This is a genomic window from Streptomyces sp. CBMA152 (assembly GCF_014596475.1).
GTDB lineage: Bacteria > Actinomycetota > Actinomycetes > Streptomycetales > Streptomycetaceae > Streptomyces.
In genome coordinates, this window is the sequence record NZ_MECJ01000028.1 from 1 (window position 1) to 113,838 (window position 113,838).

Consider the following 113,838-nt stretch of genomic DNA (forward strand, 5'->3'; position numbering starts at 1 on the left):
GGTTCACCCGGTACGTACCACCCTGCACCTGCACCCACGGCAGCATCCGCAGCAACCACCGAGAGGTGATCTCCTGCATCTGAGGAGCGGACTTGGTCGTGGTCGCCAGATTCCGCGCGGCCGCCGTGCCAAGACTCTGCTGCGCGCGGTTCTCGGACCCTGCCTCGACCGACATGTGACTCCCTCTCGATCTTCCGATCATGAGCTGACCTGCGCCAAGAAGCCTTCCAGCACGGACCGTGCCGACGCCATCACACAAATGAGTGGGAATGGAACGGCGTCGGCGGGGCATGTTGCGTTTTCCCGGGAGGCCAACCTCACCATCCGGCCACAAAGTTGCACACAATATGCAAGTTATCTACGGTGAGGTCATGCGGCTGACGAGATTCACGGACCTGGCGCTTCGCGTACTGATGCGGCTGGCCGTCGTCGGGGACGGCGCCCAGGAGGTTCCGCCCACCACCCGCGAGGTGGCCGAGATCATGCGGGTGCCTTATACGCACACCGCGAAGGTCGTCGCCAAGCTCCAGCACCTCGGGCTCGTCGAGGCACGGCGCGGCCGCGGCGGCGGGCTCGCGCTCACCCCGGCCGGCCGCCGGGCCTCGGTCGGCGGACTCGTCCGCGAACTGGAGGGCGCCGGCGACGTGGTGGAGTGCGAGGGCAGCACGCCGTGCCCGCTGAACTCGGCGTGCCTGCTGCGCGGGGCGCTGCGCCGCGCCCAGGAGGCGTTCTTCGCCTCGCTGGACCCGCTCACCATCGGCGACCTCGTCACCTCGCCGACGGGCCCCCTGCTGATCGGCCTGGGCCGGGCGCCGGTGTCGTAAACGGGCAGCGGACCCGAGCGGCAGCCACTGAACCGACACACCTTCGGGCTTCGTCACACCCAAAAATACGACTTTCAGATGCCAATTATCGACCGCCGACCAAGCCACCACGTCATCGAGGAGCTCCGTTGCTGTCCGAGAAGTCGACCGCGACCGTCCGCGCCACCCTGCCCGCCGTCGGCGCGGCCATCGGCACCATCACCGAGCGGTTCTACGAGCGGCTGTTCGCGGCCCGTCCCGAGCTGCTGCGCGATCTGTTCAACCGGGGCAACCAGGCCGCCGGGGTCCAGAAGCAGGCGCTCGCGGGGGCCATCGCCGCCTTCGCGACCCACCTGGTGGACCACCCGGACGACCGTCCCGACGTGATGCTCGGCCGGATCGCCCACAAGCACGCCTCGCTCGGCATCACGGCCGAGCAGTACGAGGTCGTGCATCGGCATCTCTTCGACGCGATCGTCGAGGTGCTCGGTGAGGCCGTCACGCCCGAGGTCGCCGCCGCCTGGGACGAGGTCTACTGGCTGATGGCGAACGCCCTGATCGCCATCGAGGCGCGGCTCTACGCCGAGCAGGGCGTCCTCGCCGGGGACGTCTGGCGCGAGTGGACCGTGGTGGGGCGCCGCGACGAGACCGCCGACGCGGCCACCTTCCGGCTGCGCCCCGCCGACGACGCCCCCGCGCCCCGCTTCCGCGCCGGCCAGTACGTCTCCGTCCAGGTCGAACTCCCGGACGGCGCCCGCCAGATACGCCAGTACAGCCTCAGCGGCGCCCCCGGCTCCACCACCCGCTCGATCACCGTCAAGCGGGTCCGGGGCGCGGCCGGGGCACCCGACGGCGAGGTCTCCCAGCATCTCCACGCGCGCGTGCGCGAGGGCGACCGGCTGCGCGTCTCGGCCCCGTACGGCGATCTCGTCCTCGACGACACGGACGCGCCGCTGCTGCTCGCCTCGGCGGGGATCGGCTGCACGCCGATGCTGTCGATGCTGGAGCAGCTGGCGGACGCCGGGCACCGCGCCCCGGTGACCGTGGTGCACGGCGACCGCTCCCCCGCCGAGCACGCGCTGTGTGAGGACCACGCGGCACTGACCGCCAAACTCCCCGATGGCGCCGCCCACTTCTGGTACGAGCGGCCGGACGCCGGTCACCCCGCCGACCGTACGGGCCTGGTGGACCTGGCCTCGGTCGCGGTCCCGTCGGGCACGCGCGCGTACCTGTGCGGACCGCTGCCCTTCATGCGGGCGGTACGCACACAGCTGCTCGCCAAGGGCGTCGCCGCCGCCGACATCCACTACGAGGTGTTCGGCCCCGACCTCTGGCTGACGCGGGACTGAGACGAACCGGGCGGTCTGTCCGGATCGGCTCGCACAGCGCCCGAACAGATCGCCCAGGTACGGAAGTTCCGGTAATAATCGGCACACTTCATTCCGTACCACCTGCAAAGGAGTCGGCCATGGCCCCACCCATGTCCGCTGACCAGTTCCTCGCCGTACTGCGTGCCGAAGGCCTGCGGGTCGTCGAGGTCGGCGAGTGGCGCACCCACAACCGGGCCGGGCACGGCGCCTGGGGCCCGCTCAACGGCGTGATGATCCACCACACCGCCACCGAGGGCGCCGACGCGACCGTACGCATCTGCTACGACGGTTACGAGGGCCTGCCCGGCCCGCTCTGCCACGGCGTGATCACCAAGGACGGCACCGTCCACCTCGTCGGCAACGGCCGCGCCAACCACGCGGGCGCGGGCGACGGCGACGTCCTGGCGGCCGTCATCGCCGAGAAGCGCCTGCCGCCGTGCGACGAGGCCGACACCGACGGCAACGCGCGCTTCTACGGGTTCGAGTGCGAGAACCTCGGCGACGGGAACGACCCCTGGCCGGACGCCCAGCTCGAAGCCATCGAGAGAGCGGCGGCCGCGATCTGCCGCCACTACGGATGGACCGAGCGGTCGGTGATCGGCCACAAGGAGTGGCAGCCCGGCAAGGTGGACCCGCGCGGCTTCACCATGGACTGGCTCCGGGGCAGGGTCGCCGAGCTGCTGAAATGACGGGGAAAGCGACAATGGACGCGTGACCCCCGAAGCGCTCGACCTCACCACCCGCCTGCGGCCGCGTATCCCTTCGCCACTGCAACGGATCGAGGACGAGCGCTTCACCCGTCACGGCGTACGCCTCCTGCTCAAGCGCGACGACCTGATCCATCCGGCCCTGCCCGGCAACAAATGGCGCAAGCTCTCGCTGAACCTGCGGGAGGCGGCCGGGCGGCCGGTGCTCACCTTCGGCGGGGCCTATTCGAACCATCTGCGCGCCACGGCCGCCGCCGGGCGCCTACTGGGCTTTCCCACCATCGGCGTCGTCCGGGGCGACGAGCTCGCCCACCGCCCGCTGAACCCGTCGCTCGCCCAATGCGCGGCGGACGGCATGCGGCTGCACTTCTTCGACCGCTCGACCTACCGGCGCAAGGCGGAGCCCGAGATGCTGGACGGCCTCAAGGAGCTCTTCGGCGGCGACCTCTACCTCGTCCCCGAAGGCGGCAGCAACTCCCTCGCCGTGCAGGGCTGCACCGCCCTCGGGCGCGAGCTGCACGGCCTCGCCGATGTCGTCGCCGTCGCCTGCGGGACCGGCGGCACCCTCGCCGGGCTGGCCGCCGGGCTCGCGGAAGGGCAGCGGGCCATCGGGTTCCCGGTGCTGCGAGGCGGCTTTCTGGCCGAGGAGATACGGGAGTTGCAGCGGCACACCCTCGGCGCACCCACCGCCAACTGGTCCCTGGACGAGCGCTTCCACTGCGGCGGGTACGCCCGTACCACCCCCGAACTCGACGCCTTCGCCGCCGACTTCGAGGCCCGCCACCAGCTGCCCGTCGAACGTCTCTATGTCGCCAAAATGCTGTACGGGCTGCTCACGCTCGCCGAAGAGGGCTCGTTCCCGAAGGGAACGAGCGTGGCCGCCGTCATCACCGGACAGCCCCTCTAGGGGTCACGACTCGCCCTCCCGGTACGCCGCCGCCTCCTCCAGGTCCAGCCTGCGCAGCAGCGTCCGCAGCATCTCGTCGTCGATGCGCCGCGCGTCCCGCAGCTGCACGAAGACCTCGCGCTCGGCGCCGATCATCTCCCGCGACAGCCTGCGGTAGACGTCGTCGGCCGACTCGCCGGTCACCGCGTTCACCTCGCCCAGGCGCTCCCACACGGAGTTGCGGCGCCGCTCCAGGACCGTGCGCAGCCGGTCGGCGAGCGGCGCGGGCAGCGCGTTGGCCTCGTCGGCCAGGAGCTCGTCCAGACGGGCCTCGGCGGCCGTCGAGGCCTGGCTCTGCGCCTGTGCCTCGGCCAGTGTCTCGGCCCGCGTGTCCCGCCCCGGCAGCTTCAGCGCCCGGATCAGCGGCGGCAGCGTGAGCCCCTGCACCACCAGCGTGGCGATGACCGTCGTGAACGTCAGGAAGAGCACCAGGTCCCGCGCCGGGAACGGCAGGTCGTCGTGGGTCGTCATCGGGATCGAGAACGCGATGGCGAGCGAGACCACGCCCCGCATCCCCGCCCAGCCCACGATCACCGGCGCCGTCCAGTTCGTGTCGGGCTCGCGCGTGCGGATCCGCTCCGAGAGCACCCGGGGCAGGAAGGTCGCCGGGAAGACCCAGACGAAGCGGACCACGACGACCGCCGCGAAGACCGCCACCGCGTACAGGGCCGCCTCCCAGCCCTCGTACGCGCCCAGGCCCTTGAGCACCACCGGCAGTTGCAGCCCGATCAGCGCGAACACCGCCGACTCCAGGACGAACGCGACCATCTTCCAGACCGCCGCCTCCTGGAGCCGGGTCGCGAAGTCCACCTGCCAGGAGCGATGGCCCAGATAGAGCGCCACGACCACCACGGCAAGCACCCCGGACGCCCCGACCTGCTCGGCCGCCGCGTACGCGACGAACGGGATGAGCAGCGAGAGCGTGTTCTGGAGCAGCGCCTCGGTCAGATGCGTGCGCAGCCAGTGGATCGGCGCCATCAGGATCAGGCCGATCCCGACCCCGCCGACGGCCGCGAGCGCGAACTCCCGCACCCCGCCCGCCCAGGTCGCCCCCTCCCCGACGGCGGCCGCGAGCGCCACCTTGTACGCGGTGATCGCGGTCGCGTCGTTGACCAGCGACTCCCCTTGCAGAACCGTGGTGATCCGCCCCGGCAGCCTGAGCCGCCGGGCGATCGCGGTGGCCGCGACCGCGTCCGGCGGCGCCACCACCGCCCCCAGCACCAGGGCCTCGGTCAGCGGCAGGTCCGGCACCATCAGATACGCGAGCCAGCCGACGGCCAGGGTCGCGAACAGTACGTAACCGACCGAGAGCAGCGCGACCGGCCGCAGATTGGCGCGCAGATCGAGATACGAGCTGTCCACGGCGGCCGTGTACAGCAGCGGCGGCAGGATCAGCGGCAGCACGATGTGCGGATCGAGCGTGTACGCGGGCACGCCCGGCACATAGGCCGCGACCAGCCCCGCGGCGACCAGCAGCAGCGGCGCCGGCACCGGTGTGCGGCGGGCCGCCCCGGCCACCGCCGCGCTGCCCGCCACCAGTGCCACCAACGGCAGTGCTTCCATCCCAGCCCCCTCACAGCCGGACCGTCGTAACCTGGCAATCATGAGCGAGTGCCCGCACGTTGCCGAACTGCCGCGCCCCGAGCCCGCGCCGCTGAGCGACACGTGCCCCGAGTGCCGGGCCGCCGGGACCCACTACGTCCAGCTGCGGCTCTGTCTGGTCTGCGGCTATGTGGGCTGCTGCGACTCCTCGCCGATGCGCCACTCGACCGCGCACCACAAGCACACCGGCCATCCGGTGATGCGCACCATGGAGCCGGGTGAGAACTGGCGCTGGTGCTTTGTGGACAACCTCCTGGTGTGAGGCGTGAGGTCGGGCGGGCCTGGACGGTTCGACGGCCTTCGGCCTGGGTACGTCAACCCGGCGCCGGTTCACAGCAATTGGGCACCGCACACCCCTAGCCACTGTCCGTGCTCATATGCTTACCATGAGTGACAGCTGCCGGGAGGGGTCCCGGCGACACGGCACCATGGATCGCGATAGCGTCGCCCCCCGAGCACCAGATCGCGTGGACGACGCACGATCACCGCATTACGTACCGCATGGCCCCGGAGGCGTCCCCTCCGCCGGGGCCCGAGAGAGCTTGTGCCACCTTGGAGGTGAGGGTGTCCCAGATCGCAGGCGAGCCCGGGAATCAGGACTTCGTGGAAGTCCGGCTGCCGGCCGCGGGTGCCTACCTGTCGGTGCTGCGTACGGCCACGGCCGGCCTCGCGGCACGTTTGGACTTCACCCTCGACGAGATCGAGGATCTGCGTATCGCGGTCGACGAGGCCTGCGCGATCCTGCTCCAGCAGGCCGTTCCCGGCTCCGTACTCAGCTGTGTCTTCCGCCTCGTCGACGACTCGCTGGAGGTCACGGTCTCCGCGCCGACGACCGACGGCCGGGCCCCCGAGCGCGACACCTTCGCCTGGACGGTGCTCTCGGCGCTGGCCGGCAAGGTCGACTCCTCGGTCGCCGACGACCGTACGGTCTCCATCAGCCTGTACAAACAGCGCGGCGCGGGACCCGGACCGGCGTGAGCGGGGAGGGTCCGGTGCGGGACGACGAGCACATCCCCGAGACGCTGGCACAGACGCGGCGCCCTGCGGGAATCCCGGAGCAGCAGGCCCGGCCGCACCCGGTGGACGGACTTGACGGCCTCAGGGCCGTGGCGGAGCAGACGCGGCAGGCAGAGCGGGCGGCCCACATGAGCGAGCACATCGAGCACACGCAACACCACCACGACCCGCAGGACCGCAGCGGGGCGCGGGCGATGTTCATCGAGCTGCGCAAGCTTCCGGACGGCTCGCCGGAGAAGGCCGAGCTGCGCAACAAGCTGGTCCGGATGCATCTGCCGCTGGTCGAGCACCTGGCCCGGCGCTTCCGCAACCGCGGCGAGCCGCTCGACGACCTGACCCAGGTCGCCACGATCGGCCTGATCAAGTCGGTCGACCGGTTCGACCCGGAGCGCGGCGTGGAGTTCTCGACGTACGCGACCCCGACGGTCGTCGGCGAGATCAAGCGGCACTTCCGCGACAAGGGCTGGGCGGTCCGGGTGCCGCGCCGCCTCCAGGAGCTCCGCCTCGCCCTCACCACGGCCACCGCCGAGCTCTCCCAGCAGCACGGCCGCTCGCCCACGGTGCACGAGCTGGCGGAGCGCCTGGGCATCTCGGAGGAGGAGGTCCTGGAGGGCCTGGAGTCGGCCAACGCGTACTCCACGCTCTCCCTCGACGTCCCGGACACGGACGACGAGTCGCCGGCGGTCGCGGACACCCTGGGCGCCGAGGACGAGGCGCTGGAGGGCGTCGAGTACCGGGAGTCGCTCAAGCCGCTCCTGGAGGACCTGCCGCCGCGCGAGAAGCGGATCCTGCTGCTGCGGTTCTTCGGCAACATGACGCAGTCGCAGATCGCCCAGGAGGTCGGCATCTCGCAGATGCACGTCTCCCGCCTGCTGGCCCGCACGCTGGCCCAGCTGCGGGAGAAGCTGCTGGTGGAGGAGTAGGCCCCTGAGCGAGGGGCGTACGGGAGCGAAAACCCGCTCCCGCGTGTACGCGTCCTAGGGCGCGTCCGTCCCGCCCGCGCCCCGCACGCCCAGCGCCTGGGCCGTGGCCGGGTTGACCAGCAGGACGAGGCCGGTCACCGCGGCGACGGCCACCGCGATGCCCACCGGGATCGCCGGGCCGTTCGCGGTGAGGAACATCCAGGCCACCGGGAGCGCCAGGATCTGGGTGATCAGCGCGGGCCCGCGGCTCCAGCGGCGGCGCAGGAAGAGCCCGCGCGCGGCCAGCAGCGGGATGAGGCCGAGGACGATCATGGTCACGCCGCCCGTCTCCGCCGTGCGCGGCTGGTGCGGCCGGCCCATCAGCCCGATGGTCAGCATGTAGAGGCCGACGCCGACCAGGGCCAGGCCCTCGATCGCGGCGATCGCGGCCGCCTGCGTGAGCCGGCGGGGGCGTGGCCCGTCCGGGGCTCCGGCGCCGTCGTGCTGCTGCTCGCTGTCGGGGTGCTGCTCAGTACTCACCCCAGCAGGGTAGCCCCGCACGTAAAGGATCTTGCGTGCGCCCGCGTACGTCACACAGGGGCGGGACTGCGCCGGGTACCGCCCGGTAGGTACCCTGGCGACCATGCGTGCACTTCTCGTGGTCAACCCGGCGGCTACCACCACCAGTGCCCGCACCCGTGACGTCCTCATCCACGCCCTGGCCAGCGAGATGAAGCTGGAGGTCGTGACCACGGAGTACCGGGGGCACGCCCGCGATCTGGGGCGGCGGGCGGCGGACGACAGCGACATCGACCTGGTCGTGGCGCTCGGCGGCGACGGCACCGTCAACGAGGTCGTCAACGGTCTGCTGCACAACGGCCCCGACCCGGAGAACCTGCCGAACTTCGCGGTCGTCCCCGGCGGCTCCACCAATGTCTTCGCGCGCGCGGTCGGTCTGCCGAACGAGCCGGTGGAGGCGACCGGCATACTCCTCGACGCGCTGCGCGAGGAGCGGAGCCGGGTGGTGAGCCTGGGCCTCGCGGCCGGCACGCCGGGCACCGAGGACGAGGGCGTCCCGTCCCGCTGGTTCACCTTCTGCGCCGGATTCGGCTTCGACGCCGGGGTCATCGGCCGGGTCGAACAGCAGCGGGAGCGCGGAAAGCGCTCGACGCACGCGCTGTATCTGCGCCAGGTGGCCAGACAGTTCCTCTCCGAGCCGCACCGCGGCAAGGGCAGGATCACCCTGGAGCGGCCGGACCAGGACCCGGTCGAGAACCTGGTGATGTCGATAGTGTGCAACACCGCCCCCTGGACCTACCTGGGCAATCGCCCGGTCTTCGCGGCTCCGGACGCGTCCTTCGAGACCGGCCTCGACATGCTGGCGCTCACCAAGCTGTCGATGTCCACGGCGACCCGTTACGCGACCCAGCTGCTGACCTCGACACCCGAAAAGGGTCCACACGGCAAGCACGCCGTCTCCATGCATGACCTCACGGACTTCACCTTGCATTCCAAGGCCCCGCTCCCCTTCCAGATGGACGGCGACCACCTGGGTCTGCGCACCAGCGTGACGTTCACAGGCGTACGCCGTGCACTGCGTGTGATTGTGTGAGTGGAAGGGCCGAAAGTCCTTTAACTCGAACGTTTGGGCTGGGCCCCACCCCATAGAAGTACGACTGTGACCCAGTCGACACCGAGGAATCAAAAAAAACTTTCCGGAAGGGGTTGTATCCGCCGCCGAGGTTTGCGAATCTCTACATGGCGATCGGGACGGCCCGCAACACCGGCCTCCGTGAGAGCCAGAACCCCTCCTCAGCTTCGGACCACAACCAGTTCACCTGGAAGTCGGCCCTTCCCTTGCGGGGGGATTCGTGAAAGCGTTCACATTCACAAGCCACCGTATGAAATACCAAGAGAGGTAGCAGCCATGGACTGGCGTCACAACGCCGTTTGTCGTGAGGAAGACCCCGAGCTGTTCTTCCCCATCGGCAACACCGGTCCTGCGCTGCTGCAGATCGAGGAAGCCAAGGCCGTCTGCCGTCGCTGCCCCGTGATGGAGCAGTGCCTGCAGTGGGCGCTTGAGTCCGGCCAGGACTCCGGCGTCTGGGGTGGCCTCAGCGAGGACGAGCGCCGCGCGATGAAGCGCCGTGCCGCTCGCAACCGGGCGCGCAACGCGACCGCCTGATCCCCCCTCTGCCTAGGCCCGCGCGGCGCGTACAGCGAGTACGCACTCACCGCCCCCCGAGCCGCAGCGCGCAGCAGTAACCCACAGCATCCGAGCCCCGGACCGATTCACTTGGTCCGGGGCTCGCTGCTGTGTGCGGTGTTCACGATCGCGTACGGGGAAAACCGGCGGCCCGGGTTACTTCTCCGCCCGCACCGGCACGTCGAGGACGACCTGGGTGCCGCGCTCGGGAGCCGCGACCATGTCGAAGGCGCCGCCCAGTTCGCCCTCGACCAGGGTCCGGACGATCTGGAGGCCGAGGTTCCCGGCCTTCTGCGGGTCGAATCCCTCGGGCAGCCCGCGGCCGTCGTCGCGCACAGTGATCAGCAGCCGCGCGTCCTCGCGGGTACCGCCGCGTACGGCCGAGACCTCGACCGTGCCGTGCTCCCCCTGGGCGAAGGCGTGCTCCAGGGCGTTCTGGAGGATCTCGGTCAGGACCATCGCGAGCGGGGTGGCGACCTCGGCGTCGAGGATGCCGAACCGGCCCGTACGCCGGCAGGTGACCTTGCCCGGGGAGATCTCCGCGACCATCGCGAGCACCCGGTCGGCGATCTCGTCGAACTCGACGCGCTCGTCCAGGTTCTGCGAGAGCGTCTCGTGCACGATCGCGATCGAGCCGACGCGCCGCACGGCCTCGTTCAGCGCCTCGCGGCCCTCCTCGGACTCGATCCGCCGGGACTGCAGGCGCAGCAGGGCCGCGACCGTCTGGAGGTTGTTCTTCACCCGGTGGTGGATCTCCCGGATGGTGGCGTCCTTGGTGATCAACTCGCGCTCACGGCGGCGCAGTTCCGTGACGTCCCGCAGCAGCACGAGCGAGCCGATGCGCGTGCCCTTGGGCTTGAGCGGGATGGCGCGCAGCTGGATGACCCCGCCGCTGCCCTCCACCTCGGCCTCGCGCGGGGCGTATCCGCTGGCCAGTTTGGCGATCGCCTCGTCCACCGGGCCGCGCGAGGGCGCGAGTTGGGCGGTGAGCTCGCCGAGGTGGTGGCCGACGAGGTCGGAGGCGAGCCCGAGCCGGTGGTACGCGGAGAGGGCGTTCGGCGAGGCGTACTGGACGATGCCGTCCGCGTCCAGCCTGATCAGCCCGTCGCCCGCGCGCGGCGACGCGTCCATGTCGACCTGCTGCCCCGGGAACGGGAACGACCCGGCGGCGATCATCTGCGCCAGGTCGGAGGCGGACTGGAGGTAGGTGAGCTCAAGCCGGGAGGGGGTGCGCACGGTGAGCAGGTTCGTGTTGCGCGCGATCACTCCCAGTACACGGCCCTCCCTGCGGACGGGGATGGACTCGACCCGGACCGGGACCTCCTCGCGCCACTCCGGGTCGCCCTCGCGCACGATCCGACCCTCGTCGAGCGCGGCGTCGAGCAGCGGGCGGCGCCCGCGCGGGACGAGGTGGCCGACCATGTCGTCCTGGTAGGAGGTGGGTCCGGTGTTGGGCCGCATCTGCGCGACGGACACGTACCGGGTGCCGTCCAGGGTCGGGACCCACAGCACCAGGTCGGCGAAGGAGAGGTCGGAGAGCAGCTGCCACTCCGAGACCAGCAGGTGCAACCACTCCAGGTCGGACTCACTGAGAGCGGTGTGCTGGCGTACGAGGTCGTTCATGGAGGGCACGTCAGCGAGGGTACCCGCGCGGGCCGCGGCGCCGGGTCGGGACCCTCGGCCCGTCCGGCACCGCAGCCCGGATATTGCCGGCCGACGGGTGTGCGGTGCCCCTCGGCCTTACGGGAGGTGCCCGGCCCGGTCAGGGCAGAGAGTGCCGTGCACCTCGTCCGGTCTCCTGTGCGGGGAGGCCGGAGGTCTGCTGGCCATTGTGGACTAGACCATTCCTGGGTGTCCATCCGTTTGCGTTGACGCGTCCCGGCCACGGACGCCCCGGCCCAGAGTGCCACGTTCGGCGCCGACATGCGCGATGCCTCCAAATGGCGGTCTCCGTATGCGTTCCGGAAACCCTCGCGACCGACCATGACAGGAGGGCGACAGAAGGCGCGACCACCCGCCGAAAAGGCCCTCGGCTCTGCTAGATTGGTCTATACCACATACGGTTCTCACGTCTCCAGATCGGCAGGCCCACGTGGAAGTTGTCATCGTCCCGGACGCCAAGGCGGGCGGCGAGCTCATCGCGGAGTCCATCGCGGCCCTGTGGCGCCGCAAGCCCGACGCCCTCCTGGGCGTGGCCACCGGCTCGACCCCGCTGCCCATCTACGACGCCCTGACGGCCAAGGTCGCCGCCGGTGCCGTCGACGTCTCGCGGGCCCGGGTCTGCCAGCTCGACGAGTACGTCGGGCTGCCGACCGGGCACCCCGAGTCGTACCGCGCGACCGTGCTGCGCCAGGTCGTCGAGCCGCTGGGGCTCGCGGCCGACTCCTTCCTGGGCCCGGACGGCTCGGCGGACGACGTCCAGGCCGCGTGCGAGGCGTACGACCGGGCGCTGGCCGAGGCCGGCGGGGTCGACCTGCAGATCCTCGGCATCGGCACCGACGGGCACATCGGCTTCAACGAGCCCTGCTCCTCGCTCGCCTCGCGCACCCGGATCAAGACGCTGACCGAGCAGACCCGGATCGACAACGCGCGCTTCTTCGACGACGACATCGAGCAGGTGCCGCACCACGTCATCACCCAGGGGATCGGCACCATCCTGGAGGCCCGGCACCTGGTGCTGCTCGCCACCGGCGAGGGCAAGGCCGAGGCGGTCGCCCAGACCGTCGAGGGCCCGGTCGCCTCGGTCGTCCCCGCCTCCGCGCTCCAGCTCCACCCGCACGCGACGGTGGTGGTGGACGAGGCGGCCGCGTCCAAGCTGAAGCTGGCGCACTATTTCCGCCACACGTACGCCAACAAGCCGGTGTGGCAGGGCCTGTAGCCCCCTGTTTGCACCCCACCCCGCCCCTTCCCGAAAGCCCTTGGCGGGCGGCCGGGTGGGGGTCGGGGTGGGCTGCCGGGGGCTTTGCCCCCGGACCCCCCTCTTTGTCTGAACGCCGGTGGGGGCTTGTCGCGCAGTTCCCCGCGCCCCTAGGAGCGCCCTCCGGGCGCATCTAAGGGGCGCGGGGAACTGCGCGAGCAACCACGCACGGTCCGCAGACGAACAACACCCGCCGGAGGCTTTCGGGAAGGGGCGGGGTGGGGGATCAGGCCCCCGCCACAACCTCCGCCGCCGCCCGGCCGCACACCCTCGCCGCGCCATGCGTGGCGATGTGCACCGCCCCCCTCGGGGGCGCCTGGGGCACGCCCATTTCGATCACCACCGTGTCGGGGCGCGCCGACAGCAGGGTGTGCAGGGCCGCCGACATCCACGGATGCCGGTGCTCGTCGCGGACGACCGCGACGATACGGCGGGTGCCCGCCGCGGCGAGAACCTCGGACGGATCCGCGTCCGGCCCGTACGTCCCCGTCTCCGTCCCCGGCACCAGCGCCGAAAGCTCCGCCGCCACCCCCCACGGCGTCTCGTCCCCGACGGCGATGTTCGCGACCGGGGTGAACGACGCCACATAGGGCGCGGCGGCGAGCGGCGCCGCATCCCCCGTCACGCGCAGCGCCCGCCGCGCCGCGACCAGGCCGATGTCGGTGCCGGGCGCGGTCCCCTCCTGCACGTCCGCGCCCGGCGCCGCAACGTCCCCCCTGGCCCGCCGGGTCCAGGACGCGAGGGCGCGCACCCGCGCCGCCGCGTCCGCCAGGCGTGACTCGGGCAGTTCGCCGGCCCGTACCGCGGCGACGAGGGCGTCGCGCAACCGCAGCACGGTGTCCTCGTCCGCAAGGCCGCCGCCGACGCACAACGCGTCGGCGCCCGCCGCGATCGCGAGGACCGAGCCGCGCTCGATGCCGTACGTCGAGGCGATGGCCTGCATCTCCACGGCGTCGGTGACGATCAGCCCGTCGTAGCCGAGTTCGTCCCGCAGCAGTCCGGTCAGGACACGCGGGCTCAGCGTCGCCGGGCGGGTCGGGTCGAGCGCGGGAAGAAGAATATGCGCACTCATGACCGACTTGGAACCCGCGGCGATCGCCGCACGGAAGGGCACCAGTTCACGGGCGTGCAGCGTGTCGAGGTCCACGTCGATGCGGGGCAGCGCGTGGTGCGAGTCGACGGCGGTGTCGCCATGGCCCGGGAAGTGCTTGGTGCAGGCGGCGACTCCGGCGGACTGGAGCCCCTCGATGTACGCGGCGGTGTGCCGGGCGACCAGCTGCGGGTCGGCGCCGAACGACCGTACGCCGATGACCGGATTGCCCGGATTGGAGTTGACGTCGGCGGACGGCGCCCAGTTGAGGTCGACCCCGCAGGCGGCCAGGCGGCGGCCCAGCTCATGGGCGACGTCCCGGGTCAGCGCCGTGTCGTCGACCGCGCCGAGCGCGAGGTTGCCGGGGAAGGACGAACCCGTACGGACTTCGAGGCGGGTGACGTCCCCGCCCTCCTCGTCGATGGCGACCAGGACATCGCCCCGCTCGGCCCTCAACTGGGCGGTGAGCGCGGCCAGTTGGGCGGCCGAGGCGATGTTGCGGCCGAACAGGCCGACCGAGGTCAGGCCCTCGCCGATCCGGCGCAGCAGCCAGTCGGGGGCGGTGGTGCCGACGAAACCGGGCTGCAGAACGGTGAGAGCATCACGCGTCAGAGTGTCTGTGCTGCGTGCGATCGTCGTCATGGAGCGGCGTCATCCCTTCACGGCGCCGGCCGTCAGACCCGCGGCCATCTTGCGCTGGACGAGGAGGAAGAGCGCCACGATGGGGACGGCCATCAAGGTGGAGCCGGCCATCATCGGGGCGAACTCGGTGCCGTGCTGGGTGGTGAAGCTGGAGAGCCAGACGGTGGCGGTCTGGTGGTTCTGGCTCATCAGCATCAGGGCGTAGAGGTATTCGTTCCACGCCTGGATGAAGCCGTAAACCGAGGTGGCCACCATGCCCGGGGCGAGCAGCGGGAACACGACGCGCAGGAACGCGCCGGTGCGGCTGCACCCGTCGACCATCGCCGCCTCCTCCAGCTCCTTGGGGACGTTGACGATGAAGCCGCGCAGCGTCCAGACCGTGAAGGGCAGGATGAAGGTGAGGTAGGTGAGGATCAGGCCGGACAACTTGTCGTACTGACCCAGGTCGTTGAGGAGCAGGAAGACCGGGATGATCATCGCGACCAGCGGGATCATCTGCACCGCGAGGATGCCGACGATCACGATCTTGCGGCCCCGGAAGGCGAACCGCGAGATGGCGAGCGCCGCGAGCAGGCCGACCGCGATCCCGATGACCACGACGACGAGCGAGACGATCAGCGAGCGGCCGATCGAGCCCCAGAAGTCGCCGATGTCCAGCGCCCGGCGGAAGTTCTCCAGGGTGAACGTCCGCGGGAAGAAGTGCGGGTTCGGGTCGATCGCGTCCTTGGCGGGCTTCAGCGCCGTGTTGAGCATCCAGTAGACGGGGAAGCCGGCGGTGGCGAAGACGAGCAGGCCGAGCAGGTTCCAGCCGAGCTTGGACTTCTTGCGGCGAGGGCGCGCGGGCGCCGATACGGAGGCAGCCATGGTTACTCCACCTCTCCGATCTTCAGCATCTGACGCATGTACACGGCGATCACACCGAGCAGCAGCAGCACGGTGAGCAGCGCGATCGCGGAGCCCTGCGAGTAGTCGTTGACCACGAACGCCTTGTCGTACGAGTACGTGGTGAGGAGCTGGAACTCGGGCTCGGGGTGGCCGCCGCGCATCACGAAGACCTGCGGGAAGACGCCCATGTCCCAGATGACGGAAAGCGTCGCCAGCATCACGATGATCGGCTTGAGGATCGGCAGGGTGACGTGCCGGAACACGCCCCAGGCGCCCGCCCCGTCGAGCCGGGCGGCCTCTTCGAGCTCCTTGGGGACCTGGGTGAGGCCCGCGCTCAGCGTGATCACGACGAACGGCACCGCGCCCCACACCACGAGCAGCATGATCACGGCGAGGCCCTGCGGGCCGCTGGCGAACCAGTTGTGGCCGTCCATGTCGACCCCGGGCAACCGGCTGAGCAGCCAGTTCAGTACGCCGAAGTCACTGTCGAACATCCACTTGAAGATGGTGATGGCGACGACGACGGGCATGCCCCAGCTCGCCACCAGCGCGATGTTGACGAGCGTCTTGACCCAGCCGGAGACCCGCTGGAGCAGCAGGGCGACCAGCATGCCGAGCACCATGGTCAGCACGACCGCGGTGAAGGCGAACAGGACCGTACGGACGACGACGGTCCAGAACTCGTTGTCGCTCAGGACGTTGGTGAAGTTGTCGAAGCCGACCGACTCGGGGCTCTTGAAGCCCCACAGCTGCGGCTGGCCGAACTTCTGGAAGGACAGGGTGACCAGGCGTACCAGCGGATAGCCGAGTACGACGGCGAGCGCGATCAGGCACGGGGCGAGCAGCGCCCAGGGCACCGCCGCCTGTCCCACGCCGCGCTTTCTGGCCGGCCCGTTCGGCTTCCCGGATTCCCCACTGTGTTGTGGGTCGCGCCGCGCCGGCGGCACCTTGGCGGTGGTTGTCTCTGCGGCACTCATCGCGCGCTCCTAGCGGTCCCTCTCCGGTACTGGCCGGGCGAGGGCCCCGTCGTTTGTCGGACGGGGCCCTCGCCCACAGGTCACTTGGTGTTGATGACCTTGTCGATCGCGGTGTCCGCGTCCTTCGCGGCCTGCTCGACCGACTTCTTGCCGGTGCCGATGGACTGGAGCATGTCCTGGAGGACCTTGGCCTTCTCGACCTGGCCCCAGCCCGGCGCCATGGGCACGAACCAGCTGGACTCGGCCGCGGTGGCCGCGACCGCCGTCTTCGGGTCCGACTTCAGCGGGGCGAGCGCCGTCTTGTTGTTGGGCAGGTTCTGCTTGGCGACGAGGCCCTTCTGGCCCTGGGTGCCGGTGAACGCGTTGATCCACTCGGCGGCGAGGCCCTGCGCCTTGGACTTGACCGGCACGGCCAGGTCGGAGCCGCCGAGGAAGACCGGCATGGCCTTGCCGGACGGGCCGGGCATCACGAACGACTCGATCTTGTCGGCGAGCTTGCCGACCTTGTCGTTCTCCGGCAGGGCCGCGCTGCCGCCCTCCCAGGCGGAGGCGAAGATCAGGTTGGACTTGCCCTGGCCGTAGACGATCGGGCGGTCGGCCTCGTCCTTCGTCTTGTCGCCGTGCATGTACTTGTCGAGGATGTTCTTGTACTCGGTCAGGCCCTTGAGGGACTCCGGCGAGGACAGGTTCGCCTTGAACTTGCCGCCGTCCTCCTTGGCGATGGAGCCGCCGGCGTCGTACACGTACGACATGGCCGCGTACCAGTCACGCGAAGGCTGGTACCAGGCGCTGAACTTGTCGCCCTCCTTGGCCTGGATCTTGTCCAGGTCGGCGGTGAGCTCGGTGTACGACTTCGGCGTGGCGGTGACGCCCGCGGACGCCGCGATGTCCTTGCGCCAGGTCGCCGTGCGGCCACCGGCGTAGTAGGGGACGCCGTAGGTCTTGCCGTCGTACGTGACGGAGGCCTTGAGGCCGTCGAGCCAGGCGGCGGAGTTGTCGAACTTCGACGGGTCGACCTCGGCGAAGGCGCCCTTGACCGAGTAGGCGAGCATCTCGGTGTTGCCCATCTCGACGACGTCGGGGGCCTTGTCGGTGGCGAGGACCGCGTCGAGCTTGGCGTTCTTGTCCGGCCAGCCGTAGTACTCGTGGCTGATCTTGAGGCCGGGGTGCTTGGCGACGATCGCGTCGTCGGCGGCCTTGACCAGGTCCGGCCAGTTCTTCTGGGCGTCGACCGTGAGCCAGACGGTGAGCTGCTTGGCGTCGCCGCCGCTGGCGCCGTCCTTCTTGTCGTCCGAACCACACGCCGCGACGCCGACCAACATGCCCGCGACGCCGATCGCCGCGATGAGCTTGCGCTTCACGCCACCCTCCTCAGGGATGCTGCAACCCCCCGCCCACCGCGAAGACATACGACGTGTACTGCCTGTGGGGCTGGGACCTGGTCTTTAATGGTTTAGACCAGTACCGGGAGCTTGGCCTAGACCTTTAGGGGTGTCAAGGGTGTATAAGAAGGGCTGTCGCGTCCGTTATCGGACCGACACCTGAGAGGGAGGGGACGACCCGTGACCGGTCCGTGCCACCATGTGAGCCGCGACAGACGGAGGAGCCGGTGACGGCAGCAGCGCAGCACTCGGGAGGGCGGGCCATGGCCACGGACGGGAGCGGTACGGAGACAGAGGCGGGCGCCGGCGCCCGTACCGCTCGCGTGCCCAAGTACTACCGCCTCAAGCGGCATCTCCTGGAGATGACGGAGACCCTGCCGCCGGGCACCCCGGTGCCGCCGGAGCGCACGCTCGCGGCCGAGTTCGACACCTCCCGCACCACCGTGCGCCAGGCCCTCCAGGAGCTGGTCGTCGAGGGCCGCCTGGAGCGCATCCAGGGCAAGGGCACCTTCGTCGCCAAGCCCAAGGTCTCCCAGGCGCTGCAACTCACCTCGTACACCGAGGACATGCGCGCCCAGGGCCTGGAGCCGACCTCCCAGCTGCTCGACATCGGCTATGTCACCGCCGACGACACCCTCGCGGGGCTGCTCGACATCACCACCGGCGGCCGCGTCCTGCGCATCGAGCGGCTGCGCCTGGCGAGCGGCGAGCCGATGGCGATCGAGACGACGCATCTGTCCGCCAAGCGCTTCCCGGCCCTGCGCCGCTCGCTGGTCAAGTACACCTCTCTCTACACCGCGCTCAACGAGGTGTACGGGGTGCGGCTCGCCGAGGCCGAGGAGACCATCGAGACATCGCTCGCCACCCCGCGCGAGGCCGGGCTGCTCGGCACGGACGTGGGCCTGCCGATGCTGATGCTCTCGCGCCACTCCATCGACGGCGACGGCGAACCGGTGGAGTGGGTGCGCTCGGTGTACCGCGGCGACCGCTACAAGTTCGTCGCCAGGCTCAAGCGGCCGACCGACTGAGAGCCCGAAGCGGTCCAAGGACCGACATGTCCGGCGGCCGGGCCCCGACCCCGCGTCCGGTATCCGGTACAGGGGTTCCCGGGGCGGGATTCCGTCCCCTAGATTGCCTGCGCATTACACAGGTGAGCAGCGAGGGGACGGAGCCACCATATGCCGCAGTCCACACAGGAGAGCAGACCGCTGATCACGCCCGTGCGCGTGGTCATCGCCTTCTGCCTGATCGCGCCCTTCGTGGCGATGCTCTGGGTCGGTTCTTACGCGAAGGCCGACCCGGCGTTCATCGGAATCCCGTTCTTCTACTGGTACCAGATGCTGTGGGTGCTGATCTCGACCGCGCTCACCATGCTCGCGTACAAGCTGTGGCAGCACGACCAGCGCACCGCCCGTAAGGCAGGTGCGTCGAAGTGACTCTCGCAGCAGAAGGCGGCGTGAACGGCGTCGCGCTCGGTGTCTTCATCTTCTTCTTCCTGGCCGTCACGGTCATCGGCTTCATGGCCGCGCGCTGGCGCAAGGCCGAGAACGAGCAGAGCCTGGACGAATGGGGCCTGGGCGGGCGCTCGTTCGGCACCTGGGTCACCTGGTTCCTGCTCGGCGGCGACCTGTACACGGCGTATACGTTCGTGGCGGTCCCGGCCGCGGTGTACGCGGCGGGCGCGGCCGGGTTCTTCGCCGTGCCCTACACGATCCTCGTCTACCCGCTGATCTTCACGTTCCTGCCCCGGCTCTGGTCGGTCTCGCACAAGCACGGCTACGTGACGACGTCGGACTTCGTGCGCGGCCGCTTCGGCTCCAAGGGCCTCTCGCTCGCGGTCGCGATCACCGGCATCCTCGCCACGATGCCGTACATCGCGCTCCAGCTGGTCGGCATCCAGGCGGTGCTCGACGTGATGGGCGTCGGCGGGTCCGGCAACTGGTTCCTCAAGGACCTGCCGCTGCTGATCGCGTTCGCGGTGCTCGCGGCCTACACGTACTCCTCGGGCCTGCGCGCGCCCGCGCTGATCGCGTTCGTGAAGGACGGCCTGATCTACCTCGTCATTCTGGTCGCGATCATCTACATCCCGATCAAACTGGGCGGCTTCCACGACATCTTCGCCGCCGCCCAGCACAAGTTCGACACCCCGAACGCGGCCGGGAAGCCCACGGGCGCGCTGGTGCCCGGCGACAAGAGCCAGTGGACGTACGCCACGCTCGCGCTCGGCTCCGCGCTCGCGCTCTTCATGTACCCGCACTCGATCACGGCGACGCTCTCCTCGCGCAGCCGCAACGTGATCCGCCGCAACACCACGATCCTGCCGCTGTACTCGCTGATGCTGGGCCTGCTCGCGCTGCTCGGCTTCATGGCGATCGCGGCCGGGGTCAAGGTCAAGAACGGCCAGCTGGCGATCCCGCAGCTCTTCGAGGACATGTTCCCGGACTGGTTCGCGGGCGTGGCCTTCGCGGCGATCGGCATCGGCGCGCTGGTGCCCGCGGCGATCATGTCGATCGCGGCGGCGAACCTGTTCACGAGGAACATCTACAAGGACTTCATCAAGCCGGACGCCTCGCCCGCGCAGGAGGCCAAGGTCTCCAAGCTGGTCTCGCTCGTGGTGAAGGTGGGCGCGCTGGTCTTCGTCCTCACAATGGACAAGACGGTCGCGATCAACTTCCAGCTGCTCGGCGGCATCTGGATCCTGCAGACGTTCCCGGCGCTGGTCGGCGGTCTGTTCACCCGCTGGTTCCACCGCTGGGCACTGCTCGCGGGCTGGGCGGTCGGCATGGCGTACGGCACGCTCGCCGCGTACGGGGTCGCCTCCCCCACCCAGAAGCACTTCGGCGGCAGCTCCAAGGAGATCCCGGGCATCGGCGAGATCGGCTACATCGGCCTCACGGCGTTCGTCCTGAACGTCGCGGTGACGGTGGTCCTCACGGTCGTCCTGCGGGCCCTGAAGGCCCCCGACGGCGTCGACGAGACGTCCCCGGAGGACTACACGGCGGACGCGGGGGATCCGGGCGTACAGACCGAACTGCCGCCCGCGACGGCGGGCGCCGCGCACTGAACCACCGCTGAACCGAGCACCACGCGCGCGTGGCCGACGACGGGCCGCCGGGAGATCCGGCGGCCCGTCGTCGTGTGCTGCGGGAATGTCCGCGCCGCTACGGGAGTTGGGTACTCGGACACCCTCCGAAGCCGCCACGACACAACATGTGGGGGTGGGCTCGGAGCCCGACACAAGATGTATGCTCGTCCTCGCTGTCGCCGCAGGGGAATCCGGTGCAAATCCGGAACTGTCCCGCAACGGTGTACTCGTACGCATTCGCGTACTTGGTCAGTCCGAGGACCTGCCGACAGCGCGCCCTGGCCGTCCGGTCAAGGGTGCCCAGACGTCCGGGCCTCGCGGAGTGGGCTGGTGGATGCGGCATACCCCTGCGCGGGTGGTCGTGTGCCCGCACCCCTGCTTGGCCCCGTGCCGAGCGAGGAGTGCCCCCACGTGACCATCGCCCCAGCGGATCCCGCTTCAGCGATCGAAGAGCCGGCAAATGCCCCCGGGACCGCCCTGCTGCGGATCCTGACCGACTTCACCGCCGATCTGCCGGACACCGACCCCGGCCGTGTCGCCGCCGCCGCGCTGCGCGGCCGCAACGCGCGCTCGGACGAGGCGGAGCTGCGTGGGCTGGCCACCGAGGCGGCCGCCGGTCTCATCTCCGAGGACCCGGCGTACTCCCGGCTCGCCGCCCGGCTGCTGACGGTCACGATCGCCGAGGAGGCCGCGACCCAGGGCTCGGTGTCGTTCTCCGAGTCGGTCGAGGTCGGCCACCGCGAGGGCCTGATCGCGGACCGCACCGCCGACTTCGTACGGCTGCACCGCGCCCGCCTGGACGCGCTGGTCGAGGCGTCGCTCGCCGAGGGCGCCGACGACCGCTTCGGCTACTTCGGCCTGCGCACCCTCTACTCCCGCTACCTGCTGCGCCACCCGATCACCCGCAAGGTCATCGAGACCCCGCAGCACTTCATGCTCCGGGTCGCCTCGGGCCTGGCGGAGGACGACTCGGTGCGCGCCCTGGACCAGGTCGCCGCGCTGTACGGCCTGATGAGCCGCCTGGACTACCTGCCGTCCTCCCCCACGCTCTTCAACTCCGGCACCCGCCACCCGCAGATGTCCAGCTGCTACCTGCTGGACTCGCCGCTGGACGAGCTGGACTCGATCTACGACCGCTACCACCAGGTGGCGCGGCTGTCGAAGCACGCGGGCGGCATCGGCCTCTCGTACTCCCGTATCCGCTCGCGCGGTTCGCTCATCCGGGGCACCAACGGGCACTCCAACGGCATCGTCCCGTTCCTGAAGACGCTGGACGCCTCGGTGGCGGCGGTCAACCAGGGCGGGCGGCGCAAGGGCGCGGCCGCGGTGTACCTGGAGACCTGGCACTCCGACATCGAGGAGTTCCTGGAGCTGCGCGACAACACCGGTGAGGACGCCCGGCGTACGCACAACCTCAACCTGGCGCACTGGATCCCGGACGAGTTCATGCGCCGTGTGGACACGGACGGCACCTGGTCGCTGTTCTCGCCGGCCGACGTGCCGGAGCTGGTCGACCTGTGGGGCGACGAGTTCGACGCCGCGTACCGCAAGGCGGAGGCCGCGGGTCTGGCCCAGAAGACCATCCCCGCCCGGGACCTGTACGGCCGGATGATGCGCACCCTGGCGCAGACCGGCAACGGCTGGATGACCTTCAAGGACGCCTCCAACCGCACCGCCAACCAGACGGCGGAGCCCGGCCACACGGTCCACTCCTCGAATCTCTGCACCGAGATCCTGGAGGTCACCGACGACGGCGAGACGGCGGTCTGCAACCTCGGCTCGGTCAACCTCGGCGCGTTCGTGCTGGCGTCCGGCGAGATCGACTGGGAGCGCCTGGACGAGACCGTCCGCACGGCCGTGACGTTCCTCGACCGCGTCGTCGACATCAACTTCTACCCGACCGAGCAGGCCGGCCGCTCCAACGCCAAGTGGCGTCCGGTGGGCCTGGGCGCGATGGGTCTGCAGGACGTCTTCTTCAAGCTGCGCCTGCCCTTCGACTCCCCCGAGGCGAAGGCGCTGTCGACCCGGCTCGCCGAGCGCATCATGCTCACCGCGTACGAGGCGTCCTGCGACCTCGCCGAGCGCTCCGGCCCGCTCCCGGCCTGGGACAAGACCCGCACGGCCCGCGGCGTCCTGCACCCCGACCACTACGACGTCGAGCTCAACTGGCCCGAGCGCTGGGCGGCCCTGCGCGAGCGGATCGCCGCGGTCGGCATGCGCAACTCGCTGCTGCTCGCGATCGCCCCGACCGCGACCATCGCGTCGATCGCGGGCGTGTACGAGTGCATCGAGCCGCAGGTCTCCAACCTCTTCAAGCGCGAGACGCTGTCCGGTGAGTTCCTCCAGGTCAACGGCTACTTGGTCGAGGACCTGAAGAAGCTCGGCGTGTGGGACGCGCAGTCCCGCGAGGCGCTGCGCGAGGCGAGCGGCTCGGTCCAGGACTTCAGCTGGATCCCCGCCGACGTGCGCGCCCTGTACCGCACGGCGTGGGAGATCCCGCAGCGCGGCCTGATCGACATGGCGGCGGCCCGCACCCCGTTCCTGGACCAGTCGCAGTCGCTGAACCTGTTCCTGGAGACGCCCACCATCGGCAAGCTGTCGTCGATGTACGCGTACGCCTGGAAGCAGGGGCTGAAGACCACGTACTACCTGCGCTCGCGCCCGGCGACCCGGATCGCCCGCGCCGCCCAGGCCAGCGCCACCATCCCCGTCCAGCAGGCGGCCCCCGACGCCGACGCGATCGCCTGCTCCCTTGAGAACCCCGAGTCCTGCGAGGCCTGCCAGTAATGACCGCCGAGAACAAGAACCTGCTCGACCCGGGCTTCGAACTGACCCTGCGTCCGATGCGCTACCCGGACTTCTACGAGCGCTACCGGGACGCGATCAAGAACACCTGGACGGTGGAGGAGGTCGACCTCCACTCCGACGTCGCCGACCTCGCCAAGCTGTCGCCGGGTGAGCAGCACATGATCGGCCGGCTGGTCGCGTTCTTCGCGACGGGCGACTCGATCGTGGCGAACAACCTGGTGCTGACGCTGTACAAGCACATCAACTCCCCCGAGGCGCGGCTGTACTTGAGCCGTCAGCTCTTCGAGGAGGCCGTGCACGTCCAGTTCTATCTGACGCTGCTCGACACGTACCTGCCCGACCCGGAGGACCGCGCGGCCGCGTTCGACGCGGTGGAGAACATCCCCTCCATCCGCGAGAAGGCGCAGTTCTGCTTCAAGTGGATCAACGAGGTCGAGAAGCTGGAGCGCCTGGAGACCCAGGCCGACCGCCGCCGCTTCCTGCTGAACCTGATCTGCTTCGCGGCGTGCATCGAGGGCCTGTTCTTCTACGGCGCCTTCGCGTACGTGTACTGGTTCCGCTCGCGCGGCCTGCTGCACGGTCTCGCGACCGGCACCAACTGGGTGTTCCGCGACGAGACGATGCACATGAACTTCGCCTTCGAGGTCGTGGACACCGTCCGCAAGGAGGAGCCGGAACTCTTCGACGACGCGCTCCAGCAGCAGGTCACCGACATGATCAAGGAAGCGGTGGAGGCCGAGCTCCAGTTCGGCCGCGACCTGTGCGGCGACGGTCTGCCGGGCATGAACACCGAGTCGATGCGCGAGTACCTCCAGTGCGTCGCCGACCAGCGCCTCCAGCGCCTCGGCTTCGCCCCGGTGTACGGCTCCTCGAACCCGTTCTCCTTCATGGAGCTCCAGGGCGTCCAGGAACTGACGAACTTCTTCGAGCGCCGCCCGTCCGCCTACCAGGTGGCGGTCGAGGGCTCGGTGGGCTTCGACGAGGACTTCTGATCCGCGCCCGGCGGAGCGGCCGGTGAGGGCTGGTCAGCCGGGTGACGGTGTCGTAACGTGATCTTCACCAAATGCACAGACTCTGGGGGAAGTTCATGTCGCGTACCACCCGTCTGATCGCCACCGCGGGCCTGACCGCGCTGCTCGCCGCCGCGGGCACCGCGACCGCGTCGGCCGCCCCGACGTCCATCGGCTGGGACACCCCGGCTCCGAAGTCCATCGGCTGGGACGCGCCCGCGCCGCAGTCGATCGGCTGGGACACGCCCGCGCCGGGGTCCATCGCCTGGGACTAGGCACCGCGAACCGAAGGGCCCCGCACCAGGGTTGGTGCGGGGCCCTTCGGCTGCGTGCGGACGCTTAGGCGTTGGGGACGACCTCGTAGCGCGGGGTGTTCTCCGCCATCTGCTTCAGCGCGTCCTTGCGGTCGCGCTTGGAGAGGCGGTCGATGTACAGGTAGCCGTACAGGTGGTCCGTCTCGTGCTGGAGGCAGCGGGCGAAGTAGCCGGTGCCGCGCACGCGGATCGGGTTGCCCTCGGCGTCCTGGCCGCTGACCACCGCGTAGTCCGGGCGGGCCAGCTCCGCGTAGGCGGTCGGGACCGACAGGCAGCCCTCGTTGGACTCGTCCAGGACGCGGCGGTCGGCCGGCAGCTCCTCCAGGACCGGGTTGCACACCACGCCGACGTGGCGCACGCCGTCGTCGTCCATGCAGTCGTAGACGAAGACCTTGAGGTCGACACCGATCTGGTTGGCGGCCAGGCCCACGCCCTCGGCGGTGCGCTGGCTGGCGAACATGTCGTCGATCAGCGCGGCAAGTTTGTCGTCGAACTCGGTGACGTCCTTGCACTCCTTGTGCAGCACCGGGTTGCCGACGACCGTGATCGGCCGGGACGTACCCCGCGAGCGGTACGCCTCCTCGCGCTCCTCGCAGTCCTCCGTGTCGACGACGAACCCGTCGTTCTCGACCTGCTGGTCCGTCTCCTGCTGCGACATCTCCGCCGTACGCCTTCCTCAAAAACCCGATTCCGAACCCGTACAGCCTACGGGCACCCTCAGCAGACTTCTTCGAGATCCCGCCACTCGCGGCTGTCCGGGCTGTCCGCGACCCAGCCGTCGAGCAGCCCGCGCACCAGGCCCGGGGGCGCCGCGATGCCGCACTCGCGCTCCGGCACCCACAGGTCGCCGGCGGTGCGGTGGCCGAGGGGGCCGGGGTGGCCCGGCTCGCTGTGGTCGTGCGGGTCCAGGTGCTCGCCGTCGCCCTCGTCGCTGGGCATCCGCGACTCCGAGCAGGCCCGGCACAGCAGCCGCACCGACGAGGACCAGTCCTCGGCGGCGAACCCGGCGTCGGCGGCCAGGCGCTCAAGCGCGTCCCGGTCGGCCTCGGTGGCGGCCTCCAGGAGCACCACCCAGGTGGGCACCGGCGACGGCGCCCACAGCTCGATCTCGTCGAAGACGGGGAAGGACGGGCCGGCCGCGACCGTGCGCTCGCCGTGCGGCACCCCGTCGTGCAGCACCACTTCGCCCCAGCGACGCCCGGACGAGGGCAGCGGGATCGACAGCACCTCGATGCGCGCCGGGTCCAGCCTGCGGCCCCACACGACCTCGGCCTCGCCCTCCGGGGAGAGCCGCACGGCCGCGCTGCCCAGCTCCATGCCGGACGGCTCGCCGGTGCCGGTGGCGGTCTCCTGGTAGCCGCGCACCTTGAGGCCGTACGCCTGCCAGGCGCGGCGGGCCAGCGGCCAGTCCTGGAGGGCGGTGGCGGCGATCCCCACGTTCCACCAGTCGGGGGCGCCGGTCTCCTTGTCGAGCAGCGCGACGGCCCGCAGGCCCGCGGCGCGCGCCTGCTCCCAGTCGTGCCGGAACTTGTGCAGCAGCGCCAGGTTGAACCAGGACTCGGAGAGCCAGGGCTCCAGGTCGGCGGCGCGCGTCAGCAGCGCGCCGGCGTCCTCGTACCTGCCGTCGCCGATCAGCGTGAACGCACGGTCCGTGGCCTGCCGCCACGAGGCGGAGGGCCGGTGCCGTCCCTTGCCGAAGATCCTCACGATTCCCGCCTGCCCAGACCGACCTGCCTCCGGTCTTTCGTCGCCCAGTTTTCTGGGTTCTTTCGCATCCAACCATGCCCGGCCGGAAGGCCGCTCATTACTCCTGGGTTACCCAGCGGCCACGGGCGTAAGACGCCCGGGTCCACTCCCGCCGCAGGTCCTCAGCCGAGGCCTGGCGGACCGCCCCGCTGATGGGCCAGGACCCGGGCCAACGATTCCACGACCTCGGGCTGGTAGTCGCGTCCGGTACCGAGTCGCAGTTGCTCCAGGGCGCTCAGGGAGCCCCCTGGGCCCCCGGGTGCCCCCGCGAGGTCGTCGTAGGCGTTGACGGCCCGCACGATCCGGGCGGGCAGCGGCTGCTCGCGATACGGGTCGGCCTGGCGCTCCACGATCACCGCGACCTCGGCGGGCACCCCGGTCTGGCGCACCACGGCCCCGCCGAGCAGGGCGATCCGGCGCTGCTCGGCCGGGGGCAGCGGTGCGGTGGCCCCGGCGGGCACGGGATCGACGAGCGAGAGCTGCCCGATGTCGTGCATCAGGGCCGCGTACTCCAGGACGCCCAGCTCGGCCTCCGAGAGCCCCAGCTCGCGCCCCACGGCCCGGCTCAGCCGCGCGACCCGGCGGGCGTGGCCCGGCTGGGTGTACCCGGCGATCTCGGTGGCGCGGGCGAGCGAGGTGATGGTCTGCCGGTAGGTGGTGCGCACCGCCGCGTACCGCCTGAAGGCCAGCTGGGTCAGCAGCAGCGGTACGCAGAACACCGGCAGCGCCCACAGCCCTGCCACCGCGACCGCGAGCGCGATCACGGCGCCGGTCGCGCAGACCGCAGAGCCGATCCCGAGCAGCGCCCGCAGCTCGTCGCGCAGCACAGGCCCGTACGGGAAGGAGGTGCGGGCCCGCAGCAGGGCGGCGGCGAGCACCGCGTCGCACAGCGCGGTGAGCACCAGGACCAGGAGCAGGAAGAGCGCGTAGTACGGGCCGTCGCCGGTCCAGCGCGCCAGGATTCCGGAGTTGTACAGCGGCTGGAAGCAGGCGGCCGCGAAGGCGACCGTGAGCACCCGCCGGGCCACCTGGTCCGCGCTCGGACCCCGGCCGAGCGCCACGTGCGGCACGGCCCCGACGAGCGCGGCCGCGAGCACCACGGCGACGACCTGGAGGACGCCGTGGTGGGTGGTGCGGCCGCCGTTCTCACCGAGCAGCGCGTACGCGAGCGCCCCGGCCGAGCCGAGCGGCGCGGACTCGCGCTCCTGTTCCCGGTCCTGGCCCCGGGCCCGCCACCGGGCCAGCTCACCGACGGCGACGAGCGCCCCGAAGGCCAGCGCGATCCCCGGCTCCACCACCCCGCACCACAGCGTCCGCCCCAGTGCCCACACGGCGAGCGCGGCGGCGGCCCCGTACACGGCGACGACGGTGAACGGCACGCGGTACGCGCGCGTGCGGTGCGGGCGGGCGTGGTGCGGTGGTCTTCGCGACGAGCGTGTGGCGGACGCGCGGGTAGGCACCCCGCCGGACAACCCGGCGAACGCCCAGCCCGGCCCCCGGCCCACAGTCCCGTCCAGTCCCTCGGCCGCCGCCCCGGTGTGCTCCCCGGCCGCGCCAAGCTCCCCGGCCTCCTCCGTCCCCGTCACCCGAAACCGCCGCGCCCAGCGGCATTGCGCGGAACCCCCGTCAGCACCTGTCCGTTCGAGTCAGCAGGGGGGCACACCGCCGAGACGTTTCCGCGCCCCGCGCGCACGGCCCCCTCCGGCTCGTCCGCCGTCACCGCCGGGTGCCAGCCGTGCCGCTCGACCGCGCGCACCAGCGCCCGCACCATTTGCGGGTCGAACTGGCGCCCCGCGCACCGCTGAAGCTCCTCGACGGCCGCCTCGACGGGCCGGGCGCGCCGGTAGGAGCGGGTCGACGTCATCGCGTCGAAGGCGTCGGCGACGGCCACCACGCGCGCGAACTCGGGGATCTGGGGACCCGCGAGCCCGTACGGGTAGCCGCTGCCGTCGAGCCGTTCGTGGTGGTGCAGGATCGCGGCGCGCGCCTCCCCGAGGAAGCCGATGCCGCGCACCATCTCATGCCCGTACTCGGGGTGCAGCTCGATCACCGCGCGCTCCTGCGGGGTGAGCGGGCCCTCCTTGCGCAGCAGCCGGGTGGGCACGCCCAGCTTGCCCACGTCGTGCAGGATCCCGGCGAACCGCAGCACCTCCAACCGGCCCTCGTCCATGCCGAGTTCACGCGCGATCAGCACCGAGGCGAGGCCGACGCGCTCGCTGTGGCCACGCGTGTAGGTGTCCTTGATGTCGACGGCCTGGACCAGGGCGCGGATGGTGGCCTGGTGGGCGGCGTGCTCGCGGTGGTACTGCGTGAAGACCCAGCAGGAGACGTACATCGGCAGCAGGACGAGGAGCGCCGAGGGCGGCCCGTACCGGCTGCGCCAGAGCACCGCCATCATCAGCCCGGCGAGGCCGTGCACGCAGTACGGGGCCAGGGAGCGCAGCAGCAGCCCGCGCCAGGCGGTGCGGGCGGGCAGCCGCTCGGCGGTCCACAGGATCAGCCCGTCGAGGGCGGTCAGGACGAGACAGAAGACGAGGGCCGCGGCCCCGGCGGGCAGCAGGGCGTACGGGAAGTCGGGCGCGGGCGTGCGAGCGGTGCCTCCCAGTGCCGCGCGCCCGCCGAGCAGTTCGTGCGCCCCGGCCGCGGCGCACACGGCGAGCGCGAGCTGCGCGGCCCGCCAGACACGGCGTACGGCCCGGGGCGGCTCCTCGACGGGCGCCAGCAGCGCGCCGGGGACGGCGACCAGCGCGGCGGCCGCAGGTGGCAGCAGGAACGCGGCGGCGAGCAGCACGGGGAAGAACGAGCCGGACACCGGCGGCACGCTGACCCGGCCCAGGAGCAGCGGGCAGCGCGCGGGCCACTCGCAGAGCGCGTAGAGACCGGCGAGCAGCCCCAGCGCGCCCCAGGGCACCGGCCCGAGCGCAAGGGGCAGCGCGCACGCCCCTGCGGCCACGACAGCGCCCAGGAGCGCGGCACGCGCCCCCCATGGCATGGTCCGTGGCTGCGATCCGTCCATGGCGCGCCTCCCTCCTGCTCCGGATCGGGAGGATAGGCCCGCGCGGATCGGCGAGTAGGCGCATTGTCGGATTGAACCGTTTTCGGTCCCGCCGGATTAGCACCTTCGAGTGACGAAAGGGGCCGCAACGCATGGTTGCGGCCCCTCTGTTCACGCTTCAGCTGTGGATCAGCCCAAGTCTCAGCCCTCGGCGACGATGTCCTGGTCGGGCACTGCCTGGCCGGAGCGGATCAGATCGATCCGGCCCATGACCTTCGACCGCAGGTCGGCGGGTACGTCGTCCGACCCGCAGCACCGCTTGACCAGTTTCTTCACGGCCTGTTCGAGCCCGTACTTCTCCAGGCACGGCGAGCACTCCTCGAAGTGCGTCTCGAACTTGTTGCAGTCGCTGTCGGGCATCTCGTGGTCGAGGAACTCGTAGAGATGGTCCAGGACCTCAGAGCAGTCCGTCTCGTGCGGCTCTCCGCAGCTCATGAGCCCGAGCCTTTCGCTTCGTCCGAATCGCCGGCGCCGGCCGGGACGAGCCCGCGGTCGCGGGCGTAGTCCTCCAGCATTCCGCGCAGTTGGCGGCGGCCCCGGTGCAACCGGGACATCACCGTACCGATGGGTGTACCCATGATGTCCGCGATCTCCTTGTACGCAAAGCCCTCTACGTCCGCGAGATACACGGCGATACGGAACTCCTCCGGAATGGCCTGGAGGGCTTCCTTCACATCGGAGTCGGGCAGATGGTCCAGTGCCTGGGACTCGGCCGAGCGCAGACCGGTCGACATGTGCGACTCGGCGCGCGCGAGCTGCCAGTCCTCGATCTCCTCGGCGGCGCTGCGCTGCGGTTCGCGCTGCTTCTTCCGGTACGAGTTGATGAACGTGTTGGTGAGAATCCGGTAGAGCCAAGCCTTGAGGTTCGTCCCCTCCCGGAACTGGTGGAAGGATCCGTACGCCTTGGCGTACGTCTCCTGCACCAGGTCCTCGGCGTCCGCCGGGTTGCGCGTCATGCGCAGCGCCGCCGAGTACATCTGGTCGAGGTAGCCGAGGGCATCCCGCTCGAAGCGCGCGTTGCGCTCGGCGGTCGACTCTTCCACGTGGCCGTCGTCGGTCCCTGTGACCGGACCCACCTCCTCGAACGGTGTGACGAGTCCGAAGCTGGACCCGCTCGAATCGGAGGATAGACGACGATCCGGTCCGCCCGCCGCTCGAATAGGAGCGGTCTTCGCCGCCGACAGCACCGTCCACTCCAGGTCAGCGGCGTGCGAGCGGCTGGGGCAGATGGTCGAACCCATGCGACGGACTCCCTCTCCACATAAGGCCAGGCTTGCGATTGCGTATGTCCTCACAACAGCGGCCCGCCACCCGGCATTCCCGGGGGTCCGTCCGCCGCTGTCGGGGGGCCACTTGGGGTTCCCCGGGGTTACCGGCGGGTCAGCCGAGCCCGGCCGCCCAGCGCCCGACGCCGTCCGTGATCACCCGCAACGCCTCGTCCTGGCCGATGTCCGCCCGCTTGGGCACCGCGAAGGAGTGGTCCCCGAAGGGGACTTCGACCAGCTCGTACTTTCCGGCCGGGAACTCCCCGGGTCGGCCGAACGGATCGTTTCCACCCTGCACTACGAGGGTGGGCACCCCGGCCCCGAGCAGTTCGTCCGCGCGGGACTTCTCGGGCTTCCCCGGCGGGTGCAGCGGGAAACTCAGGGCGAGCACCGCGTGGGCGCCCAGCTCCGTGGCGAGGCGGCAGGCCACGCGCGCGCCCGCGCTGCGCCCGCCCGCGACGACCGGCAGTCCGGGTTCCGCGAGCGCGGGCCACACCCCGCGCCACCCGGTGTCGAGGGTCTTGGGTGCGGGCGCCACCTTCTTCCCGGCGACCCGCCAGGGCTGTTCGACGAGCGCGACGCTCACCCCGAGCGCGGGCAGCGCACCGGCCAGCGCCTGGAGGTCCCGCGCCTCGATCCCGCCCCCGGCGCCGTGCCCGAGGGCGAGCACGAGCCGGGCCTTGGCGGCCCGGTGCCAGGTGATCCGGGCGTCGCCGGTTGCTGTCGCTACTACGTGGGTGGTGGTCACCGTCACATAGTGCACGGCGCGGCGGGGGCGGGGGCGCAGGCCCGGAGGCTCGGGTTCCGGCTCAGAACGGGATCCGGCGCAGAAAAGGCGTCCCGCTCAGAACAGCGTGCCCTCCTCCGGCCCCGACAGTTCCTTCAGCAGCTCCGGCCCGTTGTTGCGCACATTGCTGACCGCCGTCGACACCGCGTACGCCCGCATCAGCCCCTCCGGCGGCGGCGCGAGCAGTGCGCGCAGCGACTCCACGTCCGTGGTGGACGGGTCCAGCCACTCGGCCCAGCGGTCCGGCGTCAGCATCAGCGGCATCCGGGGGTGGATCTGCGTCAGCGACGAGGGGCCCTCGGCCGGGGCCACGCCCAGCGGGCCCGTCTCCGCCTCCGTGGTGATCACCGAGCAGGTCGCCCACCAGGCCGCCGGATGGTCGTCCGGCAGCGTCCGGTCGCGCCAGAACTCATAGAGCCCGGCCATGGCGAAGACCGAGCCGTCGGCGGGCGAGATGAAGTACGGCTGCTTGCGCGGCCGCTTCTTCTTGCCCTCGACCTCCAGTTCCCGCTCGTCCGCCCCGGTGACCCACTCGTAGTAGCCGTCGGCGGGCAGGATGCAGCGGCGGGCCGCGAACGCCTTGCGATAGGACGGCTTCTCATGGACCGTCTCCGCGCGCGCGTTGATCATCCGCGCCGCGCCCTCCGGCGACTTCGCCCAGGACGGGACGAGCCCCCACTTCAGCTTGCGCAGCTGGCGAACCGGACGCCGGTCATCCGCGTCTTTCAGTGGGCGCTCAAGGACCGCGTAGACCTCCTTGGTCGGGGCCACGTTCCAGTCCGGTTCCAGGCTCTCCTGGGGATCCCACTTCTCTATTTCAAAGATTCCCGCGAGATCCTCGGGCCTACGACTCGCTGCATACCTCCCACACATGACAGCAACCCTGCCACGCGGCAGCCGATCAAGAGGAGCCGTCCCGGAAATGCCCGGCAAAATGCCCGACCTGCACGTCTTCGGCACCCAGGCCGCACCGGCCCAGTGGCTGGTCGTCGTCACCGGGATAGCGGCGCTCGCCGTCGTCGTCCCGCACGGCGTCTGGCGCCTCTCGCGCAACGCGATCACCATCGCCCACGAGGGCGGGCACGGCCTGGTCGCGCTCCTCACCGGCCGCCGCCTCGACGGCATCCGGCTGCACTCCGACACCAGCGGCCTCACCGTGAGCCGGGGCAGGCCCACCGGCCTCGGCATGATCCTGACAGCCGCCGCCGGATACACCGCTCCCCCGCTCCTCGGCCTCGGCGGCGCCTATCTGCTCGCCGCGCACCACGTCACCCTGCTGCTCTGGCTCGCCACGGCCCTGCTCATCGCGATGCTGGTGATGATCCGCAACGCGTACGGCGTGCTCACCGTGGTCCTCAGCGGCGCGGCCTTCCTGCTGGTGTCCTGGCTGACCTCGCCCGATGTGCAGTCGGTGTTCGCGTACGCCGTGGTGTGGTTCCTGCTGCTCGGGGGCGTACGGCCCGCCTTCGAGCTCCAGGGAAAGCGCAGGCGCCACAACAGCGGCGACTCCGATGCCGACCAGCTGGCCCGGCTCACCCACGTACCACCGGCGCTGTGGCTGTTCATGTTCCACGCCGTCTCGGTCTGCTCGCTCATCGGTGGCGGACGGTGGCTGCTCGGACTCTAGGTTCGTCCCCCACTAAAGTGAGAGCCATGACCGAAACGCCCGTCCACCCCGCCCTCTGGCCCGCTCCTGTCGCAATCGGGGCCGTCGACGCGACGGTCACCGTGCCCGGCTCGAAGTCGGTCACCAACCGCGCGCTCGTGCTGGCCTCGCTGGCCGCCGAGCCCGGCTGGCTGCGCCGGCCCCTGCGCTCCCGCGACACCCTGCTGATGGCCGAGGCACTGCGTGCCCTGGGCGTCGGCATCGAGGAGACGGTGTCCTCCAGCTCCACCCCGGCGGGCGACCCCGACGGCTCGGGCGAGGCGTGGCGGGTCATCCCGGCCGGTCTGCACGGCCCGGCCACGGTCGACGTCGGCAACGCCGGTACGGTCATGCGCTTCATGCCGCCGGTCGCCGCCCTCGCCGACGGCCCGGTCCGCTTCGACGGCGACCCGCGCTCGTACGAGCGACCCCTCAATGGGGTGATCGACGCGCTGCGGGTGCTGGGCGCCCGGATCGACGACGACGGCCGGGGCGCGCTCCCGATGACCGTGCACGGCGGCGGCGCCCTGGACGGCGGCCGGGTCGAGATCGACGCGTCCTCGTCCTCCCAGTTCGTCTCCGCGCTGCTGCTCTCCGCGCCCCGCTTCAACCAGGGCGTCGAGGTACGGCACGTCGGCGGCTCGCTGCCGTCGATGCCGCACATCCGGATGACCGTGGACATGCTGCGCCAGGTCGGCGCGCAGGTGGACGAGCCGGAGACCGGCGGCGAGCCGAACGTGTGGCGGGTCTCCCCGTCCGCGCTGCTCGGCCGCGACCTCACGATCGAGCCGGACCTCTCCAACGCCCAGCCGTTCCTGGCGGCCGCGCTGATCACCGGCGGCAAGGTGACCGTCCCGGACTGGCCCGAGCGCACCACCCAGCCGGGCGACCAGCTGCGCCGGATCTTCACGGAGATGGGCGGTTCCTGCGAACTCACCGACCGGGGCCTGGTCTTCACCGGCTCCGGCTCGATCCACGGCATCGACGTGGACCTGAGCGAGGTCGGCGAGCTCACCCCGGGCATCGCGGCGGTCGCGGCGCTCGCCGACTCCCCCTCGACGCTGCGCGGCGTCGCGCATCTGCGCCTGCACGAGACCGACCGGCTCGCGGCGCTCACCAAGGAGATCAACGAGCTCGGCGGCGATGTCACCGAGACCGAGGACGGGCTGCACATCCGCCCGCGCCGGCTGCACGGCGGCATCTTCCACACCTACGACGACCACCGCATGGCGACGGCCGGTTCGATCATCGGCCTCGCCGTCGAGGGCGTGCAGATCGAGAACGTGGCGACGACCGCCAAGACCCTGCCCGACTTCCCGCGGATGTGGACCGAGATGCTGGCCGGGGCCGGAAACTGAGCGGGGCCTGAGCAGATGCGCCGCTACGGCAAGAACCCCGACGAGGACGACATCCGGGTCCGCCCCAACCGCAAGGGCAACCGTCCCCGCACCAACATCCGGCCCAAGCACGAGGACGCCTCGGAGGGGATGGTCCTCACCGTCGACCGGGGCCGCCTGACCTGCCTCGTCGAGGACCGTACGATCACCGCGATGAAGGCCCGTGAGCTGGGCCGCAAGGCCGCGGTGGTGGGCGACCGGGTCATGATCGTCGGTGATCTCTCGGGCGCCAAGGACACCCTGGCGCGGATCGTCCGCATCCAGGAGCGCAGCTCCGTGCTGCGGCGCACGGCCGACGACGACGACCCGTTCGAGCGCGTGATCGTCGCCAACGCCGACCAGCTGGCGATCGTCACCGCACTCGCCGACCCCGAGCCGCGCCCGCGCCTGATCGACCGCTGTCTGGTCGCGGCGTACGACGCGGGGCTCACCCCGCTGCTCGTGCTCACCAAGTCCGACCTCGCCCCGGCGGACGAACTCCTGGAGATGTACGGGGCGTTGGGCGTTCCGTACGTCGTCACCTCCCGCGAGGAGCTCTACAGCGGGGACGCGGCGGACCGGGTGCGCGAGCACCTCGACGGCAAGGTGACCGCGTTCGTCGGCCACTCCGGCGTCGGCAAGACGACCCTGGTCAACGCGCTGGTCCCGGAGGACCGCCGCCGGGTCACCGGGCATGTGAACGCGGTCACCGGCCGCGGCCGGCACACCACCACCTCAGCGCTCGCCCTGCCGCTGGCCAGCAGCGACGGCGGCTGGGTGATCGACACCCCGGGCGTACGGTCGTTCGGCCTGCACCACGTCGAGCCGTCCCGGGTGATCCTCGCCTTCCCCGACCTGGTGCCCGGCACCGAGAACTGCCCGCGCGCGTGCAGCCACGACGAGGCGGAGTGCGCGCTGGACGCCTGGGTCGCGGAGGGCCACGCCGACCCGGCCCGGCTCTACTCGCTGCGGCGCCTGCTGGCCACCCGGGAGCGCCACGAGGGCGACTGACGGACCCCCCGTGCATAATCGCACGTAGCTCTGACAAGCAGTCACCTATGCGTTGCGGGAGGCACTGGACATGGCGTGGCTGCTCGTGGTGGTCGCCGGGATCCTGGAGACCGGGTTCGCCGTCTGCCTCAAACTGTCGCACGGCTTCACCCGGATCGGGCCGACCATCGCCTTCGCGGCGTTCGCCCTCGGCTCGTTCGGGCTGCTGACCCTGTCCCTGAAGAAGCTGGACGTGGGTCCGGCGTACGCGGTGTGGACGGGCATCGGGGCGGCGGGCACCGCGATCTACGGCATGGTCTTCCTCGACGACGTGGTCTCCACGCTGAAGCTGGTGTCGATCTCACTGGTGATCGTGGGCGTGATCGGGCTGCAGATCTCGGGGTCGGCGCACTGACGCCTGGCGGTCGGGAGGAGCGCGGCTAAGGCGCCGGGCGTATCGGCGTACGGGCCAGCACCGCGCGTACGTGCGCCGCATGGCCACCCCCGGGCGTCCCCGGCCTCGCCGGATCAGGCGCCACCACGTACGAGAGCGCGAGGCGCACCACCGTCTCGCAGCAGCGCGCCACTTCGACCGGGTCCACGGCCGGGAGCTCCTTCTCCAGGGCGGCGAGCGAGCGGTCCCGGACCGTGGCCACCAGTTCGGACGGTCCCGGAACCCCGGCGTCCGCGCGCCGTTGCGCCGGTACGGGCGAGTGCGCGCCGGGCGTGCGGCCCGGGCGGGGGGCGGGCAGGCGCTCGCCCCAGCAGCCGGTGAGCAGCGCCCGGATCAGCGCGCTGGAGCGGGCCGAGCCGACGGTCCACTCGACCAGCGCCACCAGCCGGTCGGCGGGCACCGCGTGGTCGGCGAGCACCCGGTCGACCCCGCGCAGATAGATGTCGGCCTCGCGCCGCACCAGGGCCCTGGCCAGGCCCTCCTTGCTGCCGAACTCGTTGTAGAGCGTCTGCCGGGACACGCCCGCGGCCGAGGCCACGTCCACCATCCGCACCCCCGACCAGGGCAGCGCGGCAAGGGCCGAGACGGCGGCGTCCAGTAAGGCTTCTCGCGCTGTGGGCATCGCGCCTCCCGAGGCCGATGGGGGTCCCCCCTGCTCCTCAAGAGCGTGGGCGGGGCTCCGCCCTCAGAGTTGACGTGCGCCCCGGCACTGTCAATAGCCGGAGCGGGCCGTACCGGTGCGCCCGGCGGCAGGCGGAGGCAGTCCTGCCGGGGTGTCCGCATCCCGGGCCATGTGGTCGCCGCAGGTGCTGGTCGATACGGTGTGGCCATGCCCGACTACCACGATGATCTGCGTCTCGCCCACGTCCTCGCGGACGCCGCCGACGCCGCCACGATGGACCGGTTCAAGGCGCTCGACCTCAAGGTCGAGACCAAGCCGGACATGACGCCGGTGAGCGAGGCCGACAAGGCCGCCGAGGAGCTGATCCGCGGCCATCTCCAGCGGGCACGCCCACGGGACGCGATCCTGGGCGAGGAGTACGGCCTGGAGGGCACCGGCCCGCGCCGCTGGGTGATCGACCCCATCGACGGTACGAAGAACTACGTACGCGGGGTGCCGGTCTGGGCGACGCTCATCGCGCTGATGGAGGCGGGTGAGGGCGGCTACCGGCCGGTGGTCGGCGTGGTGTCGGCGCCCGCCCTGAACCGACGCTGGTGGGCGGCGAAGGGGCTCGGCGCGTACACGGGCCGCAGCCTGTCGCAGGCCAGCCGGCTGCGGGTCTCCAGCGTGTCGAAGCTCGCGGACGCGTCCTTCGCGTACTCCTCGCTGAGCGGCTGGGAGGAGCGCGGCAAGCTCGACGACTTCCTGGATCTGACCCGCGAGTGCTGGCGCACGCGCGCGTACGGCGACTTCTGGCCGTACATGATGATCGCCGAAGGGGCCGTGGACATCTGTGCCGAGCCGGAGCTGTCTATGTGGGACATGGCGGCGAACGTGATCGTCGTGGAGGAAGCGGGCGGCGTCTTCACCGGCCTCGACGGCCGGCCCGGCCCGCACAGCGGCAACGCGGCGGCCTCCAACGGCCTGCTCCACGGCGAGCTGCTGAACTACGTGGGCCTGGGCGACTGAGGCGTTCAGTGGGGCGCTCGTAAGCGCGCGCGACAAGCGGATACAGGCACCTGGGGTGCGAGAGGGGCGTGGGTCGTACTTTTACGCGCCCCTCAACTGACCTCTACCACCCCCTTGTTGACGGGCATGTCCTCCTGCGACTCTAAGAGTCCCCCCACTTGTGAACTTGTGAATCCGTTCTCGCGGCCGGGCACCCGCAGTCGGGTACCCGCGGTCGAGCAACGGCACTTCACCAAGGAGGTGGCTCCATCCATGCTCGTCCGTGACGCCATGAGCACGGTGGTCCTCACCATCGGACCCGCGCACACACTCCGGCAGGCGGCCCGGCTGATGGCCGCGCGCCGGGTCGGGGCGGCCGTCGTCCTCGACCCCGACACCAGCGGGCTCGGCATCCTCACCGAGCGCGACATCCTCAACTCGCTGGGCCAGGGCCAGAACCCGGACCACGAGACCGCCAGCACCCACACCACCACCGACGTCGTCTTCGCGGCGCCGTCCTGGACCCTGGAGGAGGCCGCCGAGGCGATGTCGCACGGCGGCTTCCGGCATCTGATCGTCCTCGACGGGGACGGCCCGGTCGGTGTGGTCTCGGTCCGGGACATCATCCGCTGCTGGGCCCCCACCCGCCGCCACCCGGCCGAACTGGTCGGCTGAGCCTGCGTACGTACGTACGGGACCGGAGCGGTACGCACAGAGGGCCGGCCCCCCGAAGGGAACCGGCCCTCTGACTGCCTACGGCAAGCGATCCAGTGCTGTTCAGCCGCGCAGGGCCTGGACCGCGGCCTCCAGCCGCTTGCCGAAGTCTCCGTCCGCCTGGCGGAAGTTGTTGATCGCGCGCTCGGCGATGTCGTCGCGCGAGACCTTGGCGATGAACCCGGCGAGGTTGTCGATCAGGCGCGCCTTCTCGTCCTCCGAGTACATCCGGTACAGGTTGCCCGCCTGGACGAAGTCGTTGTCCTCGGCGTGCACCGGCGCCGCGTGGTTGCCGGTCGTGGAGCTCACCGGCACCGGCTGCCACAGCGGACGGTCCGTCTGGTGCGGGCCGCCGAAGCTGTTCGGCTCGTAGTTCTTCGCGCCCTTGTGGCGGCCGTCGTAGAGGTAGCCGTCACGGGAGTTGGTGCGCGCCTCGGTGGCGTGCGGGCGGTTCACCGGCAGGTGGTCGGCGTTGATGCCGACGCGGTAGCGGTGCGCGTCGCCGTACGCGAACAGGCGGCCCTGGAGCATCTTGTCCGGGGACGGGCCGATGCCGGGCACGAAGTGCGCGGGGCTGAAGATCGACTGCTCGACCTCGGCGAAGATGTTCTCCGGGTTGCGGTTGAGCTCCAGCTTGCCGATCTCGATCGGCGGGTAGTCCGCGTGCGGCCACACCTTGGTGAGGTCGAACGGGTTGAAGCGGTAGGTCGCGGCGTCGGCGGCGGGCATGATCTGCACCTGCACGGTCCAGCTCGGGAACTCGCCGCGCTCGATGGCCTCGCGCAGATCGCGCTGGTGGCTGTCCGGGTCCTCACCGGCGAGCTTGTTGGCCTCGGCCTGGGTGAGGTTCTTGATGCCCTGGTCGGTCTTGAAGTGGTACTTGACCCAGAAGACCTCGCCGGCCTCGTTGTTCCACTGGTACGTGTGCGAGCCGTACCCGTTCATGTGGCGCAGCGTGGCCGGGATGCCGCGGTCGCCGAAGAGCCAGGTGACCTGGTGGGTGGACTCGGGGCTCAGACCCCAGAAGTCCCACACGTTGTCGGCCTCCTGCGAGCCCGTGTACGGGTCGCGCTTCTGCGTGTGGATGAAGTCGGGGAACTTGATGGCGTCCTTGATGAAGAAGACCGGCGTGTTGTTCCCGACCAGGTCGTAGTTGCCGTCCTCCGTGTAGAACTTCAGCGCAAAGCCGCGGGGGTCGCGCACGGCGTCGGCCGAGCCGAGGTTGCCGGCCACCGTGGAGAAGCGCAGGAACGTCTCGGTCTGCTTGCCGACCTCGGAGAGGAACTTCGCGCGCGTCCACTGCGAGACGTCACGGGTCAGGGTGAACGTGCCGTAGGCGCCCGCGCCGCGCGCGTGGACGATGCGCTCCGGGATGCGCTCACGGTTGAAGTGCGCCAGCTTCTCCAGGAGCAACTGGTCCTGGACGAGCACCGGACCGCCGACGCCCGCGGTCTCGCTGTTCTGGTTGTCCGCGACCGGCGCGCCGGCCTCCGTGGTGAGCGGTCCCTGCGTCACGTGCGCCTCCTGCGTCATTTCCTGCAAGTCCTGTCCCTTGGCGTTTGCCGTTCCCGATCCTACAATGGACGTTGTCTAAGTCAAGTAAGCATCCAAAGTCACACCCGTTCGGGATACGCTCCCCCGGCTGTTAGGCTGGCCCTTATGAGTGACCTGCTGGAACGACTTCGCGGACGCGGCTGGCGCATGACGGCACAGCGGCGTGTCGTGGCCGAGGTCCTCGACGGCGACCACATGCACCTGACGGCGGACGAGGTCCACGCGCGTGCTGTGGCCAAGCTGCCCGAGATCTCGCGCGCGACCGTCTACAACACACTGGGCGAGATGGTGACCCTCGGCGAAGTGATCGAGGTGTCCACGGACCGCCGCGCCAAGCGGTACGACCCGAACGCGCACCAGCCTCATCAGCACCTCGTGTGCGCCCAGTGCGGCGCGATCCGAGATGTGCATCCCACCGGCAACCCCCTGGCCGACCTCCCGGCCGCGGAGCGCTTCGGCTTCACGGTCTCGGACGTGGAGGTCACGTACCGGGGCATCTGCCCGAACTGCGCCGGGGCGTAAACACAAGATCCAAGCGAAAAGCGGGACGGGCCTTGAGGCTCGTCCCGCTTTTCGCTGCGCTGTCGACGGTCGCGCATACGAATCAGGGCCCGGATCCATTGGATCCGGGCCCTGATTCCTTGGTAGCGGGGACAGGATTTGAACCTGCGACCTCTGGGTTATGAGCCCAGCGAGCTACCGAGCTGCTCCACCCCGCGTCGTTGAACCCAACAGTACGTCACGGCGCCGACCAGCGCAAACCCGTTCGGCCCAGCCCCGGTGGCGGCCCGGCCCGGGGGCACGCAGCCGCCCGGGCCCGGCCGCTCAGGCCGTCAGTTCCTGGTGCAGGGCCTCGCGCAGCCGGCCCGCCCGCTCGGCCACCTCCGCCGGTCCCAGCTCGACCGCCCGCGCGCACCACCGCTGGCCCTCCGCGAGCTCCCCGCACCGCGCGGCGAGCAGCGCGAGGCGCAGCGCCGCACGCCCGTGCCCGGCGTTGGCGGCCCGGGCCCACCACAGCGCGGCCTCACGCTCGCGCCCCTCGCGCGCGAGGAGCAGCCCGAGGTTGAAGGCGCCGTTGCGGCTGCCCGCCTCGGCCGCCTCCCGGTACCAGCGCGCGGCGCCCTCCTGGTCACCCCGGGCCGCAGCCAGCATGCCGACCCGGACCTGGGCGCGCCGGTGGCCCTGCCCGGCCGCCCGCTCGTACCACTCCTCGCACTCCGTCTTCTCGGCCACCGGCTCGCCGAGGGCCGGCGCGCCGGGCGGCGGCTGGCGCGCGTCGAGCACGGTGGCGAGGCGGAACGCCGCCTCCGCGCTGCCGCCGCCCGCCGCACACCGCAGATGCCGCTCGGCGGCGGCCTCCTCGCCGTCCCTGAGCAGCGCCATGCCGACCTGGAGCGCGGCCTCGGTGTGCCCTGCCGCCGCCGCCCGCTCGTACCACTTCAGAGCGGTGCGGTCGTCGTCACGGCTGGCGAAGAGGATGCCCAGGTTGAAGGCCGCGTCCACGCTGCCCGCCTCGGCGGCCTTGGAGAACCACGGCTCGGCGCCCGTCGCGTCCCCGGCCTGGAGCAGCAGCACGGCGAGCGCGTTGGCGGCCTCGCGGTGGCCCGCGTACGCCGCGCGCCGGTACCACTGCTCGGCCTGGGCGGTGCGCTCCTGGGCGGTGCAGAGCAGCCCGAGGTTGTACGCCCCGTTGTCGTCCCCGGCGTCCATCGCGGCCCGGTACCACCGCTCGGCGGTCTGCGGCTCGCCCCGGGCGGCGTGCAGCGCGCCCAGGGCGTTGGCGGCGTTGCCGTCGCCGTCCTGGGCGGCCCGCAGCCACCACACGGCCGCGCTCTCCTCGTCCCCCGCGTCCCGCAGCAGGAACCCGAGCGCGCAGGCGGCCTTGGCCTCGCCGTCCTTGGCCGAGGTCAGATACCAGCGCCCGGCCTCCTTCAGCTCGCCGCGCTTCTCCAGGATCGCGCCGAGGTGCAGCGCGGCCCGCCGGTGCCCGCGCGCGGCGGCCTGGCGGTAGTACTGCTCGGCCTCGGCGAGGGCGGAGGCCGCGTCCTGATCGGCCTCGACAGCGATGTCAGGCTCGCCGCTGTCGCGCTCGGCCCGCTGGTCGATGAGCCGGGCGAGCCGGTACGCGGCCTCGCGGTGGCCCTGCTCGGCGGCGGCGCGCAGCCAGCGCTCGGCGCCCACGTCACTGCGGTGTTCCAGCAGGTCGGCCAGCGCGTACGCGCCCAGCGCGTGGCCCTGCTCGGCGGACTGGCGCAGCCAGTACTCGGCGGCCGGCTCGTCGCCCCGCTCCCGGTAGTGCCGGCCAAGCGCGTGCGCGGCCGCGGCGGAGCCCGCGACGGCGGCGATGCGCCACCAGCCCGCCGCCTCGTCCGCGTAGCCCCGCTGGTGCAGCAGTACGCCCAGGTTGTTGGCCGCGGCACGGTCGCCCTCGGCGGTGGCACCGCGCAGATAGGGCTCGGCGCTGTCGAGGTCGCCGCGGCGCAGCAGCAGGGATCCGAGAACGCTCATGGACGCGGCGTCGCCGCCGTCGGCAGCACGCCGGTGCCGCGCCTCGGTCTCGGCGTCGGCGGCGTCATCGGAGCGCATCTGCGCAAACCGCCCTGTCTCCAACAGAGTTGCCCTGTCCCCCATAAATACCATCGTCGCACCACCCGCAACCCGCGTACACCTGGTATACCGCAGCCGGTGAGGTCACTTCAGCGTTTTGTCGACATGCCCACAGAGAGATAAGCCAAACGCAGCACACGCGACCGTCTGACCCTCATCCGGCACACGACATGACGAGGGCCCGGATCCTTAAGGATCCGGGCCCTCGTCTGTGAGTAGCGGGGACAGGATTTGAACCTGCGACCTCTGGGTTATGAGCCCAGCGAGCTACCGAGCTGCTCCACCCCGCGTCGGTGAATACAACGTATCACGACGCGGAACGGAGTCTGACCGCTCTAGCCGGAGCCCTTCGCCTTGGCCTCGGCGTCGGCGGCCCGCTGAAGCGCCGCCTGAAGGTCCTGCTGGGCCTTGCCGTACGCCGTGAAGTCGCCCTTCTGCAGCGCCTTCTGACCGTCGTCGTACGCCTTCTGGGCGTCCTTGATGGCCTGCTCCACCGTGGCGTTCGTCCCGGTGGACGGCGGCTTGGTGGTGTCGGTCGGCGGCTTGGTCGCGGGTGGCGGCTCGGAAGCGTCCACCCCGAACACCGCGTTCAGCGCCTGCGCCAGCGTGTCCTTGAAGACGGTCTTGTCCCCGTAGGAGACGCCGACCTTCTTCAGCAGCGGATAGTTGGCGGAGCCACCGCGCGCGTAGACGGGCTCGATGTACAGGAAGCCCCCGCCCAGCGGCACGGTGAGCAGATTGCCGTAGTCGATCTCGGAGTCACTGCCTCTGAGGTTCCGTACGAACTCGGCGACCTCCGGCAGACCGTTCAGCTTGCTCTGCACCTGCTGTGGGCCTTGGACGTTGTCCGTGACTCTGAGGAGTCTGATGGTGCCGTAGTCCTTGCTGGCGGCGTCGGCGTCGATCGCCATGAACCCGCCCAGGTTGGGCCGGCCGTTCGGCGTGAACGTCGTCGTCAGCGAGAACTTCTTCCCCTGCGGCTCGGCGCCCGGCATCTTCATGGACAGGTAGTACGGCGGGACCGCCACCCCGTCCTTGTTGGTCGGGTCGTCCGGGACCTGCCAGGCGTCACTGCCGCTGTAGAACTGCGCGGGGTCGGTGACGTGGTAGCGGGTCAGCAGCTCGCGCTGGACCTTGAACATGTCCTGCGGGTACCGCAGATGGGCGAGCAGATCCGGGGAGATGTCGCTCTTCGGCTTCACCGTGTGCGGGAACGCCTTCATCCAGGTCTTCAGGACCGGGTCCTGGGTGTCCCACTGGTACAGCGTGACCGTGCCGTCGTACGCGTCGACGGTGGCCTTCACCGAGTTGCGGATGTAGTTGACCTGGTTCTGCTGGGCGACCACCGCGCGCTGACGGGTCGTCAGCGAGTCGGCCGTCGTCTCACCGAGCGTCGTGCGCGAGGCGTACGGATAGCCGTTGGTCGTCGTGTACGCGTCGACGACCCACTGGATGCGCCCCTTGATGACCGCCGGGTAGGAGTCCGCGTCGATGGTCAGCCAGGGGGCGACCGCCTCCACGCGCTGCTTCGGCGTGCGGTTGTAGAGGATCTTCGAGCCGTCGCCGATGGCCCCCGAGTAGAGGATCTGCGGCTCGCTGAAGGCCACCGCGTACGCGGCGCGGTTGAAGGCGTTGGACAGGCTGACCCCGCCCTTGCCCTTGAAGCTCGTCGTCGCCTGGCCCTTGCCCTCGGCCTCGTAGTCGAGCTCCTTCTGCGGACCGCCGACGATCGAGTACTGCTCGGTCTTCTCGCCGTAGTAGATCCGCTGCTCGTACTTCGGCATCTGGCCGGTGGTCGGCAGACCGGACTCGGTGAAGTCCGGCGAGCCCGTCGAGTCCACCGTGGTGCCCTTGGCCGCGATGGCGCCGTAGCCGTGGGTGTACGTGAAGTGGTCGTTGATCCAGTTGCGCTTGTCGATGCCGTTGAGGTTCAGCTCACGCAGACCGACGACGGTGTCCTGCTCCTTGCCGTCCTTGTCCGTGTAGCGGTCCACGTCCAGCGGCACGGTGAACTGGTAGTACTTGCGCCGCTGCTCCAGCTGCTGGAACGCGGGCGTGACCACGTTGGGGTCGATCAGCCGGTAGCTGGCGGCCGTGTCGGCGTCGGCGCGCAGCTTCGCGTTGTCCTCCGCCGCCGTGGCCCCCTTGTAGTCCCTCACCTCGGTGGCGTCGATGCCGTACGCCTTGCGCGTGGCGTCGATGTTCTTCTGGATGTACGGCGCTTCCTTGGCCTGCTCGTTCGGCTGGACCTGGAACTTCTGCACGATCGCCGGGTAGAGCCCGCCGATCAGGATCGCCGAGAGGACCATCAGGCCGAAGCCGATCACCGGCAGCTGCCAGGTGCGGCGCCACAGCGTCGCGAAGAACAGCAGCGCGCAGATGACCGCGATGCAGAAGAGGATCGTCTTCGCCGGCAGATAGGCGTTGGCGTCCACGTACCGCAGGCCCGTCCAGTTGCTGCTGGCCTTGAAGTCGCTGGACTTCACCGCGAGCCCGTACCGGTCCAGCCAGTACGCCACGGCCTTCAGGACGACGAACACGCCGAGCAGCACCGACAGATGGCCCGTGGCGGCGCCCGTGGCGCGCGCGCCCGGGCTGGTGATCCGCAGCCCGCCGTACAGGTAGTGCGTGAGGGCTGCGGCGATCAGGGACAGCACGGTGGCCGCGAAGCCGAAGCCCACCAGGAAGCGGTACCAGGGCAGGTCGAAGGCGTAGAAGGAGACGTCCAGATGGAACTGGGGGTCCTTCTGCCCGAACGGCACCCCGTTGACCCACATCAGCCAGGTGCGCCACTGCCCGGAGGCGGAGGCGCCGGCGATCAGCCCGACGAGCGCGGTGATGCCGAGCAGCAGCCACTTCTTGAACGGGGCGATGCCCATCCGGTAGCGGTCCAGGCTCTGCTGTTCCAGCGACATCGCGCTGAGCGGCGGCCGCAGCCGGTGCGCCAGCCAGATGTTCAGGCCGACGGCCAGGGCCATCAGGACGCCGAAGAACGAGAACAGACCGATCTTGGTCCACAGGGTGGTGGTGAAGACGGACGAATAGTGCACCGAGCGGTACCACAGCCAGTCCGTCCAGAACCCGGCGAACATGACGAACGCCATGGCCAGCACGGCCAGGACGCCCAGTGTCATGAGCAGCGTCCGGACCCGGCGGGACGGTCGGCCGACTCTGATCCGGGACCCGGAAGGGCCTCCGCCGCGGTCCGGCATCTGGAAAGCCAAGGTGCGCACCTCGAAATTCGGTGGTGGTTGAGCAGGCCCCGCGATCGTAGAGCCCACCTATGCAACTTACTGAGGCTTTACTCAGTTCCCGATCCGGGGGTGGGAGAGGGCAGGATATTGCTCATGTCCAACGTTTCCCCCTCCGGCCCCCCGATGGCCGCGAGCCCGCTCACCCGCGCAGTACTCGAGATCGACGAGTACGCGGCCGGCCTCGGCTGGGATCAGCCGGCCCGCCTGTTCGCCCTCGTCGACACCGCCAAGCTCCGCACCCAGGAGCCCTCCCTCGCCTCCCAGCTGGGCCTCGACCAGGCCGAGGCGGCCGCTCCCCTGACCCCCATCGAGCAGGACGAGATCCCGGCCGGCCAGGCCCTCGACCAGTTCCTGGGCACCATCGCCTGGCCCGACGCGGTGGTGGGCTGCGCCCTCACCGTCGAGCGCCTGATGCTCCCGCCGTCCGCCGAGACGTCCGTGCCGGAGGGCATGAGCGACAAGCAGCTGGCGAAGTGGGTGGCCAAGCACCCCGACCGCCAGGAGGTCCGGATGACGGTCGCGGTGCTGCGCGACGGCGCCCGCGAGTCGGCGGTGCGGCTGCGCGAGAAGGACTCGGCGACCGAGGTGCTCACCGGCGCGGGCCTGGTCCCGGGGCTCGCCGAGGCGCTGGCCGCGACGTTCGCGGAGTAGCGGCACTTTCTGGCAGCGGTTGCTTCGTCACCGCTGCCACGCGCGCGTGGAGGGCGCGGCCGGTCACTTCGCCGAGCAGCTCGGCAGACCGGCCGTGTCCCCCGTGCGGATCTTCTCCAGCGCCTTGGTGGCGTCGCCGATGGTCGCGACCTTGACCAGGGTCAGCCCGCTGGGCGTGTCCGAGGCGGCCGCCGCGCAGTTCTCGCCGGGGGTGAGGAAGTAGCGGGCGCCCGCGTTGCGCGCGCCGATCAGCTTCAGCTCGATGCCGCCGATCGGGCCGACCTTGCCGCTGTCGTCGATCGTGCCGGTGCCCGCGACGAACTTGCCGCCGGTCAGATCGCCGGGGGTGAGCTTGTCGACGATGCCGAGGGCGAACATCAGACCCGCGCTCGGGCCGCCGACGTCGGAGAGCTTGATGTCGATGGAGAACGGGAAGGTGTGATCGGTCCCGGCCTGGATGCCGACGATCGCGCGGTCGCCGTCCTTGGCCTTCGCGGTGGTGATGGTGACCTTCTCGGAGCCCTCGGGCTCCTTGCCCGCCTTCTCGGCGGCGGCCGCGTCCTTGGCGGGGATGACCGTGAACACCGCGTTCTGGCCGGGGCTGTGCTTGGTGACCAGCTTCGCCACGTCCGCCGGGTCCTTGACGGCCGCACCGTCGACGGACTTGATCACATCGCCCGCGTGCAGCTTGCCCTCGGCCGGGCTGCCCTTGACCACCGACGCCACGATGACGCGGCTCTTCACCGGGATCTTCAGCTCGTTGAGGGCGGCGACCTTCGCGCTCTCCTGGGACTGGCTGAACTCCTCGGCGTTCTCCTGCGAGGACTGCTGCTCGGTCTTGCCGTCCGGGTAGAGCGTGTCGTGCGGCACGATCTTGTTGTCGTGCGACAGCCAGCCGTAGACGGCCTCGACCAGGTTCATCTTGTAGTTCGCACCGGTGACCCGGACCGTCGTCATGTTGAGATGACCGGTCGTGGGGTAGGTCTGGTGACCGGTGATCTGCAGCACGGGCTCGCCGCGCGCCTCGCCGAGGGTGTTCACCGTGGGGCCGGGCGACATCTCCGAGTACGGCACTTTGATGAGGACGCCTGCGCAGAGCAGCGCGATCAGGATCAAGGTGGAGGCGAGCATCGTCGCGGTGCGGCGTGGCATGGAACGACAGTACGGGACGTGCCTGTCAGTGCACCGCCGGGGCCGGTCCGTCCGGGGAGCGTGGACATCCGCGTACGGGCGGGGCGCTCAGAAGGCGCCGGAGGGGGTCAGACGGCCTCGGTTCCGGAGCCGGATTTGTCCATCGCTTCGCGGAACCTGCTGTACCCGGCGAGTTCCGCGACGTCGCCGGCCGTGCGATTGCGAGCTGCCCAGCTCGCCCATATCGCCGCGCCGACAGCAGCGAAAAGCGGAATCAGCAGCCACGTGAGTGCAGCCATTCCGTCCTCCCGTCCCCGATGAGCGACCGCACCCCACAGGCCGACCGCAGCTGACAGATCAGCAGATTAATCCTCTGCAAGGTCAACGCTCGGGGCCGGGGTGCGGTTACGCAAATCGGGGCGGATCCCCCCGACAGGGTTTCAGACAGCCACCGCGACCTGCCCGTTCACCGGTTGGTGGCGCCGGGCCACCCGTTCGTGGCGACCGGCGGGCGTCAGCCCGCGCCCACCCACTCCTCGGTTCCGTCCGAGAACTGCTGGTGCTTCCAGATCGGGACCTCGTGTTTCAGGTCGTCGATCAGCATGCGGCACGCCTCGAAGGCCTCCGCGCGGTGCGGGCAGGAGACCGCGACGACGACCGCCAGATCGCCCACCGCCAGATCGCCCACACGGTGGACGGCCGCAAGGGCGCGCACCGGGAACCGCGCCACGACCTTCTCGGCCACTCGGCGCATCTCCGCCTCGGCCGTGGGGTGGCAGGAGTACCCGAGCGCGTCCACGTCGGCGCCGCCGTCGTGATCGCGCACGGTGCCGACGAACAGCGCGGTGCCGCCCGCGGCGCTGTCACCGGCCGCGGTGAACACCTCGTCCAGGGAGAGCGGGGTGTCACGGATCGCCAGCAGCCGGATCGGGTCCTGCGCCGCCTGCTCGCCGGGGTGCTCGGGGTACGTGCGTGCCATGAGTCCATCGTGCCGTACGGCACTGACATCGCGTAATAGATCTTTCACCCGGTCGCCCCGACCCTCCGTAGGAGGGTTCTACAGACCCTCCTACGGAGCGCTCACAGACCGCGCCGTTTGCGGGCCCTGCGGACCACGGCGGCCGCGCCCAGCAGGGCGACCGTCGCACCGGCGGCGCCGGCGGCGGTGGCGTCCTTGCGGCCGAGGCGGCGGCCCGCCACGGTGTGCCGGCCGGCGACCTCTTCGAGGAGTTCCGCGAGGACCTCCTCGTTGGTCCACTGCGGCCGCCAGCCCGCGTCGTGCAGCCTTCCGACGCTGACCACCCAGGGGTGCATCGTGTACGCGAGGTCGCCCGCCGGGGACGGGGTGAGCCCGATCCGGTGCAGCCGGGCGGCGGCCCCGAGCGCGACCGCGGAGGGCAGCTCCATGCGCCGGATGCCGCTCAGCTCCTCGACCTCCTCCTGCTCCAGCCAGCCGTCGCAGCCGACCGCGAACTCCCCGTCGACCTTCTCCAGGGCCGCGTACTCCAGCGCGCTGCACAGGTCCTCGACGTGGCAGAACTGCCAGGTCGGCCGGGATCCGGCGACCACCAGGAGGCGCGGCGACTCGAAGTAGCGGGTGAGCGCCGTGTCCGTGCCGCCGACCAGGACGGCGGGCCGCACCACGGTGACGTTCAGGCCGGGGTGGGCGCGCGGCGCACGCCGCCCCAGGCGCTCGATCTCCAGCAGGTCGCCGACCCCGGTCGCCTCGGCGGTGGCCCGCAGCTCGGCGTCCTCGGAGAGCGGGATGTCGTTGTCGGGCAGCGCCCCGTAGACCATCGCGGAGGTGCACAGCACCACCCGGTGGACCCCGGCGGCCGCCGCGGCGGTCAGCACGGTCTGCGTGCCGCGTACGTTGTACGCGGTCCGGGCGGCCGCGTCGGTCTCCAGGTCGAGGTCGAGCGCCAGGTGCACCACGACATCGGCGCCGCGCAGCTTCTCGGCGATCGCCGGGTCGCGCACGTCCAGGATGTGCCAGGTGGCCTCGGAGACCTCGCCCCGGCGCTCGTCGATGGCGATGACCTGCTTGACCTCCTCGGACGCGGCGAGCCGCGCGGTGAGCAGGGCGCCGATCCCGGCCGCGGCACCGGTGACCGCGACGACGGGACCCCGCGCTGCGGAGGGGGAATGGTTTCGCGCTGCGCGAACCTGCGGATCTGGGGAACTCACCGGGCGTCTCCAGCGGTTGTCTTCAGTACGTACACGAATGACGCGTACGGACCAGGTGACGTCCATCCTGCCGCAGGCCAAGAGTCGGCGGAGCACCGAGCCCTTATCCGGCGCGGATGTCTACGCTGGTGGTGTTGGTGCGCAGTCGCCGTCGACAGCAGTCGACGGCCCTAGGAGCCGAGGAAACCAGTGAGCGACAACCCATTCGGATTCGGCCTTCCGCCGGAGGAGCCGGAGAACGGCGACGAGGGCAAGGAGAAGGGCAAGGGCAACCAGGGCGGCCCGGCGAATCCGTTCGGGTTCGGCGCCGGGGCCGGCGGCGCGGACAATCCGTTCGCGGCGATGTTCGGTTCGCTGAACCCGAACGACCTGGGAGCGGCGTTCCAGCAGCTCGGCCAGATGCTCAGCTACGAGGGCGGTCCCGTGAACTGGGACATGGCCAAGCAGATCGCGCGTCAGACGGTGGCCCAGGGCACCGCGGACGGCACCAAGGACGAGAGCGTCGGCCCGGCCGAGCGCGCCGCCGTCGAGGAGGCCGTGCGCCTGGCCGACCTGTGGCTGGACGGGGTGACGTCGCTGCCCTCGGGCGCGTCGACCGCCGTCGCGTGGAGCCGCGCGGAGTGGGTCGAGGCGACCCAGCCGGCCTGGAAGGAGCTCGTCGACCCGGTCGCCGAGCGCGTCGGCGCGGCCATGGGCGGTGTGCTGCCCGAGGAGATGCAGGCCATGGCGGGCCCGCTGATCGGCATGATGCGCTCCATGGGCGGCGCCATGTTCGGCCAGCAGATCGGCCAGGCCGTGGGCGTCCTCGCGGGCGAGGTCGTCGGCTCGACCGACATCGGTCTGCCGCTCGGCCCGGCCGGCAAGGCCGCGCTGCTGCCGCTGAACATCGAGGTCTTCGGCAAGGACCTGGGCGTCCCCAAGGACGAGGTCAGGCTCTATCTGGCCCTGCGCGAGGCCGCCCACCAGCGGCTCTTCGCCCATGTGCCGTGGCTGCGCTCGCATCTGTTCGGCGCGGTCGAGGGCTATGCGCGCGGGATCAAGGTCGACACCGCGAAGCTGGAGGACGCGGTGGGCCAGCTCGACGTGTCCAACCCCGAGCAGCTCCAGGAAGCCCTCCAGCAGGGCATGTTCCAGCCGGAGGACACCCCGGAGCAGAAGGCCGCCCTGGCCCGTCTGGAGACGGCCCTGGCGCTGGTGGAGGGCTGGGTGGACGCGGTGGTCCACGAGGCCGCCAAGCCCCGCCTCACGTCGGCCGACGCGCTGCGCGAGACGCTGCGCCGCCGCCGCGCGACCGGTGGTCCGGCCGAGCAGACCTTCGCCACGCTGATCGGCCTCCAGCTGCGCCCGCGCCGGCTGCGGGACGCCTCGCGCCTGTGGGCCTCGCTCACGGACGCGCGCGGGGTCGACGGCCGCGACGACCTCTGGGAGCACCCGGACATGCTGCCGACCGCCTCGGACCTGGACGACCCGGACGGCTTCGTCCACCGCGAGCAGCTCGACTTCTCGGAGATCGACAAGATGCTCGGCGAGGCGGCCCAGCAGAACGGTCCGTCGCTGACCAAGGACGAGCCCAGGGCGGACGAGCCCAAGAAGGACGACGGGACCGACGGCAAGGGCGAATCCGAGAAGTGAGCCTGCACGAAGACGCGGTCCTCGTACTGAAGTCGTACGAGGACCAGCCGGAGATGCGTCGGCTGTACCTGGACCATCTCGCGGCGCACGACGACGGCATGTGGAAGGCGTGCGGGGCCGGGCATCTGACGGCGAGCGCGCTGGTCGTCGACCCCGAGCGCGGCCGGGTGCTGCTGACGCTGCACAAGAAGCTCAACATGTGGCTCCAGATGGGCGGCCACTGCGAGCCCGGTGATGTCTCGGTGGCCGCCGCCGCGCTGCGCGAGGCCACCGAGGAGTCCGGGATCGCCCATCTCACGCTGCTGCCGGGCGGCCCGGTCCGCCTCGACCGCCACCCGATCCCGGCGCCCTGCCACTGGCACCTGGACGTGCAGTACGCGGCGCTGGCCCCGGCGGACGCCGTCGAGGCGATCAGCGACGAGTCCCTGGACCTGCGCTGGTACGCGTACGACGAGGTCGCCGCGGTGGCCGACGAGTCGGTCGTACGGCTGATGGAGGCGACCCGGGCACGGCTGTGAGGCCAGGCGCGCTCAGGTCGCGTTGAGGACACGGGTAAGGGGCGGTCGCCATGGACGACCGCCCCTTACCCGTCACTGCTGACCGGATCAGCTCCAGGCGTTGCCCTGGTTCTGGGCGTGGACGCCCTGCTGTCCCATGCCGTACTGGGCCCGCAGGCCCTGGCCGATCACCGCGTTCTGCGGCGGCAGCACCTCGCTGGGCTGGACCAGCGCGAAGCCCTGGCCGAGGAAGCTGAGCTCCCAGCCCTCGCCCGTGTTGCCGCGCCGCCGCCACACGCCCGTGGAGTGCGTCTGCGCCTGCATCTGCACCCGCAGCGAGGTGGACCAGGCCACGATCGCGTCGGCGTCGGCGTTGACGTACTTGTCCGGCGTGACCTGGAGCATCAGCGGCTGACCCGACGTCATCAGGACGACCTTGCCGGTGCCGGTGATGTTGAGCTGGAACTTGCCGGTGCCGGAGATGCCGTACTGGCTGTCGACGGCGATGACCTCGTAGTGCAGCGAGGAGTCCATCGCGAGGACGTAACCGCCGTCCACGGTCAGCCCGTCGTGGTCCACGTCCACTACGTGGACGTGCTGGGCGAGGTTGGCGAGGTAGACGGTGCCCTGACCGGAGACACGCATCAGGTCCAGGCCCTCGCCGGTGTTGGCATGCGCGCGCTGGTGGCCACTGGACACGTACTCGCCGTCGAACTCCATCAGCCCCTGGTAGGCGACCATCGAGCCCTTGCGGGCGAGGATGTCGTCGTGGCCGGTGAGCACCACACGCAGCAGCTGCGCGTTCTGCGCACTGTAGCGCTCCTGGGACTGCTGCTCGGTGTAGCTGAAAAGCGGGCTCTGCATGGTGTGTTCGCTCCCCTCAGCCCCGGGCCCGCAGGCGGTCGGTGCTGTCCTCACTCGGCTGTACGACGACGATGCCCTGGCCCGAGAACGCCATCTGGTACGCCTCTCCGCTGCCCCGGCCGATCAGCGAGGACGCCTTGAAGCTGCGCTTGCCCTTGACCTTGAGGTTCGGGGACCAGGCGACGAGGGCGTCCGGGTCGACGTACGTCTCGTCCTCGCCGCTGCCGCAGTCGACGACGACGGGCGTGCCGCGCGAGGTGAGCGCGACCCAGCCGGTGCCGGAGATCTTCACGTTGAACAGGCCCTGGCCGGCGAACTTGGCGAGGCCCTTGACCCGCTCGACGCCCCACTGCAGGCTCGCGTCGAAGGCCAGCACATTGGTGCCGTTGACGGAGAGCGCGTCGTTGTTCAGGTGGATGACGACGACGTTGGCCCCGTAGTCGGCGAGGTAGAGCAGCCCGTCGCCGGTGCACTTCATCAGCGGGGCGCCCTCGCCGGTGATCCAGTCGCGGGCGATCTGGCGTACGGCGGGCGGGTTCGGCTCGTACTGGACGAAGCCTTCGTAGGCGACCATCGAGCCCACGCGCGCGAAGAGGTCCTGCCCGGTGGCCATGGCCACCTTGAGCATGGCGCTGCCGTGGTTCTCCATCCGGGCGGCGACGGGTGTGGGGGCATAGCCCGCGAGTTGCTGGTTCATTGGCCGGGCTCCCTCAGACCTCGTACGGCTGGACGACGATGAAGTTCCCGGGTGCGCCCCGGAACTGCAGGTTGACGGACTCGCCGCTGTGGCCCGGATAGGCGTTGCGGCGCAGCCTGACCTGGCTGGAGACGATCACCTGCGAGGCGGACGACCAGGCCACGATCGCGTCGCTGTCGGCGAACGTGGTCGGGGTGACCGGCAGGACGACCGGAGTGCCGTGGGTCATGACCACGATCGTTCCGGTGCCCTGGAACTGCATCGTGAACAGCGCGCCGCCGGGCAGCCCGTGGCCCTCGATGCGGCGCACTTCGTACTGAAGGGACTCGTCGAACGCGAGGACGTGGTCGGCGGAGACACAGATGCCGTCGCCCTGGAGCTCGATGGGGTGCAGATAGGCGCTGTTCTCGGCGAGGAAGACCTGGCCGCGGCCGCTGCAGCGCATCAGCTGCATCTCCTGGCCGGTGGCGTGGCCGACGAGCCGTCCGGCGAAACCGGCGCCCTTGTAGCCGAAGTCGACCTTGCCCTGGTACATCACCATGCTGCCCTGGCGGGCCAGCACCGGAGTGCCGCCCATGCCCAGGTCGACGCGGACGAGCTGCTTGTTCTGCGAGGCCCAGCGCTGCCCGGTGGGCACTTCCTTGTACAGCTGCATGGCCCCCGCGAGCCCACCGCCGGCCTGCGGCATCCCCTGCGGGAAGCCGGGCTGCTGCCCGTAGGGAGCGGGCTGGCCGTACGGGGCGGGCGCGCCGGGCGGCGGGACCTGGCCGGGGTACTGGCCCGGGACCTGCCCGTACGAGGGCTGGTGGGGCTGTCCGTACGGGGCGGGCGGGGCCGGGGGCGGGACGGTGCCCGGCGGAAACGTCATCGGCGCGGCGATGGTCGGCGCCGCGTGGATCTGCGGGCTGGGCGCGGGAGCGGGGGGCGGCGTGGCCCCCCGCGGGGGCGTGTAGCGCTGCGCGGGAGCCGGGGCCGGCGCGCCGAACTGCGGGGACGGCTGCGGGGCTTGGGGCTGCGGCGGGGCCGCCGGGGCGCCGAACTGCGGTGCGGGGGCGGGCTGCGCGGGAGCGGCCGCCTGCGCGGGCGGGGCGAAGCCCGGAGTCGCGCCCTGCGGCTGCTGCGCCGCCTCGGGCTCCTCCTCGGCGACCTCGCCGCCGAAGTTCTTCAGCAGCGCCTCAAGACCGCCGTCGAAGCCCTGGCCCACGGCCGCGAACCGCCAGACGTCCTTCAGGTAGAAGTCGCCCAGCATGACGGCGCGTTCGGTGGAGAACTCGGCGCCCGTGAACGCGTATCTCGCGACCTCCTCGCCACCGGCGACGACCCGGATGTACCCCGGTCCGACCTGCGACATCTGGCCTGCGCCGTCGATCGTCGCGGTGAAGGAGAGCTTCTGGATGTGGGCCGGGACGCGGTCCAGGGTGACGCGGAACGACTCGGTGTCACCGGCCTGCGCGCCGAGCAGCTGAATGGACTCCTCGGGCGACTTGGGCTGGTTGAAGAAGACGAAGTACCGGTCGTCGGAGAGCTGCTCGTTCGCGTCGAGGCCGAAGCAGCTGATGTCGAAGGACAGTCCGGGGGCGGCGATCTGCACGCCCACATACAGATCCGTCCCTGCCGTCAGATCACTGATCCTGGCCTTGTGGCCGCGTTGGAATTCCCTGGCCATGCGTAACGACCGTCCCCCATCCCGAGTGTGATTGGTCGCGCCAGGCTAGCGGCTGCCTGCGACAACCGGCCAAACCGATGGGGGTCCGGTACGCGTTCGGTACACAACCGGGGAGATCACTCACCGCGGGCGGCGGGCAGATACGGAAGCCGGTCGGCCGCGACCACTCCTTCGAGGTATCCGCGCGCACGCTCGGTCCGGGGGTACGCCTCCAGGAGCCGCCAGAACCGCGGGCCGTGCCCCGGCACCAACAGATGCGCCAGTTCATGCACGAGCACATAGTCCAGTACGTACTCGGGCATCCCCTGCAGCCGGTGCGAGAGACGGATGCTGCCCTCCGCCGGAGTGCACGAGCCCCAGCGGGTGTTCTGGTTGGTCACCCAGCGCACCGACGCCGGACGGGCCCGGCCGTCGAAGTACAGGTCCGACAACCGCTCGGCGCGCTCGGTCAGTTCCGCGTCGCCGAGCATCCGCTTGCTCTCCTGGGCGGCGAGCTTGTCGAGCATCACGCTCACCCAGCGCTGCTCCTCGGCCTCGGACATCCGGGCCGGAATCAGGACGATGGTGCGGTCGCCCTCGCGGTACGCCGAGACCGTCCTGCTGCGCCGGGCGCTTCTGCGCACCTCGACCGCGCTCGTCGCATGACCGCGGGGCGGCGGACTTGTCGGACTGCGTGGCGGGCTTCCGGCACTCTGCAGTGGGTCGGCGGGCACGCCCCGACGTTACCCGCTGTCAGTGGGGGAAGTCCCGCCTCCGGAAGGGTTGGCCCATGATCCATTCCGGGCGTGCACCATTTGAACGACTAATACCCCGCCCCTGTGGATAACTTCTCCCGCCCGCCCGCCGCAGCGGTCATTCTGGCAACGGATCACACGAAAAATCGTGACCGGACGGAGACCTGGCCTGCCGCGTGGCCGACCCGGCCCGGTCCGGACAACACACGACAAGGCAGGACAACGGGGGTTGACATGCATCCGATGGTGAAACCGGCACTGCGCCGGGCATGGCGGAACCGGAACACCGTGCAGTTCGGGGTCACCCCCGCACGGGCGGTCGTGGTGTCGCCGGTGGACACGGCGACGGGAAGCTTCCTCGGCCTCCTCGACGGCACACGCGGACTGCCCCTGCTGTACGAGGAAGCCAGAGCCCTGGATCTGTCGCCCGGCCAAGTGGACGCGATGGTCGAGCGGTTGACGACCGCAGGCGTGCTCGACGATCCGACGGCCGGGGGCCCGGCGGCCGACGCACTGCGCGAACGGACCGACGCCTTCGACCGGACCAGATCCGACCTCGCCTCGCTCTCCCTGGTCCACCGGGAACCCGGCGGCGGCGCACGACGACTGGCCGCCCGCCGGTCCTTACGGGTCCAGGTGCGCGGCGCGGGCCGCGTCGGGGCGACGATCGCCTCCGTGCTCGCCGCGGCGGGGGTGGGCCGGGTCGACGTGCTGGACGGCGGGACGGTCCGGCCGTGGGACGTCGCGCCCGGCGCCCTGCCCGAGGAAGCGGTCGGCGAGCGGCGAACCCCGGCGGCGAAGCGGCTGGTGCGGAGCGCCGCGCCGGGCCGCCCGCCCCGCGCCGTCGAGGGCACCGACCCGCCCGGCCTCTCACTGATCGTGGTGGCCCCGAGAGACGGCCTTGAGGTGTACGCACCGGACCCGGCCGCCGCCGAGGAGTGGCTGACGGCGGGAATCCCCCACCTGTACGCGGGAGTTGTGGAGACGACGGGCCTGGTGGGCCCGCTGGTCCTGCCCGGCGGCACCGGGTGCGCGGGGTGCCTTGCGCTCGCCCGCGCCGAGCACGACCCGGGCTGGCCCCGGATGCTGGCGCAGTGGCGCTCGGGCCGCCGTGAGGGGGCCGTACCGGCCTGCGACATCGCGCTCGCGACAGCGGTCGCCGGCCTGGCGGCAGCCCATGCGCTGGCCTTCCTCGACGGCGACCTCCCGGCGAGTACGGGCACGCGATGGGAGACATCGCTGCCGCTGCTCGGCTGGCGCCCCGAGCGCGTCGGGGCGCGCCTCGACTGCTCCTGCGGCGCCGGCGGGAACACTGAAGGGGAGGACGCCTCGGGGGGCGAGCAGCCGCAGGACACAATGGCCCGGTAACCGCTGTCAACGACGCACTGCCGCAAGGCACCCGCGGCACGGCCGGCTGGGAATTGGAGGGGCGTATGTCTGATCTTCCCCGGAAGGCGGTCACCCGGACCGCCAAGTTGGCCGCGCTGCCACTTGGCTTCGCCGGCCGTGCCACCTGGGGGCTGGGCAAGAGAATCGGCGGCAAGTCCGCGGAGATCGTCGGCCGGGAGCTGCAACAGCGCACCGCCGAACAGCTCTTCAAGGTCCTGGGCGAACTGAAGGGCGGGGCGATGAAGTTCGGACAGGCCATGTCCGTCTTCGAATCGGCACTGCCCGAAGAGGTCGCCGGGCCCTACCGGGCGGCGCTGACCAAGCTCCAGGAAGCGGCCCCGCCCATGCCGACCCGCACGGTGCACGCCGTACTCGCGGAACGGCTCGGGCCGAACTGGCGGGAGTTGTTCCTGGAGTTCGAGGAGAAGCCGGCCGCCGCCGCGTCGATCGGCCAGGTACACCGGGCCGTCTGGCACGACGGCCGCGAAGTCGCGGTCAAGGTCCAGTACCCGGGCGCCGGCGAAGCACTGCTCTCGGACCTCACCCAGCTCAGCCGGTTCGCCCGACTGCTCGGACCCCTGATTCCCGGGATGGACATCAAGCCGCTCATCTCCGAGCTGCGCGACCGGGTCTCCGAGGAGCTGGACTACGAACTGGAGGCACGGGCCCAGCGGGAGCACGCGGCGGAGTTCGCCGACGACCCGGATGTGGTGGTGCCCGATGTGGTCCACCAGCGCGATCAGGTGCTGGTGACGGAGTGGATCGACGGCACGCCGCTCTCCGAGGTGATCGCCGACGGGACACCCGAGCAGCGCGACCGGGCGGGCCAGCTGCTGGCGAGATTCCTCTTCTCGGGCCCCGCCCGGACCGGACTGCTGCACGCGGACCCGCATCCGGGCAACTTCCGACTGCTGCCGCCCGAGAAGGAGGGCGGCGAGTGCCGACTGGGGGTGCTGGACTTCGGAACGGTCGACCGACTGCCGGGCGGGCTGCCGCAGACGATCGGCGACTCCCTGCGGATGACCCTGGAAGGTGACGCGGAAGCGGTCTACCGGCTGCTGCGCGAAGAAGGCTTCGTCAAGGAGTCGATAGACCTCGACCCGGACGCGGTACTCGACTATCTGCTGCCGATCATCGAGCCCGCACAGGCCGAGGAGTTCACCTTCACCCGATCCTGGATGCGCGGCCAGGCAGCCAGGATCGCCGACCCCCGCTCCCCCGCCCACCAACTGGGCAAGCAGCTCAACCTGCCGCCCTCGTATCTCCTGATACACCGGGTCACGCTCTCCACCATCGGCGTGCTGTGCCAGCTGGACGCGACAGTGCGACTGCGGGACGAGCTGGAGGAATGGGTTCCCGGGTTCCTGCCCGACATGCCCGAGGACTTGGACGAGCTGGACGGCGAGGAGAACGAGCAGCCCGCTGGGGCATAGGGCCGGGGGCCAGGCCGGGCTGCGGGGTGCGCGCGGGGCGGGGGTTGGGGAGGGGTGGGGCGGGGGGGGAGGGGGAGGGCCCCACCCCCCCGTTCACCACCACACGGAGTCGAGTCGGCTCTCGATCGCCCTGATGTTGGCGCGTGCGCATGTGTCGCAGAAGTAGAGACGGGTGCCGTTCTCGACGGAGTAGGTCCAGGTCGGCGGAGTGCTCTCGGCGGGGGTGCCGCAGCGCGAGCACACAACGGTCTCGGCAACCGGCTGAGTCGGGTCGTCCATTTCGTGACGATACCGCCGCGGCCGGTGGTTGCGCGGACACAACGCACCGCGGGGGCCGGTCCGTTCGGACCGGCCCCCGCGGGCTGATTCGTTACTGCTTGCGCTGCCCGGTGGTACGGCCGTTACTGCATGACGGCCATGGCCAGGGCGCGGCGGGCACGCAGCGACACGCGCTCGGCGCGGCGCTGCATCCGCCGGGCGGCGAGCAGGCGCAGGGCCTGTCGCTCGACCTCGGCTTCCCGCAGGCGCTCGTGCATATGGGCACGGGCCAGGGCTTCTGGCATGAGTTGCATTTCGAGGGTCCTGTTCTGACGCGAGGCGTTCGCGCCGGTGGTGGTGAAGTCTGGGGTCGCGGAGCCCATGGGCTCAGTGGCGGACGTCGTCATCGGGGCCTGCTTCTGGGGGTCGTTCGTGAGGGGGCGGTCGATGGTTCCCGGGCGGTTCATGCGGCGACCGGGTTCTTGCGCGGGCGGCCACGCGGCCGCTTGCGGGCCACGACCACGCCCTGGACGAAGAGCTCGCCACCCCAGACGCCCCACGGCTCGCGCCGCTCCTTGGCGCCGGCGAGGCAGGCCTCGACCAGCGGGCAGGTGGCGCAGAGGGACTTGGCGTACTCGACGTCTGCCGGGGACTCGGCGAAGAAGACCTCCGGGTCGTACGAGCGGCAGGGGACGGGTACGCCGAGGTTCTCGATGGCGTCGTCGAGCGCGGTGAGCGCGGTGAGGGGAGTCAAGGCGGGGTCCTCCGTGAGACCGGGCGGGGGGATCGTCTGGGCGGGCGGTACGGACGGGGCGTGCGCTTCGAGTTGCACGGTGTTTTTCTTCCTCGTCTTGTTGTCGGTCCGGCCGGTCGGCCGGGTTTCGGCTGGTACCGAGGCCCCTTCGCGCTGTCGTCCCCGTTCGGGGACAAACAGAAGGGCCGCGGATCCCTGGTGGGGTTCCGCGGCCCTGAAGGCGCCTGCCTGATCCTGGATCAGGCTGGATCACTCCAGGGTTCGAGCCCACGGAAGGCCCACATCGTGTGGTGCTGCGTCGTCTGCTTCTCGGCTCCGGCACCGGCCGCTGCGAAGGCATAGGCCTGGGCCTGCTCCTTCGCCACTACTGCTTCCGGTGCCTGGGTCGGTCGCTCATTGCCATTACGCACGGGGAGCTTCGCCAGGGAGGACGGAATGACGACCGAGAGGCCGAGCAGACCGGAGACGCCGGTGGACAGACCGGTGCCCTGGAAGGAAGAGCCGAGCGGGCAGGTGACGACGACCGAGCGATCGGTCATTTTGGCGGTGCTGAAGCTGGTGAAGTTCATGAAGCTGATCACTGGTCTCGCCTCCTCTCGGCGTCTCGGGGAGCTCGGCCCGGGGGCCTTGATCCCATGCGTATTCGGATAAGTACAGCAAGTAGAACACGGCCGCAGGGCCTCTGAGAAGCCACTGTTTCCGTGGTTAAGAACCTATGGGGATTCCTGGGGCGGGCGCAAACTATTTTTCCGACGAGTTTTCAGGAACCTTCCTCGCCGTCTCCCACAACCTCCTGACCTGCACAGATGGCCAGGACATCGGTGCCGAACCGGTCCAGCTTGCGGGCGCCGACGCCGGAGATCACCGCGAGCTCCCCGCCGGTGGACGGCACGGCCTCGGCGATCGCCATCAGCGTCTTGTCGGTGAACACGCAGTACGGCGGCTGCCCCAGCCGGCCGGCCTGGCCGGACCGCCAGTCGCGCAGCCGCTCGTACAGGCCTTCGTCCATGTCGGAGGGGCAGTCCTCGCAGCGCATCAGCTTCATCTCGCCGGCTTCGGTGAGCGTCTTGCCGCACACCCGGCACAGGACCGGGCCGCGCCGGGTCCGCTTGCGGGCGGGGCCGCGCTCGACGCCGGCCGTCCCGCCGCCCGCCGTCGACCGGGCGCCGAGCCCTGCGGAGCCCGGCCGCAGGCCGTTCAGGAAGCGGCTGGGGCGTCGTGAGGGGCGTCCGCCCGGGGCCCGCGAGAGCGACCAGGACAGCGTCAGGTGCACCCGGGCTCTGGTGACGCCCACGTACAGCAGGCGCCGCTCCTCCTCGACCTGCTCGTCGGTCTTCGCGTAAGTGATCGGCATCATGCCCTCGGTGAGGCCGACCAGGAAGACCGCGTCCCACTCCAGGCCCTTGGCGGCGTGCAGGGAGGCAAGGGTGACGCCCTCGACGGTCGGCGCGTGCTGGGCGGCGGCGCGTTCGTCGAGCTCGGCGACCAGGTCGGAGAGGGTCGCGCCGGTCTTGGCACGCGCGAAGTCCTCCGCCAGCCGGACCAGCGCCGCCAGCGATTCCCAGCGGTCGCGCACCGCGCCCGAACCGGCCGGGGGCTGGGAGGTCCAGCCCTTGGTGCCGAGGACGGCGCGCACCTGGGACGGCAGGTCGACGGCGTCGTCGAGCAGCGAGTCGTTGCCGCCCGCGCGGGCGGCGCCGCGCAGGGCCACGCCCGCCTCCCGTACTTCCGGCCGTTCGAAGAACCGCTCGGCGCCGCGCAGCTGGTACGGCACGCCCGCGTCGGCCAGGGCCTGTTCGTAGATCTCCGACTGGGCGTTGATCCGGTAGAGCACGGCGATCTCGCCGGCGGAGATCCCGGAGGCGATGAGGTCGCGGATGCGCCGGGCCGTGCCCTCGGCCTCGGCGGGCTCGTCCGCGTACTCCGTGTAGTGCGGATCGGGGCCGGGCTCGCGCTGGGAGACGAGCTCCAGGCGGTGTTCGGCGGCGCGGCCGCGCGCCTGGCCGAGCAGGCCGTTGGCGAGGTGGACGACCTGGGGTGTCGACCGGTAGTCCCGGACGAGCTTGACGACCGTCGCGTTGGGGTGGCGGGTGCGGAAGTTCAGCAGGTGGTCGGGGGTGGCGCCGGTGAACGAGTAGATCGTCTGGCTGGCGTCGCCGACGACGCAGAGGTTGTCCCGGTCGCCGAGCCACAGTTCCAGGAGGCGCTGCTGGAGGGGGCTGACGTCCTGGTATTCGTCGACCACGAAGTGCTGGTACTGGCTGCGGATCTGCTCGGCGATGTCGTGGCGGTCCTGGAGGACGCCGACTGTGAGGAGCAGCACATCCTCGAAGTCGATCACCCCGCGGTCGCGCTTGAGCTCTTCGTAGGTCGCGTAGATCTGGGAGATCTCGGCGGGGTCGCGCGGGGCGTCGCGCAGGGATTTGGCGACCGCGGCCGGGTAGTCGGCGGGGACGGTCTGGGTGACCTTCGCCCATTCGATCTCGCTGGTGACATCGCGCAGTTCGTTGCGGTCGAGCCGGACGCGGCAGCGGGCGCCCGCCTCGGCGACCAGCTGGATCTTCCGCTCGACGAGCCGGGGCAGCTCGCCGCCGACGGCCTTGGGCCAGAAGTACTGGAGCTGGCGCAGGGCGGCGGAGTGGAAGGTGCGGGCCTGGACGCCGCCCGCGCCGAGCTGGCGGAGCCGGCCGCGCATCTCGCCCGCGGCGCGGTTGGTGAAGGTGACGGCCAGCACACTGCCGGGGTGCAGTATTCCGGCCCGCACTCCGTACGCGATCCGGTGGGTGATCGCGCGCGTCTTGCCCGTGCCGGCTCCTGCCAGCACGCACACCGGTCCCTGCAGGGCCGTCGCGACCTCGCGCTGCTCGGGGTCGAGCCCGTCGAGCACCGCGTCCGCCGAGTCGGGGACCTGTGGGAAGAGGGAGGAGCGCGTTGCTGCTGTCACCCGACCATGCTGCCAGGTCGGCGGAGGCGGACGGGACGCGTTGTCCACAGGGGGTGAGATTCATCGTACTAATGCGGGAATGGCGACCAGATCGCGTACGTTCAAGCCCTTGGCGTTCCCCCATCCAGCCGAACATGAGGAGTGCGAGAGCATGCCGGGCACTGTGACGATGTACAGCACCACGTGGTGCGGCTACTGCCGCCGGCTGAAGAGCCAGATGGACCGCGAGGGCATCGCGTACAACGAGATCAACATCGAGCAGGACCCGGAGTCGGCGGCTTTCGTCGAGAAGGCGAACGGTGGCAACCAGACGGTTCCGACCGTGCTCTTCGCCGACGGCTCGACCCTGACGAACCCGTCGCTCGCCCAGGTCAAGCAGAAGGTCGGCGTCTGATCCGCCCTGATGTCGCCGTCCCGCGTCTGCCTTGACGCGGTTGACGCGCACGCGCGAAAGGCCCCCACCGCGCAGGTGGGGGCCTTTCGCGTGCGGACTGTGCCGGGCCTCAGTGCGTGGGCTTCGGCAGGGGCTTGCCGTACCAGAGCTCGATGAGCCGGGCCGCGATCGAGATGCCGAACGGGGGCAGCACCTCGCCGGACTCGAAGGCGGCGCGCAGGTCCTCGCGGGAGAACCAGCGGGCCTCGTGGATCTCCTCGCCGTCCACGTTGATCTCGGACGATGTGGCGTGCGCCATGAAGCCGAGCATCAGGCTGGACGGGAACGGCCAGGGCTGGCTGGCGACGTACTCGACCTCGCCGACCGTGACGCCCGCCTCCTCGAAGACCTCGCGGCGTACCGACTGCTCGATGGACTCGCCGGGCTCGACGAAGCCCGCGAGCGTCGAGAAGCGGCCCTCCGGCCAGTGCACCTGGCGGCCGAGCAGCGCGCGGTCCTCCTCGTCCGTGACCAGCATGATCACGGCCGGGTCGGTACGCGGGTAGTGCTCGGCGCCGCACGCCTGGCAGCGCCGGATGTGGCCGGCGGCCGCAATGACGGTGCGCTCGCCGCAGCGCGAGCAGAAACGGTGCAGCCGCTGCCAGTTCTCCAGGGCGACCGCGTGGACCATCAGGCCCGCATCGCGGGGCGAGAGCAGCAGCCCCGCCTCGCGCAGCCCGGCCGCGCGCGCGGACTGGTCCATGCGGCCCGGCAGGGAGTCCTTCTGCAGCGCGAAGTAGCTGACGCCGTCGTCGTCGGTGCCCAGGAAGTAGCGGTGGGTCTCGGTGACCGGGGCTTCGAAGGCCGGGGTCATCACGAGTTCCGTGCGGCCGTCGGCGGTGTCGTCGATCAGTACCTGCCCGCCGGAGACCACGAAGACCCTGGTCGACGGGTGGCTCCAGGCCGCCGCCAGCCAGGCCTCGTCCAGGCGGTGGTGCGCCGCGCGGTCGATGTCGCTGGGCTCGGTGAGGCTGATGGGCGTGGTGAGCCCGATCGGCCGGTCCGCGGTGGCGTCACTGCTGGTGGTGCTGGTGGTGCTCACAGGTGCTTCCAACTCCCCCGGGTGGATGGGTTCAGCGGTGTTCGTTCAGCGGTGGTGCTCCGGCGCGGGCCGTGGACCGCGCGGCCACCAGGTCGTGAGACCTGGTGGTTCACGTGCGTACGGACGCGAGGTCGCCCCACAGGTGGGCGGTGGTCTCGACGCCCTTGAGCAGGAGGTCGATCTCGACCTTCTCGTTGGGCGCGTGCCAGCCGTCGGACGGGACGGAGATCCCCAGGAAGAGGACCGGCGCGCCGAGCACGTCCTGGAGGTCGGCGGCCGGGCCCGAGCCGCCCTCACGCGTGAAGCGGATCTTCTGCCCGAAGGCGCGGCCCATGGCCCGTACGACCGACTGCAGGGCCGGGTGGTCCAGCGGTGTCAGGCACGGGCGCGTGCCCGCGCTGAAGGCGATCTCGTGCCGGATGCCGTCCGGGACCTGGGTGGCGACCCACTCCGTGACCAGCTTCTCGATGCGGTCCGGGTCCTGCCCGGCGACCAGCCGGAAGGACAGCTTCACCATCGCCGACGACGGGATGATCGTCTTGCCGCCGGGGCCCTGGTAACCGCCGCCGATGCCGTTGACCTCGGCGGTCGGCCGGGCCCAGACGCGTTCGAGCGTGGAGTATCCGGCTTCACCGTGGGGCGCGCGCGACTTGGCGGTCCGCAGCCACTCCTCCTCGTCGAAGGGCAGCTCGGCCACGAGCTGCCGCTCGGCGTCGGTCAGTTCGGCGATGCCGTCGTAGAAGCCGGGCACGGTGACGCGCGCGTGGGCGTCGTGCAGCGCCGCGACCAGGCGGGCGACGGCGGTGGCCGGGTTGGGCACGGCGCCGCCGAAGGAGCCGGAGTGGATGTCCTGGTCCGGCCCGTACAGCCGGATCTCGCACTCGGCGAGGCCGCGCATCCCCGTACACACCGTAGGTGTGTTCTGCGACCACATGCCGGTGTCGGAGACGATCACGGCGTCGGCGGCGAGCCGGTCCGCGTGCGCCTCGACGAGGGCGCGGAAGTTCGGCGAACCGGACTCCTCCTCGCCCTCGATCAGCAACTTCAGGTTGACGGCGGGAGCGGTGCGGCCGGTGGCGGCCAGATGCGCGCGGACGCCCAGGGTGTGGAAGAACACCTGGCCCTTGTCGTCCGCCGCGCCACGCCCGTACAGGCGGCCGTCCCGCAGCTCCGGCTCGAACGGCTCGGTGTGCCAGCCGTCCTCGCGCGCGGCGGGCTGCACGTCGTGGTGGCCGTAGACGAGCACGGTGGGCGCCTCGGGGTCGCCGGAGGGCCACTCGGCGTAGACGGCCGGGGCGCCCGGGGTTTCGAGGACCTCGGCGACCGGGAAGCCGGTCTCCTTGAGCTTGGCGGCGAGCCAGTCGGCGCTGCGTCGTACGTCGGCGTCGTGTTCGGGCTGGGCCGACACGGACGGGATCCGCAGCCACTCGGCGAGGTCGTCGAGGAAGGCGGCGCGGTGCTGCTCGATGTACGCGCGTACGGTCGCGTCGACTGCGGTCTGGACGGCGCTGTCCGGGGTCTCGCTCATGCCATTGAGCCTATCCGGCCGCTGGTGGTGGCATGTCCGCCGGTGCCCCGGCCCGGCCCCGCGGGGACGCGAGAGCGGCCGCCTCGCGCGCGTGGCCGTCCTCCGCGCCGCGTTCGCGCGCGTGCTCGCCCTCGCCGAGCAGGATCCGTTCCAGTTCCGCGCGGCCAGGCAGACGGGCCGGACGCACGGTCTCCCCTGTACGTACGTACAGGAAGGCGGCGGTGACGGATGCGAGCGGGACACCGTGCTGCTCGGCCCAGGCGAGGCGGTAGACGGCGAGCTGGAGCGGGTCGCCGGTGGCGCCGCGGCCGGTCTTCCAGTCGACGATCTCGTACGTGTCGGGGGCCTCGCCCGCGTACACCGCGTCGATACGGCCGCGGATCACCCGGCCCGCGAGCGTGAGCTGGACCGGCGCTTCGGTGCGGAGCGGGGTGCGTCGCGCGTACGGGGAGCGCTCGAAGGCCTCCTTGAGGGCGGCCAGATCGCGCTCGTCGGCGATGTCGGCGTCGGTGTCGTCGCCGCCGGGGAGCTCGTCGGGGCCGAGCATGGGCAGCGGCAGCTCCTCGAACCGGGACTCCACCCAGGCGTGGAACCGGGTGCCCCGGCGGGCCGCGGGCTGCGGCGGCTTCGGCATGGGACGGGCCAGGTCCTGGGCGAAACCGTCGGGGTCGGCGGCGAGCCGCAGCAGCTCGGAGGCGGTGAGCGAGGACGGCACGGGGACGTCACGGGTGGCGGCGCGGGAGCGGCGGAGCTCGGTGGTGAGCGCCTCCAGGTCGCGGTCCCAGGAGGCGATGGCGCGGCGCTCCTCGGGGGTGAGCGCGTACGGGGGGTCGGCGTCGGCGCGGCTGTGCTGCACGGGCACGTCGGCGCGCGGGCGGGCCTGCGGCGGGGCCGCGTGAGGTGCGTGGCTGTGTGTGGGGGGCTGCGGTGGGGCCGGGCGCTGGGTCGGGAGGCCGTCCCAGTCGTCCGCCAGGGCGGACAGGTCGTCGAAGGCGCCCGTGCCGTCGTCCGGCGGGAAGTCGAGGTCGGCGAGGTCGTCCGGCGGAAAGGGATCGCCTTCGTAGGCGCCGTCCGCGTGGGCGTCGTCTTCGTAGACGCTGTCCTCGTAGACGTCGCCTTCGTAGGCGCCGTCCACGTACACGTGTTCCTCGTGCGCGAACTCCCGCTCCTCTCGCGCGTAGTGCGAGTCCGCGCCGGTCGTTCCCTCCGCGTCGAGATACGCCAGGACCGTCTCGGCCGCGGCACGCCTGCGTGCCAGGGACGTGGGGTCGAGGGGGAGCGGCCACGCTTGCGTGGCGGCGGACTCGCCCAGGGCGGGGTTCTCGGCGTCCTCGGCCGGTTCGTCGGCCCACACCTCGATCTCGCCGTGGCCGGCCTCACAGTGGGCGTACAGGGCATGCAGGAACTCGGACGGGCCGCGCCTCTTCTTCTGGCTGGGGCCCCACCAGTGACCCGAGCCGAGGAGCAGCGAGCGCGGGCGGGTGAACGTGACGTAGCCCAGGCGCAGTTCTTCCGTGTGCTGGTGCTCCTTCAGCTCCTCCTTGAACGCCTTGAGGCCCTTGGCGTCCCACTCCGGGGTGCCCGGCAGCGTCGGGGCGTCGCCGCGCAGCGCGTGCGGCAGGACCTTGGCCTGGGCGGTCCAGGCGTCGCGCGGCTGGGTGGACGGGAAGGTTCCGGTGACCAGGCCCGGGACGGCGACCACGTCCCACTCAAGTCCTTTGGACTTGTGGGCGGTGAGCACCTTCACCGTGTTCTCGCCGCCGGGCAGGGCGTTGTCCAGGCCCTTCTCGTACTGGGCGGCGGTGCGCAGGAAGCCGAGGAAGGCGAGGAGCGAGGCCTCGCCGTCGAGCGCGGCGAACCCGGCCGCTATGTCGAGGAAGTTGGCGAGGGTCTCGCGGCGGCGGGCCGCCAGCGCGTGCGGCGAGGCGGAGAGCTCGACCTCCAGGCCGGTCACGGTGAGGACGCGGTGGAGTACGTCCATGAGCGGATCGGCGAGCGAGCGGCGCAGATCGCGCAGCTCTGCGGCGAGCCGGGCGAAGCGCACGCGCGCGTCGGCGGAGAACGGCAGCCCGTCGTCCTCGCCGTCGGCCGCCTCCAGGAAGGTGTCGAGGGCGTCGGCGAGGGAGATCACCTCGGCCGGGTCGACGCCTTCGACGGCGTCCGCGAGGCGCTGGTCCAGGTCGTGGGACCCGGCCCTGTCCCGGCTGACCAGACGGCGGGCCCGACGGCCGAGCAGGGCGAGGTCACGGGGGCCGATGCGCCAGCGGGGGCCGGTCAGGACGCGGACGAGCGAGGCGTTGGCGCCCGGGTCCTGAAGAACCTCGCAGACGGCCACCAGGTCGGCGACCTCGGGGAGGTGGAGCAGCCCGGACAGGCCGACGACCTCGACCGGGATGTCGCGCGCGACGAGCGCGCCCTGGATCTGCGGGAAGTCGCCCGCCGTCCGGCACAGGACGGCGATCTCGCCGGGCTCCTTGCCGGTGCGTACGAGATGCGCGAGGGAGTCCGCGAGCCAGTCGATCTCCTCCTGGTGGGTGTCGAGCAGGGCGATGCGCACGGTGCCGTCGCGCTCGGCGCCCGGGGCGGGGCGCAGCGCCTCGACGCCCGCGTGCATCGCGCGCAGGGGGGCGGCCAGCGAGTTGGCGAGGTCCAGGAGGCGGCCGCCGCTGCGGCGGTTCTCGCTGAGCGAGTGGCGGGTGGCGGGGCGGCCGTCCGCGTACGCGAAGTGGCGCGGGAAGTCGTCGAGGTTGGCCACGGAGGCGCCGCGCCAGCCGTAGATGGCCTGGCAGGGGTCGCCGACGGCGGTCACGGCGTGTCCCGTGCCTTCTCCGAACAGGGCGGCGAGCAGACGGCGCTGGGCGACCGAGGTGTCCTGGTACTCGTCGAGCAGCACGACGCGGAACTCGTCGCGCAGGATCGCGCCGACTTCGGGGCGGGTCAGGGCCAGCTCGGCGGAGAGGGCGATCTGGTCACCGAAGTCGAGGAGGTCACGGCTTTTCTTGGCATCCCGGTAACGGACAGTGAGGTCGAGGAGTTCCAGCCTTCCCTCGGCCGCCTCGGGCACCTTGCGCAGATCGGCGTTGCTGAGCTTCGCGCCCTCCAGCGCGCGCAGCAGCTCACGGTCGTACGTCCGCAGCGCGTCCGGTCGTACGAGGTGCTCGGCGAGCTCCGCGTCCAGCGCCAGCAGATCGCTGACCAGGGAGGCGAAGGACTTGGTCAGCGCGGGGTAGGGGCCGGGGGCCTCGCGCAGCACGCGCGCGGCGAGCTGGTAGCGGGTGGCGTCGGCGAGCAGCCGCGAGGTGGGTTCGAGCCCTATGCGCAGGCCGTGGTCGGCGAGGAGCTGGCCCGCGAAGGCGTGGTACGTGGAGATGCGGGGCTCGCCCGGGGGGTTGTCCGGGTCGATCACGTCGGGGTCGGTGATGCCCGCGCGGACCAGGGCCGTACGCACGCGTTCGGCGAGCTCGCCCGCGGCCTTGTTGGTGAAGGTGAGCCCGAGGACCTGCTCGGGGGCGACCTGTCCGGTGCCGACCAGCCAGACCACCCGGGCCGCCATCACGGTGGTCTTCCCGGACCCTGCTCCGGCCACGACGACCTGCGGGGCGGGCGGGGCGGTGATGCACGCCGTCTGCTCCGGGGTGAACGGGATGCCGAGGAGCTCTTTGAGCTCCTCGGGGTCGGTGAGGATGGGCACCCCAGAGAGGCTAACGGGGACCACTGACAACCGTGGTTCCCGTCATGATGCGTGAGGGCTCGTAAGCGGTGGGTTCCGCCGCCAGCGGCGGCCCCCAGCCCCCAGACGTCACTCCAGTACCTGTCGCCCCTCCGGCTGGGCCGAGCACGATGTACGGAACGTGCAGGTCGTGCAGTGCTGGCCCGGGTTCGGGGTGAAGTGTTCGTCCAGGACACGGCCCGCCGCCGTGGCGAGGAGGTCGCCGACCCACTCCCCCGCCAGGGGCTGCTGGGCCTGCACCTTCGGGTACGCCTCGCCGCCCTCCTTCTTGGGCGCGGCCTGGCGCAGATGGACCAGTTCGGCGCCGCCGGGGACCGGGCGCTCGCCCGCGAACGCCTCGTCGACCGCGCCCTCGGCGACCGCCAGCTGGTAGACCGCCAGCTGCGGATGCGCGGCCACCTCGTTGGCGGTGGGCGCCTGCTTGCCGGTCTTGAAGTCGACTACGTAGGCGCGGCCCGCCTCGTCCTGCTCGACCCGGTCCATCGAGCCCCGGATGCGGACCTCGTACTCGCCCGCCTCCAGCGTCACGTCGAAGTCGTGCTCGGTCGCGACCGGGGTGCGGCCGGTGCGGTCCAGGGTGTGCCAGCGCAGGAACCTCTCCAGCGCCACGCGCGCGTTGTTCTTCTCCTGGAGCGACTTCCAGGGCGCGTCGAAGGCGAGCGCGTCCCACACCGAGTCGAGCCGTTCCATCAGTACGGCGAGGTCCGCGGGCGTACGCCCGGAGGCGACCTCGTCGGCGAGCACGTGCACTACGTTGCCGAAGCCCTGCGCGGCGGTGGCGGGCGCGTCCGCCTTCACCTCGCGCCCCAAAAACCATTGCAGCGCACAGGTGTTGGCGAGCTGGTCGAGCGCGCTGCCCGAGAGCACGACCGGGTGGTTGCGGTCGCGCAGGGGAACCTCGGAACGCGTCGGCTCGTTCAACCCCCACCAGCGGTACGGGTGGGCCGCGGGCACCAGCGGCTGGCCCTCGTCGTCGGCGAGGGCGGCGAGGCGGGCGAGGCGGCGGGCGGCGGCGTCCCGCAGCTCGGGCGACGCTTCGGGGTCGACGGTGGTGGCGCGCAGCTCCGCCACCAGTGCGGCGACGGCGAGGGGGCGGCGGGGGCGGCCGGTGACGTCCTTGGGCTCTTGGCCGAGTTCGGCGAGGAAGCGGGAGGGCTGGTCACCATCGTCGGCGGTGGCCTTGACGGCGGTCACGACGACACGGTCGCGCGCGCGGGTGGCGGCGACGTAGAAGAGGCGGCGCTCCTCGGCCAGCAGGGCGCCCGGGGTGAGCGGTTCAGCGAGCCCGTCGCGGCCGATGCGGTCGGCCTCCAGGAGGGAGCCGCGGCGGCGCAGATCGGGCCAGAGCCCTTCCTGGACGCCCGCGACGACGACCAGGCTCCACTCCAGGCCCTTGGAGCGGTGGGCGGTCATCAGGCGTACGGCGTCGGGCCGCGCGGCCCGCCGGGTGAGGGTGTCGGCGGCGATGTCCTGCGCGTCGACCTCCTCCAGGAAGTTGAGCGCGCCCCGGCCGCCGGTGCGCTCCTCGGCGCGCGCGGCGGTGTCGAACAGCGCGCACACCGCGTCGAGATCGCGGTCGGCGTTGCGGCCCGCGGGGCCGCCGCGCAGGGCCGCGCGCTCCAGTCGCTGGGGCCACGGAGTGCCGCTCCACAGCTCCCAGAGGGCCTCGGCCGCGGTGCCGCCGCCCTCCAGGAGCTCACGGGCCTTGCGGAGCAGCGCGCTCAGGCGCTGGGCGCCCCGGGCGTACGCGGGGTCGTGGGCGACGAGCCGCTCGGGCTCGGCGAGCGCGCGCGCGAGGAGGACGTCGGAGGGCGGCGGCACCCTGTTGCCCGCCGCCCGCTCCTCGTCGCGCAGGGCCCGGCCCAGGCGTCGGATGTCGGCGCTGTCCATGCCGCCGAGGGGGGAGGCGAGCAGGTCGAGGGCGGTCTCGGGGTCGAGCCAGGCGGGCGCGGCGGCGCCCTTCGGAGCAGGGGCGTCGGCCTGCGGTGTGCCGTCCTCCGGACCGGGGGCGTCGGCCTGCGGCGCGCCCTCGTCCGGACCAGGAGCGTCAGCCTGCGGCTCGCCCTCCAGGGCGGCGGCCTCGGACACGACGTCGGCGGAAGCCGGTCCCGACTCCCCCACTGCCTGCGGCGGCGAGGACAGCGCCGCAGCAGCCACCGCCCGCAGGGCGGACAGCAGGGGCGTCACGGCGGGCTCATGGCGCAGCGGAACGTCGGTGCCGTCCACCTCGACCGGGACGCCCGCCGAGGTCAGGGCGCGGCGCAGGGCGGGCAGCGCGCGGGTGCCCGCTCGGGTGAGGACCGCGATCTCGTGCCACGGGACGTCCTCCTCCAGGTGGGCGCGGCGGACGATGTCGGCGATGTTCTCCAGCTCGGCGGAGGCCGTCGGGTAGGTGTACGCCTCGACGCGGCCCCCCGCCCGTACCGCCGTCAGCTCGCGGTGGGCCCGTACCTTCTCGGCGGGCAGCCGAGGCAGCGGCATCCGCCGGGTCAGCAGCCGGGTCGCGGTGAGCAGCTCGGCGCCCGAGCGGCGGGACGTCGTCAGGACCTCGACCGGCGCCGGAGCGCCGTCAACGCGCCGAAACGTGTCCGGAAAGTCAAGGATCCCGTTGACGTCGGCGCCCCGGAACGCGTAGATCGACTGGTCCGGGTCGCCGAAGGCGACCAGCGTGCGGCCGTCGCCCGCGAGGGCCCGCAGCAGGCGGACCTGAGCCGGGTCGGTGTCCTGGTACTCGTCCACGAACACGGCGTCGTACGCATCGGCAAGCCAGGTGCCGTGCGGGGCGGAGGAGGAGACGTGGGACGACGGGCCAAAGCGGCCGCCGCGCTCGGCGAGCAGGACGGCCCGGTGGACCAGTTCCGCGTAGTCCAGTACGCCCTGCAGATCGAGGACGTCGAGATATTCGGCCAAGAACCCCGCTGCCGCCCGCCAGTCGGGGCGGCCGGTGCGCCGGGCGAAGTCGGCCAGCGAGTCCGGGCCCAGGCCCAGTTCGCGGCTGCGGGCGAGCACCGCGCGCACCTCGTCGGCGAAGCCGCGCGTGGTCAGGCAGACGCGCAGTTCGTCGGGCCAACGGACGTGGTCCAGGCCCGCCTTCTCCAGGCCGAGGTGGCCGGCCAGCAGATCGCGGACGGCGACGTCCTGTTCGGGGCCGGACAGCAGGCGCAGCGGTTCGGCGAACAGGTCGGCGTCCTGGTGGGCGCGGACCAGGGCGTAGCAGTACGAGTGGAAGGTCGTGGCCTGCGGTCCGCGCGTACCGCCGAGGCGCAGCGCCATCCGGTCGCGCAGTTCGACCGCCGCCTTGCGGCTGAAGGTGAGGACGAGGATCCGCTCGGGGTCGGCACCGGCGGCCACGCGCGCGGCGACCGCCTCGACGAGTGTGGTGGTCTTGCCGGTGCCGGGTCCGGCGAGGACGAGCAGCGGTCCGTGAGCATGGTCAACCACCGCCCGCTGGCGTGCGTCCAGCAAAGGGGGATCCACGGGGCTCGGCGGGGTACGCACCAGTCGGTACGCGCCGGCGGACCGCCGTCGTACCTGCGGGTACGTCGTACGCCCGGTGAAATTGGAGGAGCTCACGTGGATCGCCGGTCCTGGTGGGTGTGCTGGTGGTGACGGTGGGGAAGGTGCCCGTGCCGACCCTCGACGGTACGCCGAAGCGGACCCGTCGTGCGGCCAGTCATCCGTACGGGCCTGTGGTCGCCCCCGCCGGCGCCCGATGGTCGAAGCTGTCAGATATGAGCCGCCCCGCCGCCGACCTCGCGCTCCGCGCCCGCCTCCAGCGGTATGTCCTCGGCACGCCCGGCGCCGTCCCGGCCCACAGCTCCGCCGTCCCGGCTCCCCGCCCCGTCCAGTGCGCCGCCGTCCCAGCGGGCGCGGCGCATGTCGAGGCGCGGCACATGGCCCTCGGCGGACCGGCTCGCCTCGCGCAGCGGGGTGGACTCCTCCCGGTAGTGCCCGAGCGCGCGCAGCTCGTGGCCCGGGAGCAGCGCGCCGTCCGCGCGCACCACACGCCACCACGCCACACCGCCGCCGTACAGCGCCATGACGCGGCCGACCTGGCGGGGCCCGCCCTCGCCGAGCCATTCGGCGACGTCCCCGTACGTCATCACCCGGCCCGGCGGGATCCGCTCGGCGACGTCCAGCACCCGTTCGGCATACTCCGGGAGTTCCGGCAGCTCATCGCTCACCCTGTTCATCCTGCCGTACGCCACCGACAGTGGAGCCGGGAGCAGGCTCCCGGAAACCGCGCGCACTATGGCTGTAGGGCATGTACCGCACCGCGTACGCCCCCTCGACGCACCCTGATGCCCCCCTGGGGGGCCTGGTCATGCCACCATCATCCGGGCGGTGACCGGTGATACGAGAGCACGAAGACCGGACGGAAGACCAGACCGGCGAGACAGCGGACCACGACACAGCGGACCAGACGGCGAAGGAGCGGGGCGTGCAGCCACCCGAAGCGGCGGCCAGCAGCACCCCGGAGGCGGGGGCGCGCCCCGACGTACCCGCGTCCGGCGCCGAGTCCGTGCCCGCGGCCGGTGCGACGGCTCCCCGGCATCCGGCGGGCGCGACGGCCGCCTCGGCGGGCGCGGCGAGCGCGCAGAAGGGCGCCGACCTCGACGGCTGTGAGGCCACCGCCTCCATCGACCGTGTCTCCGTGGACGAGCCGCTGCTCCCCGCGCGCGTGCACCGCCCCTCCGACCTCGTGCGGCTGATCAGCGGCATCCTCGCCATCGCGATCGTCCTCACCATCGCCGCGATCGCCCACCACACCACGTCCGGCCTTGAGCAGGACATCAGCAAGGGCTCGGACCAGGCACCGGACGTGCTGATCCGGCTGGCCGGGCTGGTGTCCTCCATCGCCGTGCTGATCCTGCCGGTCGGCTTCGCCATCGAGCGGCTGATCAAACGCGACGGGCTGCGCATCGCGGACGGTGTGCTGGCGGCGGTCCTCGCCCACGGGGTCGCCCTCGCGACCGACCTGTGGGTGGCCAGGTCGGCGCCGGAGTCGATCACCGACGCGCTCACCCAGCCGTCCGGCGCGGGCGGGCTCACCGACCCTGTGCACGGCTATCTCGCGCCGGTCATCGCCTATATGACGGCCGTCGGCATGGCCCGCAGACCCCGCTGGCGAGTCGCCCTGTGGGCGGTTCTGCTGCTCAACTCGTTCGCCGTCCTCGTCGGCGGCCAGACGACCCCGTTCTCGATCCTGGTCACGGTCCTGATCGGCTGGACCGTCGCGTACGGAACGCTGTACGCGGTCGGGTCGCCGAACGTCCGGCCCACCGGCCAGACGCTGCTCGCCGGGCTGCGCAACGTCGGCTTCCGGCCGCTCACCGCGATGCGCGCGGAGGATGTGCCGGACTCCATGGAGCAGGGCGACCGGGGCCGCCGCTACTTCGTCACGCTGGAGGACGCGCCGCCGCTCGACGTCACCGTCGTCGACCGCGAACAGCAGGCGCAGGGCTTCTTCTACCGGGTGTGGCGCCGGCTAACGCTGCGGTCCATCAGCACCCGCCGTTCCATCCAGTCGCTGCGCCAGGCCCTGGAGCAGGAGGCGCTGCTCGCGTACGCGGCGATCGCCGCCGGGGCCAACGCGCCGAAGCTCATCGCCACCTCCGAGCTCGGCCCGGACGCCGTGATGCTCGTGTACGAGCACACCGGCGGCCGCTCCCTGGACTCGCTCGGCGACGAGGAGATCACCGACGAGCTGATGCGCAGCGCCTGGCGCCAGGTGCGGGCGCTGAAGTCGCGGCGCATCGCGCACCGCAGGCTCGCGGGAGACGCGATTCTGGTGGATCGTTCCGGCACCGTGATCCTGACGGATCTGCGCGGCGGCGAGATCGCGGCCGGTGATGTGGTGCTGCGGATGGACATCGCCCAGCTCCTGGTCACCCTGGGGCTGCGGGTCGGCGCCGAGCGGGCGGTGGCCGCCGCCGTGGACGTGCTCGGCCCCGACACCGTCGCCGACAGCCTCCCGCTGCTCCAGCCGATCGCGCTGAGCCGCTCCACGCGCGCGACGCTGCGCAAGCTGGCGCGCGAGCAGGCGCAGCGCGAGCGCGAGGCCGTCATCGAGGCGTCCCTCGCGGCCAAGGAGGTGCGGGTCGCCGAGGCCGCCGCTTCCCGGCAGCGCGACGCCGAGGCGGCGAACGGCACGGAGGCGGGTGTCACGGGCGCGACGGCCGTCGGCGCGGACGACGAGCGCAAGGCGGGACGGGCCGAGAGCAAGGCCGTGCGCGCAGAGAAGAAGGCCGAGAAGGAGGCCATCGACGAGGCGCTGGAGAACGCGCGCGAGGACGACCTGCTCACCCAGATCCGCCGTCAGGTGCTGCTGATCCGCCCGCAGGCGCCGGTGGAGCCGGTGCGGCTCGAACGCATCAAGGTGAAGACGCTGCTGACGTTCGTCGCCGGTGCGATCGCCGCGTACTACCTGCTGGTGCAGATCACCCACATCCAGTTCGGCGAGCTCGTCGCGAACGCGCAGTGGGGCTGGGTGGCGGCCGCCGTGCTCTTCTCGGCGCTCTCCTATCCGGCGGCAGCGGCGAGCCTGCTGGGCTTCGTCCCCGAGAAGGTGCCGTTCAGGCGGGCCGTGATCGCCCAGGTCGCGGGGTCGTTCGTGAAGCTCGTCGCCCCCGCCGCCGTCGGCGGTGTCGCGCTCAACACGCGGTTCCTCCAGCGCGCGGGGGTGCGGCCGGGGCTCGCGGTGGCCAGTGTGGGCGCCTCCCAGCTGTTCGGGCTGGCTTCGCACATCTCGCTGCTGCTCGTCTTCGGCTATGTGACGGGCACCGAGAAGACGCCCGACCTGTCGCCCTCCCGCACGGTCATCGCGGGTCTGCTGACGGCAGCCGTGCTGATCCTGGTGGTGACCGCCATCCCCTTCCTGCGGAAGTTCGTCGTCACCCGGGTCCGCTCGCTCTTCGCCGGTGTCGTGCCGCGCATGCTCGATGTGCTCCAGCGTCCGCAGAAGCTGCTCACCGGCATCGGCGGGATACTGCTGATCACCGGCACCTTCGTGATGTGCCTCGACGCGTCGATCCGGGCCTTCGGCTCCGGCTCCAACACCCTCAGCTACGCGAGCGTGGCGGTGGTCTTCCTGACCGCCAACGCGCTGGGGTCGGCCGCGCCCACGCCGGGCGGTGTCGGCGCGGTGGAGCTGGCTCTGTCCACGGCGCTGACCTTCGCGGGCCTGCCGGCCGAGACAGCGGCCTCGGCCGTGCTGCTCTACCGGCTGCTCACCTTCTGGCTGCCGGTGCTCCCGGGGTGGCTGTGCTTCAACTACCTGACGCGCAGGGGCGAGCTCTGAGATCCTGCCGTGCGTCGGGGCGCAGGCGGGGGTTCAAAGACAGGCTCTGGGGTGAAGGGCGGGCGTGCGCGACCCTCGCGTGCGCCCGATGGCCACCCGCATGGCCTGCGGATGCGCGCGGGTCCCGGCCGACGGGCCCACGATGGAGAGCATGGAGAACTCCGCCGCTCTGCGTGCCGCCTCTCTCGCCACCGCCACCGCCGTCGTCCTGCTGGCCGCCACCGGCTGCTCCAGCGGCGGGACCAAGGAGTCGTCCCCGGCCAAGCCGTCGAAGCTCGCCTCCCAGAAGCTGAGCTGGAAGAAGTGCGCCGCGCCCTCCCAGGCGGAGGGCAGCGGGGACGCGCCCTCGCCGCCGCCCGGCGGGGGTCAGTGGAAGTGCGCCACCCTGCGTGTGCCGCTCGACTACGACAAGCCCGCCGCCGGGACGATCGAGCTCGCCCTCATCCGGGCCGAGGCCACCCAGAAGGACAAGCGCATCGGGTCGCTGATCTTCAACTTCGGCGGTCCCGGCGGCTCCGGGGTGACCACCCTGCCCGCCGCCGCGAGCGACTACGAGAAGCTCAGGACCCGCTACGACCTGGTGAGCTTCGACCCGCGCGGCGTCGGCTCCAGCGCGCCCGTGGAGTGCGAGAGCGACAGCCAGCTCGACCGCTACTTCGCCCAGGACTCCACACCCGACGACGCGGCCGAGGAGAAGAGCCTCGTCGACAACGCGAAGGCGTTCGCCGCGACCTGCCAGACCAACTCGGGGCGGGTCCTGCCCCATGTCGGCACCACCAGCGCCGCGCGCGACATGGACCTGATGCGCCAGGTCCTGGGCGACGACAAGCTGTACTACTTCGGCATCTCCTACGGGACCGAACTGGGCGGCGTGTACGCCCACTTGTTCTCGAAGAACGTCGGCCGGGCCGTCTTCGACGCCGTCGTCGACCCCACCAGCACCGCCGAGCAGGGCGCGCTCGGCCAGGCCAAGGGCTTCCAGCTCGCCCTCGACAACTTCGCCCAGGACTGCGTGAACCGGGGCGACAAGTGCCGGCTCAAAGGGGCCACCGTGAAGGAGGTCGAGGCGGGCATCGTCAAGCTCCTCGCCGACCTCGACAAGCAGCCCATCCCGGGCAGCGGCCCCCGGCTGCTCACCCAGACCGAGGCGACCAACGGCATCGCCCAGTCCCTCTACTCCAAGGAGTACTGGCAGCTGCTCGAACAGGGCGTGGACGACGCGGAGGGCGGGGACGGCGCCCTCCTGCTCGCCCTGTCGGACGCGATGAACGGCAGGGCCAAGGACGGCACGTACAGCAACATCCAGGCCGCCAACACGGCCGTCAACTGTGCTGATTTCAAGGATCGTTACTCACTGGACCAAACGAAGGCCAAGCTGCCGGAGTTCCGCAAGGCGTCGGAGGTTTTCGGTGACTTCCTCGGCTGGGGTCTCATGGGCTGCACCTCCTGGCCGGTGCCGGGTCAGTGGAGCACCCCGGACGTGAGCGCACCGGGCGCGGCGCCGATCGTCGTCATCGGCAACACCGGCGACCCGGCCACGCCGTACGCGGGCGCCCAGCACATGGTCGAGAAGCTCGGCCCGGGCGTCGGCGTGGAGCTGACGTACAAGGGGCAGGGCCACGGCTCGTACAACAGCAAGAACACATGCGTGCAGGATGCGGTGAACACCTATCTGCTGGACGGCAAGGTCCCGGCGGCCGGGACCGTCTGCTCCTAGCAGGGCGGTCGGCGAGCCTCGTCAGGCCTGGGCGCGCTTCAGGGTGCGCAGGATCAGCCACTGGTCGCCCCAGGCCATCGCCGTGCCCAGCACCGCCATCACGATGCCGATGACCAGGCTGCCGCTCTCCGCGCCCATCGCGAGGCCCGCGAGGCTCAGGCCGAAGCGGACCGCGAAGCGGATGACGAGCAGGCCGAGGGCGAGCAGGCGGGTGCGCTTGTTCTTCCAGAGCGCCTTCATGTAGCGCATCCGGGCCCGCAGCACGGTGAGCGTGAGGACGATGTTCACGGCGGCCACGACCGGGATCAGCCAGTAGACCACCGGGTAGGCGCGGGCGATGTCGAAGACTCCGGCGAAGCAGCCGACCAGCGGGAAGTACCAGGTGGGCAGGCCCTTGATCTCCGGCTGCGCCGCGCTTGCGGCCTGCGCCTCGGTCTCCGCCTGCGCCTCGGTTCCGACCGTGCGGACCTGGTTCTCGATTGCCACCGTGCTCATCACAGTGCCCCCTTCGCTCACGCTCTCTCGCTGACAAGAAAGAGCTTCGCTCAGGGGGCACTGTGCCCGGCAGAGAGAACCGTCCCGGGTCCCGCAGGACAAATGTCCTGGTCGCCCGGGGAACGGTCGTCGGGGTTAGTAGACGGGCTTCTCCGGCTCGATCTGGTGGACCCAGCCGATGACACCGCCGCCCACGTGGACCGCGTCCGCGAAGCCCGCGGACTTCAGGACGGCCAGCACCTCGGCCGAGCGGACACCGGTCTTGCAGTGGAGCACGATGCGCTTGTCCTGCGGGAGGTCCTTCAGGGCGTTGCCCATCAGGAACTCGTTCTTCGGGATCAGCTTGGCGCCCGGGATGGAGACGATCTCGTACTCGTTCGGCTCGCGGACGTCGATGATCTCGATCTTCTCGTCGGCGTCGATCCACTCCTTGAGCTGCTTGGGAGTGATCGTCGAGCCGAGCGCCGCCTCCTGGGCCTCCTCGGAGACGACGCCGCAGAAGGCCTCGTAGTCGATGAGCTCGGTGACGGTGGGGTTCTCGCCGCAGACCGCGCAGTTCGGGTCCTTGCGGACCTTGACCTGGCGGTACTGCATCTCCAGGGCGTCGTAGATCATCAGGCGGCCGACCAGCGCGTCGCCGACGCCGGTGAGGACCTTGATCGCCTCGGTGACCTGGATGGAGCCGATGGACGCGCAGAGCACGCCCAGAACGCCGCCCTCGGCGCAGGAAGGGACCATGCCCGGCGGCGGGGGCTCCGGGTAGAGGCAGCGGTAGCAGGGGCCGTGCTCGGACCAGAAGACCGAGGCCTGGCCGTCGAAGCGGTAGATCGAGCCCCACACATACGGCTTGTCGAGCAGCACGCACGCGTCGTTGACGAGGTACCGCGTGGCGAAGTTGTCCGTGCCGTCGACGATCAGGTCGTACTGGCTGAAGATGTCCATCACGTTCTCGGCTTCGAGCCGCTCTTCGTGCAGGACGACGTTCACGTACGGGTTGATGCCGAGCACCGAGTCCTTGGCGGACTCCGCCTTGGAGCGGCCGATGTCGGCCTGGCTGTGGATGATCTGGCGCTGCAGGTTCGACTCGTCGACCTCGTCGAACTCCACGATGCCGAGCGTGCCGACACCGGCGGCGGCCAGGTACATCAGGGCCGGCGAGCCGAGGCCGCCGGCGCCCACGCAGAGCACCTTGGCGTTCTTCAGCCGCTTCTGGCCGTCCATCCCGACATCCGGGATGATCAGGTGGCGCGAGTACCTGCGGACCTCGTCTACGGTGAGCTCGGCAGCCGGCTCTACCAGGGGTGGCAGCGACACGTGAACCTCTATTACGCAGTCGGTCGGTATGTCAGTACGGTTGTTCTCCCCGTAACACTGCCACGCTGCTTCTCATTCCGAGATACCCGGTCCGATCCGCGAGACGATTTCGTCCCAGTAGCCGGGCAGTGTCTCGAATGGGTCGATCTGTCCCCCTCGGTCGCCGCGGTCGGTGAAGTAGATCGTTCCCGCGCCCTGCCAGCGGGCGATGCGCAGGGCCTCTTCGAGGTGGGTACGGGGCACTCCGTGGACGAAGTGGCAGAACCTCTCCGGCGGGTAGTCGGCGGTCCACTCGGCGACCTGCGACCACCGGTACTCGCTCCACGGCCCGGTGAAGGTGACCAACTGGTCGGCGCTCTCCACGTAACCGGGATACGGGTGGGTGCCCTGACCGAGGACCAGGTGGGCGCCGTCGCACAGGGCCCGCAGGGCCGACACCGTGCGCCGCACCTCGGGCAGCGCGTCCCGGTCCGTGGGACAGCGGTCCAGAAGGAAGCCGTCGACGCGGTACCAGTCGAGGAAGCGGTGCGCGTCGGAGATCTGCTCGCCGAAGGAGCGGGTGCCGTACGCGGTGTCGAGGTGACCGAGCACCCGCACGCCCGCGTTGCGGAGCTTCCCGGCGGCCTCCAGGCAGTGCGGGTCGGGGCGGGTGCCGGGGCCGTCGGCGACGTTCAGGACGGCCCAGTGCAGCGGGGTGCCGGGGCGGGTCAGCTCGGCCCACTCGACCGGTGCGACCAGCGGGTGGGCACAGCCGGGGACGCCGAAGCCGAGCCTGCCCGAGGTCGCCGCGCACAGGGCGCCGGTGGTGGTCAGATGCGGCACGCCGCCTCCATCCAGATGTCCGCCAGGGACTCCTCCAGGTTGATCCGCGGCCGCCAGCCGAGCCGGTCGCGCGCGGTGCGGACGTCCGCCTGCTGCCAGCTGCCGCAGCCGTCGGGGTACGGGGCCGGGGAGGCGGCCAGGTGCTCCAGGACCGCGTCGGCGGACGGGCGGGGGGCACCGATGACGCCCGGCCGCAGCCCGGACGGGCCGTCCAGTTCGTGCAGCGCGCCGCCGTATCCGGCGACCCTGGCCAGTACGGCGGCCGCGTCGCGCAGCTTCACCGAGCGGCCGGTGCCGATGTTGACGACGCCCTGGGCGGCGGAGAGCGAGGCGGCGTGCACCGCGCGCGCGACATCGCGTACGTCGACGAAGTCGCGCTGCACCCCGAGGCCGCCCAGCTTGAGCTCACCGTCGCCGGACTGCATGGCGCGGCGCATCGCCTCCGCGAGCCGCCCGAGCGGGGACCCGGCGGGGGTGCCGGGGCCGACCGGTGAGAAGACCCGCAGCACGATGGCGTCCAGGCCGGAGCCGAGGACGAGCTCGGTGCCGGCGAGCTTGCTCACGCCGTACGGGCCGCCGGGGCGCGGCACCGCGTCCTCGGCGGTGGACGAGCCCGGCTGCGAGGGGCCGTACTCGGAGGCGCAGCCCAGCTGGACGAGCCGGGCGCCGCAGCCGCTGCGGCGCAGGGCCTCGCAGACGGTGGCGACGGCGACGGTGTTGTGCCGGGTCAGTTCGCGGGCGCCGCCCCGGGTGGCTCCGGCGCAGTTGATGACGACCCCGGGGTGGACGGCGTCCAGGAAGCGGGTGAGGGCTCCCGGGCTGCCGGAGGCGAGGTCGAACCGTACGTCGGCGTCGTCGCCGCGCCCGAGCGCGGTGAGCTGGACGGCCGGGTCGGCGAGCAGGCGGTCGGCGACGAAACGGCCCAGATATCCGTTGGCACCGAGCAGTAGCACCCTCATCGCGCGGCCTTTCCGTGCGGGCGGCAGGAGGCCGGGGGCAGGGCGGTCATGTGTCTCTTTCTCCTTCGGGCGTCAGTGCGCGTCGATGCGTGTAGTGCGGGTCAGAGGGTCGGTGGGCGTTCCGCGTGGGCCGACGCGCGGGCGAGGACCGCGGTGGCCCGGACGAGCAGGGCGAGGGCCGCGACGGCACACAGCGCCGCCGGAACGGTTGCGGCGCCGCCCGCCGCCACGGCGGCGGAGATGGGCCGGGCGAGCAAGCCGCAGCCCGGCAGGCGTCCGGCGAGCACGAGGGCGAGGGCGGTCGCCTCCGCGCACGCGGCCGCCCGCAGCCCGGCGACGGCCGTGGTGGCGAAGCCGTGCAGGGCGAGCAGCCGGGCCAGGAAGAGCAGGGCGCCGGGCGCGACGGCGGACGCGAACGAGCCGTGTCCGTACGCGAGTTGGGCGATCAGCAGGACCAAGGTGAGGGCGAGGAGGAAGAGGGCGACCGCGCCGAGCAGCAGCGGGCGGGAGCGGGCGGCGAACTCGTCCAGGCCGCGGCTGGTGGCGAGGGAGCGGCGGGCCCGTACGGCGAAGAGGCGGGCGCACCAGGTGGCGGGCGCGACGGCCAGCGTCAGGCCGACGGCGGCGGCCGGGTCGGTGGCCCAGCCGTGCCCCGGCGCACCGGACGGGCCGCCGGCGAGCAGCGCGTCGAGGAGTCCGTCGCCGACGACGGCGTACACGGCGAGCCAGAGCGCCCAGGGGAGCCCGGTGCCGCGCCCGGCCCGCAGCGCGCCGCGCCGCACGGTGTACGCGAGGGCGGCGCCGACCACGGCGGTCCCGGCGGCCACTACGGAGAGCCGCACATGGCCGACGGTGAGGCGGGCGGCCGTCACGGACAGGGCGCACAGGGCACCGGGCAGCAGCGAGCGCAGCACCCGAAGGGTCCGCCCGCCGGGCTGGGGCGCGAACTCCACGTCGCCGCCCGGTGGTTCGGTGCCGCGCGGCACGCGCGCGTAGAGCTCCTCGGCGAGCGAGAACACATCGCGGTGCCGGAAGCGGGCGGCGGTCCGGTCGGTCATCCCGTGCGCCTCCAGACCGGCCGCGATCTCCAGCGGGTCGACGGCCCGCTCGCAGAGTTCGCGGTGGCGGTGCATGAGGGCCTTGACGGGGTCGGCGGGGCCGCGCCGGGTGCGGGGCTTCGCGGGCGGCGCGGGGCGGTCGGGCTCGGCCGGTGCGGATGATCCGGATGGTTCGGCCGATCCGGGTGGGCCGGATGTTTCGGCCGGTGCGGATGACTTGGCCGATTCGGGTGACTCCGCCGGTTCGGCGGGCGGTGCCGCCGGGGCCTCTTCGGTCGGCGCATCCGCAGGCGACGGCTCCGTCGCCCGCCAGGGCGAACCCGCCGCCGGGAGAAGGGAGTTGGAGACGCGTGCCGGTGTGCGGGGCCGGCGGGGGCCGGTGCTGCGCTTCGGGGGCGGGTCGTTGAGCAGGGCCTCCGAGCGGATGTCCCAGGCCCCGGCGCTCTCCGGGGCGCGCGGGATGTCGCTGTCGGCGGGACCGTCCGCCGGGCGGGTCGTGGGGGGAATGGTCATCGAGTCGCCTCCTCGGCGCGGGCGGAGCCGGAGCGGCCGATGTCGGACGAGGGCGAGGAGAGGGGCGGCGGGGAGTGCGGCGGACGGACCTCCGCGCGGCCGGCGTCGGGGTCGGAGTCGGGGTCGGAGTCGGGGGCGGTCGGACCCGGAACGTTCGGGTCAGAGTCTCCGGGTGTGGGGCGGGAGAGGCCAGAGTGCCAAGTAGCGGAGTGGCTGGATCCGTTGCGGCTGTCGGAGTCGGCCGGGAGCGTCGACCCGGCGGCCACGGCCGAGTCCCGGTCCACGTCCCCGAGGGTGTCGCGTACCGCACCCGCGCCGGGCGTCCTCCTCGCGCGCGTACCCGGGTCCGCCCAGCTCGGGGCGTGCCCGGCGGCCGGGCCGGTGGTGCCCGACGCGGCCCAGTTGCCGGGGACATGGGCCTCGGCGGGATGCGCGAACGGCACCGGGTCGGCGCTGTCGTCGAGCTCTTCGCGGCGGACCGGGCAGTGCGACATCAGCTCCAGGTAAATGCCGCGAAATGCCGCGAGGTTCTGCTCGACCGTGAAGAGTTCGAGCGCGCGGGCGCGGGCGGCGGCGCCGAGCCGTTCGCGCCGTTCCGGGTCGCGCAGCAGCGCCACGCACGCGTCCGCGAGCGCGCGGGGGTTGCGCGGCGGCACCACGAGCCCGGTGCCGCCGATCACTTCGACCACCGCGCCCGCGTCCGTGGAGACCGTGGCCCGGCCACAGAACATCGCCTCGACCAGGCTGATCGGGAAGCCCTCGACGACGCTGGAGAGGACGACGACGCTGCCGGAGGCGTACGCGTCGGCCAGGTCCGGGGCCTCCGGGCCGCCGATCTCCTCGAAGGAGACGGGGTTGTCGCCGACCGCGTGCGCGTCGGCCGCCTCGTCGGGGAAGAGCTGGGCCGCGAGGGCGCGGCAGTGGGCGAGGTAGGCGGCCGATTCGGGAGACAGCCCGCCGGACCCCGCACCCGCGCCGTATCCGTGCGGCGAGGCGTACCCATGGGCGGCGCTGTACGAAGCCGCGCTGTACGGAGCCGGGCCGAAGGCGCCGCTCCCCTGCGCACCCACATCGTACGAGGCCGTACCGGACTCGCCGGACCCCACCGCCCCGGACACCGCCCCCGCACCCGCGTAGAAAATCCGCAGGCGGGCGTCCGGCTCCTTGCGGCGGACCTCGGTGAAGGCGTGGAGCAGGGCGATGAGGTCCTTGGTGGGGTCGACGCGGCCGACCCAGACCAGCGTGCCGGGGTCGCCGCCGGACGGGCCCTCGCCGACCGCCTGGAAGCGGTCGGCGGCCATCCCCGGGTACACCGTGCGCAGCTTCACGCGGTCCGCGCCGCACTTCTCCTGCCAGCGGCGGGTGTGGGTGTTGCCGGGGGTGATGAGCGCGGCCCGGTCGTACACCTCGGCCGCGAGCCGCCGGTGGAAGGCGGCCAGCAGCGCCCGTACGGGGACGCGCGCCTCGCGGGCCGCGAGGTACTGCCGGCGCAGTTGGACGCCGTACTCGGTGACCAGCAGCGGAACCCCGAAGAAGCGTTTGGCCAGCAGACCGGGGAGGGCGGCGGAGCCACCGCCCGCCGCATGGCAGAGGTCGACGTCGCCGAGGCTCGCCGCGTCGTACCAGTCGAGCGAGAGCGGCCGCAGGGCGCGCTCCAGGAGGTCGGCGAAGGCGAGGTAGTCGGGGACGCGTGCGGCCTGCACGGCGCGGCTCGCGCCGGGTGCGCGGCAGGCGGCCTCCAGGACGCGCACGGCCGTCTCGGAGCGCAGCGCGGTGTGCAGCCCGCCGCACTCCCGGGCGAGGTCGGCGAGCCCGTACAGCCCCTCGGCGAACCGCGACGCGCCGGTCACGGGGACGGAAGGCGCCTCGGCCCCGGCCGCGTCCGCACCGGGGCCCGCCACGCCGAACACCCCGCCCCCGCCCGCCGCGAGCCCGAACTCGCCGAAGGTGCGGGCCGCGTCGGCCGCGAGCCCGGCCGCAGCGCTGCGGCCCCGCGTGCCCTGTGCGGAGGGCGCACCGGGGCTCGTCCCGACCCCGTCCCCGCAGATCGCCCCCGCCAGCTCCCGGAAGCACCCCGCGAAGCGGGTGCGTTCGCGGCGGCCGTAACCACGCCGGTCGAAGCGGGGGTTGGCGCACTCCTCCGGGGCCCACAGCGGGGCCGTGCGCACCCTGCGGACGTGGGGCGGCAGGGCCACCCAGCCGCGTTCCTCCTGGGCCGCCGTGCGGCTCAGCGCGTATATGTCGAACTCGTGCCGCGCGAGCCCGCGCACAAGCCGGTCGCACCACAGCCTGGACTCGCCGGTCGTGTACGGATATCCACCGTCCGTGAGCAGTCCGATCCGCATGCAACGCACCCCCGATCTCCCTTGTGGGCGGCCGCCGTTGCCTCGGCGACTCGCAGCGGGAAGAACGTAAGCGGATACGACGGTGGCGCGATGGACGGTTGTCCATCGCGCCACCGGAAGGGGTGAATGCACGTAACTTTCCCACCCCGGTAGCGTTTTGTCGCGCTACGGGGCGGGAGAGTCACCCAGCGTCAGGCCGCGGCCAGTTCATCGCGGTTCTGCTCGCGCAGCTGGTCGCGCAGCTCCTTGCGGGCCGCGCGGCGCACCGCCGCGAGCACCGGGTCGACGGTGGGGACGGCGGCGAGCAGCTGCCGGGTGTACGGGTCCTGGGGCGAGCCGTAGACCTCGTCCACCGCGCCCTCCTCCACGATCCGGCCCTGGCGCATCACCGCGACCCGGTCGCTGACCTGGCGTACGACGGCGAGGTCGTGCGCGATGAAGACGAGCCCGAGCCCGAGTTCGCGCTGCAACTCGGCGAGCAGCTCGGTGACATGGGCCTGCGTCGTCACATCGAGCGCGGACACCGGCTCGTCGCAGACGATCAGCTGCGGCTCGGCCGCGAGCGCCCGCGCGATGCCGACCCGCTGGCGCTGGCCGCCGCTGAACTCGTGCGGGTAGCGGTCGTAGCGGTCCGGGTCGAGGCCGACCCGCTCCAGGAGCTCGCCCACGCGCGCGCGGATGCGCTTGTCGTCCCGTACGCCCGAGGCCCGCAGCGGGTCGGCGACCGACTCGCCGATCGAGCGCCTGGGGTTGAGGGAGGCGACCGGGTCCTGGAAGACCATCTGGACGGCCGTGCCCTCGCGGCGGATGGTGCCCGACGTGGTGTCGAGCAGGCCCACCAGCATCCGGCCGAGTGTCGTCTTGCCGCTGCCACTCTCGCCGACCACGCCCAGCGTCTCGCCGCGCCGCACGGTGAGCGAGACACCGTCGACGGCGGTGAACGACGACTTGCCGCGGCCGAAGACCTTGCGCAGGTCGACGGCTTCGAGCAGCGGCTCACCGGCGGGCTCGCCTGCCGCCTTCGGCGCGTCCAGGCGCGGCACGGCCGAAAGGAGCTCCTTGGTGTACGCGGCCTTGGGCGCGCCCAGTACCTCGCGCACCGGCCCGCGTTCGACCGCGCGCCCCTGCCGCATCACCAGGACGTCGTCGACGCTCTCCGCCGCGACGCCCACGTCATGGGTGACGAGCAGCAGGCCCATCCCGGTCTCGTGGCGCAGCCCGTGCAGCAGGTCGAGGATCTGGGCCTGGACGGTGACGTCCAGGGCGGTGGTCGGCTCGTCGGCGATGAGCAGCTTCGGCTCGCAGGCCAGCGCCATCGCGATGAGCGCGCGCTGGCGCATGCCGCCGGAGAACTCGTGCGGGCGCGAGCGCGCCTTGCGGGCCGCGTCCGGGATGCCGACGCGGTCGAGCACGTCGACGGCACGCGCGCGTGCCGCCTTGCGTGAGCCGCCCCGGTGCACCCGGTACACCTCGGCGATCTGGTCGCCGATCGCGTAGTACGGGTCGAGGGAGGAGAGCGGGTCCTGGAAGACCATCGCGGCCACTCCCCCGCGCAGCCGCCGCAGTTCGGCGTCCGACGCCTCGTGGACATCGGTTCCGGCCACCTTGACGCTGCCCTCGACGACGGCGCCGGTGCCCCGGTGCAGTCCGAGCAGCGCGTACGCGGACGCGCTCTTGCCGGAGCCGGACTCGCCGACCACACCGAGCGCGGCGCCGGGCGCCAGGCTGAAGGAGAGCCCGTCCACGGCCCGCGTCTCGCCGAAGGAGATGCCGAGATCGACGACCTCCACCAGGGGCTCGGTCATGACAGCACCACCCGTCGGTCCGCCACCGCGTACAGCGCGTCCGCGACGGCATTGGCCAGTACCACGAAGAACCCGGTCGTCATCACGACGCCGACCACGATGGGCAGGTCGACCTGGCGGACCGAGTCCACCAGGAGCTTGCCGATGCCCTGGATGCCGAAGAGCGACTCGGTGAGCACCGCACCGCCGAACATCGAGCCCGCGTCCAGCGCGCTCAGCGCGATGACGGGGGCCAGGGCGCCGCGCAGCGCGTGCTTGCCGACGATGGCCCGCTCGGTCACTCCGTACGCGCGGAAGGTGCGCACATGGTCCTCGGCCAGCGTCTCCAGCATCGAACTGCGCACCAGGCGGGCGTACTTGGCGCTCTCGATCAGCGCCAGCGAGATCCACGGCAGCAGCAGCCCCCAGAACCACTGCTCCGGGTTGTCGGAGAACGGGGTGTACTGCGGGAACGGCAGCCAGGCCAGCGTCGAGCAGAAGACGATGATCAGGACCAGGCCGACCACGAAGACCGGCGTGGAGAAGCCGACCAGGGTGAGCCCGGTCAGTACGCGCTCGACGGCCGAGCCGCGCTTCCACGCGGAGAGCAGCCCGGTGCCGACGCCGAGGACGATCCACAGGACGAACGCCCCGATCACCAGCGACCCGGTGACCGGCAGCTTGTTCAGCAGGATGTCGGTGACCGGCGAGTCCTGGCGGTACGACAGTCCCAGGCACGGCGCGTCGCAGTGGACGACGCCGATGCCGGAGGAGAAGTCGCGGCCGACGAACAGGCCCTCAAGGAAGTGCCAGTACTGCACGTAGAGCGGATCGCCGAGCTGGAGGCGGTCGTGCACCTGGGCGACCTGCGCCGGGGAGCAGCGCTCGCCGCAGACGATCTGGGCGACGTTGCCGGGAGCGGCGTAGAAGACGAGGTAGACGACGACGGACAGGGCCAGCAGTACGAAGACCGCGCCGCCGATCCGCCGCAGCAGGAAGCCGGTCACTTCGCGGCCTCCTTACGGGACTTGACGCCGACCTTGAGCCGGGAGGCGGCCCTGGGGTCGAGCGCGGTGCGCACGCCTTCGCCGACGACGGTCAGCGAGAGCACCGTCACGAACAGGAAAGCGGCCGGCAGCAGCAGATACGTGGGCGCCGACTGGTACCAGGTGTTGGCCTCGGTGAGCATCTGCCCCCACGACGGGGTGGGCGGCTTGATACCGACGCCGAGGAACGACAGGGCCGCCTCGATCGAGACGTTGGCGGGCACCAGGAGCACGCCGTACGTGATGACGGGCGCCGCGAGGGCGGGCAGCAGCTCGCGCCGGGCGATGGCGAGGCGGCCCCAGCCGCTGAGCCGGGCCGCCGAGACATAGTCGAGCGACTTGAGGGCGAGGGCGGAGGAGCGCACGATCTTGGAGGTGCCGGACCAGCCGACGACCGCGATGACCAGGGTGATCAGCACCGGGCGCGGCACCGAGTCCGGGACGACGGCGATCAGGCCGAGCCCGATGACGAGCAGGGGCAGCGCGACGACGACATCGGTGAAACGGCTGATGACCTGGTCGGCCCAGCGCCCGCCGAGCGCGGCGAGCAGGCCGAGGCTCACGCCGATGAACACCTGGAAGACGGTGGCGATGAAGGCGATCCCGAGCGAGACCCGGGCCCCGTACACGAGTCGCGCGAACAGATCGCGGCCGGTCTGGGGCTCGACGCCGAGCCAGTGCTCGGCGCTGATCCCGCCGAAGGAGCCCTTGGGCACACCGCCGGCCGCCGAGTCGACGAGACCCGGGTGGTACGTGTTGGGGTCCTGCCCCTCCAGGGCGGTGAGCAGGGGCGCGGCGAGCGCCACGAGGACGAGCAGCGCGAAGACGACGGCGGCGACGGTCACGGCACGCTGGGCGCGCAGCCGTCGCCAGAACTGACGGGCCCCGGAAGCGGGAGCGACCGCGGTGGCCGCTCCCGCGTCGGGAGCCAACAGGGCTTCGGTCATGACTACTTGACCGCGACCTGGGAGATGTCGAGCACGCCGGTCCAGTCGCTGATGACGACGTTCTTGACATCCTTGCCGACGAGCCGCTTGTAGACCGGGTGGAAGAGCGGGACCACGACGGCCTGCTCACCGATCTTCTTGTCGAGCGCGCCCCAGCGCGGAGCCGCCGCCGACAGGTCGGTCAGCTTGTTGATCTCGTCGATCTCCTTGTTGACCGAGGGGTCGTCGAGGAAGCCGGTGTTGAAGTTGGCACCGTCCTTGACGATCTGGCGGCCGTCGAAGATCGGCGCGAGGAACGGGCCGCCGGAGGGCCAGTCCGCGCCCCAGCCGCGCAGGAAGAAGCCGGGCTCCTTGTTCACGCTCTGGACGGTGTCGGCGTAGGCGTTGGCCTCCAGGCCCTGGAGCTTGACCGTGATGCCGGCCTTCTTCAGCGCGTCCTGGAGGGCGGTGGCGACCTCGGGGCCCTTGGGGCCGCCCTTGGCGTTGGAGTGGGTGAGCGTGACGGTGAGGCCGTCCGCGTAACCCGCTTCCTTCAGGAGCTCCTTGGCCTTGGCCGCGTTGCCCGAGTCACCGGCCGGGAAGTGGTCGAAGGCGGTGTAGCCGAACGCCTTCTGGTTCGGCAGGAAGGTGGTGGCGGGCTCGGCGAGCGAGGAGCCGCCGACCGCGTTGACGGCCGAGGTGCGGTCCACGGCGTACGCGACGGCCTGGCGCACCTTGGGGTTGTCGAACGGCTTCACCTTCGGGTTGAAGGCGATGTAGTTGGTGTAGCCGAAGTGGCCGGTGCCCACGCGCGCGTTGAGCGCCTTGTCGCCGCCGATCTTGGCGAGCTCGGCCGGGCCCAGGTTGGTGTCGGTGGTGACGGCCGCCGCGTCCGGGCCCTGCGAGGCGGAGAGGCGCTGGTTGATGACGGAGGCGTCCAGGCCGGAGCGGACGTCGATGCTGTCCGGGTAGGCCTTGCGCTGGGAGTCGGTCGCCTGCGACCAGTTGGGGTTGCGCTCCAGGACCAGGTGCTCGCCGTCGTTCTCGTTCTTGACGACCTTGTACGGGCCGGACGAGACGGGGTGCTCCTCGTACTTGGTTCCCTTGTCCTTGGCCTTGGGGACCGGCGCGAACTGCGTCTGGGTCGCCAGGTAGGGGAACTCGCCCTCGGGCTTGTTCAGATGGAAGACGATCGTCTTGGCGTCGGGCGTCTCGATGGCGGCCAGGCCCTTGCCGCCGTCCTTGTACGGGCCCTGGTAGTCGGCGCCGCCGACCAGCCAGTCGCGCAGATAGGGCGCGCCGCCGGAGAGCTCGGCCGCGAAGGACCGCTCGATGCCGTACTTGATGTCGGCCGTCGTGATCGGCGTGCCGTCCTCGTACTTGAGGCCGTCCTTGAGGGTGTACGTCCACACCGTGGCGTCGGCGTTGGGCTTGCCGGTGTCGGTGGCGAGGTCCGGGACGACCTTGGTGCCGGCGGCGCCCGCCTCGCGGTTGCGGGTGGTGAGCGTACGGAAGATCAGGGACGGAACGTTTCCGCCGCCGGAGGTGTAGAGGCGGGCCGGGTCGAAGTCGGTCTGCGGCTCGTTGTTGAGGACGGAGAGCGTGCCGCCGTTGCGCGGCTTGCCGTCCGCGCCCCCGGCGTTCTTGGCGCCGCTGTCGTCGGGGCCGCAGGCGACAGCGCCCACGGCGAGAACCACGGCTATCGCTGCCGCTCTTGCGACGTTTCCGGACATCTGGCGCATGGGACTGAAGACCTCTCGATGACTGCCGGGCTGGGGCAAACGGGACGCGGACGTCTGCCTCGGCCCATGAAGAGGTCATGGGTCTTCAAAAGAAGAGGGAGTGCTGCGCCCGCGCGGATGAACGACGACGGCGGAGTACCCGGGCGCGAGGAAGGAACGAAGGGGCGCGCGGGTGGGCGTCAGCAACAGTGAATGTCGGCTACGCAGAGCCCGGTCACGCCGATCAGCGCCAGCTCGATGGCGGCGCGTGCGGGGGTGACGGGGCGGTGCGGCATGCCGAGAACTATGCAAAGCCCCGCTGTCCACTGTCAACCAGGATTGGGACAGTTGTCCCACAGTGTGGACAGCGGGGTCGTACTGGTCTCAACCAGTCGGGAAGACCCAGGGGTTGGGACGGCACTTGATCCCGTCTATGTCCAGGGACTTGGTCTGCTGCTGCATCACCGGAGCGAGGGCGCCGGGAGTGCGACAGCTCACATGACCGTGGCCGAGCCGGTGCCCCACTTCGTGGTTGATGAGCATCTGCCGGTAGGCGTACATCGCCTGGGGCCCGAACGTCTCCGAGCCCTGTGCCCAGCGGAACGCGTTGATCATCACGCGCTCGGTGGCGGCCGAGTCGCAGGAGACGTTGTCCTCGGTGGTGTCGAGCCCCGACTTGCCGCACCAGGTGGCGGTGGTGCCGGGACTGGCCAGCGTGACCACGAAGTCCGGCTGCCCGGACGAGATCCGCTCGAAGGTCATCGCCCCGTCGTGCGCCCAGCTGCGGTCGTCGTTGAGGGTCTTCTGCACGGCGTCGGCGAAGAGCTGACCGTCGAGGCCAAGGCCCTTCTCGACGTCGACCCGGTAGCGGTACTTGCGCCCCTTGCCGGGCGCCGCCACGAACCCGGGCACCGCCTCGAAGTCGCCGGAACCTTTCAGCTTCGGGTCGATCGGGTACTGCAGCGCCATCTTCTGCTCGTACGAGGCCTGCACGGCCGGGGCCGCCTGCTCGGGCGTGGCCCGGCTGTTGGAGCGCGACGCCGTCCCCTCGTCGTCCCGGCTGCTGTCCCCGGCGGACTGGGCGCCGGTGTGGTGGCCGCCGTCGGAGGTGACCTGCCCGGCCACGACGACCGCGAGCACGGTGGTCACGGCGGCGGCCGCGATCCCGGTGAGGGTGCGGCCCTTGCCCTTGGACCTGGCCTTTTCCGGCCTGGGGTCGGCGGGGATCTCCGCGTCGTCGGGCAGATCCACGACGGGGACCGGCCGGGGGGCGGGGACGGTCGGTGCCGCTGTGCGCTGCGTGCCGGTGTCCGACGGGTCGCGGTCGCCGAAGGGGTCGTTCTGTGCGCGCCTGTCGAAGGCGTCGGTCTGCGCCCGCCCGTCGAAGGCGTCCACGTACTCGCGCCGGGGTCCCGGTATTCGGACACCGGGGCCGGCGGTCGGGGTGGTGGGGCCGACCGAACCGGTCGGGGCCGTCGGGCGCGGGGTGTCGTACCGGTCGTCATGGCGTACGGCCGAGGGCTCGCCCCAACCGCCGCCGCCCTCATGGTGTTCGGGGTGGCCGCCGCGCACCCGGGGCACGCCGTGCGACGGGGTCGAGCCGCCGAAGTGCTCGGGCGCGGGGCCGTCGGGAACCGGTCGGACCCGCGGAATCGGCCCGGTGGCGGGACCGTCGATACGGCGGCGTCTGCCCACGCCGGGAGCTGCGGGCGCGGCCTCGGCCGCACCGGGGTGCCCGGCGGGTGCGGCGAAGTGGTCGGCGGGGAACCCGGGGTTACCGGCACGCGTCCCGGAGTCGGCGGGGATCCCCGGGTCCGCCGCGCGTATGCCGGATTCGCCGGCGGGTATGCCGGGGTCGCCGGACGTGACGCCCTTGGGTCGGCTGTGTCGTCCCACGCGCCGGATCAGCTCCTGTTTCCGCAGTCGTCGACCAGGTCCCGGAAGGCCTGCGCGACCACCTCCGGGTACTCCATCATCGCCACGTGCCCGGCATCGGGCAGGGTCAGCAGTCTCGCATCACGGAACGCGGTGGCCGCCTTGCGGGCCATCCGGTAGCCGACCAGCTGGTCGCGGCCGCCGTAGACGAGCAGCGTCGGCGCGAGCACCCGCTCGGCCTGCCGCCACAGTCCGTGCTGGCCGCCCAGCGTGTACGCGTCCACGACGCCCCGCGCCGAGCGGGCCATCGCGTCCCAGAAGTACGGGAGCTGAAGACGGCGCTCCATCTCCTCGACGGCCGCCCGGAACGCCTCGGGGCCGACCCGGCCCGGGTCTCCGTAACAAAGGGCCATGACCCCGCGCGTACGGTCCTCGGCCGTCCAGTCCTTGGACAGCTTCATGAAAAGGGCGGCCACTCCCGGCACCGCGAGCAGCCCGGTGGGCCAGGCGGTGCGCTGGGGGCGCAGCTCGGGCAGCGCGGGCGAGACGAGGGTGAGGGTGCGGACCAGGTCCGGGCGGACGGCCGCGACGCGGGTGGCGACGGCGCCGCCCAGCGAGTTGCCGAAGAGGTGGACGGGCCCGCGCCCGCCCGATTCGAGCAGCCGGATCACCGCGCGCGCGTGGCCGGTGACCGAGTAGTTGCCGTCGTCCGGCGGCGGGGAGTCCCCGAAGCCGGGCAGGTCCAGGGCCTCGCCGTCGACTATGTCGGACAGGTGCGGCATCAGCGCCGACCAGTTCTGCGAGGACCCGCCGAGCCCGTGCACATACAGGGCGGGGGCCAGGCCGGGCCGGTTCCCGGGGCGCGACCGGACGTTCAGCGTCAGGCCGGGCAGGCCCACCGAACGCAGCTCCTCGCCCGGCGCCACCCGGACCGCGCCCACCCGGGGTGCCGGGGCGACAGCGGCGACTGGGGATTCCGGCAGCTCGGTCGAAGACATGCGGGCAATGTTACGAGACGATCACACCGTGGTTCATGTGTTCGCCGTCACAGATCGCATAGCGCTGCGCAGAGCAACCCCATAGGCTCGTAGCAAGGCCTCTTCAAGGGAGTAGCCATGCCCGTCGACCCGACCGATCCTGACACCTTCCAGGAAGAAGACGACGCAGCCGAACTCTCCGAGGAAACCCCCGAAGCGGATGCCGCCGAGCAGCACACGGACGTACGACAGGAACGCGACGAGCCGCTGACCCGCGTCCACCCGGACGCGGCGAACGAGGCGGACGCCGTCGAACAGGCTCGCGTCGTCGCACTCAACGAAGACGACTACCGCTGATTTGTTCGGATAACCGGGCGTATCTCCAGCTACCCAGCCTGTCCGGTCCGTGAAATTCTGCGTGCGCACCGCGCACAGCCGGGTTACCCAAAAGTACGATGGCGGCGCGCGTACATCGCGCACGAGATCAACCTTTGGGAGGCGGCGTGACAGCCATCGAGCAGACCGAGGCGGCGCGCCCGCGGGGCACCCGCCTGCCGCGCCGGGCCCGCCGCAATCAGCTTCTGGGCGCCGCCCAGGAAGTCTTCGTCGCACAGGGCTACCACTCGGCCGCGATGGACGACATCGCGGAGCGGGCGGGCGTCTCCAAGCCGGTCCTCTACCAGCACTTCCCCGGAAAGCTGGAGCTCTACCTCGCCCTGCTCGACCAGCACTGCGAGGCACTGCTCCTGGCGGTGCGCACGGCGCTCGCCTCGACCAGCGACAACAAGCTGCGCGTCGCCGCCACCATGGACGCCTACTTCGCGTACGTGGAGGACGAGGGCGGCGCCTTCCGGCTCGTCTTCGAGTCCGACCTGACCAACGAGCCCGCCGTGCGCGAGCGCGTCGAGCGGGTCAGCCTGCAGTGCGCCGAGGCGATCTCGGACGTGATCGCCGAGGACACCGGGCTCTCCAAGGACGAGTCGATGCTGCTCGCCGTGGGCCTGGGCGGGGTCTCCCAGGTGGTGGCCCGCTACTGGCTCTCCAGCGAGTCGGCGATCCCGCGCGAGAAGGCGGTGCAGCTGCTGACGTCGCTGGCCTGGCGCGGCATCGCGGGCTTCCCGCTGCACGGCGTGGACGGCCACTGACCGGCTCCACGACCGGCCCCGGCAGGCCGCGGTGTTCGCTCGTAGCGTGCGGCGCGCGCCCGTCCGGGTCCCCTCACCGGGCTAATGTGTGCGGGGTACGGCGCGGCTGACCGCGCACCGCAGACCGTCGGAGGGACATAGCCGTGGAGGTCAAGATCGGCGTGCAGCACGCACCCCGGGAGATCGTTCTGGAGAGCGGGCAGTCCGCCGAAGAGGTCGAGAGCGCGGTAGCCGACGCCCTCGCCGGCAAGGCGCAGCTGCTCAGCCTCCAGGACGACAAGGGCCGCAAGGTCCTCGTGCCGGCCGACCGGATCGCGTACGTGGAGATCGGCGAGCCGGCGGTCCGCCGGGTGGGCTTCGGCCAGCTGTAGCCCGTAGACGCGTATGACAACAGGAGCGGCCCGGCAGTCGTCGACTGCCGGGCCGCTCCTGTGTGTTCGGGCTTCTTTGCGCCGACTGTGCGCTCCCTGTGCTCCACACGGTGAGGGGAGGATTGCGCTCCGCGAGCGTCGGGTAGGACGGCTGTGACCGATTTCGCCTGGTCCACACCGCGGGAGGGACGCACATGCTCCTGGAAGCGCTCAGCTCCGTTTTGCTCGGACTCGCCCTTGCCTGGACAGCCGCGACCCGCCTGCCACACCGCCTGCCCGATCGGCGAACCGTTTTGGCGGCGGGCCCGCTCGGCGCCCTGTTCGGCGCCTTCCTGACCCACTCGGCGGTCGGCCCGGGCCACACGGTGACCACGATCGTCGGCGCGACGTTCATCGCCGTGGTCGCGCTGTCCCTGCTCCTGCGCCCGACGGGCCGCCTGCGCCGATCAGCGGCGTAGGCGGCACCCCTTTTCGGTTACGCGGCTTTCGGTTACGCGGCCAGCCCCAGCGCGGCCATCCGCTTGGTGTGCGCCTTGGTGATCCGGGTGAACATCTCGCCGACGGCGGCCAGGTCGAAACCGTCCGCCATGCCGCCGACCAGCATCGTGGAGAGAGCGTCGCGCTCCGCGACCACGCGCTGGGCCTGCGACAGGGCCTCGCCCATCAGGCGGCGCGCCCACAGCGCGAGGCGCCCGCCGACGCGCGGGTCCGCCTCGATCGCGGCGCGCACCTTCTCGACCGCGAAGTTGCCGTGGCCGGTGTCGTCGAGGACGGCGAGCACCAGGCCGCGGGTGTCCGCGTCGAGCCGGGCCGCGACCTCGCGGTAGAAGTCACTGGCGATCGAGTCGCCCACGTACGCCTTGACCAGGCCCTCCAGCCAGTCCGACGGCGCGGTCTGGTGGTGGAAGTCGTCCAGGGCCTTGGCGAACGGCTCCATGGCGGCGGTCGGCTCGGCGTCGATCTCCGCGAGGCGGTCGCGAAGCCGCTCGAAGTGATGGAACTCGGCCGAGGCCATCTTCGCCAGTTCCGCCTTGTCGGCGAGCGAGGGTGCCAGCTTGGCGTCGTCGGCGAGGCGCTCGAAGGCCGCCAGCTCGCCGTACGCGAGCGCGCCGAGCAGATCCACGACGGCGGCGCGGTACTGGGGCTCGGCGGAGGCCGTCGCCCAGTCCTGGGCGGCGATCCCGGTGGGCTGCGCGGCGGGTTCTTCGGCGTGTCCGGCCGCTTCGGTTCCGGCGGCGGCGGCGTTGTCAGGCGTCTCCATGGTCCGCACAATAGCCCGCTGGCGGCACGACGGAAGGCCCTGGTCAGGAACCGGGTCCCGGCGCTTCCCGCAGATTCGCCCAACACACATGCGCGAATCCGGGGTACAGTGGTAATGAGCCTGCCGAGGATCATGTATCGGCGGGCGGCTTGATGAATGAGGATGCCCGGTCGGTCGCCCGGTCGGCTCCGACCCGACAGCCCTCGTGCGGCACGTGACAGTGCGTGACCGCAGATGAGGGACCCTCAGCGGCATGAGCGCTTGAGCGACGGCAGTGGTCCCGCGCCACCCGGCACAGGTCGATTCCCGACTCCGGCCGGATGAACCCGGCACGGTACGACCCGCCCCGTTCGCCCCGTGCCGCGTCTCACAGAAGAGGCAGCACCCTGACTACGTTCCGAGAGCTCGGGATCCTTCCCGAGACCGCCGAAGCCCTTGAAGCCGTCGGCATCGTGTCCCCGTTCCCCATCCAGGAGATGACGCTCCCCGTCGCGCTCTCCGGCTCCGACGTGATCGGCCAGGCCAAGACCGGCACCGGCAAGACGCTCGGCTTCGGTCTGCCGATCCTGGAGCGCGTCACCGTCCCCGCGGACGTCGAGGCGGGCCGGGCCAAGCCCGAGCAGCTCACCGACGCCCCGCAGGCGCTCGTCGTCGTCCCCACCCGCGAGCTGTGCACCCAGGTCACCAACGACCTGCTGACCGCCGGCAAGGTCCGTAACGTCCGCGTGCTCGCCATCTACGGCGGCCGGGCGTACGAGCCGCAGGTCGAGGCGCTCAAGAAGGGCGTCGACGTGATCGTCGGCACCCCGGGGCGCCTGCTCGACCTGGCGGGTCAGCGCAAGCTCGACCTCTCCCACGTCCGCGTGCTCGTCCTCGACGAGGCCGACGAGATGCTCGACCTGGGCTTCCTGCCCGACGTCGAGAAGATCATCAACATGCTTCCGCCGAAGCGCCAGACGATGCTGTTCTCGGCGACCATGCCGGGCGCGGTCATCGGCCTGGCCCGTCGCTACATGTCGCAGCCCACGCACATCCGCGCCACCGCGCCGGACGACGAGGGCGCGACCGTCGCCAACATCTCGCAGCACGTCTTCCGCGCCCACTCGATGGACAAGCCGGAGCTCGTCGCGCGCATCCTGCAGGCCGACGGCCGCGGACTCGCGATGATCTTCTGCCGTACGAAGCGGACGGCCGCCGACATCGCCGAGCAGCTCGCCAAGCGCGGCTTCGCCTCCGGCGCGGTCCACGGCGACCTCGGCCAGGGCGCCCGCGAGCAGGCGCTGCGCGCCTTCCGCAACGGCAAGGTCGACGTGCTGGTCTGCACCGACGTCGCCGCGCGCGGCATCGACGTCGAGGGCGTGACGCACGTCATCAACTACCAGTCGCCGGAGGACGAGAAGACCTTCCTGCACCGCGTGGGCCGCACCGGCCGCGCGGGCAACAAGGGCACCGCCGTCACCCTGGTCGACTGGGACGACATCCCGCGCTGGCAGCTGATCAACAAGGCGCTGGACCTGAAGTTCCACGACCCGGTCGAGACGTACTCCACGTCCGCGCACCTCTTCGAGGAGCTCAGCATCCCGGCGGGCACCAAGGGCGTCCTGCCCCGCGCCGAGCGGACCCGTGCGGGTCTGGCGGCCGAGGAAGTGGAGGACCTGGGCGAGACGGGCGGCCGCGGCCGCAAGTCCGCCGCCGCGGCCCCGGTCGTGACGGAGGAGCGTCCGGCCCGTACGCCGCGCCAGCGCCGTCGTACGCGGGGCGGGTCCTCGGTCGAGGAGACCGAGCCGCAGTCCGTGACGCCGGAGCCGGCCGTCGAGGCCGAGGCCGCCGAGCCGCGCACCCCGCGCCGTCGCCGCCGCACCCGTGCCGTGGCCCCGGCCGAGGCCGTGGTGGCCGCCGCCGAGGCCGTGGTCGAGCAGGCAGCGGCCGAGAAGGTCGTGGCGGAGAAGGTGCCGGCCGAGCAGCCGGTCGCCGAGGCCGTCGTCGAGGCCGAGCCGAAGCCGCGCCGTACCCGTACGCGCAAGACGGCCGAGGCCGTCGCGGTCGTCGAGGCGCCCGTCGTCCCGGCGCCCGCCGCCGAGCCGGAGGCCCCCTCGGCCCCGCGCCGCCGCACCCGCAAGGTGGCCGAGCCGGTCGCCGAGGTCGTCGTGGAGGCCCCCGTGGCCGCCCCGCGCCGCCGTACGCGCAAGGTCGCGGAGCCGGTCGTCGAGGCCGTCGTCGAGGCGCCCCCGGCGCCGCGTCGCCGCACCCGCAAGGTCGTCGCGCCGGTCGCCGAGGTCGGGTTCCTGACCCCGGAGTCGGCCGCGCTGGAGATCGCCGCGGCGAAGGCCGCCGAGGCCGCCGCCAAGCCGGCCCGTACGCGCAAGAAGGCCGTGGCCGTCGTGGCCGAGGCCGAGGCGCCCGTCGAGGCCAAGCCGCGTCGCACGCGCGCGAAGAAGACGGCGGAGGCCGCCCCCGAGGCGACCCCCGAGGCCGAGGCCAAGCCGCGCCGCACCCGGACGCGCAAGGCCGCGACGCCGGAGGCGTAAGCAACCACGGCGAGCACAGCGCCATGTTCGGCCCGGCACCCCTTCACGGGGGTGCCGGGCCGAACGCGTTATGGGGTGCGGAGTCGCAGGTCAGGGGTCGGATTGGGGGCGGCCGGAATCCCCGATTACGCTCGGCGTATGAGCACACCCCGCTCCCTCGCCCTCCCCGCCGGCACGCGCGCGTACGCCCTCGTCACGCCCCGCGGCCGCTTCGCCGTGCTCGACGCGCGCCCCACGGCGGCGCCGGTCGGGACCGCGCTGCTCGTTCCGGGGTACACGGGGAGCAAGGAGGACTTCCTCGCCCTCCTGGAGCCGCTCACCCGGGCCGGCTACCGCGCGGTCGCGGTCGACGGACGCGGCCAGCACGAGAGCCCCGGACCGCGCCGCACCTCCGGGTACACCCCGCGCACCCTCGCCGAGGACGTACTCGCGCAGAGCGCGGCCCTCGGCGACGGCCCCGTGCACCTCGTCGGCCACTCCTTCGGCGGCCTGGTCGCCCGCTCCGCCGCCCGCCTCTCCCCCGAATCCTTCCGGTCGTTGACGCTGCTGTCGTCGGGGCCGGGGCATGTCGGCGCGGAGCAGCGCGCCAAGATCCGGCTGCTGCGGGCCGCCCTGCCCGTACTGCCGACGGCGGTCGTCTGGGCGGTGACCCGCTGGCTGGACCGCCGCGACCCGACGTACGTCCCCGACGCGCCCGACATCGCCGCGTTCCTCCAGCGGCGGTGGTACAACACCCGTCCGGCCCAACTCATCGCCACCGGGCGCCAGTTGAGAACGGAACCGGACCGCACCGAGGGCATCGCCGCGCTCCCGTTGCCGCTGCATGTGGCGTACGGGGACGAGGAGTCCGTGTGGACCCTTGACGAGCTGGCGGCGCTCGCCCGGGACACCGACGCCCGCCACACGGTCATCGCAGGCGCGGGCCACTCCCCCAACGTCTCCCACCCCGAGCAACTGGCAACGGCGCTGACCGAGTTCTGGGCGACGGCTTTGGCGGCAGAGCGGAGCGCGTAGGTCGTCTGCGGGCCGGTGGGGGCTTGTCGCGCAGTTCCCCGCGCCCCTAAAAGCCTGCGGCCGAGCCAAGTTCTCCGGCTGCGGCGAACTACCTAGGGGCGCGGGGAACTGCGCGACCAGCCCCCACCGGCCCGCAGCAAAAGTCACGCCGGCCAAGCGCAGCGACTAGTACTGCGACTGCAAGTGCTGCCAGAACCCGTCCCGCAGGGCCCGCCGCAGATCCGCATGGCCGCGTAGCGACCGCTGGAGCAACCGCTCCGCCTCGACGAGCAGGTCCTGGTCAACAGGCCCGGGCAGGAACGGATGCCCGGGCAGCAGCTGCGCCAGTTCGGCCCGCCCCCGCTCCGACAGCCACGTCGCAGCGATCCGCGCCCCCACGAACCGCACATCGTCCCGCGTCGGCGCGGGCCCGCTCTCCTCGTACATCGTCACCGGCCGCCGGGTGACGTACGGCTTGCAGAAGTCCAGGTCGAACGTGCGCTGGCTGTCGACCTCCCACAGCAGCGGCTCCGCCTGGTTGCGGCCCTCGGCCGCCTCGATGCCCCAGAGGTGGACCCGCGCGCCATACCCCTGCGCCGCCTCGACCGCCGAGACCAGGTCCTCGTCGCCGCCGATGAGCGCCGCGTCGCTGATCGCGCGGTGCCGGGCCAGGGACTCCAGGTCCGAGCGGATCAGTGAGTCGACGCCCTTCTGCTGGTTGTTGGCGTTGAGGTTGCCGAGGCGGACCTTCACGTCCGGCAGCTCCGCGATGGACTGCTGCTCGGCGGTGTGGATCCGGCGGCGGGCGCCGTCGTACCAGTACACGCGGAGCAGCCGACTGTCCGCGAAGATCGTGCGCGCCTTGTCGATGAACGCCTCGATCAGTCCTTCGGCGTCGAGGTCGAAGGACCGGCGGTCCTCGGTCCCGGTGACGAGGAGGCCCGCAGCCGCGTACACGTACCCCGCGTCCACGAAGATCGCATGGGTCGACGGCGTCTTCGCCACCTCGGCGAGCATCCGCCGCAGCAGCTGGTTGGTGCGCTCCAGCTGTACGGCGATGTCAGCGCCGTTGGCGGACGCGGCGGGCCCGCCCGGGGCACGCGTGCGGTCGGGGTTACCAGTGGTGTCGCCTGCTTCGCTCATATGCCACCCATTGTCCGTGGCGTGACCGACCCCACACAACCGATCGCCTTACCGTCGAGTATTTAGCTCGTGAAAAAATTTCCTTAGCGTAGGGAATGTTTGCCAAGGGCAACCCGTTGAACAGGACAGAACCGCGGGAGCAGGCTGCACAGGCGCAGCCCCCCGCACCAGTAGTTCTCCTTCAGGAGGATCAGACGAAGGGAGAAGCCATGCGCTTCGAAATCATGCGCCTCAACGACGTCGACGGCTCCGCCGTGGACAGCACCGTCGTGGACGCCGCCTCCGTCAACCGGATCGTGCAGCAGGCCGCCGCAATCGGCCAGCGCATCTACATCCGCCCGGCCGACAGCTCGGCTTCGTAACGCGTAAGGATCTCCTGCGCGGCGAAAGCCGAAGCGCCCCCCGTACACCGACGAGGTCGTCGATGCGCAGGGGGCGCTTTTTCGCGTTCGTGCGTGACGTGCTGCGCGTACGAACGCCTTACGTACTACGTACGTAAGGCTCAGGCCCCGTGGATCACCTGGGTGATCCCGTTGATGATCTGCTGCACCGCGAGCGCCGACAGCATCATGCCCGCGAGCCGGGTCACCAGGACGACACCGCCGTCCTTGATCACGCGGATGATCAGCAGCGAGTACCGCATGACCAGCCACAGCACGATGTGCATCGCGAGGATCGCCGTCCAGACCGCGACCTGCCCGCCGAACGTGTCGTGGTTCTGGACCGCCAGGATCACCTGGACGATCGCGCCGGGCCCGGCGAGCAGCGGCATGCCCAGCGGGACGAGCGCGACGTTGACGTCCTTGGTCTGCTTCGGCTCGTCCGTCTTGCCGGTGAGCAGGTCGAGCGCGATGAGCAGCAGCAGAAGACCACCCGCGATCATCAGCGCGGGGACGTCGATGTGCAGATACGCCAGGATCTGGTGGCCCACCAGACCGAAGACGGTGATCACACCGAGGGCCACGGCAGCGGCCTGCCACGCCATCTTGCGCTGCACCTTGGCGGGGCGGCCGGAGGTGAGCGCCAGGAAGATCGGTGTGATCCCGGGGGGATCCATGATGACAAAAAGGGTGAGGAAGAGGGAGCCGAAGACGGCAGCGTCGAACACGGTGGTGCCTTGCAGGAGATGGGGTGTACGGAAAGGGGGACCCCGCGTGGGCGGAGTCCTCGGGGAAAGCGAGGTGGGGGCCGGGGCGCGGCCCCGCCGGGTCAGCGGCCGGTTCCGCCCGCGCCCGGGACGGGGAACGCGCCCGTCGCGCGGCGCGTGATCTCGCCGTAGATCTCGGGGTCGGTGGTGCACTCCCCGAGCCGTACGGCCTTGCGGCTGCCGTGGTAGTCGCTGGAGCCGGTGGTCAGCAGACCGAGCTCGGCGGCCAGTGAGCGCAGCCGCGCGCGCGTGGGCGCGTCGTGGTCCGTGTGGTCGACCTCGATGCCGTCGAGGCCGGCCGACGCGAGCTCGGCTATGACCGTCTCGGGCACGACCTGGCCGCGCTTGAGGGCGAGCGGGTGCGCGAAGACGGTGACGCCGCCGGCCGCCTTGACCAGGCGGATCGCGTCGAAGGGGTCGAGCTCGTGCTTGCCGACGTACGCCCGGCCGCCGTCGGCCAGCCAGTCCGGGACGAAGGCGTCGGAGACGGTGTCGACGACGCCCAGCTCGACCATCGCCTCGGCGACGTGCGGGCGGCCGACCGAGCCGTCGCCCGCGATCCTGGCGACCTGCTCCCAGGTCACGGGGACGCCGAGCTCCTGGAGCTTGGCCACCATGCCCCGGGCGCGCGGCACCCGGTCGTCACGCACGAGCTCGCGCTCGCGCGCCAGCTCCGGCTCCTCGGGGTCGAAGAGGTACGCCAGCACGTGCATCCCGATGCCGTCGACACGGCAGGAGAGCTCGGCGCCGGTCACCAGGGTCAGACCGGCGGGCAGTGCCGCGGTCGCCTCCGCGTAGCCGCGGGTGGTGTCGTGGTCGGTCAGCGCGATGACGTCCAGACCGGCGGCGGCCGCGTTGCGGACCAGCTCGGCCGGGGTGTCCGTACCGTCCGACGCCGTGGAGTGGGTGTGCAGATCGATGCGCACGCGTGACTCCAGCGGTCGGGACGGACAGGGGGACACTCAAGGATAACTGCGCGTCACCCCTGTACGGCCCGAAACAGCTGTGGCACCCACCGCACTCCCCGCGTACGCGCGCGTGGCGCGAGACAGCGCCCACGCGTGCGTACGTGACGTCGTACGCGAGAGCGTCACGACAGGATCCGCGGCGACAGCGCCCCGCACGGCACCAGTTCGACCTCCGCGCCCGCGTCGCGCAGATCGGTGAGGACCAGCTCGTCGTAGAGCAGCAGGCCCGACTGCTCGGGCCAGACGATCGCCCAGAGCCAGAGCCCGCGCGCCTCGCCCGCGAAGACCGCGCGGTCGTCGGGGGTCGCGGTGACGTGCCACAGCGGGGTGGGGCGGCCCGCCGCGAGGACCTTGGCCTGCGGCGGCTTGTCGACGCTCATGTAGGGGCCGGGGTCGGGGCCGTCGATGCCCGCGTACCGCGCGCCGAGGCCCACGCCCAGCTCCTCCGCGACCAGCAGCAGCTCGCCCATGCCGCCGAGCGGGCCGGGGCCCGAGCAGGCCACGGCGGTCGCCCGCCCGCCGCTGCGGTCGTCGCCCGCGATCGCCACTCCGGTGAACAGCCAGCCGATCGGCAGCGGCCAGGGCATCCACACCGGCACCTTCGTCCGGTGCACCGCGACGCCGAGCGCCTCGACGCTGGGGGGAACCACGGGCTGCAGCGGGTGCACCGTGCCGTGCACGTCGCACTGCCACGAGTCGGCAAAGAGACCGGGCGCCCTGACCCGGCCTCCGCACTTCGGGCAACTGGGTTCGCCCCTCATACCTGCCAACGGTCCTCCCCGTCCCGCGCCGCGTCAAGGACGATCACCCCTCGGCGTGTGGCGAGCGGGGCGACCGGACTAGTCCAGCTGCACGGACCTACGCAGCGGATCCCGCAGATCCGTGCCCTGCGCCAGCCAGCGCTCCTCCAGCTCCTGCGCCCCGCGCACCCGCTTCCAGGCGGCCTCGTTGGTCGTCATCGGCAGCAGCGGCAGGAAGCGGACCGCCTCCATCGGGTCGTCGAGCTCCAGGTCCTCGACCAGGCCGCCCGACTCGGCGACCAGGACCGAGCTGAACGGCGCCCCGGGCCACAGCGGTTCGCCGATGTCCAGCGAGGCGCCGGGGGCCACGATGACGCCCTCCACCTGCGGTGTGGAGGCGAGGACGGCGAGCGGCCGGAGCACCTTGTCCGTGTCGGCGAGCCCGGCCCGCACCGACAGGACCAGCTCCGCGCGCGGGCCCTTGACCGGGTCGGCGAGGGCGGCGGCCGGGTCCGTCATCGGCTGGGCGGACATGCCGAGCGTGGCGTAGCGGACGATGTCCCCGTCGGTGAAGCGCAGCACCTCGATGCGCTCCGTGCCGAGAAAGGTCACCGCGGCGCGCGCGTCCGGTTCGCCGAGGGCGGTGCGCAGCCTGGCCTCGACAAGAGCAAGAACATCAACCATGCAGTGAGCATAGAAGCCGTATCGAACCAGCAAAGTACGGACTTGACACTTACGTCGACTGATAGTCTTAGCCGCTGTTCAGGGCAGCAGGAAGTCCCTCACGGGGGACCGGCCGGAGGAGGTGGGGCTGCGATGGATCGAAGTCGGCCTGGCAGTACCAACCGCTCTTCCGTGCACCTTCGTTGTTCCCTGTGATCGAGACCTCCCTACCCGGCGAACATGCCGGGAAACACATGAGTCTCCTGCATCTCGTGGCATCGCGCACGACGGAAGAGCACATCGCCTTGCCTTGTCCGTTTCAGTAGCGAACGCCGTCACCGCGCCCGCGGTACCGCCCGCTTTGCGGACGTACGCAGATGTACGCAGTCGTCGCGTCACGTCCCCATTCCGGGCAGCGCCACGCCCGCCGGCGGCCCCTCCGTGAAGGAGTCCTGCCATGTCGATGATCCGTGACCTGCGCGCCGCGGTCCGCCCCTCGCTGCGCCCGTCGCTGCGCAAGACCTCCGCCCCGTACAACTCGTACGACCCGACCCGCGACCCGTCCGCCAGCAGCGCGGTCGTCGACTGCGCGGTCTACCGCGACGGGGTGCGCACCGAGGCGCAGTCGTGCCTGTCGCCGCGCGAGGCGATGCGGTGCGTACGGGACGACGGCGGGTTCGCCTGGATCGGTCTGCACGAGCCGACCGAGGCCGAATTCGCCGGGATCGCCGCCGAGTTCGGGCTGCACCCGCTGGCCGTCGAGGACGCGGTGCACGCCCACCAGCGGCCCAAGCTGGAGCGCTACGACGACACGCTCTTCACCGTCTTCAAGACGGTCCACTACGTGGAGCACACCGAACTCACCGCGACCAGCGAGGTCGTGGAGACCGGCGAGGTGATGTGCTTCACCGGGCGGGACTTCGTGATCACCGTCCGGCACGGCGGCCAGGGCTCACTGCGGGCGCTGCGCAAGCGACTTCAGGACGACCCCGAGCTGCTGGCGAAGGGCCCCTCGGCGGTGCTGCACGCCATCGCCGACCAGGTCGTCGACGGCTATCTGGCGGTCGTGGACGCGATGCAGGACGACATCGACGAGGTCGAGATCGATGTGTTCTCGCCACCGACGAAGGGCAGCCCGCGCGGCACGGACGCCGGACGGATCTACCAGCTCAAGCGCGAGGTGCTGGAGTTCAAGCGGGCCGTCTCGCCGCTGCTGCGGCCGATGCAGCTGCTCAGCGAGCGCCCGATGCGGCTGGTCGACCCCGACATCCAGAAGTACTTCCGCGACGTCGCCGACCACCTCGCGCGCGTGCAGGAGCACGTCGTCGCCTTCGACGAGCTCCTGAACTCGATCCTCCAGGCGAACCTCGCGCAGGCGTCGTTCGCGCAGAACGAGGACGCGCGCAAGATCACCTCATGGGCGGCGATCATCGCCGTACCGACGATGGTGTGCGGTGTGTACGGCATGAACTTCGACTACATGCCGGAGCTGCACTGGAAGTACGGCTACCCGATCGTGCTCGCCGCCATCGCCGGCAGCTGCCTGGTCATCCACCGCACGCTCAAGCGGAACGGCTGGCTCTGACGACGAGCGCGAGTCCGGCGAGGATCACGGCGAGCGCGGGCCACGCGAGCGCGGGCGGCTGCTGACCGAGCCAGAGCGCGGCGATCAGGGCCGCGCCCGGCGTCTCCAGGAGGATCGCCGTGGACGTCACGGACGCCCCCAGCGCGCGCACCACGCGGTTGAGCAGCGAGTGCCCGAGCAGCTGGGCGGCGACGGTGAGCGCGGCCAGCTTGGCCCAGGTGGTGCCCGAGTACGAGGTGAGGTCCGCGCCGCTGAACAGGCAGGCGGTGAGCAGGCCGAGGGCCGCCGTGCCGTAGCAGACGTACGTGTACGGGACGGTGTCGACGGTGCGCCGCACCTCGGCCCCGAGCAGCACGTATCCGGCCGCTGCGATGCCGCCGCCGAGCGCGAGCGCGTCACCGGCCAACGCGCGCGAGGACGTGGTCAGATCGATACCGGTGAGCATCACCACGCCCACGCACGCGACCATCGTCCCGGCCCACACCAGCATGGGCGGCCGGTGGCCCCGCAGGCGCAGCGCGATGGTCGTCCAGATCGGCGTGGTCGTGCACAGCGCGGTCGAGGACGCCACGGACGTCATCCGCAGGCTCGGCAGCCACAGCCCGAAGTGCACCGCGAGCAGCGCACCGGCCGCGACCGCGAGCCCCACCTCGCGCCGCGTCAGCCCGCGCAGCTGGGCCCGGTACTTGAGCGCCGCCAGCGGGGTCAGCGCTCCCACCGCCATGGCGTTGCGCCAGAACGCGATGGCGAGCGCGGGAGCCGCCGTCGCGGCGATGAGCGGCGCGGAGAGCGACACGCTCAGGATCGCGACGGCGAGCAGCGCGAAGTCCAGCCGGGGGACGGCCGGAGCGGCGTTCCCGGCTGTCACGGCAGGAGTGGTGGCGGTGGAGGGCACAACGGCATCGTAAGGGGCTAAACATATTTACGTAACTGTCGGCCCGTGCTGTGGACAACCCTCCGGTGGGGTCGTGGCCGTCCCATAAGGTGACCCCATGACAAGTGCGCTGCTCGACCAGGCCCTCGTCGAGGAGGCCACCAAGAAGTCGGGGCTGATCTGGGTGCGCGGCACCGGGACCGCCGACCGTCCGCTGTGGCACGCCTGGCACGAGGGCGCGGCCTACGTCGTGGGCGGCGGCCCCGGCGAGCAGCCGCTGGAGGGCCTGGCCGACGGCGGCACCGCCGAGGTGACCGTCCGCAGCAAGGACAAGGGCGGCCGCCTGGTCGCCTGGACCGCCGCGGTGAGCGAGGTCGCTCCGGGCAGTGAGCTGTGGGACGCGGTGGTCGCCGAGCTCAAGGGCAAGCGGCTGAACGCGCCGGACGGCGAGGCGATGACCGGGCGCTGGGCGCGCGAGTGCCGACTGCTGCGCCTCGCACCGCTTCGGACGCGTACGGAGATGCCCGAGGGCTCGCTGGCGGCCCGCCCGGTCGAGACCCCGGCCACCACCCGCCACCCGGTCCCGGCGGCGCTGCCGAGGCTGCTGATGAAGCGCAAGCGCAAGGGCAGGCGGGGCTGACGAGGGCGGTGACGCGTACCGCGCCCTACGCCTTCGGCAGCTGGCGGCCGTAGTCGACCGTGGCGTCCTTCGACGGGGGCGCGAGCGTGAAGTCCTTGTTCCAGTCGGCGAGTTCGAGCACACCCGCGCCGCCCGCGCGCTCGAAGCGCAGCGGATACGGGGTGCCCTGCAGGGCGACGTCCAGCGTGCCGCCCTCGCCGTCCTTGCCCGCCTTCACGCGGATCGTGCGGACCTCGCCGACCTTGGACCGGTCGCCCTTGGACAGTTCGCCCTGGAGCCCGAGCATGCCCTTGAGCAGCGCGCCCTTCTCGGTGAAGCCGCGCAGCTCCTGGTACGAGGGGTCGCCCGAGGGCACCTTGACGTACTTGTCGTCGAGCTTGCCGGCGGCGGCCGCGCTGTCCGAGCCCTTGTCGTTGTGCGACCAGAACCCCGCGCTCGCCTTGAGATAGAGCTCGTCGCCGACCCGCAGCAGCGCGAACGTGCTGTCCTTCGAGGTGACCGTGCCGGTGCCGCCGGTCCCCTTCAGCCGCATGTCGATCCTGTACGAGCCGCCCTTGCTCACCAGGGTGCCGCTGAGCCGGACCGCGTCGGCCCCGTCCGCCGCCGTGCGCGCCCTGCCCTCGATGTCGGTGGCGGAGAGCTTGCCGACGCCGTTGGTGCCCTCGTCCGGGTCCGAGGCGCACGCCGTGACGGCCGTGGCGAGCCCCGCGCAGAGCGCGACGGGGAGCGCGGCCCGGCGGGCACGTACGGACAGGAAGCGAGTGCTCACCGGCACACAGCCTTTCGTCGAGGCGCGCGACGTGGGCGCGAAGTCGGGGTCGGCAGACCGCACCCTACCCGGGCGGTCTACGCTGCCCAGCGGAGAGCCGTACGGACGACCCGCAAGGGCGTACCGGATGATCACCGGCTAACCTGAATCAGATATTCAGCGCCATTTCAGGCCGCAACAAGGTCGGATCACGCCACTAGGAGGCGCTCAGCATGGCGGCAGGCGCCCCCCGGATCTTTGTCTCGCACCTGGCCGGTGTCGCCGTCTTCGACCCCAACGGCGACCAGGTGGGCCGGGTGCGCGATCTGGTCGCGATGCTCCGGGTCGGCCGCCGCCCGCCCCGGCTGCTCGGCGTGGTGGTCGAGGTGGTCGGACGTCGGCTCATCTTCCTGCCGATGACCCGGGTCTCCGGCGTCGAGTCGGGCCAGGTCATCACCACCGGCGTCGTCAATCTGCGCCGCTTCGAACAGCGCCCCACCGAACGGCTCGTCCTCGGCGAACTCCTGGACCGCCGGGTCACCCTGGTCGAGACCGGCGAGCAGGCGACGGTCCTGGACGTGGCCATCCAGCAGCTGCCCGCCCGCCGCGACTGGGAGATCGACAAGGTCTTCGTACGCCGGGGCAAGGGCGGCGCACTGCGGCGCAAGGGCGAGACGCTGACCGTCGAGTGGTCGGCCGTCACCGGCTTCTCGCTGGAGGAGCACGGCCAGGGCGCCGAGAACCTGCTGGCCACCTTCGAGCAGCTGCGTCCGGCCGACCTCGCCAATGTGATGCACCACCTCTCCCCCAAGCGGCGCGCGGAAGTGGCCGCGGCCCTCGACGACGACCGGCTCGCCGACGTACTCGAAGAGCTGCCGGACGACGACCAGGTGGAGATCCTCGGCAAGCTCAAGGACGAGCGGGCCGCCGACGTCCTGGAGGCGATGGACCCGGACGACGCCGCCGACCTGCTCTCCGAGCTGCCCGAGGAGGACAAGGAGCGCCTCCTCACGCTGATGCAGCCGGACGACGCGGCGGACGTGCGACGACTGCTCTCGTACGAGGAGCGCACGGCGGGCGGTCTGATGACCACCGAGCCGATCGTGCTGCGGCCGGACGCCACCGTCGCCGACGCCCTCGCGCGCGTGCGCCAGCAGGACCTCTCGCCCGCGCTCGCCGCGCAGGTGTACGTGTGCCGGCCGCCCGACGAGACGCCGACCGGCAAGTACCTGGGCACCGTGCACTTCCAGCGGCTGCTGCGCGATCCGCCGTTCACGCTGGTGTCGTCGATCGTGGACAGCGATCTGCCGCCGCTGTCGCCGGACGCCTCGCTGCCCGCCGTGACCAGTTTCCTCGCCGCGTACAACATGGTGGCGGCGCCGGTCGTGGACGAGAGCGGGTCGCTGCTCGGCGCGGTGACCGTCGACGACGTACTCGACCACCTGCTGCCCGACGACTGGCGCGAGACGGAGTTCCACAGCACGGACGGCTCGGAGGGGGTCCCGCATGGCTGATCGCACGGAGGAGCGCGAGCGCACGCGCGCAGCGGCCGGCGCGAGCGCGGTGGTGCGCGGCCGCGCACGGCTCGACCAGCCGCGCGCGCCCCGGCCCCGGCTGCTGCCGGAGTACGACCCGGAGGCGTTCGGCCGGTTCTCGGAGCGGATCGCCCGCTTCCTGGGGACCGGGCGGTTCATCGTCTGGATGACCCTGATCATCATCCTGTGGGTGGTCTGGAACATCTTCGCGCCGGCCGACGTGCGCTTCGACGAGTACCCGTTCATCTTCCTGACCCTGGCGCTCTCGCTCCAGGCCTCGTACGCGGCCCCGCTGATCCTGCTCGCGCAGAACCGGCAGGACGACCGCGACCGGGTCAACCTGGAGCAGGACCGCAAGCAGAACGAGCGCTCCATCGCCGACACCGAGTACCTGACCAGGGAGATCGCGGCGCTGCGGATGGGCCTGGGCGAGGTCGCCACACGTGACTGGATCCGCTCGGAACTGCAGGACCTGATGAAGGAGATGGAGGACCGCCGCGTCGTATTCCCGGCGGAGCCCCCGTACGGAAGTGACGAATCAGACCGCCGTTAGGGCTTTCCGGGGGCGGGACCCGGCGCCGTACCATCTCCATATGGTTACGGATGACGCGGTGCGCGAAGCACTGGCGACGGTGAACGACCCAGAGATCCACCGCCCGATCACTGAGCTCGGCATGGTCAAGACGGTCGAGATCGGGGCGGACGGGGCGGTCGCCGTCACGGTGTATCTGACCGTCTCCGGCTGCCCGATGCGCGACACGATCACGAAGAACGTGACCGAGGCGGTCGAGCGGGTCGAGGGCGTCACGCGCGTCGACGTCACGCTCGACGTGATGAGCGACGAGCAGCGCAAGGAGCTCGCCACGTCGCTGCGCGGCGGCACGGCCGAGCGCGAGGTGCCCTTCGCCAAGCCCGGCTCGCTGACCCGCGTGTACGCGGTGGCGTCCGGCAAGGGCGGCGTCGGCAAGTCCTCGGTGACGGTGAACCTGGCCGCGGCGATGGCGGCGGACGGGCTGAAGGTCGGTGTCGTCGACGCCGACATCTACGGGCACTCGGTGCCCCGCATGCTGGGCGTGGACGGCCGTCCCACCCAGGTCGAGAACATGATCATGCCGCCGTCGGCGAACGGTGTGAAGGTCATCTCGATCGGCATGTTCACCCCGGGCAACGCCCCGGTGGTCTGGCGCGGCCCGATGCTCCACCGCGCCCTCCAGCAGTTCCTGGCGGACGTCTACTGGGGCGACCTGGACGTGCTCCTGCTGGACCTCCCGCCGGGCACGGGCGACATCGCGATCTCGGTGGCCCAGCTGGTCCCGAACGCGGAGATCCTGGTCGTCACCACCCCGCAGCAGGCGGCCGCCGAGGTCGCCGAGCGGGCCGGTTCGATCGCGGTCCAGACCCACCAGAAGATCGTCGGCGTCGTCGAGAACATGGCGGGCCTGCCGTGCCCGCACTGCGACGAGATGGTCGACGTGTTCGGCACGGGCGGCGGCGAGAAGGTCGCCGAGGGCCTGACGAAGACGACCGGCGCGAACGTGCCGGTGCTCGGCTCCATCCCGATCGACGTCCGTCTGCGCGAGGGCGGCGACGACGGCAAGCCGGTCGTCCTCTCCGACCCGGACTCCCCCGCGGGCGCCGCCCTGCGAGCGATCGCGGGCAAGCTGGGCGGCCGGGCGCGCGGTCTGTCGGGGATGTCGCTGGGGATCACGCCGCGTAATAAGTTCTAGGGCTGATATACGTAAGGGGCGCCCCGCAATTGGGGGCGCCCCTTACGTGTACCCGAACCACAGCTGCCTAGGGGCGCGGGGAACTGCGCGACAAGCCCCCACCGGCCCGCAGACGAACACCGCGCCCGCGAAGCGTCACGCGTAGCTCGTGATGTCCTTGACAACGGCGAAACCGAGCCCGTACGCGCTCATGCCGCGCCCGTACGCCCCCAGATGCACACCGTCTCCGGCAGAGCCAGCCAGTACCCAGCCGAACTCCGACTCCCGGTAGTGGAACGGGGTGGCGACGCCGTCGACCGGCAGCGACAGCGTGGTCCAGTCAGGACCCGCGAGATCGTCCGCCAGCTCCCACGCCGCCTCGGTCTGCTGGTCCAGCCAGTCGCCGCGCAGGACGTGGTCCATCTGCGCGGGCCAGGTGAACGCGAGCAGCCCCGACCCGGCCAGCCAGGCCGCGGAGGAGACCGAGGTGGCCTCCAGGACGCCCGTACCGTCGCCGCTGCGGCGCATCGGGTTGGCGGGGACGCTCACGACCACCGCGAACCGCTCGCGCTCGGCGGCCGAGCGGTCGGCCGCGTCGGGCCGTATCGACGGCTCGTCGCCGTGGCCGGTGGACCCGTGCTGGACGGTGCCGTCGGCCGCCGTGGCCACCTGCATCAGCCAGCGCGGCCCCGTGAAGGCCTCGTCCAGGCCGTACCAGGCGAACGGCGCCCGAAGATAGCCGTCGACCGTACGCCGGGCCGCCGGCACCCCTTCTGGTGTGGACGGGGTGTCCTCGGTGGCCCCCTGTGCCGTTACCCGACTCGTCGTCTCCACTGCCCGGCCGCCTCCTCGATCCGTAGGTGTCCGGCGCGGCCCGCCCCCCTCGGGCGACCTGGCTGCCGGACTTATGGAGGATAGCCACCCCGGCCGTGGTCACCGGGAAAGACGGTGCTGACGTGGCTCAGATTGACGCCCCGTGCGCAAGCAGACGGAAGCAGTGGGGGCGTGTCAGGTCGCGTCGGCGTCGAACGGGGGGCGCTCGCCCGGATCCAGCTTCTCGCGCTTCTTGAGGAGGTCGGGCGTCGCGGAGGAGGCGCCCGCCGAGCCGTTGGCGGCCGTGGTGGGCGCGCTCTCGCGGCCGTGCACCGCGTCCGCGACCTCTTCCATGTCCTTGCGCAGGTCGAAGCTGTTGCGGATCTCCTTGAGACCCAGGTCGTCGTTGTCCATGAGCTGCTTGCGTACGAACGTCTTCGGGTTCAGGTCCTCGAACTCGAAGTCCTTGAACTCCGGGCCGAGTTCGGCACGGATGTCCGCCTTGGCGGTCTCCGAGAAGCTGCGGATCTTGCGGATGAACCCGGTGACGTCCTGGATCAGCTTGGGGAGCTTGTCCGGGCCGAAGATGAGCACGGCGAGGATCACCAGGGTGACGAGCTCCATGGGCCCTATGTCGTTGAACACCTGCTGCTCCTCGTGGCTCTGCTCCCGGGTCCAGTCATGGACCGCTCCACGGTACCCGTCGAAACTGTCGAAACGGTACCTACCCGGTGACGTTTGGCCGCCGCTTGCCCACGGGTGACCGAGAGGTGACCCGGTGGGACAAGCGGAGGACAGGCGTCCTACCAGCGCCGTACGGACGTCAGGAGGTCGCCG

The 113,838-nt window shown here is 71.5% G+C and carries 104 protein-coding genes, 2 tRNA genes, 1 pseudogene and 1 riboswitch (1 of these 108 only partly in view); of the genes and pseudogenes, 43 read left to right on the forward strand and 64 right to left on the reverse strand.

Annotation, left to right across the window (positions count from 1 at the left end; translation table 11 throughout):
* A pseudogene (locus tag BG418_RS23495) lies at window positions 1-175 on the reverse strand (Crp/Fnr family transcriptional regulator); the annotation flags it as partial.
* A gap of 196 nt (window positions 176-371) precedes the next feature.
* On the opposite strand from BG418_RS23495, the gene BG418_RS23500 reads away from it, so the two are divergent.
* The 4 genes from BG418_RS23500 to BG418_RS23515 all read left to right on the forward strand — a co-directional run bounded on the left by BG418_RS23500 (window position 372) and on the right by BG418_RS23515 (window position 3,787).
* On the forward strand, window positions 372-824 hold the full coding sequence (locus BG418_RS23500) for an Rrf2 family transcriptional regulator (RefSeq protein WP_188275964.1): 453 nt from the start codon (window positions 372-374) through the stop codon (window positions 822-824).
* 128 nt (window positions 825-952) lie between these two features.
* Window positions 953-2,152 (forward strand): globin domain-containing protein, encoded by a 1,200-nt coding sequence (locus tag BG418_RS23505; protein ID WP_188275965.1) that lies wholly within the window; start codon window positions 953-955, stop codon window positions 2,150-2,152.
* Between the two features lie 119 nt (window positions 2,153-2,271).
* Entirely contained in the window at window positions 2,272-2,862 is a 591-nt protein-coding gene (locus BG418_RS23510) for an N-acetylmuramoyl-L-alanine amidase (RefSeq protein WP_188275966.1), read from the forward strand.
* Between the two features lie 22 nt (window positions 2,863-2,884).
* Complete coding sequence (locus tag BG418_RS23515; protein WP_188275967.1) at window positions 2,885-3,787, forward strand: 1-aminocyclopropane-1-carboxylate deaminase/D-cysteine desulfhydrase; 903 nt, start codon at window positions 2,885-2,887, stop codon at window positions 3,785-3,787.
* Window positions 3,788-3,790: 3 nt separating this feature from the next.
* Here BG418_RS23515 and BG418_RS23520 read toward each other — a convergent pair whose 3' ends face one another.
* Window positions 3,791-5,389, reverse strand: coding sequence for a Na+/H+ antiporter (locus tag BG418_RS23520; protein WP_188275968.1), 1,599 nt, complete (start codon window positions 5,387-5,389; stop codon window positions 3,791-3,793).
* 40 nt (window positions 5,390-5,429) lie between these two features.
* Here BG418_RS23520 and BG418_RS23525 point away from each other — a divergent pair, with 40 nt between their 5' ends.
* The 3 genes from BG418_RS23525 (at window position 5,430) to BG418_RS23535 (ending at window position 7,368) form a co-directional block, all read left to right on the forward strand.
* Complete coding sequence (locus BG418_RS23525) at window positions 5,430-5,690, forward strand: UBP-type zinc finger domain-containing protein (protein ID WP_188275969.1); 261 nt, start codon at window positions 5,430-5,432, stop codon at window positions 5,688-5,690.
* A gap of 302 nt (window positions 5,691-5,992) precedes the next feature.
* Window positions 5,993-6,406: an anti-sigma regulatory factor gene (locus BG418_RS23530; RefSeq protein WP_067163834.1), complete on the forward strand. Its 414-nt coding sequence runs from the start codon at window positions 5,993-5,995 to the stop codon at window positions 6,404-6,406.
* A 32-nt stretch (window positions 6,407-6,438) separates the two neighbouring features.
* Complete coding sequence (locus BG418_RS23535) at window positions 6,439-7,368, forward strand: RNA polymerase sigma factor SigF (protein WP_188276541.1); 930 nt, start codon at window positions 6,439-6,441, stop codon at window positions 7,366-7,368.
* Window positions 7,369-7,422: 54 nt separating this feature from the next.
* Here BG418_RS23535 and BG418_RS23540 read toward each other — a convergent pair whose 3' ends face one another.
* Window positions 7,423-7,887 carry a hypothetical protein gene (locus BG418_RS23540; protein WP_188275970.1) on the reverse strand — a complete coding sequence of 155 codons (465 nt, stop codon included), beginning with the start codon at window positions 7,885-7,887 and terminating at the stop codon, window positions 7,423-7,425.
* Window positions 7,888-7,990: 103 nt separating this feature from the next.
* Between BG418_RS23540 and BG418_RS23545 the strand changes: the two genes are divergently transcribed.
* Window positions 7,991-8,959: a diacylglycerol kinase family protein gene (locus tag BG418_RS23545; protein ID WP_188275971.1), complete on the forward strand. Its 969-nt coding sequence runs from the start codon at window positions 7,991-7,993 to the stop codon at window positions 8,957-8,959.
* 315 nt (window positions 8,960-9,274) lie between these two features.
* Complete coding sequence (locus BG418_RS23550; RefSeq protein ID WP_004937597.1) at window positions 9,275-9,532, forward strand: WhiB family transcriptional regulator; 258 nt, start codon at window positions 9,275-9,277, stop codon at window positions 9,530-9,532.
* 177 nt (window positions 9,533-9,709) lie between these two features.
* On the opposite strand, the gene BG418_RS23555 is transcribed toward BG418_RS23550, so the two are convergent.
* Entirely contained in the window at window positions 9,710-11,176 is a 1,467-nt protein-coding gene (locus tag BG418_RS23555; protein WP_188276542.1) for a sensor histidine kinase, read from the reverse strand.
* A 469-nt stretch (window positions 11,177-11,645) separates the two neighbouring features.
* Here BG418_RS23555 and nagB point away from each other — a divergent pair, with 469 nt between their 5' ends.
* A complete protein-coding gene (gene nagB / locus BG418_RS23560; protein WP_188275972.1) occupies window positions 11,646-12,431 on the forward strand; it encodes a glucosamine-6-phosphate deaminase in 786 nt (261 codons plus the stop codon).
* Between the two features lie 265 nt (window positions 12,432-12,696).
* On the opposite strand, the gene BG418_RS23565 is transcribed toward nagB, so the two are convergent.
* The 4 genes from BG418_RS23565 to BG418_RS23580 form a co-directional block, all read right to left on the reverse strand.
* Window positions 12,697-14,202, reverse strand: a complete 1,506-nt coding sequence (locus tag BG418_RS23565) for a glycoside hydrolase family 3 protein (RefSeq protein WP_188275973.1) — start codon at window positions 14,200-14,202, stop codon at window positions 12,697-12,699.
* Window positions 14,203-14,211: 9 nt separating this feature from the next.
* Window positions 14,212-15,066, reverse strand: coding sequence for a carbohydrate ABC transporter permease (locus tag BG418_RS23570; protein WP_188275974.1), 855 nt, complete (start codon window positions 15,064-15,066; stop codon window positions 14,212-14,214).
* Between the two features lie 2 nt (window positions 15,067-15,068).
* Window positions 15,069-16,064, reverse strand: a complete 996-nt coding sequence (locus BG418_RS23575) for a carbohydrate ABC transporter permease (protein ID WP_188275975.1) — start codon at window positions 16,062-16,064, stop codon at window positions 15,069-15,071.
* 80 nt (window positions 16,065-16,144) lie between these two features.
* Window positions 16,145-17,425: an extracellular solute-binding protein gene (locus tag BG418_RS23580; RefSeq protein ID WP_188275976.1), complete on the reverse strand. Its 1,281-nt coding sequence runs from the start codon at window positions 17,423-17,425 to the stop codon at window positions 16,145-16,147.
* A gap of 284 nt (window positions 17,426-17,709) precedes the next feature.
* Here BG418_RS23580 and BG418_RS23585 point away from each other — a divergent pair, with 284 nt between their 5' ends.
* The 6 genes from BG418_RS23585 (at window position 17,710) to BG418_RS23610 (ending at window position 24,624) form a co-directional block, all read left to right on the forward strand.
* Window positions 17,710-18,474, forward strand: a complete 765-nt coding sequence (locus tag BG418_RS23585) for a GntR family transcriptional regulator (protein WP_188275977.1) — start codon at window positions 17,710-17,712, stop codon at window positions 18,472-18,474.
* A gap of 150 nt (window positions 18,475-18,624) precedes the next feature.
* Window positions 18,625-18,882, forward strand: coding sequence for a DUF3311 domain-containing protein (locus BG418_RS23590; RefSeq protein ID WP_188275978.1), 258 nt, complete (start codon window positions 18,625-18,627; stop codon window positions 18,880-18,882).
* A gap of 20 nt (window positions 18,883-18,902) precedes the next feature.
* The gene (gene mctP / locus BG418_RS23595; protein WP_188276543.1) at window positions 18,903-20,510 is read left to right on the forward strand and encodes a monocarboxylate uptake permease MctP; all 1,608 of its coding nucleotides are present in this window, start codon (window positions 18,903-18,905) and stop codon (window positions 20,508-20,510) included.
* Window positions 20,511-20,674: 164 nt separating this feature from the next.
* Window positions 20,675-20,816, forward strand: a riboswitch (cobalamin riboswitch).
* Window positions 20,817-20,942: 126 nt separating this feature from the next.
* A complete protein-coding gene (locus BG418_RS23600; RefSeq protein WP_188275979.1) occupies window positions 20,943-23,318 on the forward strand; it encodes a ribonucleoside-diphosphate reductase subunit alpha in 2,376 nt (791 codons plus the stop codon).
* Window positions 23,318-24,331, forward strand: a complete 1,014-nt coding sequence (locus tag BG418_RS23605) for a ribonucleotide-diphosphate reductase subunit beta (protein WP_188275980.1) — start codon at window positions 23,318-23,320, stop codon at window positions 24,329-24,331. The genes BG418_RS23600 and BG418_RS23605 overlap by 1 nt, the downstream gene beginning before the upstream one ends.
* A 95-nt stretch (window positions 24,332-24,426) precedes the next feature.
* Complete coding sequence (locus BG418_RS23610) at window positions 24,427-24,624, forward strand: hypothetical protein (protein ID WP_188275981.1); 198 nt, start codon at window positions 24,427-24,429, stop codon at window positions 24,622-24,624.
* A gap of 64 nt (window positions 24,625-24,688) precedes the next feature.
* On the opposite strand, the gene def is transcribed toward BG418_RS23610, so the two are convergent.
* The 8 genes from def to BG418_RS23650 all read right to left on the reverse strand — a co-directional run bounded on the left by def (window position 24,689) and on the right by BG418_RS23650 (window position 32,389).
* The gene (def, locus tag BG418_RS23615; protein ID WP_188275982.1) at window positions 24,689-25,321 is read right to left on the reverse strand and encodes a peptide deformylase; all 633 of its coding nucleotides are present in this window, start codon (window positions 25,319-25,321) and stop codon (window positions 24,689-24,691) included.
* Window positions 25,322-25,380: 59 nt separating this feature from the next.
* A complete protein-coding gene (locus BG418_RS23620) occupies window positions 25,381-26,370 on the reverse strand; it encodes a hypothetical protein (RefSeq protein ID WP_188275983.1) in 990 nt (329 codons plus the stop codon).
* Window positions 26,371-26,531: 161 nt separating this feature from the next.
* Complete coding sequence (locus BG418_RS23625) at window positions 26,532-27,788, reverse strand: HD-GYP domain-containing protein (protein WP_399000397.1); 1,257 nt, start codon at window positions 27,786-27,788, stop codon at window positions 26,532-26,534.
* A 203-nt stretch (window positions 27,789-27,991) separates the two neighbouring features.
* Window positions 27,992-29,425 (reverse strand): HD-GYP domain-containing protein, encoded by a 1,434-nt coding sequence (locus tag BG418_RS23630; protein ID WP_223185336.1) that lies wholly within the window; start codon window positions 29,423-29,425, stop codon window positions 27,992-27,994.
* A gap of 180 nt (window positions 29,426-29,605) precedes the next feature.
* Window positions 29,606-29,899, reverse strand: a complete 294-nt coding sequence (gene rsrA / locus BG418_RS23635; protein WP_188275984.1) for a mycothiol system anti-sigma-R factor — start codon at window positions 29,897-29,899, stop codon at window positions 29,606-29,608.
* Entirely contained in the window at window positions 29,896-30,540 is a 645-nt protein-coding gene (locus BG418_RS23640; protein WP_188276546.1) for a sigma-70 family RNA polymerase sigma factor, read from the reverse strand. Before BG418_RS23640 ends, rsrA begins: the two co-directional genes overlap by 4 nt.
* 304 nt (window positions 30,541-30,844) lie before the next feature.
* Complete coding sequence (locus tag BG418_RS23645) at window positions 30,845-31,483, reverse strand: alpha/beta family hydrolase (protein WP_398999986.1); 639 nt, start codon at window positions 31,481-31,483, stop codon at window positions 30,845-30,847.
* 90 nt (window positions 31,484-31,573) lie between these two features.
* Window positions 31,574-32,389: an SOS response-associated peptidase gene (locus BG418_RS23650; protein ID WP_188275986.1), complete on the reverse strand. Its 816-nt coding sequence runs from the start codon at window positions 32,387-32,389 to the stop codon at window positions 31,574-31,576.
* A 61-nt stretch (window positions 32,390-32,450) separates the two neighbouring features.
* On the opposite strand from BG418_RS23650, the gene BG418_RS23655 reads away from it, so the two are divergent.
* The 4 genes from BG418_RS23655 (at window position 32,451) to BG418_RS23670 (ending at window position 35,942) form a co-directional block, all read left to right on the forward strand.
* Window positions 32,451-33,143, forward strand: a complete 693-nt coding sequence (locus tag BG418_RS23655; protein WP_188276547.1) for a M50 family metallopeptidase — start codon at window positions 32,451-32,453, stop codon at window positions 33,141-33,143.
* Window positions 33,144-33,169: 26 nt separating this feature from the next.
* Entirely contained in the window at window positions 33,170-34,519 is a 1,350-nt protein-coding gene (aroA, locus tag BG418_RS23660; protein ID WP_188275987.1) for a 3-phosphoshikimate 1-carboxyvinyltransferase, read from the forward strand.
* A gap of 15 nt (window positions 34,520-34,534) precedes the next feature.
* On the forward strand, window positions 34,535-35,548 hold the full coding sequence (rsgA, locus tag BG418_RS23665; RefSeq protein WP_188275988.1) for a ribosome small subunit-dependent GTPase A: 1,014 nt from the start codon (window positions 34,535-34,537) through the stop codon (window positions 35,546-35,548).
* Window positions 35,549-35,618: 70 nt separating this feature from the next.
* Window positions 35,619-35,942: a multidrug efflux SMR transporter gene (locus BG418_RS23670; RefSeq protein WP_188275989.1), complete on the forward strand. Its 324-nt coding sequence runs from the start codon at window positions 35,619-35,621 to the stop codon at window positions 35,940-35,942.
* 25 nt (window positions 35,943-35,967) lie between these two features.
* On the opposite strand, the gene BG418_RS23675 is transcribed toward BG418_RS23670, so the two are convergent.
* Complete coding sequence (locus tag BG418_RS23675) at window positions 35,968-36,603, reverse strand: TetR/AcrR family transcriptional regulator (protein ID WP_188275990.1); 636 nt, start codon at window positions 36,601-36,603, stop codon at window positions 35,968-35,970.
* Between the two features lie 207 nt (window positions 36,604-36,810).
* On the opposite strand from BG418_RS23675, the gene hisN reads away from it, so the two are divergent.
* Window positions 36,811-37,611 (forward strand): histidinol-phosphatase, encoded by an 801-nt coding sequence (gene hisN / locus BG418_RS23680; protein WP_188275991.1) that lies wholly within the window; start codon window positions 36,811-36,813, stop codon window positions 37,609-37,611.
* Window positions 37,612-37,863: 252 nt separating this feature from the next.
* The gene (locus BG418_RS23685) at window positions 37,864-38,265 is read left to right on the forward strand and encodes a cyclic nucleotide-binding/CBS domain-containing protein (RefSeq protein WP_188275992.1); all 402 of its coding nucleotides are present in this window, start codon (window positions 37,864-37,866) and stop codon (window positions 38,263-38,265) included.
* Between the two features lie 102 nt (window positions 38,266-38,367).
* Here the strand turns inward: BG418_RS23685 and BG418_RS23690 are convergent, their stop codons facing one another.
* Window positions 38,368-39,837 carry a catalase gene (locus tag BG418_RS23690; RefSeq protein ID WP_188275993.1) on the reverse strand — a complete coding sequence of 490 codons (1,470 nt, stop codon included), beginning with the start codon at window positions 39,835-39,837 and terminating at the stop codon, window positions 38,368-38,370.
* A 126-nt stretch (window positions 39,838-39,963) separates the two neighbouring features.
* On the opposite strand from BG418_RS23690, the gene BG418_RS23695 reads away from it, so the two are divergent.
* Window positions 39,964-40,380 carry a Fur family transcriptional regulator gene (locus BG418_RS23695; protein ID WP_188275994.1) on the forward strand — a complete coding sequence of 139 codons (417 nt, stop codon included), beginning with the start codon at window positions 39,964-39,966 and terminating at the stop codon, window positions 40,378-40,380.
* Window positions 40,381-40,500: 120 nt separating this feature from the next.
* On the opposite strand, the gene BG418_RS23700 is transcribed toward BG418_RS23695, so the two are convergent.
* The 4 genes from BG418_RS23700 to BG418_RS23715 all read right to left on the reverse strand — a co-directional run bounded on the left by BG418_RS23700 (window position 40,501) and on the right by BG418_RS23715 (window position 45,677).
* Window positions 40,501-40,577, reverse strand: a tRNA-Met gene (locus BG418_RS23700).
* A gap of 106 nt (window positions 40,578-40,683) precedes the next feature.
* Window positions 40,684-42,498, reverse strand: coding sequence for an SEL1-like repeat protein (locus BG418_RS23705; protein ID WP_188275995.1), 1,815 nt, complete (start codon window positions 42,496-42,498; stop codon window positions 40,684-40,686).
* A 183-nt stretch (window positions 42,499-42,681) separates the two neighbouring features.
* Window positions 42,682-42,755: transfer RNA gene (locus tag BG418_RS23710), tRNA-Met, on the reverse strand.
* A 45-nt stretch (window positions 42,756-42,800) separates the two neighbouring features.
* Window positions 42,801-45,677 carry a UPF0182 family protein gene (locus BG418_RS23715; protein ID WP_188276548.1) on the reverse strand — a complete coding sequence of 959 codons (2,877 nt, stop codon included), beginning with the start codon at window positions 45,675-45,677 and terminating at the stop codon, window positions 42,801-42,803.
* Window positions 45,678-45,812: 135 nt separating this feature from the next.
* Between BG418_RS23715 and BG418_RS23720 the strand changes: the two genes are divergently transcribed.
* Window positions 45,813-46,370 (forward strand): PPA1309 family protein, encoded by a 558-nt coding sequence (locus tag BG418_RS23720; protein ID WP_188275996.1) that lies wholly within the window; start codon window positions 45,813-45,815, stop codon window positions 46,368-46,370.
* Window positions 46,371-46,433: 63 nt separating this feature from the next.
* Here BG418_RS23720 and BG418_RS23725 read toward each other — a convergent pair whose 3' ends face one another.
* The 4 genes from BG418_RS23725 to BG418_RS23740 form a co-directional block, all read right to left on the reverse strand.
* On the reverse strand, window positions 46,434-47,522 hold the full coding sequence (locus BG418_RS23725; RefSeq protein ID WP_188275997.1) for a PDZ domain-containing protein: 1,089 nt from the start codon (window positions 47,520-47,522) through the stop codon (window positions 46,434-46,436).
* A 107-nt stretch (window positions 47,523-47,629) separates the two neighbouring features.
* On the reverse strand, window positions 47,630-47,800 hold the full coding sequence (locus BG418_RS23730; protein WP_188275998.1) for a hypothetical protein: 171 nt from the start codon (window positions 47,798-47,800) through the stop codon (window positions 47,630-47,632).
* A gap of 215 nt (window positions 47,801-48,015) precedes the next feature.
* Window positions 48,016-48,480 carry a molybdenum cofactor biosynthesis protein MoaE gene (locus BG418_RS23735; protein WP_188275999.1) on the reverse strand — a complete coding sequence of 155 codons (465 nt, stop codon included), beginning with the start codon at window positions 48,478-48,480 and terminating at the stop codon, window positions 48,016-48,018.
* A 101-nt stretch (window positions 48,481-48,581) separates the two neighbouring features.
* On the reverse strand, window positions 48,582-49,688 hold the full coding sequence (locus BG418_RS23740; RefSeq protein WP_188276000.1) for an SDR family oxidoreductase: 1,107 nt from the start codon (window positions 49,686-49,688) through the stop codon (window positions 48,582-48,584).
* A 189-nt stretch (window positions 49,689-49,877) separates the two neighbouring features.
* On the opposite strand from BG418_RS23740, the gene BG418_RS23745 reads away from it, so the two are divergent.
* Entirely contained in the window at window positions 49,878-51,320 is a 1,443-nt protein-coding gene (locus BG418_RS23745; RefSeq protein WP_188276001.1) for a zinc-dependent metalloprotease, read from the forward strand.
* Entirely contained in the window at window positions 51,317-51,838 is a 522-nt protein-coding gene (locus tag BG418_RS23750) for an NUDIX hydrolase (RefSeq protein ID WP_188276002.1), read from the forward strand. The genes BG418_RS23745 and BG418_RS23750 overlap by 4 nt, the downstream gene beginning before the upstream one ends.
* 87 nt (window positions 51,839-51,925) lie before the next feature.
* Here BG418_RS23750 and BG418_RS23755 read toward each other — a convergent pair whose 3' ends face one another.
* The 4 genes from BG418_RS23755 to BG418_RS23770 all read right to left on the reverse strand — a co-directional run bounded on the left by BG418_RS23755 (window position 51,926) and on the right by BG418_RS23770 (window position 55,757).
* Complete coding sequence (locus tag BG418_RS23755) at window positions 51,926-52,681, reverse strand: AIM24 family protein (protein WP_188276003.1); 756 nt, start codon at window positions 52,679-52,681, stop codon at window positions 51,926-51,928.
* Window positions 52,682-52,697: 16 nt separating this feature from the next.
* Window positions 52,698-53,378: an AIM24 family protein gene (locus BG418_RS23760; protein ID WP_188276004.1), complete on the reverse strand. Its 681-nt coding sequence runs from the start codon at window positions 53,376-53,378 to the stop codon at window positions 52,698-52,700.
* Window positions 53,379-53,391: 13 nt separating this feature from the next.
* A complete protein-coding gene (locus tag BG418_RS23765; RefSeq protein ID WP_188276005.1) occupies window positions 53,392-55,044 on the reverse strand; it encodes a TerD family protein in 1,653 nt (550 codons plus the stop codon).
* Window positions 55,045-55,160: 116 nt separating this feature from the next.
* The gene (locus BG418_RS23770; RefSeq protein WP_188276006.1) at window positions 55,161-55,757 is read right to left on the reverse strand and encodes a M48 family metallopeptidase; all 597 of its coding nucleotides are present in this window, start codon (window positions 55,755-55,757) and stop codon (window positions 55,161-55,163) included.
* Window positions 55,758-56,012: 255 nt separating this feature from the next.
* Between BG418_RS23770 and BG418_RS23775 the strand changes: the two genes are divergently transcribed.
* Complete coding sequence (locus BG418_RS23775; protein WP_188276007.1) at window positions 56,013-57,146, forward strand: ThiF family adenylyltransferase; 1,134 nt, start codon at window positions 56,013-56,015, stop codon at window positions 57,144-57,146.
* A 65-nt stretch (window positions 57,147-57,211) separates the two neighbouring features.
* Complete coding sequence (locus tag BG418_RS23780) at window positions 57,212-58,600, forward strand: AarF/ABC1/UbiB kinase family protein (protein ID WP_188276008.1); 1,389 nt, start codon at window positions 57,212-57,214, stop codon at window positions 58,598-58,600.
* Window positions 58,601-58,693: 93 nt separating this feature from the next.
* Here BG418_RS23780 and BG418_RS23785 read toward each other — a convergent pair whose 3' ends face one another.
* From BG418_RS23785 to BG418_RS23805, 5 genes are all read right to left on the reverse strand, one after another.
* The gene (locus BG418_RS23785; RefSeq protein ID WP_188276009.1) at window positions 58,694-58,879 is read right to left on the reverse strand and encodes a hypothetical protein; all 186 of its coding nucleotides are present in this window, start codon (window positions 58,877-58,879) and stop codon (window positions 58,694-58,696) included.
* Window positions 58,880-59,001: 122 nt separating this feature from the next.
* Window positions 59,002-59,325, reverse strand: a complete 324-nt coding sequence (locus tag BG418_RS23790; RefSeq protein WP_188276010.1) for a hypothetical protein — start codon at window positions 59,323-59,325, stop codon at window positions 59,002-59,004.
* The gene (locus BG418_RS23795) at window positions 59,322-59,690 is read right to left on the reverse strand and encodes a WhiB family transcriptional regulator (RefSeq protein WP_188276011.1); all 369 of its coding nucleotides are present in this window, start codon (window positions 59,688-59,690) and stop codon (window positions 59,322-59,324) included. Before BG418_RS23795 ends, BG418_RS23790 begins: the two co-directional genes overlap by 4 nt.
* Before the next feature lie 161 nt (window positions 59,691-59,851).
* Window positions 59,852-60,193 carry a hypothetical protein gene (locus BG418_RS23800; protein ID WP_399000005.1) on the reverse strand — a complete coding sequence of 114 codons (342 nt, stop codon included), beginning with the start codon at window positions 60,191-60,193 and terminating at the stop codon, window positions 59,852-59,854.
* A 179-nt stretch (window positions 60,194-60,372) separates the two neighbouring features.
* Window positions 60,373-62,556, reverse strand: coding sequence for an ATP-dependent DNA helicase UvrD2 (locus BG418_RS23805; RefSeq protein ID WP_188276012.1), 2,184 nt, complete (start codon window positions 62,554-62,556; stop codon window positions 60,373-60,375).
* 151 nt (window positions 62,557-62,707) lie between these two features.
* Between BG418_RS23805 and BG418_RS23810 the strand changes: the two genes are divergently transcribed.
* Window positions 62,708-62,950: a mycoredoxin gene (locus BG418_RS23810; RefSeq protein ID WP_188276013.1), complete on the forward strand. Its 243-nt coding sequence runs from the start codon at window positions 62,708-62,710 to the stop codon at window positions 62,948-62,950.
* A 109-nt stretch (window positions 62,951-63,059) separates the two neighbouring features.
* Here the strand turns inward: BG418_RS23810 and nudC are convergent, their stop codons facing one another.
* From nudC to BG418_RS23835, 5 genes are all read right to left on the reverse strand, one after another.
* Complete coding sequence (nudC, locus tag BG418_RS23815; protein WP_188276014.1) at window positions 63,060-64,043, reverse strand: NAD(+) diphosphatase; 984 nt, start codon at window positions 64,041-64,043, stop codon at window positions 63,060-63,062.
* Between the two features lie 97 nt (window positions 64,044-64,140).
* The gene (locus tag BG418_RS23820) at window positions 64,141-65,559 is read right to left on the reverse strand and encodes a dipeptidase (RefSeq protein ID WP_188276015.1); all 1,419 of its coding nucleotides are present in this window, start codon (window positions 65,557-65,559) and stop codon (window positions 64,141-64,143) included.
* 10 nt (window positions 65,560-65,569) lie between these two features.
* Window positions 65,570-69,280 carry an ATP-dependent DNA helicase gene (locus BG418_RS23825; RefSeq protein ID WP_188276016.1) on the reverse strand — a complete coding sequence of 1,237 codons (3,711 nt, stop codon included), beginning with the start codon at window positions 69,278-69,280 and terminating at the stop codon, window positions 65,570-65,572.
* Between the two features lie 78 nt (window positions 69,281-69,358).
* Window positions 69,359-72,862, reverse strand: coding sequence for an ATP-dependent helicase (locus BG418_RS23830; RefSeq protein WP_188276017.1), 3,504 nt, complete (start codon window positions 72,860-72,862; stop codon window positions 69,359-69,361).
* 152 nt (window positions 72,863-73,014) lie between these two features.
* Window positions 73,015-73,482, reverse strand: coding sequence for an MGMT family protein (locus BG418_RS23835; RefSeq protein WP_188276018.1), 468 nt, complete (start codon window positions 73,480-73,482; stop codon window positions 73,015-73,017).
* 248 nt (window positions 73,483-73,730) lie between these two features.
* On the opposite strand from BG418_RS23835, the gene BG418_RS23840 reads away from it, so the two are divergent.
* Together BG418_RS23840 and BG418_RS23845 are read left to right on the forward strand one after the other, a co-directional pair.
* Window positions 73,731-76,589, forward strand: a complete 2,859-nt coding sequence (locus BG418_RS23840) for a flippase-like domain-containing protein (protein WP_188276019.1) — start codon at window positions 73,731-73,733, stop codon at window positions 76,587-76,589.
* A 151-nt stretch (window positions 76,590-76,740) separates the two neighbouring features.
* Window positions 76,741-78,306 carry an alpha/beta hydrolase gene (locus BG418_RS23845; protein WP_188276550.1) on the forward strand — a complete coding sequence of 522 codons (1,566 nt, stop codon included), beginning with the start codon at window positions 76,741-76,743 and terminating at the stop codon, window positions 78,304-78,306.
* Between the two features lie 21 nt (window positions 78,307-78,327).
* Here BG418_RS23845 and BG418_RS23850 read toward each other — a convergent pair whose 3' ends face one another.
* The 13 genes from BG418_RS23850 to BG418_RS23910 all read right to left on the reverse strand — a co-directional run bounded on the left by BG418_RS23850 (window position 78,328) and on the right by BG418_RS23910 (window position 94,162).
* On the reverse strand, window positions 78,328-78,801 hold the full coding sequence (locus BG418_RS23850; RefSeq protein WP_188276020.1) for a hypothetical protein: 474 nt from the start codon (window positions 78,799-78,801) through the stop codon (window positions 78,328-78,330).
* A gap of 135 nt (window positions 78,802-78,936) precedes the next feature.
* A complete protein-coding gene (gene moeZ / locus BG418_RS23855; protein WP_188276021.1) occupies window positions 78,937-80,115 on the reverse strand; it encodes an adenylyltransferase/sulfurtransferase MoeZ in 1,179 nt (392 codons plus the stop codon).
* 72 nt (window positions 80,116-80,187) lie between these two features.
* Window positions 80,188-80,937, reverse strand: a complete 750-nt coding sequence (locus tag BG418_RS23860; RefSeq protein ID WP_188276022.1) for a spherulation-specific family 4 protein — start codon at window positions 80,935-80,937, stop codon at window positions 80,188-80,190.
* Window positions 80,925-81,896: an NAD(P)-dependent oxidoreductase gene (locus BG418_RS23865; protein WP_188276023.1), complete on the reverse strand. Its 972-nt coding sequence runs from the start codon at window positions 81,894-81,896 to the stop codon at window positions 80,925-80,927. The genes BG418_RS23860 and BG418_RS23865 overlap by 13 nt, the downstream gene beginning before the upstream one ends.
* A gap of 101 nt (window positions 81,897-81,997) precedes the next feature.
* Window positions 81,998-83,467, reverse strand: coding sequence for a hypothetical protein (locus BG418_RS23870; protein WP_188276024.1), 1,470 nt, complete (start codon window positions 83,465-83,467; stop codon window positions 81,998-82,000).
* Window positions 83,464-85,812 (reverse strand): DUF3492 domain-containing protein, encoded by a 2,349-nt coding sequence (locus BG418_RS40070; protein WP_223185340.1) that lies wholly within the window; start codon window positions 85,810-85,812, stop codon window positions 83,464-83,466. The genes BG418_RS23870 and BG418_RS40070 overlap by 4 nt, the downstream gene beginning before the upstream one ends.
* A gap of 191 nt (window positions 85,813-86,003) precedes the next feature.
* Complete coding sequence (locus BG418_RS23885) at window positions 86,004-87,617, reverse strand: dipeptide ABC transporter ATP-binding protein (protein ID WP_188276025.1); 1,614 nt, start codon at window positions 87,615-87,617, stop codon at window positions 86,004-86,006.
* On the reverse strand, window positions 87,614-88,603 hold the full coding sequence (locus BG418_RS23890) for an ABC transporter permease (protein ID WP_188276026.1): 990 nt from the start codon (window positions 88,601-88,603) through the stop codon (window positions 87,614-87,616). Before BG418_RS23890 ends, BG418_RS23885 begins: the two co-directional genes overlap by 4 nt.
* Window positions 88,600-89,589, reverse strand: a complete 990-nt coding sequence (locus tag BG418_RS23895) for an ABC transporter permease (protein ID WP_188276027.1) — start codon at window positions 89,587-89,589, stop codon at window positions 88,600-88,602. Before BG418_RS23895 ends, BG418_RS23890 begins: the two co-directional genes overlap by 4 nt.
* A 2-nt stretch (window positions 89,590-89,591) precedes the next feature.
* On the reverse strand, window positions 89,592-91,310 hold the full coding sequence (locus BG418_RS23900; RefSeq protein WP_188276028.1) for an ABC transporter substrate-binding protein: 1,719 nt from the start codon (window positions 91,308-91,310) through the stop codon (window positions 89,592-89,594).
* 179 nt (window positions 91,311-91,489) lie between these two features.
* Window positions 91,490-91,585, reverse strand: a complete 96-nt coding sequence (locus tag BG418_RS40940; RefSeq protein WP_317453741.1) for an Ms4533A family Cys-rich leader peptide — start codon at window positions 91,583-91,585, stop codon at window positions 91,490-91,492.
* Between the two features lie 88 nt (window positions 91,586-91,673).
* On the reverse strand, window positions 91,674-92,984 hold the full coding sequence (locus tag BG418_RS23905) for a DUF3152 domain-containing protein (protein ID WP_399000402.1): 1,311 nt from the start codon (window positions 92,982-92,984) through the stop codon (window positions 91,674-91,676).
* 209 nt (window positions 92,985-93,193) lie between these two features.
* Window positions 93,194-94,162 carry an alpha/beta fold hydrolase gene (locus tag BG418_RS23910; protein ID WP_188276029.1) on the reverse strand — a complete coding sequence of 323 codons (969 nt, stop codon included), beginning with the start codon at window positions 94,160-94,162 and terminating at the stop codon, window positions 93,194-93,196.
* Window positions 94,163-94,279: 117 nt separating this feature from the next.
* Between BG418_RS23910 and BG418_RS23915 the strand changes: the two genes are divergently transcribed.
* From BG418_RS23915 to BG418_RS23930, 4 genes are all read left to right on the forward strand, one after another.
* Window positions 94,280-94,498 carry a hypothetical protein gene (locus tag BG418_RS23915; RefSeq protein ID WP_188276030.1) on the forward strand — a complete coding sequence of 73 codons (219 nt, stop codon included), beginning with the start codon at window positions 94,280-94,282 and terminating at the stop codon, window positions 94,496-94,498.
* 146 nt (window positions 94,499-94,644) lie between these two features.
* A complete protein-coding gene (locus BG418_RS23920; protein ID WP_188276031.1) occupies window positions 94,645-95,286 on the forward strand; it encodes a TetR/AcrR family transcriptional regulator in 642 nt (213 codons plus the stop codon).
* Between the two features lie 143 nt (window positions 95,287-95,429).
* Window positions 95,430-95,657, forward strand: a complete 228-nt coding sequence (locus BG418_RS23925) for a DUF3107 domain-containing protein (RefSeq protein ID WP_188276032.1) — start codon at window positions 95,430-95,432, stop codon at window positions 95,655-95,657.
* A gap of 194 nt (window positions 95,658-95,851) precedes the next feature.
* Window positions 95,852-96,115, forward strand: a complete 264-nt coding sequence (locus BG418_RS23930; protein ID WP_188276033.1) for a hypothetical protein — start codon at window positions 95,852-95,854, stop codon at window positions 96,113-96,115.
* A 32-nt stretch (window positions 96,116-96,147) separates the two neighbouring features.
* Here the strand turns inward: BG418_RS23930 and BG418_RS23935 are convergent, their stop codons facing one another.
* On the reverse strand, window positions 96,148-96,918 hold the full coding sequence (locus BG418_RS23935; protein WP_188276034.1) for a ferritin-like fold-containing protein: 771 nt from the start codon (window positions 96,916-96,918) through the stop codon (window positions 96,148-96,150).
* 320 nt (window positions 96,919-97,238) lie between these two features.
* Between BG418_RS23935 and BG418_RS23940 the strand changes: the two genes are divergently transcribed.
* Window positions 97,239-99,446: a DEAD/DEAH box helicase gene (locus tag BG418_RS23940; RefSeq protein WP_188276035.1), complete on the forward strand. Its 2,208-nt coding sequence runs from the start codon at window positions 97,239-97,241 to the stop codon at window positions 99,444-99,446.
* A 138-nt stretch (window positions 99,447-99,584) separates the two neighbouring features.
* Window positions 99,585-100,460 carry an alpha/beta fold hydrolase gene (locus BG418_RS23945; RefSeq protein ID WP_188276036.1) on the forward strand — a complete coding sequence of 292 codons (876 nt, stop codon included), beginning with the start codon at window positions 99,585-99,587 and terminating at the stop codon, window positions 100,458-100,460.
* 165 nt (window positions 100,461-100,625) lie between these two features.
* Here the strand turns inward: BG418_RS23945 and BG418_RS23950 are convergent, their stop codons facing one another.
* The gene (locus BG418_RS23950; RefSeq protein WP_223185342.1) at window positions 100,626-101,582 is read right to left on the reverse strand and encodes an NYN domain-containing protein; all 957 of its coding nucleotides are present in this window, start codon (window positions 101,580-101,582) and stop codon (window positions 100,626-100,628) included.
* A 209-nt stretch (window positions 101,583-101,791) separates the two neighbouring features.
* Here BG418_RS23950 and BG418_RS23955 point away from each other — a divergent pair, with 209 nt between their 5' ends.
* Complete coding sequence (locus BG418_RS23955; protein ID WP_188276037.1) at window positions 101,792-101,944, forward strand: hypothetical protein; 153 nt, start codon at window positions 101,792-101,794, stop codon at window positions 101,942-101,944.
* A 140-nt stretch (window positions 101,945-102,084) separates the two neighbouring features.
* Here the strand turns inward: BG418_RS23955 and BG418_RS23960 are convergent, their stop codons facing one another.
* From BG418_RS23960 to BG418_RS23975, 4 genes are all read right to left on the reverse strand, one after another.
* Window positions 102,085-102,690 carry a MarC family protein gene (locus tag BG418_RS23960; RefSeq protein WP_188276038.1) on the reverse strand — a complete coding sequence of 202 codons (606 nt, stop codon included), beginning with the start codon at window positions 102,688-102,690 and terminating at the stop codon, window positions 102,085-102,087.
* 101 nt (window positions 102,691-102,791) lie between these two features.
* Window positions 102,792-103,655, reverse strand: coding sequence for a PHP domain-containing protein (locus BG418_RS23965; protein ID WP_188276039.1), 864 nt, complete (start codon window positions 103,653-103,655; stop codon window positions 102,792-102,794).
* 164 nt (window positions 103,656-103,819) lie between these two features.
* The gene (locus tag BG418_RS23970; protein WP_188276040.1) at window positions 103,820-104,458 is read right to left on the reverse strand and encodes a DUF6758 family protein; all 639 of its coding nucleotides are present in this window, start codon (window positions 104,456-104,458) and stop codon (window positions 103,820-103,822) included.
* Between the two features lie 78 nt (window positions 104,459-104,536).
* Window positions 104,537-105,121, reverse strand: coding sequence for a suppressor of fused domain protein (locus BG418_RS23975; protein ID WP_188276041.1), 585 nt, complete (start codon window positions 105,119-105,121; stop codon window positions 104,537-104,539).
* Window positions 105,122-105,557: 436 nt separating this feature from the next.
* On the opposite strand from BG418_RS23975, the gene BG418_RS23980 reads away from it, so the two are divergent.
* Window positions 105,558-106,685: a magnesium and cobalt transport protein CorA gene (locus BG418_RS23980; protein ID WP_188276042.1), complete on the forward strand. Its 1,128-nt coding sequence runs from the start codon at window positions 105,558-105,560 to the stop codon at window positions 106,683-106,685.
* Here BG418_RS23980 and BG418_RS23985 read toward each other — a convergent pair.
* A complete protein-coding gene (locus BG418_RS23985) occupies window positions 106,663-107,580 on the reverse strand; it encodes a DMT family transporter (RefSeq protein ID WP_188276043.1) in 918 nt (305 codons plus the stop codon). The two genes, BG418_RS23980 and BG418_RS23985, sit on opposite strands and share 23 nt — an antisense overlap.
* 97 nt (window positions 107,581-107,677) lie before the next feature.
* Here BG418_RS23985 and BG418_RS23990 point away from each other — a divergent pair, with 97 nt between their 5' ends.
* The gene (locus tag BG418_RS23990) at window positions 107,678-108,199 is read left to right on the forward strand and encodes a hypothetical protein (RefSeq protein WP_188276044.1); all 522 of its coding nucleotides are present in this window, start codon (window positions 107,678-107,680) and stop codon (window positions 108,197-108,199) included.
* A 25-nt stretch (window positions 108,200-108,224) separates the two neighbouring features.
* Here the strand turns inward: BG418_RS23990 and BG418_RS23995 are convergent, their stop codons facing one another.
* Complete coding sequence (locus tag BG418_RS23995) at window positions 108,225-108,968, reverse strand: hypothetical protein (RefSeq protein WP_188276045.1); 744 nt, start codon at window positions 108,966-108,968, stop codon at window positions 108,225-108,227.
* A 212-nt stretch (window positions 108,969-109,180) separates the two neighbouring features.
* On the opposite strand from BG418_RS23995, the gene BG418_RS24000 reads away from it, so the two are divergent.
* From BG418_RS24000 to BG418_RS24010, 3 genes are read left to right on the forward strand one after another with little or no spacing between them, the layout of a single operon-like run.
* Window positions 109,181-110,461 carry a magnesium transporter MgtE N-terminal domain-containing protein gene (locus tag BG418_RS24000; RefSeq protein ID WP_188276046.1) on the forward strand — a complete coding sequence of 427 codons (1,281 nt, stop codon included), beginning with the start codon at window positions 109,181-109,183 and terminating at the stop codon, window positions 110,459-110,461.
* Window positions 110,454-111,035: a DUF1003 domain-containing protein gene (locus BG418_RS24005; protein WP_188276047.1), complete on the forward strand. Its 582-nt coding sequence runs from the start codon at window positions 110,454-110,456 to the stop codon at window positions 111,033-111,035. Before BG418_RS24000 ends, BG418_RS24005 begins: the two co-directional genes overlap by 8 nt.
* A 40-nt stretch (window positions 111,036-111,075) precedes the next feature.
* Window positions 111,076-112,209, forward strand: coding sequence for an Mrp/NBP35 family ATP-binding protein (locus BG418_RS24010; protein ID WP_188276048.1), 1,134 nt, complete (start codon window positions 111,076-111,078; stop codon window positions 112,207-112,209).
* Window positions 112,210-112,344: 135 nt separating this feature from the next.
* Here the strand turns inward: BG418_RS24010 and BG418_RS24015 are convergent, their stop codons facing one another.
* The 3 genes from BG418_RS24015 to BG418_RS24025 form a co-directional block, all read right to left on the reverse strand.
* Window positions 112,345-113,022 carry a hypothetical protein gene (locus BG418_RS24015; RefSeq protein ID WP_188276049.1) on the reverse strand — a complete coding sequence of 226 codons (678 nt, stop codon included), beginning with the start codon at window positions 113,020-113,022 and terminating at the stop codon, window positions 112,345-112,347.
* A gap of 174 nt (window positions 113,023-113,196) precedes the next feature.
* Complete coding sequence (locus BG418_RS24020) at window positions 113,197-113,646, reverse strand: sec-independent translocase (protein WP_188276050.1); 450 nt, start codon at window positions 113,644-113,646, stop codon at window positions 113,197-113,199.
* 178 nt (window positions 113,647-113,824) lie between these two features.
* On the reverse strand, window positions 113,825-113,838 hold the 3' portion of the coding sequence (locus BG418_RS24025) for a trypsin-like peptidase domain-containing protein (protein ID WP_188276051.1). Its footprint extends 1,732 nt past the window's final position; only the last 14 of its 1,746 coding nucleotides appear in the window; its start codon lies beyond the right edge, outside the window — the gene reads right to left on this strand; the stop codon is at window positions 113,825-113,827.

Coding starts and splice junctions, on each gene's coding strand:
- BG418_RS23760 (WP_188276004.1), bottom strand. CDS start 53,378: ATGAACCAGCAACTCGCGGGCTATGCCCCCACACCCGTCGCCGCCCGG.
- BG418_RS23775 (WP_188276007.1), top strand. CDS start 56,013: ATGCATCCGATGGTGAAACCGGCACTGCGCCGGGCATGGCGGAACCGG.
- BG418_RS23715 (WP_188276548.1), bottom strand. CDS start 45,677: ATGCCGGACCGCGGCGGAGGCCCTTCCGGGTCCCGGATCAGAGTCGGC.
- BG418_RS23790 (WP_188276010.1), bottom strand. CDS start 59,325: ATGAACCGCCCGGGAACCATCGACCGCCCCCTCACGAACGACCCCCAG.
- BG418_RS23845 (WP_188276550.1), top strand. CDS start 76,741: ATGGAGAACTCCGCCGCTCTGCGTGCCGCCTCTCTCGCCACCGCCACC.
- BG418_RS24005 (WP_188276047.1), top strand. CDS start 110,454: ATGGCTGATCGCACGGAGGAGCGCGAGCGCACGCGCGCAGCGGCCGGC.
- BG418_RS23990 (WP_188276044.1), top strand. CDS start 107,678: ATGACAAGTGCGCTGCTCGACCAGGCCCTCGTCGAGGAGGCCACCAAG.
- BG418_RS23940 (WP_188276035.1), top strand. CDS start 97,239: ATGAACCCGGCACGGTACGACCCGCCCCGTTCGCCCCGTGCCGCGTCT.
- BG418_RS23720 (WP_188275996.1), top strand. CDS start 45,813: ATGTCCAACGTTTCCCCCTCCGGCCCCCCGATGGCCGCGAGCCCGCTC.
- BG418_RS23670 (WP_188275989.1), top strand. CDS start 35,619: ATGGCGTGGCTGCTCGTGGTGGTCGCCGGGATCCTGGAGACCGGGTTC.
- BG418_RS23900 (WP_188276028.1), bottom strand. CDS start 91,310: ATGCGCCAGATGTCCGGAAACGTCGCAAGAGCGGCAGCGATAGCCGTG.
- BG418_RS23930 (WP_188276033.1), top strand. CDS start 95,852: ATGCTCCTGGAAGCGCTCAGCTCCGTTTTGCTCGGACTCGCCCTTGCC.
- BG418_RS23695 (WP_188275994.1), top strand. CDS start 39,964: ATGAGTGACCTGCTGGAACGACTTCGCGGACGCGGCTGGCGCATGACG.
- BG418_RS23870 (WP_188276024.1), bottom strand. CDS start 83,467: ATGACCATTCCCCCCACGACCCGCCCGGCGGACGGTCCCGCCGACAGC.
- def (WP_188275982.1), bottom strand. CDS start 25,321: ATGTCGCAGCAGGAGACGGACCAGCAGGTCGAGAACGACGGGTTCGTC.
- BG418_RS23605 (WP_188275980.1), top strand. CDS start 23,318: ATGACCGCCGAGAACAAGAACCTGCTCGACCCGGGCTTCGAACTGACC.
- BG418_RS23765 (WP_188276005.1), bottom strand. CDS start 55,044: ATGGCCAGGGAATTCCAACGCGGCCACAAGGCCAGGATCAGTGATCTG.
- BG418_RS23945 (WP_188276036.1), top strand. CDS start 99,585: ATGAGCACACCCCGCTCCCTCGCCCTCCCCGCCGGCACGCGCGCGTAC.
- BG418_RS23955 (WP_188276037.1), top strand. CDS start 101,792: ATGCGCTTCGAAATCATGCGCCTCAACGACGTCGACGGCTCCGCCGTG.
- BG418_RS23690 (WP_188275993.1), bottom strand. CDS start 39,837: ATGACGCAGGAGGCGCACGTGACGCAGGGACCGCTCACCACGGAGGCC.
- BG418_RS23910 (WP_188276029.1), bottom strand. CDS start 94,162: ATGTCTTCGACCGAGCTGCCGGAATCCCCAGTCGCCGCTGTCGCCCCG.
- BG418_RS23550 (WP_004937597.1), top strand. CDS start 9,275: ATGGACTGGCGTCACAACGCCGTTTGTCGTGAGGAAGACCCCGAGCTG.
- BG418_RS23520 (WP_188275968.1), bottom strand. CDS start 5,389: ATGGAAGCACTGCCGTTGGTGGCACTGGTGGCGGGCAGCGCGGCGGTG.
- BG418_RS40940 (WP_317453741.1), bottom strand. CDS start 91,585: ATGCCGCACCGCCCCGTCACCCCCGCACGCGCCGCCATCGAGCTGGCG.
- BG418_RS23565 (WP_188275973.1), bottom strand. CDS start 14,202: ATGACGACGATCGCACGCAGCACAGACACTCTGACGCGTGATGCTCTC.
- BG418_RS23570 (WP_188275974.1), bottom strand. CDS start 15,066: ATGGCTGCCTCCGTATCGGCGCCCGCGCGCCCTCGCCGCAAGAAGTCC.
- BG418_RS23820 (WP_188276015.1), bottom strand. CDS start 65,559: ATGAGCGAGACCCCGGACAGCGCCGTCCAGACCGCAGTCGACGCGACC.
- BG418_RS23810 (WP_188276013.1), top strand. CDS start 62,708: ATGCCGGGCACTGTGACGATGTACAGCACCACGTGGTGCGGCTACTGC.
- BG418_RS40070 (WP_223185340.1), bottom strand. CDS start 85,812: ATGCGGATCGGACTGCTCACGGACGGTGGATATCCGTACACGACCGGC.
- BG418_RS23980 (WP_188276042.1), top strand. CDS start 105,558: ATGTCGATGATCCGTGACCTGCGCGCCGCGGTCCGCCCCTCGCTGCGC.
- BG418_RS23895 (WP_188276027.1), bottom strand. CDS start 89,589: ATGACCGAAGCCCTGTTGGCTCCCGACGCGGGAGCGGCCACCGCGGTC.
- BG418_RS23500 (WP_188275964.1), top strand. CDS start 372: ATGCGGCTGACGAGATTCACGGACCTGGCGCTTCGCGTACTGATGCGG.
- BG418_RS23610 (WP_188275981.1), top strand. CDS start 24,427: ATGTCGCGTACCACCCGTCTGATCGCCACCGCGGGCCTGACCGCGCTG.
- rsrA (WP_188275984.1), bottom strand. CDS start 29,899: ATGAGCTGCGGAGAGCCGCACGAGACGGACTGCTCTGAGGTCCTGGAC.
- BG418_RS24000 (WP_188276046.1), top strand. CDS start 109,181: ATGGCGGCAGGCGCCCCCCGGATCTTTGTCTCGCACCTGGCCGGTGTC.
- rsgA (WP_188275988.1), top strand. CDS start 34,535: ATGCGCCGCTACGGCAAGAACCCCGACGAGGACGACATCCGGGTCCGC.
- BG418_RS23545 (WP_188275971.1), top strand. CDS start 7,991: ATGCGTGCACTTCTCGTGGTCAACCCGGCGGCTACCACCACCAGTGCC.
- BG418_RS23525 (WP_188275969.1), top strand. CDS start 5,430: ATGAGCGAGTGCCCGCACGTTGCCGAACTGCCGCGCCCCGAGCCCGCG.
- BG418_RS23850 (WP_188276020.1), bottom strand. CDS start 78,801: ATGAGCACGGTGGCAATCGAGAACCAGGTCCGCACGGTCGGAACCGAG.
- BG418_RS24010 (WP_188276048.1), top strand. CDS start 111,076: ATGGTTACGGATGACGCGGTGCGCGAAGCACTGGCGACGGTGAACGAC.
- BG418_RS23865 (WP_188276023.1), bottom strand. CDS start 81,896: ATGAGGGTGCTACTGCTCGGTGCCAACGGATATCTGGGCCGTTTCGTC.
- BG418_RS23685 (WP_188275992.1), top strand. CDS start 37,864: ATGCTCGTCCGTGACGCCATGAGCACGGTGGTCCTCACCATCGGACCC.
- aroA (WP_188275987.1), top strand. CDS start 33,170: ATGACCGAAACGCCCGTCCACCCCGCCCTCTGGCCCGCTCCTGTCGCA.
- BG418_RS23735 (WP_188275999.1), bottom strand. CDS start 48,480: ATGGCACGCACGTACCCCGAGCACCCCGGCGAGCAGGCGGCGCAGGAC.
- BG418_RS23655 (WP_188276547.1), top strand. CDS start 32,451: ATGCCCGACCTGCACGTCTTCGGCACCCAGGCCGCACCGGCCCAGTGG.
- BG418_RS23585 (WP_188275977.1), top strand. CDS start 17,710: ATGGCCACGGACGGGAGCGGTACGGAGACAGAGGCGGGCGCCGGCGCC.
- BG418_RS23575 (WP_188275975.1), bottom strand. CDS start 16,064: ATGAGTGCCGCAGAGACAACCACCGCCAAGGTGCCGCCGGCGCGGCGC.
- BG418_RS23935 (WP_188276034.1), bottom strand. CDS start 96,918: ATGGAGACGCCTGACAACGCCGCCGCCGCCGGAACCGAAGCGGCCGGA.
- BG418_RS23510 (WP_188275966.1), top strand. CDS start 2,272: ATGGCCCCACCCATGTCCGCTGACCAGTTCCTCGCCGTACTGCGTGCC.
- BG418_RS23725 (WP_188275997.1), bottom strand. CDS start 47,522: ATGCCACGCCGCACCGCGACGATGCTCGCCTCCACCTTGATCCTGATC.
- BG418_RS23705 (WP_188275995.1), bottom strand. CDS start 42,498: ATGGTATTTATGGGGGACAGGGCAACTCTGTTGGAGACAGGGCGGTTT.
- BG418_RS23755 (WP_188276003.1), bottom strand. CDS start 52,681: ATGCAGAGCCCGCTTTTCAGCTACACCGAGCAGCAGTCCCAGGAGCGC.
- BG418_RS23970 (WP_188276040.1), bottom strand. CDS start 104,458: ATGAGGGGCGAACCCAGTTGCCCGAAGTGCGGAGGCCGGGTCAGGGCG.
- BG418_RS23555 (WP_188276542.1), bottom strand. CDS start 11,176: ATGAACGACCTCGTACGCCAGCACACCGCTCTCAGTGAGTCCGACCTG.
- BG418_RS23630 (WP_223185336.1), bottom strand. CDS start 29,425: ATGGACGGATCGCAGCCACGGACCATGCCATGGGGGGCGCGTGCCGCG.
- BG418_RS23590 (WP_188275978.1), top strand. CDS start 18,625: ATGCCGCAGTCCACACAGGAGAGCAGACCGCTGATCACGCCCGTGCGC.
- BG418_RS23835 (WP_188276018.1), bottom strand. CDS start 73,482: ATGAACAGGGTGAGCGATGAGCTGCCGGAACTCCCGGAGTATGCCGAA.
- BG418_RS23780 (WP_188276008.1), top strand. CDS start 57,212: ATGTCTGATCTTCCCCGGAAGGCGGTCACCCGGACCGCCAAGTTGGCC.
- BG418_RS23975 (WP_188276041.1), bottom strand. CDS start 105,121: ATGGTTGATGTTCTTGCTCTTGTCGAGGCCAGGCTGCGCACCGCCCTC.
- BG418_RS23785 (WP_188276009.1), bottom strand. CDS start 58,879: ATGGACGACCCGACTCAGCCGGTTGCCGAGACCGTTGTGTGCTCGCGC.
- BG418_RS23650 (WP_188275986.1), bottom strand. CDS start 32,389: ATGTGTGGGAGGTATGCAGCGAGTCGTAGGCCCGAGGATCTCGCGGGA.
- BG418_RS23885 (WP_188276025.1), bottom strand. CDS start 87,617: ATGACCGAGCCCCTGGTGGAGGTCGTCGATCTCGGCATCTCCTTCGGC.
- BG418_RS23950 (WP_223185342.1), bottom strand. CDS start 101,582: ATGAGCGAAGCAGGCGACACCACTGGTAACCCCGACCGCACGCGTGCC.
- BG418_RS23730 (WP_188275998.1), bottom strand. CDS start 47,800: ATGGCTGCACTCACGTGGCTGCTGATTCCGCTTTTCGCTGCTGTCGGC.
- hisN (WP_188275991.1), top strand. CDS start 36,811: ATGCCCGACTACCACGATGATCTGCGTCTCGCCCACGTCCTCGCGGAC.
- BG418_RS23675 (WP_188275990.1), bottom strand. CDS start 36,603: ATGCCCACAGCGCGAGAAGCCTTACTGGACGCCGCCGTCTCGGCCCTT.
- BG418_RS23915 (WP_188276030.1), top strand. CDS start 94,280: ATGCCCGTCGACCCGACCGATCCTGACACCTTCCAGGAAGAAGACGAC.